82 protein-coding genes and 1 pseudogene (1 of these 83 only partly in view) are annotated in these 115,343 nt (G+C 49.6%); 54 read left to right on the plus strand and 29 right to left on the minus strand.

Annotated elements, in window-relative coordinates; genetic code table 11:
- Both GCU44_RS23000 and GCU44_RS10925 read left to right on the plus strand, forming a co-directional pair.
- A partial coding sequence (locus tag GCU44_RS23000; RefSeq protein ID WP_161993924.1) for a malectin domain-containing carbohydrate-binding protein occupies positions 1-1,129 on the plus strand: 1,129 nt, incomplete at its 5' end.
- A gap of 332 nt (positions 1,130-1,461) precedes the next feature.
- Positions 1,462-2,859 carry a UDP-glucose 6-dehydrogenase gene (locus tag GCU44_RS10925; RefSeq protein WP_154856433.1) on the plus strand — a complete coding sequence of 466 codons (1,398 nt, stop codon included), beginning with the start codon at positions 1,462-1,464 and terminating at the stop codon, positions 2,857-2,859.
- 76 nt (positions 2,860-2,935) lie between these two features.
- Here the strand turns inward: GCU44_RS10925 and GCU44_RS10930 are convergent, their stop codons facing one another.
- From GCU44_RS10930 to GCU44_RS10950, 5 genes are all read right to left on the minus strand, one after another.
- The gene (locus tag GCU44_RS10930) at positions 2,936-3,304 is read right to left on the minus strand and encodes a BlaI/MecI/CopY family transcriptional regulator (RefSeq protein ID WP_092167782.1); all 369 of its coding nucleotides are present in this window, start codon (positions 3,302-3,304) and stop codon (positions 2,936-2,938) included.
- Positions 3,305-3,506: 202 nt separating this feature from the next.
- A complete protein-coding gene (locus GCU44_RS10935; RefSeq protein WP_092167785.1) occupies positions 3,507-4,259 on the minus strand; it encodes an acyl-CoA desaturase in 753 nt (250 codons plus the stop codon).
- A gap of 135 nt (positions 4,260-4,394) precedes the next feature.
- Entirely contained in the window at positions 4,395-5,273 is an 879-nt protein-coding gene (locus GCU44_RS10940) for a serine hydrolase (RefSeq protein WP_154856434.1), read from the minus strand.
- 47 nt (positions 5,274-5,320) lie between these two features.
- Positions 5,321-6,349, minus strand: coding sequence for an alkaline phosphatase D family protein (locus GCU44_RS10945; RefSeq protein ID WP_154856435.1), 1,029 nt, complete (start codon positions 6,347-6,349; stop codon positions 5,321-5,323).
- A gap of 65 nt (positions 6,350-6,414) precedes the next feature.
- Positions 6,415-7,743, minus strand: coding sequence for a S41 family peptidase (locus GCU44_RS10950; protein WP_154856436.1), 1,329 nt, complete (start codon positions 7,741-7,743; stop codon positions 6,415-6,417).
- Between the two features lie 191 nt (positions 7,744-7,934).
- Here GCU44_RS10950 and GCU44_RS10955 point away from each other — a divergent pair, with 191 nt between their 5' ends.
- Together GCU44_RS10955 and GCU44_RS10960 are read left to right on the plus strand one after the other, a co-directional pair.
- Positions 7,935-8,591, plus strand: coding sequence for a TetR/AcrR family transcriptional regulator (locus tag GCU44_RS10955; protein ID WP_154856437.1), 657 nt, complete (start codon positions 7,935-7,937; stop codon positions 8,589-8,591).
- Between the two features lie 5 nt (positions 8,592-8,596).
- On the plus strand, positions 8,597-9,916 hold the full coding sequence (locus tag GCU44_RS10960; protein ID WP_154856438.1) for an ABC1 kinase family protein: 1,320 nt from the start codon (positions 8,597-8,599) through the stop codon (positions 9,914-9,916).
- Here GCU44_RS10960 and GCU44_RS10965 read toward each other — a convergent pair.
- Entirely contained in the window at positions 9,909-11,003 is a 1,095-nt protein-coding gene (locus GCU44_RS10965) for a serine hydrolase domain-containing protein (protein ID WP_154856439.1), read from the minus strand. The genes GCU44_RS10960 and GCU44_RS10965 overlap by 8 nt on opposite strands.
- A 173-nt stretch (positions 11,004-11,176) precedes the next feature.
- On the opposite strand from GCU44_RS10965, the gene GCU44_RS10970 reads away from it, so the two are divergent.
- The 4 genes from GCU44_RS10970 to GCU44_RS10985 all read left to right on the plus strand — a co-directional run bounded on the left by GCU44_RS10970 (position 11,177) and on the right by GCU44_RS10985 (position 14,656).
- On the plus strand, positions 11,177-11,323 hold the full coding sequence (locus tag GCU44_RS10970; protein ID WP_154856440.1) for a hypothetical protein: 147 nt from the start codon (positions 11,177-11,179) through the stop codon (positions 11,321-11,323).
- A gap of 105 nt (positions 11,324-11,428) precedes the next feature.
- Positions 11,429-13,024, plus strand: a complete 1,596-nt coding sequence (locus GCU44_RS10975) for a M81 family metallopeptidase (protein WP_154856441.1) — start codon at positions 11,429-11,431, stop codon at positions 13,022-13,024.
- A 349-nt stretch (positions 13,025-13,373) separates the two neighbouring features.
- Positions 13,374-13,970, plus strand: coding sequence for a hypothetical protein (locus GCU44_RS10980; protein WP_154856442.1), 597 nt, complete (start codon positions 13,374-13,376; stop codon positions 13,968-13,970).
- On the plus strand, positions 13,970-14,656 hold the full coding sequence (locus GCU44_RS10985) for a DUF2490 domain-containing protein (RefSeq protein WP_241684914.1): 687 nt from the start codon (positions 13,970-13,972) through the stop codon (positions 14,654-14,656). The genes GCU44_RS10980 and GCU44_RS10985 overlap by 1 nt, the downstream gene beginning before the upstream one ends.
- Positions 14,657-14,705: 49 nt before the next feature.
- On the opposite strand, the gene GCU44_RS10990 is transcribed toward GCU44_RS10985, so the two are convergent.
- Positions 14,706-15,167, minus strand: coding sequence for a hypothetical protein (locus tag GCU44_RS10990; RefSeq protein ID WP_154856444.1), 462 nt, complete (start codon positions 15,165-15,167; stop codon positions 14,706-14,708).
- A 192-nt stretch (positions 15,168-15,359) separates the two neighbouring features.
- Here GCU44_RS10990 and GCU44_RS10995 point away from each other — a divergent pair, with 192 nt between their 5' ends.
- The gene (locus GCU44_RS10995) at positions 15,360-15,605 is read left to right on the plus strand and encodes a hypothetical protein (protein WP_154856445.1); all 246 of its coding nucleotides are present in this window, start codon (positions 15,360-15,362) and stop codon (positions 15,603-15,605) included.
- Positions 15,606-15,749: 144 nt separating this feature from the next.
- Here GCU44_RS10995 and GCU44_RS11000 read toward each other — a convergent pair whose 3' ends face one another.
- A complete protein-coding gene (locus GCU44_RS11000; RefSeq protein WP_154856446.1) occupies positions 15,750-17,153 on the minus strand; it encodes a transglutaminase-like domain-containing protein in 1,404 nt (467 codons plus the stop codon).
- A 265-nt stretch (positions 17,154-17,418) separates the two neighbouring features.
- Here GCU44_RS11000 and GCU44_RS11005 point away from each other — a divergent pair, with 265 nt between their 5' ends.
- From GCU44_RS11005 to xylA, 3 genes are read left to right on the plus strand one after another with little or no spacing between them, the layout of a single operon-like run.
- Positions 17,419-19,062 (plus strand): sodium/sugar symporter, encoded by a 1,644-nt coding sequence (locus GCU44_RS11005; RefSeq protein ID WP_154856447.1) that lies wholly within the window; start codon positions 17,419-17,421, stop codon positions 19,060-19,062.
- Positions 19,063-19,084: 22 nt separating this feature from the next.
- Positions 19,085-20,578, plus strand: a complete 1,494-nt coding sequence (locus GCU44_RS11010) for a xylulokinase (protein WP_154856448.1) — start codon at positions 19,085-19,087, stop codon at positions 20,576-20,578.
- Between the two features lie 34 nt (positions 20,579-20,612).
- Positions 20,613-21,926, plus strand: a complete 1,314-nt coding sequence (xylA, locus tag GCU44_RS11015; RefSeq protein ID WP_154856449.1) for a xylose isomerase — start codon at positions 20,613-20,615, stop codon at positions 21,924-21,926.
- Between the two features lie 64 nt (positions 21,927-21,990).
- Here xylA and GCU44_RS11020 read toward each other — a convergent pair whose 3' ends face one another.
- Together GCU44_RS11020 and GCU44_RS11025 are read right to left on the minus strand one after the other, a co-directional pair.
- Positions 21,991-23,400, minus strand: coding sequence for a tagaturonate reductase (locus GCU44_RS11020; RefSeq protein ID WP_154856450.1), 1,410 nt, complete (start codon positions 23,398-23,400; stop codon positions 21,991-21,993).
- Positions 23,401-23,439: 39 nt separating this feature from the next.
- Positions 23,440-24,468: a LacI family DNA-binding transcriptional regulator gene (locus tag GCU44_RS11025; RefSeq protein WP_092167826.1), complete on the minus strand. Its 1,029-nt coding sequence runs from the start codon at positions 24,466-24,468 to the stop codon at positions 23,440-23,442.
- Between the two features lie 258 nt (positions 24,469-24,726).
- Between GCU44_RS11025 and GCU44_RS11030 the strand changes: the two genes are divergently transcribed.
- From GCU44_RS11030 to GCU44_RS11055, 6 genes are all read left to right on the plus strand, one after another.
- On the plus strand, positions 24,727-26,139 hold the full coding sequence (locus tag GCU44_RS11030) for a putative oxidoreductase C-terminal domain-containing protein (protein ID WP_154856451.1): 1,413 nt from the start codon (positions 24,727-24,729) through the stop codon (positions 26,137-26,139).
- Between the two features lie 21 nt (positions 26,140-26,160).
- On the plus strand, positions 26,161-27,429 hold the full coding sequence (locus GCU44_RS11035) for a prolyl oligopeptidase family serine peptidase (RefSeq protein WP_154856452.1): 1,269 nt from the start codon (positions 26,161-26,163) through the stop codon (positions 27,427-27,429).
- 10 nt (positions 27,430-27,439) lie between these two features.
- Complete coding sequence (locus GCU44_RS11040) at positions 27,440-28,642, plus strand: alpha/beta hydrolase family protein (RefSeq protein ID WP_241684910.1); 1,203 nt, start codon at positions 27,440-27,442, stop codon at positions 28,640-28,642.
- A 2-nt stretch (positions 28,643-28,644) separates the two neighbouring features.
- On the plus strand, positions 28,645-29,517 hold the full coding sequence (locus GCU44_RS11045) for a sugar phosphate isomerase/epimerase family protein (protein WP_154856453.1): 873 nt from the start codon (positions 28,645-28,647) through the stop codon (positions 29,515-29,517).
- Positions 29,518-29,547: 30 nt separating this feature from the next.
- Positions 29,548-30,921 carry a Gfo/Idh/MocA family protein gene (locus GCU44_RS11050; RefSeq protein WP_154856454.1) on the plus strand — a complete coding sequence of 458 codons (1,374 nt, stop codon included), beginning with the start codon at positions 29,548-29,550 and terminating at the stop codon, positions 30,919-30,921.
- A 158-nt stretch (positions 30,922-31,079) separates the two neighbouring features.
- Positions 31,080-33,182, plus strand: coding sequence for an alpha/beta hydrolase family protein (locus GCU44_RS11055; protein ID WP_154856455.1), 2,103 nt, complete (start codon positions 31,080-31,082; stop codon positions 33,180-33,182).
- Positions 33,183-33,464: 282 nt separating this feature from the next.
- On the opposite strand, the gene fbaA is transcribed toward GCU44_RS11055, so the two are convergent.
- Positions 33,465-34,526: a class II fructose-bisphosphate aldolase gene (gene fbaA / locus GCU44_RS11060; protein WP_092167842.1), complete on the minus strand. Its 1,062-nt coding sequence runs from the start codon at positions 34,524-34,526 to the stop codon at positions 33,465-33,467.
- 194 nt (positions 34,527-34,720) lie between these two features.
- On the opposite strand from fbaA, the gene GCU44_RS11065 reads away from it, so the two are divergent.
- The gene (locus tag GCU44_RS11065; RefSeq protein ID WP_154856456.1) at positions 34,721-35,584 is read left to right on the plus strand and encodes a type 2 periplasmic-binding domain-containing protein; all 864 of its coding nucleotides are present in this window, start codon (positions 34,721-34,723) and stop codon (positions 35,582-35,584) included.
- A gap of 61 nt (positions 35,585-35,645) precedes the next feature.
- Here GCU44_RS11065 and GCU44_RS11070 read toward each other — a convergent pair whose 3' ends face one another.
- A complete protein-coding gene (locus GCU44_RS11070; protein ID WP_154856457.1) occupies positions 35,646-36,440 on the minus strand; it encodes an NIPSNAP family protein in 795 nt (264 codons plus the stop codon).
- 177 nt (positions 36,441-36,617) lie between these two features.
- Here GCU44_RS11070 and GCU44_RS11075 point away from each other — a divergent pair, with 177 nt between their 5' ends.
- The 3 genes from GCU44_RS11075 to GCU44_RS23420 all read left to right on the plus strand — a co-directional run bounded on the left by GCU44_RS11075 (position 36,618) and on the right by GCU44_RS23420 (position 39,464).
- Positions 36,618-37,565, plus strand: coding sequence for a UDP-glucuronic acid decarboxylase family protein (locus tag GCU44_RS11075; protein WP_154856458.1), 948 nt, complete (start codon positions 36,618-36,620; stop codon positions 37,563-37,565).
- Between the two features lie 299 nt (positions 37,566-37,864).
- Positions 37,865-38,272 (plus strand): response regulator transcription factor, encoded by a 408-nt coding sequence (locus GCU44_RS11080; protein ID WP_154856459.1) that lies wholly within the window; start codon positions 37,865-37,867, stop codon positions 38,270-38,272.
- Positions 38,265-39,464: a sugar transferase gene (locus GCU44_RS23420; RefSeq protein ID WP_154856460.1), complete on the plus strand. Its 1,200-nt coding sequence runs from the start codon at positions 38,265-38,267 to the stop codon at positions 39,462-39,464. The genes GCU44_RS11080 and GCU44_RS23420 overlap by 8 nt, the downstream gene beginning before the upstream one ends.
- Here GCU44_RS23420 and GCU44_RS11090 read toward each other — a convergent pair.
- Positions 39,446-40,684 carry a glycosyltransferase gene (locus GCU44_RS11090; RefSeq protein WP_241684911.1) on the minus strand — a complete coding sequence of 413 codons (1,239 nt, stop codon included), beginning with the start codon at positions 40,682-40,684 and terminating at the stop codon, positions 39,446-39,448. The two genes, GCU44_RS23420 and GCU44_RS11090, sit on opposite strands and share 19 nt — an antisense overlap.
- Before the next feature lie 135 nt (positions 40,685-40,819).
- On the opposite strand from GCU44_RS11090, the gene GCU44_RS11095 reads away from it, so the two are divergent.
- Positions 40,820-42,004, plus strand: a complete 1,185-nt coding sequence (locus tag GCU44_RS11095; RefSeq protein ID WP_241684912.1) for a glycosyltransferase — start codon at positions 40,820-40,822, stop codon at positions 42,002-42,004.
- Between the two features lie 18 nt (positions 42,005-42,022).
- Here GCU44_RS11095 and GCU44_RS11100 read toward each other — a convergent pair whose 3' ends face one another.
- From GCU44_RS11100 to GCU44_RS11125, 6 genes are read right to left on the minus strand one after another with little or no spacing between them, the layout of a single operon-like run.
- The gene (locus tag GCU44_RS11100; RefSeq protein WP_154856462.1) at positions 42,023-43,354 is read right to left on the minus strand and encodes an oligosaccharide flippase family protein; all 1,332 of its coding nucleotides are present in this window, start codon (positions 43,352-43,354) and stop codon (positions 42,023-42,025) included.
- A complete protein-coding gene (locus GCU44_RS11105) occupies positions 43,351-44,484 on the minus strand; it encodes a glycosyltransferase family 4 protein (protein ID WP_154856463.1) in 1,134 nt (377 codons plus the stop codon). Before GCU44_RS11105 ends, GCU44_RS11100 begins: the two co-directional genes overlap by 4 nt.
- Entirely contained in the window at positions 44,468-45,391 is a 924-nt protein-coding gene (locus tag GCU44_RS11110; protein WP_154856464.1) for a glycosyltransferase family 2 protein, read from the minus strand. Before GCU44_RS11110 ends, GCU44_RS11105 begins: the two co-directional genes overlap by 17 nt.
- On the minus strand, positions 45,384-46,811 hold the full coding sequence (locus tag GCU44_RS11115; RefSeq protein ID WP_154856465.1) for an O-antigen ligase family protein: 1,428 nt from the start codon (positions 46,809-46,811) through the stop codon (positions 45,384-45,386). The genes GCU44_RS11110 and GCU44_RS11115 overlap by 8 nt, the downstream gene beginning before the upstream one ends.
- Before the next feature lie 5 nt (positions 46,812-46,816).
- The gene (locus GCU44_RS11120; protein ID WP_154856466.1) at positions 46,817-48,955 is read right to left on the minus strand and encodes a GumC family protein; all 2,139 of its coding nucleotides are present in this window, start codon (positions 48,953-48,955) and stop codon (positions 46,817-46,819) included.
- On the minus strand, positions 48,945-49,721 hold the full coding sequence (locus tag GCU44_RS11125) for a TolC family protein (protein WP_092167870.1): 777 nt from the start codon (positions 49,719-49,721) through the stop codon (positions 48,945-48,947). The genes GCU44_RS11120 and GCU44_RS11125 overlap by 11 nt, the downstream gene beginning before the upstream one ends.
- A 153-nt stretch (positions 49,722-49,874) precedes the next feature.
- Here GCU44_RS11125 and GCU44_RS11130 point away from each other — a divergent pair, with 153 nt between their 5' ends.
- Complete coding sequence (locus GCU44_RS11130; RefSeq protein ID WP_154856467.1) at positions 49,875-50,549, plus strand: acyltransferase; 675 nt, start codon at positions 49,875-49,877, stop codon at positions 50,547-50,549.
- 34 nt (positions 50,550-50,583) lie between these two features.
- Positions 50,584-51,282, plus strand: a complete 699-nt coding sequence (locus tag GCU44_RS11135; RefSeq protein WP_092167875.1) for a LytR/AlgR family response regulator transcription factor — start codon at positions 50,584-50,586, stop codon at positions 51,280-51,282.
- A 61-nt stretch (positions 51,283-51,343) separates the two neighbouring features.
- On the opposite strand, the gene GCU44_RS11140 is transcribed toward GCU44_RS11135, so the two are convergent.
- Positions 51,344-55,480 carry a response regulator gene (locus tag GCU44_RS11140; RefSeq protein WP_154856468.1) on the minus strand — a complete coding sequence of 1,379 codons (4,137 nt, stop codon included), beginning with the start codon at positions 55,478-55,480 and terminating at the stop codon, positions 51,344-51,346.
- Positions 55,481-55,690: 210 nt separating this feature from the next.
- On the opposite strand from GCU44_RS11140, the gene GCU44_RS11145 reads away from it, so the two are divergent.
- From GCU44_RS11145 to GCU44_RS11215, 15 genes and pseudogenes are all read left to right on the plus strand, one after another.
- Positions 55,691-56,860 (plus strand): glycosyltransferase family 2 protein, encoded by a 1,170-nt coding sequence (locus GCU44_RS11145; RefSeq protein WP_154856469.1) that lies wholly within the window; start codon positions 55,691-55,693, stop codon positions 56,858-56,860.
- A gap of 222 nt (positions 56,861-57,082) precedes the next feature.
- Positions 57,083-59,533: a hypothetical protein gene (locus GCU44_RS11150; RefSeq protein ID WP_154856470.1), complete on the plus strand. Its 2,451-nt coding sequence runs from the start codon at positions 57,083-57,085 to the stop codon at positions 59,531-59,533.
- 122 nt (positions 59,534-59,655) lie between these two features.
- Positions 59,656-60,441, plus strand: coding sequence for a cupin domain-containing protein (locus GCU44_RS11155; RefSeq protein ID WP_154856471.1), 786 nt, complete (start codon positions 59,656-59,658; stop codon positions 60,439-60,441).
- Positions 60,442-60,574: 133 nt separating this feature from the next.
- Positions 60,575-61,174, plus strand: coding sequence for an RNA polymerase sigma factor (locus tag GCU44_RS11160; protein ID WP_154856472.1), 600 nt, complete (start codon positions 60,575-60,577; stop codon positions 61,172-61,174).
- A 134-nt stretch (positions 61,175-61,308) separates the two neighbouring features.
- Positions 61,309-62,307, plus strand: coding sequence for a FecR family protein (locus tag GCU44_RS11165; RefSeq protein WP_154856473.1), 999 nt, complete (start codon positions 61,309-61,311; stop codon positions 62,305-62,307).
- Between the two features lie 93 nt (positions 62,308-62,400).
- On the plus strand, positions 62,401-65,727 hold the full coding sequence (locus GCU44_RS11170; protein WP_154856474.1) for a SusC/RagA family TonB-linked outer membrane protein: 3,327 nt from the start codon (positions 62,401-62,403) through the stop codon (positions 65,725-65,727).
- A gap of 13 nt (positions 65,728-65,740) precedes the next feature.
- The gene (locus GCU44_RS11175; RefSeq protein ID WP_161993925.1) at positions 65,741-67,420 is read left to right on the plus strand and encodes a RagB/SusD family nutrient uptake outer membrane protein; all 1,680 of its coding nucleotides are present in this window, start codon (positions 65,741-65,743) and stop codon (positions 67,418-67,420) included.
- 10 nt (positions 67,421-67,430) lie between these two features.
- A complete protein-coding gene (locus GCU44_RS11180) occupies positions 67,431-69,233 on the plus strand; it encodes an FAD-dependent oxidoreductase (RefSeq protein ID WP_154856476.1) in 1,803 nt (600 codons plus the stop codon).
- A gap of 39 nt (positions 69,234-69,272) precedes the next feature.
- Entirely contained in the window at positions 69,273-70,982 is a 1,710-nt protein-coding gene (locus GCU44_RS11185; RefSeq protein WP_154856477.1) for an FAD-dependent oxidoreductase, read from the plus strand.
- 237 nt (positions 70,983-71,219) lie between these two features.
- The gene (locus tag GCU44_RS11190; RefSeq protein WP_154856478.1) at positions 71,220-72,626 is read left to right on the plus strand and encodes a Gfo/Idh/MocA family protein; all 1,407 of its coding nucleotides are present in this window, start codon (positions 71,220-71,222) and stop codon (positions 72,624-72,626) included.
- A 69-nt stretch (positions 72,627-72,695) separates the two neighbouring features.
- Positions 72,696-74,378, plus strand: a complete 1,683-nt coding sequence (locus tag GCU44_RS11195; RefSeq protein ID WP_154856479.1) for an FAD-dependent oxidoreductase — start codon at positions 72,696-72,698, stop codon at positions 74,376-74,378.
- 12 nt (positions 74,379-74,390) lie between these two features.
- Positions 74,391-76,166: an arylsulfatase gene (locus tag GCU44_RS11200; protein WP_154856480.1), complete on the plus strand. Its 1,776-nt coding sequence runs from the start codon at positions 74,391-74,393 to the stop codon at positions 76,164-76,166.
- Positions 76,167-76,178: 12 nt separating this feature from the next.
- A complete protein-coding gene (locus GCU44_RS11205; RefSeq protein ID WP_154856481.1) occupies positions 76,179-78,188 on the plus strand; it encodes an FAD-dependent oxidoreductase in 2,010 nt (669 codons plus the stop codon).
- Positions 78,189-78,381: 193 nt separating this feature from the next.
- The gene (locus GCU44_RS11210) at positions 78,382-79,920 is read left to right on the plus strand and encodes a glycoside hydrolase (protein ID WP_154856482.1); all 1,539 of its coding nucleotides are present in this window, start codon (positions 78,382-78,384) and stop codon (positions 79,918-79,920) included.
- Between the two features lie 72 nt (positions 79,921-79,992).
- Positions 79,993-80,364: pseudogene (locus GCU44_RS11215) on the plus strand (DUF885 family protein); the annotation flags it as partial.
- 190 nt (positions 80,365-80,554) lie between these two features.
- On the opposite strand, the gene GCU44_RS11220 reads toward GCU44_RS11215, so the two are convergent.
- Entirely contained in the window at positions 80,555-81,973 is a 1,419-nt protein-coding gene (locus GCU44_RS11220) for a sulfatase-like hydrolase/transferase (RefSeq protein WP_154856484.1), read from the minus strand.
- A gap of 449 nt (positions 81,974-82,422) precedes the next feature.
- Between GCU44_RS11220 and GCU44_RS11225 the strand changes: the two genes are divergently transcribed.
- The 10 genes from GCU44_RS11225 (at position 82,423) to GCU44_RS11270 (ending at position 101,127) form a co-directional block, all read left to right on the plus strand.
- Entirely contained in the window at positions 82,423-85,830 is a 3,408-nt protein-coding gene (locus GCU44_RS11225; protein WP_154856485.1) for a SusC/RagA family TonB-linked outer membrane protein, read from the plus strand.
- Positions 85,831-85,858: 28 nt separating this feature from the next.
- Positions 85,859-87,439 (plus strand): SusD/RagB family nutrient-binding outer membrane lipoprotein, encoded by a 1,581-nt coding sequence (locus tag GCU44_RS11230; RefSeq protein ID WP_154856486.1) that lies wholly within the window; start codon positions 85,859-85,861, stop codon positions 87,437-87,439.
- Between the two features lie 179 nt (positions 87,440-87,618).
- Positions 87,619-89,175, plus strand: a complete 1,557-nt coding sequence (locus GCU44_RS11235) for a sulfatase family protein (protein WP_154856487.1) — start codon at positions 87,619-87,621, stop codon at positions 89,173-89,175.
- Positions 89,176-89,254: 79 nt separating this feature from the next.
- On the plus strand, positions 89,255-90,607 hold the full coding sequence (locus GCU44_RS11240) for a DUF1593 domain-containing protein (protein WP_154856488.1): 1,353 nt from the start codon (positions 89,255-89,257) through the stop codon (positions 90,605-90,607).
- Positions 90,604-92,010, plus strand: coding sequence for a hypothetical protein (locus tag GCU44_RS11245; RefSeq protein WP_154856489.1), 1,407 nt, complete (start codon positions 90,604-90,606; stop codon positions 92,008-92,010). Before GCU44_RS11240 ends, GCU44_RS11245 begins: the two co-directional genes overlap by 4 nt.
- A gap of 116 nt (positions 92,011-92,126) precedes the next feature.
- Positions 92,127-94,046 (plus strand): sulfatase-like hydrolase/transferase, encoded by a 1,920-nt coding sequence (locus GCU44_RS11250; protein ID WP_154856490.1) that lies wholly within the window; start codon positions 92,127-92,129, stop codon positions 94,044-94,046.
- Between the two features lie 215 nt (positions 94,047-94,261).
- A complete protein-coding gene (locus GCU44_RS11255) occupies positions 94,262-95,353 on the plus strand; it encodes a sensor histidine kinase (protein WP_154856491.1) in 1,092 nt (363 codons plus the stop codon).
- Between the two features lie 294 nt (positions 95,354-95,647).
- Positions 95,648-97,426 carry a sodium:solute symporter family protein gene (locus GCU44_RS11260; protein ID WP_154856518.1) on the plus strand — a complete coding sequence of 593 codons (1,779 nt, stop codon included), beginning with the start codon at positions 95,648-95,650 and terminating at the stop codon, positions 97,424-97,426.
- Positions 97,427-97,845: 419 nt separating this feature from the next.
- Positions 97,846-100,194, plus strand: a complete 2,349-nt coding sequence (locus GCU44_RS11265; RefSeq protein ID WP_092170071.1) for a TonB-dependent receptor — start codon at positions 97,846-97,848, stop codon at positions 100,192-100,194.
- Between the two features lie 6 nt (positions 100,195-100,200).
- Complete coding sequence (locus GCU44_RS11270) at positions 100,201-101,127, plus strand: DUF4249 domain-containing protein (RefSeq protein ID WP_154856492.1); 927 nt, start codon at positions 100,201-100,203, stop codon at positions 101,125-101,127.
- Between the two features lie 131 nt (positions 101,128-101,258).
- Here GCU44_RS11270 and GCU44_RS11275 read toward each other — a convergent pair whose 3' ends face one another.
- On the minus strand, positions 101,259-101,873 hold the full coding sequence (locus GCU44_RS11275) for a DUF4230 domain-containing protein (RefSeq protein WP_092167940.1): 615 nt from the start codon (positions 101,871-101,873) through the stop codon (positions 101,259-101,261).
- A gap of 204 nt (positions 101,874-102,077) precedes the next feature.
- Here GCU44_RS11275 and GCU44_RS11280 point away from each other — a divergent pair, with 204 nt between their 5' ends.
- A complete protein-coding gene (locus GCU44_RS11280) occupies positions 102,078-103,760 on the plus strand; it encodes an AMP-binding protein (RefSeq protein WP_154856493.1) in 1,683 nt (560 codons plus the stop codon).
- Between the two features lies 1 nt (position 103,761).
- On the opposite strand, the gene GCU44_RS11285 is transcribed toward GCU44_RS11280, so the two are convergent.
- Both GCU44_RS11285 and GCU44_RS11290 read right to left on the minus strand, forming a co-directional pair.
- Complete coding sequence (locus GCU44_RS11285) at positions 103,762-104,337, minus strand: sugar O-acetyltransferase (RefSeq protein ID WP_092167946.1); 576 nt, start codon at positions 104,335-104,337, stop codon at positions 103,762-103,764.
- Positions 104,334-104,876, minus strand: coding sequence for a DinB family protein (locus GCU44_RS11290; protein ID WP_154856494.1), 543 nt, complete (start codon positions 104,874-104,876; stop codon positions 104,334-104,336). The genes GCU44_RS11285 and GCU44_RS11290 overlap by 4 nt, the downstream gene beginning before the upstream one ends.
- A gap of 170 nt (positions 104,877-105,046) precedes the next feature.
- Here GCU44_RS11290 and GCU44_RS11295 point away from each other — a divergent pair, with 170 nt between their 5' ends.
- The 3 genes from GCU44_RS11295 to GCU44_RS11305 all read left to right on the plus strand — a co-directional run bounded on the left by GCU44_RS11295 (position 105,047) and on the right by GCU44_RS11305 (position 108,455).
- Positions 105,047-106,417: an exonuclease domain-containing protein gene (locus GCU44_RS11295; protein WP_154856495.1), complete on the plus strand. Its 1,371-nt coding sequence runs from the start codon at positions 105,047-105,049 to the stop codon at positions 106,415-106,417.
- A gap of 58 nt (positions 106,418-106,475) precedes the next feature.
- A complete protein-coding gene (mgrA, locus tag GCU44_RS11300; RefSeq protein ID WP_154856496.1) occupies positions 106,476-107,495 on the plus strand; it encodes an L-glyceraldehyde 3-phosphate reductase in 1,020 nt (339 codons plus the stop codon).
- Positions 107,496-107,657: 162 nt separating this feature from the next.
- Entirely contained in the window at positions 107,658-108,455 is a 798-nt protein-coding gene (locus tag GCU44_RS11305; RefSeq protein ID WP_154856497.1) for a hypothetical protein, read from the plus strand.
- A gap of 1 nt (position 108,456) precedes the next feature.
- On the opposite strand, the gene GCU44_RS11310 is transcribed toward GCU44_RS11305, so the two are convergent.
- From GCU44_RS11310 to GCU44_RS11330, 5 genes are all read right to left on the minus strand, one after another.
- Positions 108,457-109,080 (minus strand): hypothetical protein, encoded by a 624-nt coding sequence (locus tag GCU44_RS11310; RefSeq protein WP_154856498.1) that lies wholly within the window; start codon positions 109,078-109,080, stop codon positions 108,457-108,459.
- A gap of 37 nt (positions 109,081-109,117) precedes the next feature.
- On the minus strand, positions 109,118-109,831 hold the full coding sequence (locus tag GCU44_RS11315; protein WP_154856499.1) for an SIR2 family NAD-dependent protein deacylase: 714 nt from the start codon (positions 109,829-109,831) through the stop codon (positions 109,118-109,120).
- 18 nt (positions 109,832-109,849) lie between these two features.
- Positions 109,850-111,697: an OmpA family protein gene (locus GCU44_RS11320; RefSeq protein ID WP_154856500.1), complete on the minus strand. Its 1,848-nt coding sequence runs from the start codon at positions 111,695-111,697 to the stop codon at positions 109,850-109,852.
- A 6-nt stretch (positions 111,698-111,703) separates the two neighbouring features.
- On the minus strand, positions 111,704-112,867 hold the full coding sequence (locus GCU44_RS11325) for a hypothetical protein (protein WP_154856501.1): 1,164 nt from the start codon (positions 112,865-112,867) through the stop codon (positions 111,704-111,706).
- Positions 112,868-113,151: 284 nt separating this feature from the next.
- Positions 113,152-115,343, minus strand: partial view of a DUF1080 domain-containing protein gene (locus GCU44_RS11330; RefSeq protein ID WP_154856502.1) — the 3' portion only. It continues 1,219 nt past the right edge of the window; the window shows 2,192 of its 3,411 coding nt (coding positions 1,220-3,411); its start codon lies off the right edge, out of view; the stop codon is at positions 113,152-113,154.

Raw genomic sequence — 115,343 nt, forward strand, 5'->3', positions numbered from 1 at the left:
AGTAACGCTGACGGTAACGGATGAGCAGGGAGAAGAAGCCAGCGATCAATTGACGATTGTGGTGTCTCCGGAAGTGGTACCGCCAGTTGATCCGGCATTCGAGTTGCGTATTAACGCAGGCGGACCAGCACTGACGTACGAGGGCAAGGACTTTGCTGCAGACACGTACTTTGTGGGAGGAAAAACCTATACGAACAGCAGTGCTTCGCTTCCGACCTTGTACCAGACAGAGCGAAGTTCGACAACGAAAACGTTTGCCTACGAGGTACCGCTAGCAAATGGCGACTACCAGGTAGTGCTTCACTTTGCGGAGATCTACTGGGGAGTGGCAACCGGCGTTGCCGGAGGCAGTGGCAAGCGGGTGTTCAATGTGAACATCGAAGGGGATCCGGTGCTGAGTTCCTTTGACATCAACGCGGAAGCGGCACCGGGTACGGTGTTGACGAAAACCATCGATGTCACGGTAAGTGACGGGGAGCTGACGATGAACTTCTCTGCACAAGGCGGAGCGGATCAGCCAAAACTCTCGGCGTTTGAGGTTATCGAAATAGACGGATCCGGGCTGCGTACGAATCAACAACAAGCAGCACCGTTACTGGTCGCAAGCCCCATGGAGGGATCAGGTCCATTGATGGTCAAATTTTCTGGCGACTTGCTGGGAACTGCAGATCCTGAATTGAGCTACTACTGGGATTTTGGAGACGGCAACGCTTCCAAAGAAAAGAATCCGGTGAATATCTTCACCGAGCCAGGTGTGTACGAAGTAAAGGCCAGGATTGGTAAATACGGTATTCCGCTGTACACCGAAACAGTGATGGTAACTGTTTGGGATGAATCGCAGGATCAAGACGGTGAGTCGGTGGTTGAACAAGCGGTTACGATTGCGATGTATCCGAATCCAGCCTCTACTTTCGTGAATTTGAGACTGGATCATCCTACGGAACAGATTGCGGAGGTTAGGATCTTCGATTTGCGTGGAAGACTGGTGAATACCTTTGTGCCGGCTGAGGATCAGTTCAGTAAGTCGTATGAGATCTCGGTCAATGATCTGGCGGCAGGGTTGTATTTTGTCAGCACGATTACCGATTCGGGTTACAGGGATATGCAGCGATTGATCATCGTTCGATAATGCCAGTAAGCAGAAGTTCCCTCTTGACAACAGCCAATTGACCAATTTGGCTAGTATAAAAGTAACGGGAAAGGGAGTTCGATTTCGAGCTCCCTTTTTTCGTTTGGCCGGTAATGGAAGTTGGTTCGCTACAAACAGGCACTATTTTTTACTGTAGGAATGCAAATTAATCAACAAAAACACGCTTTATTTTTGATAATCCGTGGAATGAATTATTTTTGCCTCCTAGCTTACAACGGTTTCCGCGAGAATTTTAGATTAAATTTTTAATAAAAGAAAGTAGAATTAATTTTATACTGTCCGCACGTGTGCTGATTTAAACCAAAAAAAAAATGAAAGTCCAGAATATTTGTTGTATCGGGGCGGGATATGTGGGAGGCCCGACCATGGCGGTGATTGCAAAAAAATGTCCAGACATCAAGGTAACGGTGGTGGATATCAATCAGGATCGCATTGCTGCCTGGAATGATGAGAACGTAGATAATATTCCGGTATACGAGCCGGGTTTATCTGCGGTAGTGGCAGAAGCAAGGGGAAGAAACTTATTTTTTTCCACAGATGTGGACAAAGCCATTGACGAAGCCGAAATGATTTTTATTTCTGTAAATACCCCTACGAAGACCTACGGAGAAGGGAAGGGACAGGCCGCGGACTTGAAATGGATCGAATTATGTGCCCGGCAGATCGCCCGGGTAGCTAAGGGAGATAAAATCGTTGTGGAGAAATCTACCTTGCCTGTTCGTACAGCCAGTACGCTGAAGGATATTTTGACGCATACAGGAGACGGATTAAGTTTCCAGATACTTTCCAATCCGGAGTTTCTTGCTGAGGGAACTGCAGTGGAGGATCTAATGGATCCGGACCGGGTATTGATTGGTGGGGACCAGACACAGGAAGGCTTGAATGCCATTCAGGCACTGGTAGATGTATACGCCAGGTGGGTTCCCAGAGAAAAAATCCTGACGACCAACGTGTGGTCCTCTGAATTGTCTAAACTTACTGCCAATGCTTATCTGGCACAGCGGGTTTCTTCAATTAATTCCCTCTCGGAATTATGTGAATTTACGGAGGCAGATATCAATGAAGTAGCCAGGGCAATCGGTACCGATTCGCGCATTGGTCCCAAGTTTTTAAAGGCTTCGGTGGGTTTTGGAGGTTCTTGTTTCCAAAAGGACATTTTGAACCTCGTTTACATTTCCAGAAGCTACGGCTTGAACGAAGTGGCTGACTATTGGGAGCAGGTAATCATTATGAACGACCATCAAAAACGGCGTTTTGCGAAGAAGATTATCAAAAACCTATACAATACGGTAAGCGGGAAGAAGATTGCCTTTTTAGGCTGGGCATTTAAAAAAGACACCAACGATACCCGCGAATCGGCCGCCATCTATGTAGCGGATCATCTGCTAAACGAGCAATCCTTCATAGAAACGTATGATCCGAAAGTGAAAAAAGAACAGGTATATACAGATCTTGACTATCTTGGGAGCAGGTCGTCGGAAGAAAATCGTAAAAATTTAACGGTGGGTACCGATCCGTACAAGGTCTGCGAAGGAGCTCACGCAGTAGCGGTGTTGACCGAATGGGATGAGTTTAAAACCTACGATTGGAAGCGTATCTACGATGGGATGCTTAAACCTGCCCACGTATTTGATGGAAGAAATATTCTTGATAAAGAGGCGCTACGATCCATTGGATTTCAGGTGCATGCGATTGGAACCGCAGATTAAAAATTGAATGGCACCTATGGGAGAATTGGAACAAAAAAGGGTGAGAAATCACCCTTTTTTGTTACCCGTTTACTGATCAGGTGCTTTTTACATCGTCTTTTACTTCGTCCATAATTTTTTCGAGGGCCTTCACATCCAATTTTTCATCTTTGGCGAAAAAAGAGGCCAATTTGGCGAATGAACCACTAAAATAACCTGATAGAAGATTTTTTATGGTAAAACTTCTGTATTCGTCTTTCGAAACAATGGGGTAATATTCATGGGATTTGCCATAAGCACGGTGCTTAACAAAACCTTTCCTCTCCAAAATACGTATAATTGTCGATACCGTGTTATACGCCGGTTTTGGCGTTTTCATTTTTTCCAGGACATCTTTGACAAATCCTTTCTCAATGTCCCATAGAATCTGCATGATCTGCTCTTCTGCTCTTGTTAATTCTCTCATAAGTTTACTAAAGTAGGTGATTTTGCATGAACTTAACCATTTAGTTTTTTAATTGCAAAGCTTTTTTAAAAAAAATATGCTGTAAAAAGAATTATTCAAAAAATCCTACTAAAAGTTAAATGTTTTTTGGGCCTTGGCTTTTTTTTGCGCAAAAAAAATCAGCTGTCCTGAAAGTCCGTGAACAGCTGATTTGTAAGGGGAGTTAACCCATCGGTTTTAATTTTATGATTCCCGTTGCATGGAGTAATTTAACAATGGGATAAGTGGGGTCAAACTCGTACCATTTGACGGCAAAGTTGGCCCGTTTAGGTAAGCGGTGGTGATTGTTTTGAAACAATTCTCCCAACATGAGAAAATCTAAAAACAGGGAATTTTTTGAGTGGTCGTTGTTGTCGAAATTTGCGTATCCGTATTTATGGCCGCTCCAGTTGACGATGGCTCCATGTACTGGGCCCATCATAAAATGTATGGGGAGCAGGAAGTACATCCACCAGTGGGTTCCTGCCAATTCAAATACACTGATGCTTAACACGTATATTACTACGTATACCAAACCCCAGCCGATTCGTAGAAACATGGTGTCGGCAAACCGATCAAAGCGGTTCCAATCCGGCACATCTTTTGAAAACCGTTCTTCGGGTTTGACCTTAAATGTAAAATGTTCGTTGTATATTTTTTTTGTCTTCCACATCATGGTAAACAGATTTTCTGTATGATGCGGGCTATGCGGGTCTTTTGGTGTATCGCTGTACGCATGGTGCATGCGGTGCAGGATAGCGTATGCTCTGGGGGAAAGGTACGAACTGCCCTGAGCAATCCAGGTGAAAATGTAAAAAAATTTTTCCCAGAACTTACTCATTACAAACATCTGATGGGCGGCATACCGGTGCAGAAAAAAACTCTGACAGAATAACGAAAAGTACCAATGCAGAAGAAATAGAACGATTAAAATCACTGTTATTTAATTTTGATTACTACCGTAAAATTAAAGCCAAATTTCCGGATTCTAGCCTTAGTCACGGAATTTTTTATGAAAGGTAGAAAAATCATTCATTGGAAAGGTTTCCCATCGTTTTTTAGGAGAGTTAATTTATTGGTTCTGTTCTGCTTCAAAGTAATTCCATAGCATTCCGGATAGTTTTCGCTGAAGTCGGTAGGCTTCGTTGTCCTCGTCCCAGGTAGTATCTCGATTATTTTTAGTGGCGATGTAGAATACGTAGTCGCCCGAGGGTCCGTTGACCATTACCAGTTCAGAGCGGGAACTGCTCACCATCCCTTGTTTGGAGGCGGTCTGAATGTAGGGAGGTATGGCAGAAAGTGCGTAATTGTCATAGATCACATTGCTCATAAGCCGGTACATTTTTTGAGATAGTTCGGGAGAGAATAATTCTTCGTGACGAATCATTCGTAGCAAGGAAACCATTTCCCTGGGGCTTGTTTGACCCCAGCCATATTTTTCCCAGGCTTCCTGCCTGCCCGCTGTACGGGAATTCACCCGGGTGTGTTCCAAACCCAGGCTGTCCAGAAGTTTATTAATCTCTTGCCCACCTCCAGCGAGTTCCTGACACCAAAGGGAAGCTGTATTATCGCTGTAGCCGATCATCAGTGAGAGCAGTGTGGCCAAGTCGGTCTCCGTGCTATCTTTAAAATATTGCATGAGCCCGGAACCTCCATACCGGATGCTGTCTCTGTAAAGCAGGGCCGTATCCAGCTCCAATTTTTTGTCATGGATTTGCTTGAAAATACCCACCATGATCGGCACTTTGATGACACTGGCGGTCGGGAAAAGAGAATCCGCCCGAATGGCAAAAATTTCTCCACTTGCCAGATGTTCCACATACAGACCGGTTTCCCCACCAAAATTTGCCATTTCCTCTTCCAGTTTTTGTGTGAAAGAAAAAGACTGAGCCTGTACCAGCTGACAGGCCGACCAAAAAACCAAAAAAAATGTTACCGAAGCTTTTGTCATGTTTGGTTGCGAAATTAGCCTGTATATTTCTCTATAAATTGCCCTTGCTAAAACGAAATGTCCTGTTCCAGTAGCGCCAGTCCTTCTACTCCTTTGATGTGAAATTTCATCCGTTTCTCTTCCCAATCGATGGTTAGCAGCCCATAATGAAGCTCATGGATGACTTCCCCCTGTCGATATCGATTTGGTTCTCCCGAGTAATCCGAATACACATGGGTTAACCCACTGCTGGTGATTTCATAAAGTGGGTAGCCGTTATTTAAGGTCATTTTGGATACCTCCGAAATGTGCCGGTCCCCGCTTATCAACACCGCTCCGCTGGGGTTCGTTTTTTCAATTAGCGCCAGCAATCGCCGACGCTCGGCTGGAAAATTGGCCCATTTTTCAAACCGGTGTTCTTCCGGCAGAAACTGAATGCCCGAGGCGAGGATGTGGATGGCGGCATCGCTATTCTCCAAAGCCTCTTCCAACCATTTCCATTGGGCTTCTCCGAGGAGGGTTCCTTCCTCATTCGGTACATAGCTGCCATTGACTTTTAGAAGCGTATCCCGGTGGTAACGTGTATCGAGCAGGAGTAGTTTTACTTTCCGATCACCGGAACCAAACGTGTGCGCAGCATAGGCACCTTTTTGAGACCTTCTGGGGCTTTCTTTTGGCACCTCTAAAAAATCAAGCAACAATTGCTGGCTGGAGTCCTTCTGGCTGTAGTGTTTGCCGCCATCGTTGATCCCGTAATCGTGGTCGTCCCATATGCCCACGACCGGGGTAGTTACCCGTAACTTCTGATAGTCCGGCTGCTGGTATTGCATTTCGTAACTAGCAGCCATTTCCTGCATATCGTGCGTATCCGCATAGATATTGTCTCCCAACCAAATCCAGACATCTGGCTTTTCATCCAGGATGGGTTTCCAAAGTGGTTGTGGCAGGTGTTGCCGGTTACAGGAACCGAAAGCAAGGGTACCAGGCCCTTTATTCACCTGATTTTCAGTCGACGGTGGGGAACAAGCGGCAACAAGCAGACAAAAGGCCAATCCTTTCGTGAACAATTGAAACGAACCGATGGGCAGTATTTTCATAGGAAGAGTCGGCGGTTTACGGTAGATTTAACTAAAAGAAGACGAATGACAAAAATCAAAACAGCCTAGTAAACGGGAAATTCTTTCTCCAGACCGGTAAAACTGTCAATCATTTGCCAGGTAGATGGCTGAAATCGCTGTCGGTTGTTTGACGCACTGCCCCCATATTGAATGTAGGTAAGCGCACTTGCCAGGTTGTCTTCCTTTGGATCGCCCCAGTTAAAGGCGGGGTTGTCCCTGGAAGGGATGGTTACCGGAAAACCCTGGTAATACGCAGCATTTCCATTTGCGTTGGCGATAGCAAACGTAATGGGGACCAATTCCACCTGGTTTTGCGACAGCACTTCGTTAAATTGGGATAGGGGAAAAGAGCCAACGGGCTTGCCGTAGGTGCTTTCTCCTACCAGAATGACGTCCATGTACGGATCCAAACAGTTGATGATTAGCTCGCTTGCAGAGGCAGAGCCGCGGGAGGTGATGACTAGAAGTCGATCTAATTCCAGATTGCCGGTTTTACTGAACTGAAAAGTCTCGTTAAAATTGGTTTTTTCCGCGTTTAGGGCATTGGTATACATGAGTTTTCCGTCTTCGGAAGCAGGTATGAGCGCATTCATGATTTGTTCTGCGACATCCACAGAACCACCGCCATTGTACCGCAAATCCAAAACGAGTTCGTCTATACCTTGTGATTCAAAATAGGAAAGCGTTTCTTCCACCTCCAGGCTGCGGTTGGGGCTGACACCAGGGCTTACCTTGAAGCTATTGTATACCCAATAGCCTACTTTTTTGCCTCCGGTTTCCAATACCTCTCGGTGAAGAACCGAGTTCGCCTGGTATTCGGATTTGATATTTGTTCGGGTAGTGGTACTGCCGTCAGGTAGTTTGAACGTAAAGGTATTGGTAACTCCCGGTGTATTTTCCCCCAACTCAAAATTGTATCCGTTCGTCGAGCGGTAGGATTCGATGGGTTTCCCGTTGATTTCAATGATTTCCCAGCCGCGTTCCCAGCCGTCCAATCCGGCTGGTGAGTCTTTGTAGACAAACGACACGTACAGTTTTCCATCTTCGCCAAGACCAAAACCAAATCCATGTCCGGCATTTTGACCGGTAAAGGCCTTGTTGAATTCCTCCTGTGTGGTGAGATAGGACCAACGGTCCAGTTGTAGGTACATGAGGTCGTACAAGAGGTCTTCGTTACTTCGGTAACTGCCCGAATTGATGGTTGCTGGCAAACGGTCGTTCCAATAGTACCATTCCTGCATGCTTTCAAAAATTGCCTCTTTGACCAGCGATTCACTGCTGGGCATTTCTTCAAATTCCCGATTGCAAGAAACGAGGAACACCGAAAGTCCCAAAAAAAGCCCAAGAAAACATTTCCTTACTAGCAACACCATAACCTGTTTTTCATTTTCCCCCATCATTAACGAAAAAAAACCCGAATTGGATGCACGTTGGGTAAACAAATCTATCGGATCAATTAATTCCCCAAACCTGTTTGGGTGCCCGATAAAATTATTTACACATTTTAACAAACCTCTTGGACCCCGAACGTGTTATTTTCCCGGAGTACATTAATGACGAAGAAATGACAGAAAAAACAAAAAGTCGAAAGACAGAAAAGAATAAGATAATTGATGCGTACATCAACCATATTTTAGAGACAGGCAACGAACCGGCGTCGGTTTTTAAATTCACCAAGGAATTGAAAATGCAGGAAGCTGCATTTTACGATCACTTCAGCAATTTTGAATCCATCAAAAAAGCTGTTTGGGCTCGCGTTTACGAGGCCACCCTCGCTAACCTGGAAAGTCAGGAAGTTTACAAGTCGTATTCTACCCGTGAAAAGCTACTTGGATTTTACTTTACCTGGGTGGAAGAATTGAAAAGCAGGCGCTCCTATTTACTGGCTGTCTACGGAGATACTGCATTCAAGGATAAAAATTTCCCGACCGAGCTGAAAGAATTTAAGCGTAGTTTTAAGGATTTTGTTAATGAGTTGATACTTGAGGGCAAGGAGACCGAGGAAATTGCCGAGCGACCCTACCTGTCGGATCGGTACGACGAAGCCCTTTGGCTTCAGGTGCTTTTTCTGTTTCGATTTTGGCTGAAAGATGACTCTCCGGCATTCGAAAAGACCGATGCGGCCATCGAAAAATCAGTAAATCTGGCGTTTGATCTAATGGGAAAGTCCGCAGTGGATAGTTTCGTGGATTTTGCCAAATTTTTATTTCAATCCAGGTAGAGACCATGACTCAGAAACTAAAAGAACAGCAAAGTATTCCCGTTTCCAAGGTACAGCGGGCTGTCAAATTTATCAGTACCGGTGCGCGGGTTGGGGGCAACTACATGAAGCATTATGCAAAAAAAGTAGTCAATCCTTCCCTGAATAAAGACGACTTGCACCGGGACAATGCTACCGATATCTATGCTTCATTAAGTGAGCTAAAGGGGAGTGCTTTGAAAGTGGCCCAGATGATGGCCATGGACAAAAACATGTTGCCACGGGCGTACCAGGACAAATTCACCATGGCCCAATACAGCGCGCCGCCCTTGTCCTATCCCCTTGTGGTAAAAACCTTTGTGCAATATTTTAAAACCGGACCGGAAAACCTTTTCGATACCTTCACCCCCTCTGCTGTCAACGCGGCTTCCATTGGCCAGGTGCACCAGGCTACGAAAGATGGAAAAATATATGCAGTAAAAATCCAATATCCGGGCGTGGCTTCCAGTGTACAGTCCGATCTTAAATTGGTAAAACCATTCGCACTCCGCCTGTTAAACATGAACGAGCGGGAATTGGACCACTACATGGAAGAGGTGGAGGAAAAATTACTCGAAGAGACAGATTACGAACTGGAGGTGAAGCGGAGCAAGGAAATTTCCAAGGCTTGCGGTCACATTGCCGATCTGAATTTCCCCAACTACTACGAGGAGCTGAGCAGTTCGCGTATCATTACCATGGATTGGATGGAAGGACTGCACCTGAAGGAGTGGTTGGCTACGCAGCCCGATCAAGCCGCAAAAAACAGGGTAGGGCAGGCCCTTTGGGATTTTTACCACCACCAGGTGCACGAATTGAAACAGGTGCATGCCGATCCCCATCCGGGTAATTTCATCATTCAGGAGGGAAACCAATTGGCAGTTATCGATTTTGGATGTGTCAAAGTGATTCCAGAGGACTTCTATCAAGGTTATTTCTCCTTAATAAAAAAGGACCTTCTCATACGGGAAGACGAGTTGAATCAAATTTTCTACAACCTGGAGTTTATTAGTGACAAAGATTCCGAGGAAGAGAAGCTGTATTTCAAAGCCATCTTCAAAGAAATGATTTCTCTGCTAGGCAAGCCGTTTCATGTAGAAAAATTTGACTTCGCAGACGATGCGTATTTCCAGCAGATTTTTGCCCTCGGGGACAAAATATCGAACGACAAAATGTTCAGGAAATCGAAACAGGCACGGGGTTCCCGGCATGGCTTGTACATCAATCGGACCTATTTCGGTCTTTATAATCTATTGAATCAACTTCAGGCATCCATTGATACCACAAAGCCGGATTGGCTTAAGTGATCACCGGAGATTGATTCGTATTGCTCAGCGCATGGAGAATAAATCGGGCGAGTTTGTAAGGAAGGAGCGGTCTGTCTGATTGATTGACCGTGCCGGTCAAATACAGGTGGAGGTCCGGGACAAAAAAAGAAAAAGCGCCGGTGATCCCCGTTTGTCCGATGATCGCCGGTGATTTTCCCCATGGCAGGGTATACAAAGGCTTTTGGTAGCGGCAGATACCCAGGCCATGAGACAGGGATGCGGATTCTCGCTGCCAGTCAAAGATGGCGTCTAACTCGCTGGGAGGGAAGAATTTCCCGTGCAGGTACGATTTGAGGAAGGTCATGCAGTCCTGTGCCGTACTAACCATGCCCCCTGCGGCTCCAAACGAGGCCATGGCCCGCGGGATGTGAACGGCTTCTTTTCCGTTGTAAAAGGGAGTGGGCGTTCGATCGTAGGGGTCTTTGTAAACATACGTCTCCGTCATGGCCAGGGGTTTGGTCTGAAAGGTTTCCAAAGCCCCCTCCAAGCTGAGGGCGGTCACTTTTTCGATTACCTTTCCCAATAGTAGGAAATTGGTTTCGGAGGGGTGCGGTTTTTGGGAAGCACCCGGCCGGGATAAGGAAGAGGTATTCCGAACTACCTGTAGTACTTCAGCAAAGGTCCATTCCCGGTCATTTCTTGAAAAAAGTTCGTCTTTTAATTTTTTTTCTCCTCCGATAGGCAGCCGCAGGTAATCCGGTATTCCGGACTGATGGGTCAGCAGTTGTTTCAGCGTGATCGTCGGCGTACGGTCGGTACCTCGCCGGCGGCCAATACCGGCGTATTCCGGTCCGGTCAAATACTGCCTAAAAGGCTCATCCAGATTCACCTTACCTCTTATCTTTAATTTTATCAGCAAAGCAGCGATATGGAGTCTTGCCAGGCCACTAATAAAATAGGGTTGCCGTTTGTTGAGGTTTCCAGATGCCCCGATCCAGGCGATCGGATCCTTTCTTTCCTGATACAGGGAAAGGATGAGTCCTTTTAGATTTTCCTGTTTACAAAATCGATCCAGTTGATGTTGCCAATGCGTAGAAGCACTGGGATTACGCTCATTGAGGGTCATGGCTAACACCTTGATTTACTTGATAAAAGTAATTTGTAGTTAACAGGCTTAATTTACCCACAAATTGGCACAAAAAGCCAGTTACTTTCATTAGATTGCAAAAAAAAATTGAAGAAACCGTTTTTTTGGTTATTTCATGATTGAAAGCTAGTTTCACCAAATCATTTCTGCTCATGGTTTTTATTTCCGCCTTTTATTCGCTGCTACTTCTGGTCTTTTTTGTGCTGGTTTTCAGGTGGGCCAAAAGGCACAACGACCTGAAGGAAGAGCAAAATCATTTGCTGAGGGAAATCCTCGAGAAACTACCGAAGCAACACTAGTACCGGGATCAGCCGCTCAGGCGATTCCACCGACCTACCGTTTAGAACGCTTGAACCCAATAGTAGCCTGCGTATTTTATCAAGTTATCTGTAATGAATCGAATTATGACCACGAAGCACGCTTTTTTTCCCCTACTTTACCTGGCCCTGTACGCGTTGACGTTGGGGGCATGTGGAAGTGGGGATTCCCAAACGCAGGAAAAATCTGCGATTTTGCCACGAATTGCCATCGCTGGTTTGGCGATTGAGTCCAGCACTTTTTCACCGGCGGTGACGCAAGAGGACGCGTTTCATGCCCGTAGAGGGGATGAGGTGTTTGGGTATTATCCCTTTATGCACGAGGATTCGCTTAATCGTGCCCGAGCCACCTGGTTTCCAACCCTGCGCGGACATGCCATTCCGGGGGGGATCGTGGCTCGGGAGGCCTATGAATCCCTGGTTGGAGAAACCCTCGATCGGCTCCGGGAAAACCTTCCCTACGATGGCCTGTTTTTTGATATCCATGGAGCCATGAGTGTGGTCGGCCTGGATGATCCGGAAGGAGATTTTATCCAACGAGTTCGTGAGGTAGTGGGTACGGAAACCATAATTTCCACTTCCATGGATTTGCATGGCAATGTTTCCTGGCGCCTTGCTGCGCATTCCGATCTCATCACTTGCTACCGGATGGCTCCTCACGAAGATGCCCTGGAATCCAAAAAAAGGGCAGTAGATAATCTATTGGAAAGGTTGGAGTCGGGAATGGGAAAACCAGCCTACAAGGCCTGGATACCGGTTCCCATCCTGCTACCCGGAGAAAAGACCAGCACCCGGGTGGACCCCGGAAAGGCGTTGTATGCGGAGGTGTACCCTGCTGCTGATCAGGAAGGTGTGACCGATGCGGCGATATGGGTAGGCTATGCCTGGGCGGATGAACCCAGAAACCATGCGGTGGTCATGGTGACGGGGGATGATCGGTCTACCGTTACCGAAACGGCGGAAAAACTGGCCGCAAGTTTTTGGGAAAAACGGTTTGCGTTTGAATTCATTGCCCCTACAGCAAGCCTTCGCGAAAGCCTGGACATGGCCATAGCGAGTGATAAAAAACCATTTATGATCAGCGATATGGGTGATAACCCCACAGCAGGAGGCGCAGGCGATGTGACCTGGACCCTTCGGGAGATTCTAGCCAGGCCTGAGTTCCAATCGCCGGACGGTCCCTTGCTGATCTATGCTTCTATTCCGGGTCCGGAACTGGTGGATGCCGCCCTGGAAGTGGGTGTGGGCGGTCAGGTAACCGCAAAAGTGGGAGCGGCCGTAGACGACCGTTTCTCTCCCCCGATCACTTTGAGTGGAACGGTAACGGCCATCGAACAGGGTGATCAAAATGCGGAAACGGAAGTAGTGGTGGCAGTAGGCAGTGTCCGGGTGATCGTCACCGCAAAGCGCAAACCCTACCATCGGGAAAGTGATTTTACCAATCTGGGGTTAAACCCCCGGGAATCGGATATTGTGGTGGTAAAGATCGGTTACCTCGTTCCAGAACTGTACGACATGCGAGCCGACTGGATCATGGCACTTACCCCGGGAGGCGTCGATCAGGACCTGGAACGCCTGGAGTTTAAGCGAATCAACCGACCCATGTTCCCGTTTGATCCGGAAATGGAAACGCCGGACTTGAGCGCACGCCTGGTGCCGCTTTCTCACGAATATGAGGAATGAAAAGCGGGATGGCAGTGTGCGGTTGGGGTACCGATTCGGATGGGGAAATGCGGTAGTTCGCCCGATGCAATGCGACGGACCGATTTCACCGAACCACATTCGCATTCCATCGTAAGGAAGCGTGGGGGACAATGGACGTGTACACCGCAACGGCTCTTTTCGTAAAAAAAAATTCACCTTGCCTATTTTATGTTGATCGATGATTTTCCCGAAAAAGAGCATCTGTGGGGCAGGCGGGGATCATTCGGTGGTAGTTTCTTTTTGACAGGTAGCGAAAGGCCGAATTGGGCATCCACGCTTCCTTGGGTCGATATATCCGAGGCCTGCGCGGGAATCTAACTAAATATGCATGCGACATACGATGATTTGGATAAGTAGATGGCTGGTCGTTACCGGTCTTGTATGGTTCTCGCCCCTTGCGTTATATGGGCAGGAGAAAATTGAGCGGGAATTTCGCATCACGCCCGGGACAGTGCCGGAAGCGGCCAAAGATTGGCTGCACGAGGCGTTTGGATCGCCACGTAAGGTGAAATGGTATGTTGAAGAAACCTCCGGGAAAAGTAGCTATGAGGCCAAGTTTGTGTTCCGAGGAGCGACCCACAGCGTGGAATTTGACCTATCTGGCAGGATAGAAGACATAGAAGTACAAACCACCTGGGAAGCGTTACCCGAATCTACACGGGAGTCAATCGGTAGGTATTTCAAAGACACGTTTAAAAAATACCGGATTGAAAAAATTCAGGTACAATACACTGGAGCGCCTGAGGACTTGAAGGATTCGGTGAAAAATGCGGATTTTGTAACAGTAACGACCCGGTACGAAATTGAATTTTACGGCGAAAATGAAACCAGTAAACAACTTTGGGAGGGTCTGTTTGATGAAAACGGAAACTTGCTAAGTCGGAGAGAAATTGCCATACCCTCCACCAATCACCTGTTCTTTTGATGCGGTATATTCTGGTAGTTATTTTTGGGATGATAGTGGGCCATCAGGGCATGGCACAAGGGCGGCTCACCAATCTGGGCTTTTTCCCCGAGTTGCAGGTTCGGGTGAAGGCAAGCGAAAAACTTCGGTTAACGGGTAAAATTGAAAGTCAACACGGCATGGCTTCCTTGCCTGAGGGAAATGAGGCCAGTTGGGCTTACCGGCACGTGCTTACCGATTTTCAAGGGTTTGCGGGTACTTCGATCAACCCATTCGTCTCCCTGACCGGCGGCTACCAATTTCGATTGGATGGCCGAAACAACGACAGCCACCGGACCATCCAGCAGATTTCCTTTTTACAACGTAAAAGTACCTTTCGCCTGGGGCATCGGATTCGAACCGATCAGACGTTCGCAGCCGCAGAGGCAATTGAGTACCGGCTACGGTACCAGCTTTCTGCCGAAATTGCGCTTCAGGGACAGACCGTTGACCCCGGAGAATATTACCTCGTGTTAGCAGATGAGCTCATTTATAGCTATCAGGACCGGGATAGCGGACTGGAAAACCGATTTGTGGCGGCCCTGGGCCATTTGTCGCGAAACAGACAGAAGTTTCAGGTCGGTATCGATCACCGAACCGACCGGTTCTTCGATGCTGGACTGCGGCAGCGCATCTGGTTTAAATTTGGATGGTATCTCACGCTTTAGCAATAGCAATCAGGTAGGGGAAACCACTTCCCACAGGCCTTGCTAGTGGCTAATAGAGGTCCAGGATGGTATAGGTACGGTCATTCATTGAAAAAGAATCTCCTTTCTTTTTGCCTACCATTTCTTTATAGATGGGAGCTTTCCGGGATATGCCGAAAATATTTTCTCCATCAACTTCAAAATTCTCAATGCTCACACTGGGAAAAAAAGTCATTTTATCGGTTTTTACGATGGCTCCCAGCGTAACTTCCTCAAAAAGATTTGTTGCGGTTTTCATTTGCTTTAGAAAATCCAGTTCCTCGATCACAAAATTCAACTCGTCTGCAATGCGGTTGATGACAATTGCGCTTTCGTCTTCCTGTCCTTGTTGGTCGTATTCATACAACTGATCCTGAGTCTGTTGTTCACCTTCTCTGAGTTCCTGAATGCGGTTTCTAAAATCTGCAACAATGGCTTCCTGGTAGCGAATGGCTTGCTCCATCACCTTTTTTTTGTGGGTTAATTTTTCCATTTTTCGGAGTATGGGTTAGTAAATAATGGGTACTAAAATGGGTTGGTTTGGTATATACGGATAAAATACGCACAATTTAGCGGGTCTGCAAGTTTGCGTAGGCCACATGCCGGGGTTTTACCCCTTGAAAATTGCATCCTTTTATAAAAAGTGTAACTTTACAGAGTTGTAAAACCATTAACCAAATAGAAAATGAAATTCTTACACCGTTTGAAATCGACCGTCTTATTACTGATGCTTTTGGGTTTTTTCTTTTCTGCCACCGTTACTTCCTGTGGTAACAAGAAAAGTGAAAGCACCGAAGAGGCAGTGGAACATCCTGAAGGAGATGCCGAGCATCCAGCAGAAGAAGGCGGAGAACATCCTGCAGGCGGAAACGAGCATCCAGCAGAAGAAGGCGGAGAACATCCTGCAGGCGGAAACGAGCATCCGGAATAAGTTTCGGAGTGCCTTCCACCCAATTTATTCCCCTATCAATAAAGGGAAGGGCGAGTGACGAATAAAAGCATGCATGATTCCCTCACGTTTGGAATTTTATTCTAAACGTTACTGTTTCTACCTGTTTCTGTTCGTCACTTTTTTTTACTGAAGGCGTGTGAACGAAAAGGAGGACTCGGCTACCGCAGGTTGCCCCCCGATTTCTAGAAGCGGGTAAGCGAGGAAATTAATGGGTCCCGATTCCGGACCGGGAGTTAGTTCCAGGTCTCTTCCTCGACTGAACTCGATCCGGTTTGCCGGGTGCCTGCCGAAGTAGTAGGTAGCCAATGCGGTGTATTTATTGCCTTCGCTGATGTCCAATGGCCACCATTTGCCCTCAGCATAAAATTCTGCCCAGCAATGGTACCCGTCGATTCCGCCTTCGTTCCGATCGGAAGGAATGGCCGCTCCAATGGAAAATCGAGCCGGAATGCCCACGGATCGGGCCAGGGAAATAAACAGCGAATGAAATTCGGTACAATTTCCGGTTTTGGTGTCGCAGGCATAGACGGCATCTCCTTTGCCGTATTCGCCTGATTTCGCGTAGCGCATGTTGTCGATAATGTAATCGTAGATTGCGCGGGCTTTCATCAGCTGGCTATCGTTTCTTTTTTCTCCAATCGCTTCCATGGCGATTTCCCGAAACCTACGATCCACCGGCATCAACCGGTTGGAAGCCAGGTACCGGTCGGCTACCTGCCCGCTTTCTTCGTAGGGACCTTTCTCCTTACGCGATACACGGTAGGTAAGCGCAATTTCCTGCCCGCTGTGTTCGGGATTCAGTTCCATGTACAGGATGGTATTTGCATTGACCGGGTCTTTTATCAAACGGTGGGTTCCGGGCACCTGCATGGTTTCTAATTCCACACGTTGGAAGGAATCGCTCACGGCAATAGGAATCCACATCTTTGCATCCGCTGTAAGCTGGGGAACGGTTGCCTTGTAATGAAACTGAAACCGGTCCTCCCCTTCGATTACGCCCATTAATTCGTTGGTTGCCTCTTCAATGGGCAGGCGGAACCATGTTTTGTCTTCTTTCTGCTTCCAGCTGTAGAACGGTTTTCCATTGAGTTTGTGTACCGAGGTTTGGGTCACCTCCATGGACCCGGGTTTTCCCTCCAGAAAAAAATCTACATCGTAAACGTCTCCATTGACGTCGGCCAGGTCCACGCAGGCAAAATGGCTATTTGGACCTAGATTTGACAGGTATTCGGTGTGTACCCGTACCAGGCGCAAACGTAGCAGCTTGTCTTCGTCTCTAACCAGGAAATACCCCTCATTTTCGACTGTTTTTGCATCGATGTATGCCTTGATTCCGGCCTCTATATCGTCAATCGCAACTTTTGGTGCCGGTTTACTTGGTGTAACCGGTGCTGCAGCCACTTCTTCCCTTTTTTGGTTGGATTGGCAGGCTACTGCAAGGAATACCCCAAGCAGAAAGAGCAGGGGGGGGCATAGGTACTTGCGGCGGGAAAATGACAAGCGAAAGGTAGACAAATTCGGTTCCATGGAATGCGGAGGTTTGAAAATGGTTAATGTGTCAAAGATACTGTTTTCCTTACAGGTAGCAAGGTCTGCCTCACACAAAGCGGCAGCCAATTGGATTAAACGGTCATTGATTTACAGGAAGGGAACGATCCCAGTATCTTCCACCACTTCACTTTCTGCATCAATTTAATTTTATAAAAACCTTATTTGACTATATTGCATCTTTAATTTTCCGAATACTACCCAATGAATTGACAAAAGACCGAACCCATTAATCCACTTCTTCATGAATTTCACAGCGTTAGACCTGGTCATCTTCTCAGGTTATTGCCTACTCATCCTATCCATGGGCTACCTGGTGTCCCGGGAAAAAAAGGGACACATAAAAAATTCCAACGACTACTTTCTCGCCTCAAAAGCACTACCCTGGTGGGCGGTGGGGGCATCCTTGATTGCATCCAATATTTCTGCTGAACAATTTATCGGCATGTCCGGCTCCGGTTTTGCCCTGGGACTGGCCATATCCACTTACGAATGGATGGCCGCTGCCACCTTGATCATTGTGGCAATATTCTTTTTACCGGTTTACCTGAAGGAAGGGATTAGTACCATGCCCCAGTTTTTGTTGCGGCGTTACGATTCACGCGTCAGGACAGTGATGGCGGTTTTCTGGCTGCTGGTCTACGTTTTTGTTAACCTTACGTCGGTGCTGTATTTGGGTGCCTTGAGCCTGGAAACAATTCTTGGCGTACCACTCGTCTATGGGATTGCGGGACTGGCAGTTTTTGCCATGCTGTATTCGATCTATGGAGGGCTAAAAGCCGTAGCCTGGACCGACGTCGTTCAGGTGTTTTTTCTGGTTTTGGGTGGATTGGCCACGACCTACCTTGCCCTTTCCATTGTTGGTTCCGGGGACGTGATCGCCGGGTTTACTTCCCTGCTTCGGGAAGCGCCTTCTCATTTTCAAATGATCATCAACGAAGGAGAAATGATGATTCCGGACGGGGCAGGCGGTCAACGAGACGCCTACCTGGATCTTCCCGGAATTAGCGTACTTATAGGGGGCATGTGGGTAATTAATTTGAATTACTGGGGCTTCAATCAATACATTACCCAACGGGCACTGGCTGCGAAATCCCTCAACGAAGCCCAAAAGGGAATGGTTTTCGCCGGGTTTTTAAAGTTACTCATGCCGCTGATCGTGGTAATCCCTGGTATTGCAGCCTTTGTTATTGTCAATCAGGGGCTGGATACCAGCTTTATCACCTCGATGACCGACCCGGAAAGTGGTATCATTAAATCCGATCGGGCTTACCCCACCTTACTCCAACTACTTCCCTCGGGATTGAAAGGTCTGGCCTTTGCTGCCTTGACTGCGGCCATTGTTTCCTCGCTGGCGTCCATGGCCAACAGTACCTCAACCATTTTCACGCTGGACATCTACAAGAGTTTTGTTGACGAAAAGGCATCCGAAAACAAGCAGGTACGGGTAGGAAGAATTACAGCCATTGTTGCTTTCTTCATTGCGGCTATCGTCGCGCCTGCGCTGAGCGAACTGGATCAGGCATTTCAGTACATTCAGGAATATACGGGTTTTGTGTCACCGGGAGTTTTCGCTATTTTTATCTTTGGGTTCTTTTGGAAAAAGGCCACTTCCAATGCGGCACTTACAGCGGCTGCATTGACGATTCCTTTGTCAACGGCGTTCAAATTTCTGACTCCGGGTATTCCGTTTATTGACCGGATGGGACTGGTGTTTCTTATTATTTCGGTTTTAATCATTGGAATCAGCTTGTACGAAGGGAAAGGGAAGGACCATCCCAAAGGAATTGAAATCACCAAAGATCTCTTTGTTACCAGTACGAAGTTTAAGATTGGCGCCATTTTGATTTCGGGAATCATCGCCGCCCTTTACATTGTATTCTGGTAATTAGTAACCGATAAAAGCGCACATGAGACGATTATTGATAGGCTATGACCTGGGAAGTTCATCGGTAAAAACCACGCTGCTGGACGCAGACAGCGGTAAGGTCGTGGCTTCCGAAGGGTTGCCCAAGGAAGAAATGACCATTCATGCACCAAAACCAGACTGGGCCGAACAAGACCCGGAGCTTTGGTGGAAATACATACAGGCCACCACGCTGGAAGTATTGCGGAAGGGCGATGTAAAAACCGGTGAAATCAACGCCATCGGCATCTCCTACCAGATGCACGGGTTGGTGTTGGTGGACAAGGATAGGGAAATCATTCGTCCGGCGATTATCTGGTGCGATAGCCGGGCGGTAGGGATCGGAAGGCAGGCGTTCGAGGAACTGGGAGAAGCATATTGCCTGCAGCACCTCCTAAACTCACCGGGCAATTTCACTGCATCCAAATTGAAATGGGTCAAAGACAATGAACCCCAGGTGTACGAACGCATTTACAAAATCATGCTTCCAGGTGATTTCATTGCCATGAAGTTAACCGGGGAAATACAAACCTCCGAAACCGGACTTTCCGAAGGGGTGTTTTGGGATTTTACGACCAATGGTCTCTCCAAACGCCTGCTCGATTACTACGGGCTGGATGCATCCCTGCTTCCGGAGGCGGTTCCTTCCTTTGGAAATCAAGGCAGCCTGTCCGAGACAGCGGCCCGGCAATTGGGATTGGATGCCGGTATACCGGTTACCTACCGGGCTGGGGATCAGCCGAATAATGCGTTTTCGTTGAATGTACTGGAAGAAGGGGAATTGGCGACCACAGCCGGTACTTCGGGCACCGTTTACGGCGTGAGTACGCAACCGGTGTACGATCCGAAGTCTCGGGTCAATACCTTTGTGCATGTCAACCACCGGAAGGAAGATCCCAGGTACGGTGTCCTGCTTTGCGTCAACGGTACCGGTATCCTCAACAGCTGGCTAAAAAAGCTATTGGGAAACGAACAACTCAACTACGAGCAAATGAACCAACTGGCGCAGCAGGTGCCCATTGGAGCCGAAGGACTAAGTTTTATTCCTTTTGGTAATGGAGCGGAACGAATCATGGAGAACAAGCAAGTGGGAGCGCATTTATCCCGGCTAAATTTACTCAAACACGATCACCGTCACGTATTGCGGGCCGGACAGGAAGGTATCGTTTCGGCCCTTACGTATGGCTTTCAAATCATGAAGAACATGGGGCTAAACCTCAAAACAGTGAAAGCAGGAAAAGCCAATATGTTTTTAAGTCCGCTCTTCCGGGAAGCTTTTGTCAACATGAACGAGATCTCCCTGGAATTGTACGATACCGATGGCGCCCAGGGTGCTGCCCGGGGTGCAGGAATTGGTCGGGGCATTTACACCAATGCTGCCGAAGCCTTTGAGGGCTTGGAGCGACTTCAAGTGGTGGAGCCTGAGCAAGAAAAACGCGAAGCATACCGGGAGGTATTTCAACGCTGGGAGCAGAGCCTGCATCAGCTAATCAAATAATACGAATTTTAAATATCTTAACCTATAGTTTACCATGTCAAAAACATTTTTCCCCAGTATCGAAAAAATCAAATTTGAAGGCAGGGATTCTAAAAACCCGTTAGCTTTCCGCTTTTACGATGAAAACCGGATCATTAACGGGAAAACCATGAAGGATCACTTTCGCTTTGCCATTGCGTACTGGCATAGCTTCTGCGCGACCGGCAACGATCCTTTCGGACCAGGTACCATGGTCCGGGAATGGGACAAAGCCGCTGACCCGATCCAGCGGGCAAAGGACAAAATGGATGCCGCTTTTGAATTTATCAGCAAGCTTGGCGTCTCTTTTTACTGTTTTCACGATGTAGATCTGATCGACGAAGGCGAGGATATCGCTACGTATGAAAAGCACATGGAGGCCATCGTGGCCTATGCAAAACAGAAACAACAGGAAACCGGAATCAAACTGCTTTGGGGCACGGCCAATGTGTTCAGCCATCCCCGTTATATGAACGGGGCGGCCACCAATCCGGATTTTAATGTGCTGAGCCGGGCAGCTACGCAGATCAAAAACGCCATTGATGCCACCATTGAGCTGGGTGGAGAAAATTACGTTTTCTGGGGTGGCCGCGAGGGCTACATGTCCCTGTTGAATACCGATATGAAACGTGAGACGGAACACCTGGCGCAGTTTTTAGGCATGGCCAGAGACTATGGACGTAAGCAGGGATTCAAAGGAACCTTCCTCATCGAGCCGAAACCCATGGAGCCAACCAAACACCAGTACGACTACGATGCGGCCACGGTAGTCGGTTTTTTGCGTCATTACGGATTGGATAAGGATTTCAAACTTAACATCGAAGTAAACCACGCCACGCTAGCGGGCCATACCTTTCAGCACGAACTGCAGGTCGCTCAGGATGCCGGTTTGCTTGGAAGCATCGATGCAAATCGGGGCGATTACCAAAACGGATGGGATACCGATCAGTTTGCCATCAATTTGCAGGAATTAACAGAAGCCATGTTGGTATTGTTGCAAGGTCCCGGTTTCACTACAGGTGGGGTGAATTTTGATGCCAAGATCCGCAGAAACTCCACCGATCTGGAGGATTTGTTTCACGCCCATGTGGGCAGCATGGATGCATTTGCCAGAAGCTTGTTGATTGCCAACGAGATCATGGAAAAATCCGATTACCAACTGCTTCGAAAAAGAAGGTATGCTTCCTACGATAGCGGCAAAGGCAAAGACTTTGAAATGGGTAAACTTAGTCTGGAGGATCTGAGAGCCCATGCGCTGGAAATCGGCGAACCAGAGATGATCAGCGGCAAGCAAGAGATGTACGAAAATATCCTGAATCAATACATTTGATGCATCGCTTTCGGGCTAAAAAAAAAGGCTTCCCTTACCGGGGAAGCCTTTTTTTGGTTGCCTGTCATTCTGCTGCAAGCAGGGCTTTTACTTCTTTTATAAGCAGTTCGCTAAGGCCGGGAACGAGGTTCAAATCCTGGTCCCAAAGGTCGATTCTGGAAAGCACGCTGCCCACGAGGTCCTCCGGCGTCTTAATCTTCCAAAGCTGATCGAAATAGTGCAGGTTTTCTTCCCGATCCCGCAGTGGAATGGGGGCTCCCTTGTAATGCCCCCGGTAAAACACCAGTAGTGCTGCAAAGGATTTACACAGGTGAAGGGGTAACTTACCTTCGGTGATGGCGTACTCCAATAAGGAGGGGAGCACCCGTACCTTCCACTTGGCGATGGAATTCAGTGAAATATCGATTAGTTTGTGTTTGATAAACGGGTTTTTGAATCGATCCAACACATCGTGGGCAAAGGGTACCACCAGATCGCTAGACAAACTCATGGAGGGGATGATTTCGTCAAAAATGGTGGATTCCATAAAACGTCCGGTTTCAGGATCGTCCAATACTTCTTTGACCAGTCGCTTTCCCTGGAGGTACCCCATCGGCACCATGCAGGTATGGGCCCCGTTCAGGATCCGGACTTTTCGGGTGCGAAAGGGGCTTAGATCCTTCACCAGAATTACGTTTAAGCCCAGTTTTTCAGCAGGAAAGACCTCGGGAAGCCAGTCCGGCCCCTCGATTGCCCAAAAATGAAAAGGCTCCGCCACCACCAGTTGCTCGTCGCGAAAACCAAGCGTTTCCTGTATCTGGGCGGCCGATTCGACGGGGTAGCCCGGCACGATGCGGTCCACCAGGGTGTTGCAAAAGTGATTGTGTGCTTCCAGCCAGTTTTCAAAGGCTACGGGCAGCTCCCAAAGCCGGGCATAGCGCAGGACATTTTCTTTGAGCTTATCGCCATTGTTTTCTACCAGCTCGCAGGGCAAATGCACCAGTCCTTTGTTAGGATCGCCCTTAAAGTGCGAAAACCGTTGGTACAACAGGGCAGTCAGCTTTCCTGGGAAGGCTTCGGGGGTTAGGGTGCGGTCTTTGTCTTTTTCGTCGAAATAGATGCCTGCTTCTGTGGTATTGGAGAAAACAAAGGCCAGGTCAGGTTCATTGCCCAAAGCCAGAAATGCCGGGTAATCAACGAACGGATTAATGGCCCCCCGGACGCATTGGATCAACCGGTTTTCTTCGATGGTTTGGCCTTTTTGGAAGCCACGCGTGAGCAGGTGATACAAGCCATCCTGGGCATTTATGCCGGCAGCGGGCTTGCGGCTGTGCACCTGTACCATTTGGATGTCTCCATTAAATGCCGTCTTTTCATTAAGTAGATCAACCATCCAATCCGCAAAGCCCCTTAAAAAATTACCTGTGCCAAATTGCACGATTTTTAAAGGTCTCGGTGGGAGGGTAGGAATGTTTTTTCTGTGTAATGGTTTCATAAGTAAGTTCAAATATACGAATGTGATTTAACGTTGGAATTAGCTAATTCTGCTAGAAGAAGAGCGGATGATCAGGTTGGCATCCAGGGTTTTTTTGACCATGGCTTTTGGCTTTCCATCGTCCGCGATCATCTCAAAAAAGAGGGCAGCAGAAGTCTGTCCCATGGCAATGGCTTTCTGATCGACGGTGCTGAGGGCCGGTTCGGTAAATTCAGTAAAGGGCTCGTTGCTAAATCCGATCAGTCCCACTTCTTGAGGGATTTTTACCTGAATCTTTTTTAGCTCCTGCAAGGCACCCACGATCGCGTAGTCACTGGCCGAAAAGATGGCATCGAATCCAAGGCCCTGTTCCAATAGAAACCGGGTGCTTTCTTGCCCTCCGTCCAATTGCATGTTGCTTTCCACAACCAATCGTTCATCAAAAGGTATACCATAGTCCCGCAAAGCCTGGCTGTAGCCCCGCAGTCTTTCCAGATAGATCTTGATTTTCATGTGACTGGTAAAATGGGCAATGTGCCGGTAACCCTGGTCCAGCAGGTGATGCGTGGCCTGGTAAGCCGAGGCAAAATCATCAATTACCACCTGATTTACCGTTAACTCATCCGTGGTCCGGTCAAAAAACACCAGGGGGATTCCTTTTTGAAGGACGGCATCAAAATGGGCGTAGCTATGAGTGTTTTTTCCCAGCGATACCATGATGCCGTCTACCCGGGCGTCCAGGAGCGCGTCGATGGTTTCTACTTCCTTCCGGTAATCGTCGTAGGATTGGCTGATCATTACTTTGTAATCCCGGGCGTTGGCGTATTCTTCGATGCCCCGGACGATGGAAGAGAAAAAATTACGATTGATAGTAGGAACAATGATGCCAATAAGTTTGCTCTTTCCATGGCGCAGCGCCGCGGCGATGCGGTTTGGCTTGTAGTTGATAGCTTTAGCCGCTTCCAGCACCATCTTCTTTGTCGCCGGACTTATTCGGGGATGGTTATTCAATGCCCGGGAAACCGTAGATGCGGTTACCCCGATCTCCATGGCAATGTCATGAATCGTAATCTTTTCTTTTTTTTTCATTAGCGCGCTTCGGAAAAGCGAAAATTAGAAAACAGTCGTATTGCCGTTTAAAATGAATAATAAGGAAATAATCCAGCAAATGCAATCGATTGCGCTAATATATGTTTTATTCTTTTGCGATATTCTTTATCTTTAATCCATTATTCAGTTCGGTGCCGTTTTCGACGTAGATTCGGCGATTGTCATCCATTTCTGTCAAAAAAATCGGTTAAACAAACTACAACCATTACTAATCCATACATTTCTAAAAATCGCTCTATGAAGTTCAATAGTAAATTTTGGTCACCTGTCGCTGCCTCAATTTTACTTTTATCCATCGCATGTACCAACGAAAAAAATGTGGAAGAAGAAGTGAAAACAACCTTTTCTGGTGAGAAAAATGAAATCAAACTGCTCACACTCGACCCCGGGCATTTTCACGCACACCTCGTGAAAAAATCCATGTACGAGCAGGTAGACCCCAAAGTCCATGTCTATGCCCCTGATGGGCCGGAACTAGTAGCCTACCTTCAGGCCATCGAAAGCTTCAATACCCGTGAAGAGAATCCCACCTCCTGGGAATTGGATGTTTACAAAGGAGACGATTTCCTGGAACGCATGATTCGGGAACGGAAAGGAAATGTCATGGTGACGGCGGGCAATAACCGGGAAAAGACCGCGAATATCAAAGCCACGGTAGATGCCGGCTTTCACGTGCTGGCAGACAAACCCATGGCCATTGATGTGGCTGGTTTTGAATTGCTGAAGGAGGCCTTTGCCTCGGCTGAGGAAAATAACGTATTGCTCTACGATATCATGACGGAGCGATTTGAGATTTCCACCATTCTTCAGCGAGAATTTTCCATGATTCCCGAAGTGTTTGGCACGTTGGTGGAAGGCAGTCTGGACGATCCGGCCATCACCAAAGAAAGCGTACACCACTTTTTCAAGCAGGTTTCGGGCAAACCCCTTATTCGTCCTGCCTGGTTTTACGACGTAAACCAGCAGGGTAATGGCATTGTGGACGTCACGACGCACCTTGTAGACCTGGTACAGTGGGAGAGTTTTCCTGAAAAAATCATCAATTACGAGACCGATATCGAAATGCTGGAGGCCGAACGATGGACTACCGACCTGACCCTCGAACAGTTTTCCCGCTCAACGGGGCTGGATGCGTATCCCGCTTACCTGCAAAATGTGGTGGAGGACGATACCCTAAAGGTCTACGGCAATGGAGAAATAAGCTACAAGATCAACGGCATTCATGCCAAAGTATCGGTAATCTGGAACTATATCGCTCCGGAAGGCTCTGCAGATACCCACTATTCCATCATGAGAGGTACCAAATCCAACCTGATAATCCGCCAGGATGCCGAACAGGATTATATAACCGAACTGTACATCGAACCGGTTGAAGGCGTAGATACCGAAGCTTTCGAAAGTACCGTGCAGGAACAAGTACAGCAACTAGCAGGTAAATTTGCAGGCTTGGACGTGGTGAAGGTGCCGGGTAAGGCTTCCTGGAGGATCGTTATCCCACAGGCATTTCGAACCAGCCACGAAGATCATTTCCGGGAGGTGACCGAGGCCTATATTCGGTACCTCACTGCCGGTAAATTGCCCGATTGGGAAGTACCCAACATGCTGGCAAAATACTACGTAACCACTCAGGGCCTGGAACTCGCGAAATAAACCACCTTACGGTATCCGGTAATGGAAAACGAGCGAAGAGATTTTATCAAAAAAGCGGGACTTGCTGGCGCAAGTCTGGCGGCGGGGTTTTCCCTACCGAGCGCATCAAATGCCGAACCTACGCCCGCCTCGGACAGTCGGTATCGGGCAGAGCAAAGTATCATTGGCCCTTACGGCCCCTGGTTGGACCGGGTCATGAGTCGGGAACTACCCTCCCTTTCATTCCGAAACGATTCCTTTACCGATTTACCCGAATGGAAAATCCTCGCCCTCTCCCGTACCCGGGAACGGTTGGGCATCCCCGTCCTCGGTGAGCGTCCACGTGTGACGGTCCATGACTCCCATACGTACGATGGTCTGCGGATAGAGGAAGTATCCTGGCAACTTCCCTATGGACGACCCACCAAAGCATTGGTTTTGAAACCGGAAAACGCGGAGGGCAGGTTGCCGGGCATTTTGGCTTTTCACGACCACGGGGGAAATAAATATTTTGGTTGGAGAAAAATCACCAAAACAGGAAAAGAACAGCACCCGCTGATGAAATCGCATCAGGAGCATTACTACGAAGGAATGGCTTGGGCCAATGAGGTAGCCAAGAGGGGCTATGTGGTCATGGTTTCCGATGCATTCACCTTTGCCAGTCGGCGGGTAATGCTGGAGGATGTTCCCGAAAATCAGCGTTCGGGCCTGAACGATAGCGATCCGGAAAATCCCACGTCCATCGAGGCGTATAACCAATGGGCAGGGGCGCACGAACACGTGATGGCAAAATCCCTGTTTTGTGGGGGGACTACCTGGCCGGGCGTTTTCTTTGCGGAGGATCAAATGGCCCTGGATATCCTGGCGTCCCGCCCCGATGTGGACGAAAGCCGCCTGGGTTGTGGGGGATTGTCCGGTGGAGGGCTGCGGACGGTGATGATGGCAGGGCTGGATGCGCGCATCCGCTGTGCCGTGTGTGTAGGGTTTATGAGTACCTGGACCGACTTCCTATTGCACAAATCCTTCACCCATACCTGGATGACCTACGTACCCAGGTTGCCGGAAGAGCTTGATTTTCCGGAAATACTAGGTTTGCGGGTTCCCCTTCCAACGCTGGTTTTAAACGACGAGCAAGACCAATTGTATACCCTTCCCGAAATGAAAAAAGCAGATGCAATCCTACAGCGTATCTACGAGAAGGCCGGCGCTTCCGATCGATACAAGGCATCGTATTATCCCGGACCTCACAAATTTGATCAACCCATGCAGCAGGAAGCCTTTGCCTGGTGGGACAAATGGCTTAAAAACTAACCCAATTCCTATGAAACATCAGTCAATGTACCGAACTACCGGTTTATGGGCCATACTCTTTTCCTGTTTGCTTGTGCCGTTTTCCGCGGCAGTTTCCCAAACAGAAGCCTCCGACATGCTTTGCGTGGGCGCACACTGGACCGAAGAAGAGGGCGCGGCTTTTCTTCAAACCATGCGGGAAGCCTACCCTTCCGAAAAAGCCTGGGATAGGCGGGCAAAAGCCATTCGAAAACAACTATTGCAAGGGACCGGCTTGACAAAAATGCCCAAAAAGACCCCACTGAATCCTGTTTTAGGGGAAGTGCGGGTATACGATGGGTATCAGGTGCAAAACGTAGCCTTTGAAAGCTTGCCGGGGGTATACGTGACAGGAAGTATTTACCAACCAACTGACCCGGAAGGAAAATTACCCGGAATTCTGAGTCCGCACGGACATTGGGACCAGGAAGGGGAGGTTGGTCGATACCGGGCAGATGCACAGAAACGATTTGCTTCTATGGCAAGGATGGGAGCACTGGTAGTTGCTTACGATGCCGTTGGGTACGGACAGCAAAAGGAACTCGGATGGGAACACCGGGCTGACGGTGAAATCCTTAAGCTACAGTTGTGGAACAGCATCCGAAGTGTGGATTTTATACTCTCACTGGGTGCCGACCCCGAGCGCCTGGCAGTAACCGGAGCCTCGGGGGGAGGAACTCAATCCTTTCTACTCGCCGCGGTGGACGACCGGATAGATGTTTCCGCCCCGGTTGTCATGGTTTCGGCCCATTTTTTTGGTGGCTGCGTGTGTGAAAGCGGTATGCCGATTCACCGGTCCAAAGACTTTCAAACCAATAACGTGGAAATAGCTGCACTGGTCGCTCCCAAGCCTTTACTGCTGGTGTCGGTGGGTGGGGATTGGACCAAAAACACCCCCGAAGTAGAATACCCACACCTGCAATACATTTACGAACTGAAGGGCAAGCCCGAACAGGTACAGAATGTACACATACCGGAGGATAACCACGGTTACGATGCCAAAAAACGGCAGGCCGTTTATCCTTTTCTTGCCAAACACCTGGGCTTGGATCTGTCTAAAGCGTTGCATGCCGATGGAAGTCTCAACGAAGAAAAAGTGGTACTGGAACCGCAACAAGCCTTGTATCCCTTCGACGCAGGTAATCCCTTTCCAGAAGACGGAATCACCTCTATCTTTCACGTAAAATGGGATTAATCATGGGTGAAAAATCTACCGAAAGACGTGAATTCATCAAACGGACGTTGATCTCTGGACTTGTGCTGAGCGGCCTGTCGTCCTGGTATCCCAAAAGCACACCCATGAAATTTGGTTTGGTGACGTATTTATGGGGAAAAGACTGGGCTTTGCCCGAACTCATAGCTACCTGTGAGAAAACCGGGTATGCGGGTGTGGAATTGCGGACGGAACACGCCCACGGGGTGGAAGCATCGCTTAGCAAAAAAGAACGAAGGGAAGTACGCAAGCAGTTTGAAGATAGCTCGGTCACCTGCATCGGGTACGGTAGCAACTTTGAATTTCATAGCCCGGATCCGGCCGTGCTGGTAGCAAACCTGCAGCAGACCAAGACCTATATTCAGTTATGCCAGGATATCGGTGCTACCGGGATCAAGGTAAAACCCAACACCCTTCCCGAGGGCGTGTCCCGGGAGAAAACCATCGCTCAAATTGCCAAATCATTTAACGAGATAGGCGCGTTTGCAGCCGACCACGGCCAATTGATCCGGGTAGAGGTGCACGGAAAAATCACCCAGCAATTGCCGGTGATGAAGGCGATTTTCGATCAAGTTACCTCTTCGAACGTGAAAATTTGCTGGAATAGCAACGATACCGATCTGATGGAACCCGGCCTTGAAGCCAATTTTGCATTGGTGCAAGACCGATTGGGGGATACCACGCATGTGCGGGCGTTTAATGAAAATACCTATCCCTATCAGCAACTTTTCCGCCTGTTGGATCGGGCAGGATACCGGGGTTGGATTTTACTGGAAGCGCACAGCAATCCCCTGGATAAAATCGCATCCATGATCGAGCAGAAAGGTATGTTCGAGAATTTTATGAAGAACCTATAAGTAGTACAAAAAATAAACCGAAAATTACGCATGACTGAACGAAGAGAATTTATTAAAAAGAGCCTGCTGGGCAGTGCAGGCATTGCCATGGCAGGAATGACCATGAGTGCAAAGTCCTACGGTAATATCCTGGGAGCCAACGAGCGAATGCATTTGGCAATAATTGGGATACGCGGTCAGGGAACCAACCATATCAACCAATTTTGTAAATTGAAAGAAAGCCGCAACGTGGTGATAAAAACCCTTTGTGATACCGATGAAAATACCTGGGCAGAAAAAGTAAAGCTGGTCAACGATCGGGTAGGGGACAAGCCCGGAACGGCCTACGACATGCGGACGGTTTTTGAAGATCCGGACATTGACGCCGTATCTTTCGCTACTCCAAACCATTGGCATGCCCTGGGTACCATTTGGGCCTGTCAGGCGGGGAAGCACATTTATGTAGAAAAACCTGCCAGCCACAATGTGTTTGAAGGACGGAAGATGATCGAAGCCGCCCGAAAGTACAACCGCATCGTGCAGGTGGGTTTCCAAAACCGATCCATTCAGAATGTGATGGAAGCCATGAAGTTCTTGCACGATGGAAACATTGGGGATGTATACATGGCCCGGGGACTTTGTTACAAGCCTAGAAATTCCTTTGGAATCGCGCGAGACAGTGCGCCACCGGCCGGCTTGCACTACGACCTCTGGTTAGGCCCTGCTCCCTACCGGGCGTACAATGAGAAAAAAGGCCACTACAACTGGCACTGGCACTGGGATACCGGCAACGGTGATACCGGAAACCAGGGACCCCATCAATTTGATATCGCCCGATGGGGGTTGAATAAAAACGAACACCCCGTATCCGTTTTTTCCACCGGTGGAATTTATGGCATGACTCCTCAGGAATGCTCACAGGAAACACCCAATACGCAGACTTCTCTATTTAAATACGACGATGGTAAGGTGTTGGAATTTGAAACCCGGGGCAGGTATACCCACGGAGAGTCCAGCCAGGGAATCAAAATTGGAAACATGTTCTACGGAACCGAGGGCTACCTGGAACTCGATGGGAGCACTTGGAAAGCCTTTAGAAAAGACGAAAAAGAACCCTTCGCCGGCTCGCAAACAGCGACGGCTGAAGGATCTGCTGATTCAAACGTCCTGGCAGCACCCGGTGGTGCGGAGCATTATGCCAACTTCCTGGATGCCATCCGTGACGGCAAAAAGGAAAGCTTGCATTGCGATATCCGGGAGGGCTACTACTCCTCCGCTTTACCGCTGATCGCAAACATTTCCTACCGATTGGGAAGAGAACTGAAGTTCATGGGAGAATACGAGAAGTTCGCCAACGATACCGAGGCAGACACACTGCTGACCCGACCCAGCCGTCCACCTTACGTGATTCCCGATCAGGTTTAATCCAAGACCGGGTAGCGTAACTGGTCAACAAAAGGCAAAAGGGAAGGCATACTGTCGTTCCCTTTTGTCATTAAATACAAACAGCTTTCCCGGAAAGTCCCAATCAAAAGATTGCCCTGCATGGAAGGAAAGAATTTCCAATTAAAACCAGAAAACGCATGAAATACGTCTCGTTAACCCTTTTATTCGTTCTACTACTTTCCACCGTTGGTCTGGGCCAGGAGGATTTAAAGGTGATTCAGCCACAGTGGGTTAATTTCACCGATGGTCCCAATGCCTTGTATAAATACCAGGCAGCACAGGCTTTTGAATTACTGCATGCCCGGGAGGAAGCGGTAGCGCAACTCCAAACACTGGATGATTGGAAAGAATGGCAAAAGCAGGTGAAAGCAAAGCTGATGGAGGTGGTGGGACCCTTTCCGGAAAAAACGCCGCTACATCCAGAGATCACCCGTACGGTTCAAAAGCCAGGCTACCGCATGGATCACCTGGTCTTTCAATCACAGCCGGGTTTTTATCTTAGCGGAACACTTTTTATACCGGATGGATTACCAGGCAAAGCGCCCGCCATCGTGTACTGTTCGGGGCATGCGCTCGAAGCTTACCGCAGTGTCACCTACCAGCATGTGATACTCAATTTGGTGAAAAAAGGGTTCATTGTTTTTGCCTTTGATCCGGTGGGTCAGGGCGAACGCCTGGAGTATTTCGATTCCAAGACAGGCAAACCAACGATTGGCGGTCCTACCAAACAACACTCCTACCCGGGTGCGCAGGCGTTCATTGCCGGATCTTCCCAGGCGAAGTACATGATCTGGGATGGCATACGGGCCGTGGATTACCTGATTTCCCGACCCGAAGTAGACCGGGAGCGGATTGGTATTACCGGAAGATCGGGTGGAGGCACGCAAGCGTCCTATATCGCTGCTTTTGACGAGCGAATTCACGCTTCCGCTCCCGAGAATTACCTGACAAATTTCAAGCGATTGTGGCTGACCCATGGACCGCAGGATGCCGAGCAGAATTTTTACCGGGGTATTTCCTCGGGTTTGGATCAGCCGGACCTGGTTTTGGTGCGGGCACCCAAGCCAAATCTGCTGATCGCTACGACCAGGGATATATTTAATATAGAAGGAGCGAGGGAGACAGAAAACCAGCTTAGTCGGATTTACGCTGCCTACGGCAAACCAGAAAACGTGGAAATGGTGGAAGACGACGCTGGCCATGCCTCCACCAAAAGTAACCGCGAGGCCATGTACGCTTTTTTCCAAAAACACCTTCGGTACCCCGGAAAGCCGCTGGACGAACCCATCGACACCCTGACTCAGGCCGAACTACGCGTGAGCCCGACGGGACAACTCTTGGATACCTATCCGGGAAAGACAATACACGAGCTTAGCAAGGAATTGGCGGTGGACGGACCGGAGGGAAGCCTCTCAGAGCGGGTTGCTTCTTCACGGGAACTGTCTGGCTACCGGGAGCCTGCCCCAGTAGTAGACCGTATGATGACCGGTAGGTACCAACGCGATGGGTATACCGTCGAAAAGCACCTGGTAAAGGGAGAAGGCGGCTATTGGCTCCCTTTTCTACTATTCCGGCCAAACGAAGGAAGTACCGAAGCCGTGCTTTACCTGCATCCGGAGGGAAAAGCGGCTGATGCAGCCGTAGGAGGCGAAATCGAGGCACTCGTCAGGCAAGGTGCTACCGTATTGGCGCCGGACTTGCTCAATACCGGAGAAATGGGCGATGGCGCCTTTAATGGAGATTCAAACTTTGGCGGCAATTCGTACAATCATTGGTTCGGGAGCATTTTGATCGGGCGAAGCCTGGTTGGCTTGCATGCCGGAGACGCCAATCGCCTGGTACAGGTACTGCAAGAAACTTCGGGTAAAGAAAACATCCGCGGGGTTGCCAAAGGAGCCATGTCGGCCGTATTGTTGCACGCCGCCAATTACAGCGATGCTTACCAATCGATCGCATTGATCGATCCCATGATTTCTTACCGGGAATTGGTAGAACGCAAGGAATACGATCCCTCATTAATCGCTTACTCCGTGGCTAACGCTTTGCCCTACTACGATTTGCCGGACTTACTCGAAAACCTGGTGGATAGGAATCCGCTGGTAATTCAGGGCACTTTCGGGAGTCCATCCGAGAGTAGAAGCCTATTACCGGAACGAGGGCATCTGGAAAAAATCAACTATGTGCAAACAGAAGATCCAGAGGCTAGAAAGGCGTATCTGAAACAATGGCTGCAACCTTGAGCCGGAGTTTTCGGGAACTGGAAACGGTTCTAATGGCGTACCGATAACGGCCCATGTGCTTCGGTATCACCGATTTCGAAACAAGTCAGTGGCTCACAAGAACCAGTGCACACGTTTACACTGCAAGTGGGGTAGGTTAGATCGATAATTGTGAAAGCAGCTGTAAGTACCCGCTGGTCAGCTGGCTCTATATCCACGTTGAGAAACCAGATAGGGGAGTGTTACTAACAAAAAAGCCATCCCGAGGGATGGCTTTTTTGTTATACATACGTTTCAATTGCATTAGTTTCGATTGATTGCATTCAACATGTCGAAGGCCAATTCCAGACGTTTGCCAAAGTTTTCCTCGCCCTTACGCAACCATACACGGGGGTCATAGAATTTTTTATTCGGATTGTCTGCTCCATCCGGGTTGCCCAGTTGCGTTTGCAGGTACCCTTCTTTTTCCTGGTAGTACTTCAGAATACCTTCCCAAAAGGCCCATTGCAGGTCCGTGTCGATATTCATTTTGATGGAGCCGTATCCGTTTGCTTCCCGAATTTCTTCTACGGTAGAACCGGATCCTCCGTGGAAAACGAAGTTTACGGGTTTTCCGGTCGTACCGAATTTTTCATTGATATAATCCTGGGAATTTTTTAGAATGACGGGCTTCAGCGATACATTTCCCGGTTTGTACACGCCATGAACGTTGCCAAAGGCGGCGGCGACCGTGAACAGATCGCCTACTTTTTTTAATGCTTCGTAGGCATAGGCGACTTCTTCCGGCTGGGTATACAGCTTGGAACTGTCCACATCGGTGTTGTCCACTCCGTCTTCTTCCCCACCGGTCACGCCCAATTCGATTTCGATGGCCATTTGAAGTTTGGCAAACTCTCTAAAATAATCTACCGAAATTGAAATATTTTCCTCGAGGGGCTCTTCCGACAGGTCCAGCATATGGGAACTAAACAAGGGCTTTTTAAAGGCTTCATAATAGGCTTTTCCTTCTGCAAGGAGCCCGTCTATCCAGGGAAGCAATTTTTTGGCGGCATGGTCGGTGTGCAGGATTACAGGCACCCCGTATACCTCCGCCATTTTATGCACATGCATAGCTCCGGAGACGCCACCGGCGATGGAAGCCTGCTGTCTGTCGTTGGGTAGTCCTTTTCCCGCAAAAAACTGAGCCCCACCATTTGAAAACTGGATCATCACGGGAGAATTGACACGTTTAGCGGTCTCCAGTACGGAATTGACTGTATTGCTGTTGATACAGTTAACGGCCGGCATGGCAAACTCACTTTCTTTGGCATAAGCCAACAGGTCTTTCAGCTCTTCGCCGTATTTAACTCCAGGTTTGAATTTCATAAGGAATGATTTTTGGTTGATTTATCGTACGCTTCTTTTTTCAGGAAAAACCGTATCAAAACACAAAGATAGGAATACCGGCTAACAATTGCCTTATGAAGTGCATGAAAAAAACCTATAAACCAAAGAAACCGAGGGAGCACTGGGTTTTTTTCTATATTAGAAACTATAAAATTTCCTTTTTATCTTTGTCGATGGAAAAAATTACCATTACGGGTGTACCCGAACATTTTAATTTTCCCTGGTTAAATCTGGTCGAAAGCCAACCTTTCCTTGAGGATGATTTTCAGCTAGTTTGGGAAGATGAACCCAGAGGATCAGGAGCCATGAACAAAGCCATCCGGGAGGGTAATGCGGATTTGGCGATCATCCTCACGGAGAGTTTTGTAAAAGATAAGATCGAAGGTAACCCCGGAAAAATCATCGGTTTTCACGTAGATTCTCCGTTGGTATGGGGCATACACGTACCGGCAAAATCTGCACTTCAGCACCCAGCTGAGCTGCGTAATGTTCCTTTTTTGGTAAGTCGGCTGGGCTCGGGCTCCCACTTGATGGCTTTTCTTCTCGCGAGCGAACAGGGGTGGGATACCGGATCGATGGATTTTGAAATCATCGGGAACCTCGAAGGCGCCATTAAATCGTTTAAAAGCAACAATCCGAAGGCTTTTCTTTGGGAAAAATACACTACGCAACCTTTGGTAACCAAGGGTTGGTTTCGTCGTATTGGCGAAATCCCTACTCCCTGGCCTTGTTTTGTAATTGTGGCTTCCGAAAATTTTCTTGCCAAGCATCCGGACCTCGCCGATAGGCTGCTCGAGGAGATTTACCGTACCAATGCCCGGCTAATGGCCGATAAAGAAGCGATTGTGTCTCCCATTGCCAACAGGTACCAGCTGGAGGCTACGGACGTAAAGGAATGGTTGCGACAAACCCGCTGGGCCACTTCCCCGGAGATAGCGCAAAGCCACTTGCAAAAAACCATGGATATTTTGGCCCAGGTGAAGCTAATCCAAAAGAAAGTTTCGACGGCAGCCTTGTATTACCGCAGCCCGAGGTAAAAAAAAGCTGTCCCCATGAAAGGAGACAGCGAGGTGTATCGTGTGTAAGTACGGCTTGCGATTAGAAATCGGAATACTCGGTCGGATGCAAAAGGCGCGTATCGTTTTTTGACACGGTGTTGCGGTATTCTTCCAGGTCCTTCATGGCTTCCCAGTCCGGGTCTACCCGAAAGGCGTCCCAATGGGCGTCACGGTCTGCCTTGTTCTCAAAGGTGGTCATGTAGACCAGATTGGGCATGTTGGCTCCAGCAAGCGTTTCGGCGTAGAAAACCGGATTAAAATTGAGCTTGTCAAAAATGTCAATTTCACCGCTGTTGAACATTTTTACTTTTTGCCGGTAAAGACGTTCGGTGGCGGCCTCGTAACTTCTCAATTCATAAACTCGTTCAGACTTTGGCCCCGTCAGGTTAGGTGTTGCCATTCGGGGACTTCCGGTAAAGGCTTGCAGCAGCGACGTTTCCAGACGAACGAAGGGCGCCTGATCGTGGGCAGCAAAAATATAGCTTTTTCCCGCGGCCTGATACGCCTGATCCTTGTCTAACTTTCCCTGAAATTGAAAATATTCCTTCGAATTCTTGAATGGCAACAGCAAGTAAATCTTTTTTCCGGCGTCGGCTTCGGATGCCAAGGGTTTGAATACCCCCACATTCGACACGCCGGCTCGATGCGCAGCTGGAATAAAGGCCGATTCCAAATAATCATCGACCATTTTTTCCTGGGCCGCTGTTTCCAGGTGGTATATTTTCAGTTCGTACAGATCTCTTTTTCCATCCTGGGCCTGTGATTGGGTGAAAGCCGTGAGAAATGCCAACAGTAACAAACTGCCCCCAAGCAGTAACGGGTTATTTCTAAACATGGTATATTGTGTTTAATGGTAAGTTTCCGGAACCAAAACCGGTAATCCGGTCACAAAAGTATATAAAATAAGACTACTTTTAAAAATAAATTATAGCAATGGAAAATTTCTTATTATTTTTGGTTTATCTTTTGTAATTATTGTTAGGTTTTATTCTTTATTAGTTAATTCAAAAACATGAAGCGGATTTTAGTAACGGGAGGGGCTGGTTTTTTGGGCAGCCATCTCTGCGACAAACTTTTAGGCGAAGGAAACGAGGTAGTTTGCGCAGATAATCTTTTTACCGGCAGGAGAAAAAACATTCATCACTTGCTGGACAACAAGAATTTTGAATTTCTACGCCACGATGTCACGCTGCCCCTGTATGTGGAGGTAGACGAGATTTACAACCTTGCTTGTCCGGCAAGTCCGGTCCATTACCAGTTTGACCCGGTACAGACCACCAAGACCAGCGTGCTTGGTGCAATCAATATGCTGGGGTTGGCAAAACGGTTAAAAATAAAGATTCTGCAAGCAAGCACGAGTGAGGTATACGGGGATCCGGAGATTCACCCGCAGCCGGAATCGTATAAAGGCAGTGTAAGTGTGACCGGGCCCAGGGCCTGCTACGATGAAGGGAAGCGGTGCGCAGAAACCTTGTTTTTTGATTACCACCGACAACATAAGCTCCAAATTAAGGTGATGCGGATATTCAACACCTATGGACCCCGCATGCACCCATCCGACGGTCGGGTCGTAAGTAATTTTATCGTTCAGGCATTGAAAGGCGATGACATAACCATTTTTGGTGACGGAAAACAAACCAGAAGTTTCGGTTACGTAAGTGATTTGATCGCCGGCATGCACGGCTTGATGAACAGTCCAAGTGACTTTATCGGTCCGGTTAATATTGGAAACCCCGTCGAATTTACGATGCTGGAGCTGGCAGAGAACGTATTGGAACTTACCGGTTCAAGAAGTAAATTGAGATTTCTACCTCTTCCTCAGGATGATCCGATGCAACGGAAGCCAAACATCGATTTGGCCCGGGAAAAGCTGGGATGGGAACCCAAGGTGCAGCTTCGGGAAGGACTGGTAGAGACGATTGCCTATTTTGATCAGGTGCTGCGCGAAGGATTGTACTGACGAGTTGGTTTGATTCCGCTCCGAGCATTGTTTTCGATTTTCCGAAAACAATGCTTTTTTTTTGCCTGCGGGAAATGGGGACAGGTCAGAGAGCAGGTGAAAAGAAAAAAATAATTTAAACACAGATTTTAGGTGTTCGAATAGTAAATTTTGTATTTGATAGTAAATCAAAAGAAAAATTAAATATTCAACAATAATATTCCATTTTTATTAAAAAATAATAGGTAAAACCTTTTTTTATTTGTTTGGTGATTGGTATATTTATCCGGTAATTCTAATCACCTTAATCCTACGCAGTCATGAAAAGCAGGTATAAAATTTTTGCTATCGATGATGAGCCTTCTGTCTTGCTGATCATCCAACATTACTTCAAAGGTAAATTTGAAGTGAACGTTTTCAATAAGCCTGCAGATGCCGTTGCTACCATGCACGAGGGTAATCTGCCGGATATTATTATTTGTGATCTAAATATGCCTGAAATCAGCGGAACCGAATTTGTTGAATTAATTCGTGCGAGTGGTTTTTTCTCGGCGATCCCGCTGATTGTTCTTTCTGCCACCGAATCCTCCGAAAAGAAGATTGATATTTTAAATCTTGGTGCGGACGATTTTATGGTAAAACCATTCAACCCAAAGGAATTGGAAGCCCGCATTAATTCCATCTTACGAAGGACTGGAAAACCAACATTGCAAACGATAAATGGATAAATCTGTCCGAAAAATTGCGTTGATTTCCGAAAATCAACGCATCGTTGACGAGGTCACGCAAGCAGTGGATGGCGTATTCGAGATGAATACCTTTTCGAATGGCATTACCTTTTACAATCACCTATCTAAGTTAAAGGGAGATTTTTTCATGGTCTTGAGTGATTCTTCGATGATGGGAGTTCATGGACTTCCGTTGAAGCAGACCATAGAAAAATTGGGTTTTGGCCACCTACCGTTTTTCTTGCTGGTGGATCAGGCTAGCCGGGAAGAGATCTATCAGGCAATCAAGCAGGGAGTTTCGGATTTCATCATGAAACCCATTGATCCAGGGAAGTTATTGACCCGCCTTGAGTTTCAGGTTCGCCATCCTATTGGCAAAATCAAGGAGTCCGAAATCACACCGGTCAAAGAATACAAGATGCCGTTGATCAAACGATTATTCGATATCGTTGTGTCCGGGCTTATTCTGATTGCCCTGTCTCCCTTGTTCCTGATTGTTTCCATTTTGATTAAATGGGAGTCCCGAGGTCCCGTTTTTTACTATTCTTACCGCGTTGGAACCGGATACACGATTTTTAAATTTTATAAATTTCGATCAATGGATCCGGATGCAGATGCCAAATTGCAACAACTGAAACACCTCAACCAATACCAAAAGGCAGAAGATCCGGCGCAGGAAGAAACGGCGGCCCCTTCTATTTCTGAAGTGAAGGAGTTGTGTGAATTTTGCGAACAAGCTGGCGGTGGTTGCTTGCAGCCCATGTACGATGATAACAAAATGGTCTGCGAGAAAATTCTTTTGGCAAAAAAGGCTGGCAATCAGGAAGCCGCCTTTATCAAAATCAAAGACGACCCCAGAGTCACCCGGATTGGTAAATTTATCCGGAATACCAGCATCGACGAGTTGCCCCAGCTATGGAATGTACTGCGAGGCGACATGTCCCTGGTAGGCAATCGTCCGTTGCCCTTATACGAGGCTGAAAAGATCACCACGGACAAGTATTCCTTGCGTTTTTTGGGACCTGCGGGGATCACCGGCCTTTGGCAAGTAGAAAAACGGGGAAGAGGCGAAATGTCGGAAGAAGAACGATTGAGTTTGGATAACGACTACGTCAAGAATTTTTCCATTTGGTTTGACCTAAAAATTCTACTGCGTACCGTTCCGGCATTGTTTCAAAGCGAAAACGTTTGATTGACCAGTTTCCAAAAAAGGGAAACACGTCCCTCCCAGGTGTTGGAAGCGGCTTCCCGGTACCGTTTTTCTGCTTTTTCCGGCAGGTCCTGCCGCAGTTCTTCGTCGATCGCCCGAATAAACGATTCCTTTTCGCTTTCCAAACGTATGTGCGGGTGAAACGATTGGATGTCCTCTGAAAAAGGCGTTGCCACCACGGGTTTTCCGGAGGCAAGGTATTCGTTTATTTTCAGGGGATAAATACTTCTGGTCACGTCATTGCATAGAAACGGCAACACCAACAGGTCAAAATGGGCCAGGTATGCGGGCAGTTGTTCAATTTTTTTCGGTCCGGTAAAATGCAAGTTGGGGAGGGCGTCCAGGTCGATATTCGTATGCCCCCAATGGTTTCGTGGGCCTACAAGCACCACACTTTTTTCGGGGTTTTTCTCGCAGATTCCCTTGATTATCTCGTAGTCGATCCGATGGCATATATTTCCGGTATACCCAATGATGGGCCTGGGTAGTTCCTGCAGCTCTTCGGGTAGCGGTAATGCTTTTTCGTAGGCGGATTTAAAAAGGGTAAAATCAGCCGCGTTTGGAAAATAGGCGACGGTATCTCCGGACAATTCCGACAATTCTTTTTGCAGAAGACGTGAGGTGGCCAGACTCAGATCGGCTTCTCGTATGGCTTCAACTTCCAAATAAGCACCGTGTTTGCGTAGATAGGGCTCAAGTGCCCGTATGTTGTCCCGTGACTGATAAATGAAGGCCTTTGGGGAAAAACCCTCGGGGAGACTGCTCAAGTAAAGTGGGTTAAACGAATTAAAAAAAATAAAATCAGTCCACCCCAGATGCTGCAATCCTTTCGTTATTTGCCTGCTTAAGCGCAGGTTGTTCCATTCTGCCAATGTGCGGTAGAGCCAGCCCGGTGGTAACCAATTAATCGGTAGCATGAGCGGGGGAGTCAGTGCGTATAAGTTGGGTCCGTAATCGGGAAGCGGTATCAGGCAATTTTCTCCGAAAAGCAGGGCCCGCTTTCTTGCCTTTACGCTTGGTTTTTTTCGTTCCCGAATAAAATCCAGTAAGGTAAAGGGGTAGTCAACGTAGACCACCACCTGGTCCCGGGCGAAGGTTTTGGCAAGGGACCAGGAAGCCGAGGAAAAGTCGCCGTCCCAACGAGACATACTGGTCATTACGAGTGGTAGCTGTTTAAATTTGGAAAGAGAAAAATTGCGCATAAAAATCTTGTTTTTTATCGGTGCAAGTTGTCGAAATGTATTCAAGAAATAGTAAATTTAGGATAAAAATAATCATTAATTTTTGAAGCTTTGATCTTGTTTGAAATTATTGCCTGGCTTTGCTGTTTTTACCTTGTGTTTCCCTTAGGCAGTGCCCTATTTGCGGTTTTAGGGAAAAAGGAAGCCCTTGACGAAACATCCTATGTTGCGGATTTCGCCTGCATTATCACCGTTTATAAAGAAAAAGACATTGCCTGGCCCCTGGTTCGGGCCTTGCTGAAACAGGATCATCCGAATTTTAAGGTGTATTTGGTAGCAGACGGCATCAATGAAGACTTCGAAGCTAAGGTGCAGGATCAACGACTCTCAACTTTTCAGCCGCGGCCTTTTTTAAATAGTAAAGTGGCTTCCATTGCTCTTGCCCTGGAAAAAATGGACCACAGCCACAGCCATGTGGTTATATTCGATCCGGACAATCTCGTCCCCGCACATTTTTTACGGGTCATTGACCGGTACCATGCCAATGGCTTTCAGGCGGTGCAAGGCAAGCGAATCGCTAAAAACACGGAGGGAACCTACGCGGCGCTTGACGCCCTGGGCGAATATTACTATGATTTTGCCGTCAGGAATGTACCCTATTTGCTGGGTTCTTCCTCGACCATTGCCGGTTCGGGGATGTCGCTGGAGATTGGCTTGTATCGGGAAAATATCGCCGGTGAGATGCAGGTTTTGGAAGAAAAAGGGGTGGTAGTCGCCGAAGACAAGTCACTGCAACTACAGCTGGTGGAGCAAGGTATTCGGATCGCCTACGCGGGTGCGGCCGTCTTGTTTGACGAGAAAATCACCGCTGCGACGCAGATAGGTCGGCAGCGGGGCAGGTGGCTGAACAGCTTCTTCGGGCAATTACCCGCTTCCCTTCGCCTACTGGGAAAAGGCCTGGTATCTCTGGATTGGAACCGCATCTATTTTGCCTTGATGGTGGCCATGCCTCCCATGGTAATCCTCGTGGGGATAAGTGGCCTGATGGCCCTGCTGGCATTGTGGGTAAATGTCAGCTACTTCTTCCTGCTAGTCGGTTGCATGGTCCTGTTTGCATTGGGCTTTTTGACCCTGCTTGCTTTTAACCACAGCCCTCCGGAAGTACTGCGGGCCATACCGAAAATTCCACTTTTCGTTTGGGGACAACTTTCGGGTATGCTCCACATACGCAAAGCCAATAAGGATTTTATGGCGACTACCCATCAGGAAATAACCGAAATCGAACCGCTATGGGCGAAGCGGAAGGAGGAATTCAGTTACCTGGAAAACTGGTGGAAATAAACTCCGCTGTGTCGGGGATTAACGTTTCGCTACTTTTTCCTGGATGGAACGTAGCATGCTGGGATACATGTTTACCGCCTGCAGCAGGCAGTGAAAAAAGCGGATCGGGAGGTATTTTCGCAAAATCAGGTGCTTGATCAATGCCGTACAAAAAACAGCAGTTACCAGGCCATACGCTGCCCCAGGTAATCCGATCCAGCGGATAAACAGCCAGCTCAACCCCGCTCCGTAGAGAAAAGTACCCAGGACCATGATCATGTTGATAAAGGGTTTGCCGATGGCATCCAAAAACACACCGGATTGTCGGTCAAAGGGTTTGATTAATGCCAAAAACGCCATAATTCGAAGAAAAGGGACCGCCTCCAGGTAAGCCTCACCGGCAATAAGCAGGATTATCTGCTGCGCAAACAGCAAGCAGAACAGCCAAAAAGGGACGGTCAGGCTCAACATCATTCCCAGTGTCTTTTCGTAAAGGGTTCCCAGGCTCGCTGTTTGCTTTGAGTCGTGGGCTTCCGCCGCTTTGGGGTAGCTGATGGAGGCAATGGAGTTTACCGGAATTTCGACCACATTCATCACCCGCCCCGCTGAATTGGCCATGGCCACTTGTACGGGGGAGAGTAACGCGCCGAGGAGAAATTTATCCAGGCCATTGGTAAGCATGGATATCAGGTTGGTCCCAAACACGTATTTCCCAAAGTGAAATACCTTTGCCAGCCAATAATTTTTCGCCTTCCACTGCACCCGGAAATACGTACGTACCTGATAGGCAGACATCAGGGTGGCCAGGGCAAATGCGGCGTTTTGGTACCAGGCAAGTGCGTAGAGGCTCAGTTCCTGTTTGAACAAGTAGGACAGGGCGATGACCAAGAAAAACGGGAGGCTCTTGCTAATACCAGCAAGAAAGTAGGCTTTGAAGTCGTACCGGGCCTGCATCAACACCAAATTGTGGGTATGAAAAACCAATACCGGGAGAACCCAGGCATAAATGGTCAGAATTTCTGCTAGTTTAGGCGCATGGAACAAGCGGGCAAGCGGAGAAGCCGCCAGCACGAGCAGCACAAGTATTAACAAAGTCAATGAGGTATTTAGCAAAAGCGCTGCTGTCTGTATTTTCCGTTGTACGGCTGAATTTTTACCAACGATAAATTTAATCATTCCATTCTGAATAAAGCCGTTTCGAGCCATGTCCAGAATAGCGGTGATGGTGATCAGCAGCACCCAAACCCCAAAATCCTCCGGTGACAAAATACGTACCAATAGCATGAAGCCGACAAAGCCCAGGAGAAAGTCCACCCCGCGGTGCATCATGGTAAAAAATCCACTTTTGAGCCAATATTTTTTATCGCTCATGCTTTGGAGGCCAGGTTTTTGTAGCAATCCAATGTAATGACAGCTCCTTTTTTGTAGTCAAAAAGGGGCGGGCGCAGATAGCCCTTTTCAATGAGTTTGCTCCGTGCATCCGGATGGGCAAGCAAGTGTTCGATTCCCTCGCTAAGGCTGAGAGGAGCCGTGGGGTCGATCAGCAAGGCGGCATCGCCTGCCACCTCGGGCATGGAGGAGGTATTGGAGGTAACGACCGGACATCCGCAAGCCATCGCTTCCAAAATCGGCAGCCCGAAACTTTCCCGCAGCGACGGGTAAAGGAATAGGACCGCCTGGCTGTAAATGGCTGGAAGGTCTTCGTTGGGAATGTACCCGGTCAGGTGGATCGTATTGAGCAATTGGGGGGCACCGATCTCGGCGAGCATGGATTCCAGGATTTCTTTTCCGATGTCGGGCATGACCAGGTCCGGAAAGGGTACCTTTCGCGATTCCAACAGGGCGAGTGCTTTGAGCACGCCTCTGAGGTTCTTTTTGGGATCGGTATTGCCCAAAAACAGGATAAAGGTATTCGGTAAGGTGTACTTTTCCCGAACTGCTTTTTGCCTTTCCACCGGTTCTTTTTGGAAGTGCCCGGCCACGCCGTTGTATACGACCTGCACACGGGAGGAATCCATGTGAAAATGCCGGGTGATGCGTTCTTGTTCGAAGGCCGAAACGGTAAAGATGGCGACGGCCTTTTTTACCACTGCAGGCACATTCCAACGGCGGTATAGATTCCCGAAACGTTGGTACAGGGTGCCTTCTTTTAGGTTTATTTTTTCCAGGTAGATGATATCGTGAAGCGTAATTAGCAAAGGGACCCGGCAATTAACGGGGGCCGTATTGCTGGTGCAATGCAGTAGGTCCAGGCGGTAGGAGCGAACGGCTTTTGCCAAATGGTATTGCTCCCAGATGGGGTAGGGGCTGGACGGCAGCGGGACGATGGTAAAATTCTCAGTTGGGCGTAGCGGGGACGTGTCCTCCATCTCGTTGACAAAGATGAAATACTGGTTTTCCCGGTCCATTTCCTGTAGGTTTCGGATGAGTGCCAGGGCCACCATGTCCATTCCGTGTCGTTTTTTGCGAAAAATACGCTGCGCTTCAATTCCGATTCTCATGATGGACTAGGGTTAGGTTTTCCTGAATGTTTTGCATAAAAAGGCCGGCTACAAATCCGTTGAGGTACGTTTTGGCATGGGACCATTCGCCTTGGGTCAGGTGTACGAGGATATTCTTGGGCAAGGCCACCGCAAAGTAATAGGCCGCAGTAAAGAAAAACAGGGGCCAGGTCACGTTTCTGCGCAAAAAAAGCCAGCGGTTTCGGCTCATGTAATAGGTTTTTAGCAGGGAGTTTTTCCCCACACTCATGGATTCTTTGTGTAAAATATGGCTTCCTGGCTCGTACCACAGCGTGTATCCTGCATCTTTGATGCGCTCGCAGTAGTCCATTTCCTCGTAATACAGAAAGTAGAGTTCGGCCATCATGCCAATTTCGAGGACCACAGACCTGGGAATAAACATGGCTGCTCCGTGCGCCAGTTGGGTGGGTTCGGCTATCTGGTACTGTCCGAGGTCCTTTTCCAGGTACCCTTTTCCTTTTCCCCTACCGGTAACGGGGTTGATCGCAGAAAATCCCGCATACTGTATGGTATCGGGCTGGTCGTAATACAAAATTTTGGGGCAAATAAGGCCGACCTTGGGGCTTGCCTTGGCCCGTTCGAGTAGCACGTCCAGTATGTCCTCCGCAACTTCGGTATCGTTGTTGATTAGGAAAAAATACTCGCCGGTTGCGACTTCCATACCCCGGTTGTTTCCCCCTGCGAATCCTTCATTTTTGGGGTTCCTAACCAGAATGGTGTTCGGGTAGCGTTCGGCAATTGCCCCAGGGTCTTCGCTCGACGCATTGTCAACGACAATGATTTCGACATGCGGGTAGCTCACCTTCTGAAAAGAGGCTAAAAAATCCAGCGTATGGGTCAATCCGTTGTAATTGATCGTAATGACAGAGATCAGTGGCTTATCCATGGTTATCCAATTTGGTTGCGTTTGTTTCAAGTGAAGGAGCAAGGTACAGGTAGGCCCAGGACATGTAAAGAATGATCCCGGTGGGCATCTGACCCAACAGGGGGTTTCCTAGCGATGCAGCCGCAATTCCGACATAACCGGAGAAAAGCGCAAGTAGCTTTTGCCGAAGGCGGGGATCTTTTACCTGCCATATTCGGAACAGGGCCAGCAATGCAATAAAGGCGAGAATGCCTATGTGAAGGTATAGCCCAACGATACCCATTTCGGCCCAGATTTTTATAAACCAACTGTCGTTAGGTGTTTCAGCCAGGAAAGTACCCGGACTAAAGCGCTGTCCCCAAAATCCGGAAGTGCCAATGCCTCCGCCAAAAGGGCGGTTTTTCAGGTATTCTGAGAACTTTGCTTTGTTTTCCAACCGCACATTTAACGAGGCATCGTTGGGATCAAGTGCGGAGCGAAGCCTCCGAACCTGGTAGTTTTCATTGCCAATACTGGTAAACTTTAGAAAAATAAAAACCAGGCTGAGTGCCGCCAATCCGATGGCCATTAATTTAAAATTTTTCGATGCAAAGAGGTAGGCCAATGATCCAGCCACTGGCACCATCAGGGCTCCGCGGGTACCGCTCATGATCATCAGGTAAAAAAATAAGAGCGCACAGCCCGCAAAGATCAGCCGTTGTTTTACCCGAAAAGGTCCAAGGGCAAGTACCAGGGCGATCATGGCCGAATGGGCGATGCCCGCTCCAAATTGCCCCGCATCCGAAAAGAAGCTGAATACCCGGAGGTTTCCAAACAAAACGTGGGTGCTTCGGGACCCCTGGTCCAACCATCGGTTTTCCGCGTAGTCCAGGCCGATGTAATACTGCCGCAATCCCCAAAAAGACGCCAGGATCGAAAAAGCAAAAATGATTTTGATCATTCGGTTCAGGTCTTTTTCGGTATTGGCGTACAACAAGGTTATCGGCACGGTCAGAAACATGTAGAGGGCTGTACCGCGTACCGCATAGACCCAGGCGGTTATGCTTCTTGCCTCGGGATTAAAAATCTCCGCAACGTTATACGCCATCCAAATAAGGGTTACCGCAATTAGCGGGTTTTTTAGCTGGGTGAAGTCGGTTTTTATCCGATTGTGAAAAACGGCGCTGAGTAGCACCAGTACAAGCGCAAAATCTACCGTCAGCCCTAGGGGCAAATTGGGAATGTACCTGGCCGCTCCGATGGAAACAAAAGCGAGTACCAATGCTGTATACAAGGCATGGGAGGGGTGCCAGAGAATGAATACACCCATCGCCACTCCGATTGGTAGTGCAAAAAGCGTGGCGATTGCCAGGAACTCCGCATGCACCACCCATACACTGATCAGCAGGGAAAGAATCAATGCGACAACGGGGAAGGCGAGATGGGTTCGGGAATATTCCATGGCCGTCAGGAAAGGTATTTTTTAATCTTTGCCCGCAGAAAGGACCTGTCTCGTGGTATTTCCCCGTTCATGTCCTCCAGTTCATCGGATTGCAGCCGGTTTAGCCAGACGGTATGCGGGATCTTGACCATTTCTTTCAGGCTTTCGTGAAAACGTTCGTCGGCGGGCTTCCAGTTGCGCTGCCCATCCAATACCATGACCAACACATTGGCCTGATTAATCAACGGATAGTTTAGTGGGACTTCTTCGATTGGGGGTAATTCCCATAAAATAAACTCCTTCTCCGTTTGAGCAATTCGCTCTTCCCAATAGGCATCCTGTTGGTCATAGAGGATGGCCTGTTGATCGTAAGAAAGCGTATCGCAAGGCATTTCCGCTGTGTCCCGCGAATGTCCCCAGTACACAATATTTCGGTTTTGCAGAGTTAATTCTTCCACCAACTTGCGGATAAGGAAGGTTTTTCCTTCTGCGGGTTTAAGGCTGTAAAAAAGGACGATTTTTTTCCCCTGTTGGGGTAGGTATTTACCCAGGTTGTTGTAAACCTGTTTCCGCAGTCGGTTGTAGAGGATGTCTTTTTTTACTGCCTTACTTAGGCCCAATTCATCAATCCATGCTCCGGAAACCTTCAGACCGGTTACTTTTTCAGCCTGTGGTACGGACTTAATGGTACGGTCAATAAAAAAAGAAAGGACCACGATCGAAAATCCGAAGAAACCGGTAGCCAGGCTGCCTCCGATAATAAAGATCATTCGTTTGGAAGGTAGGGGGGATTTGGGATAGTACGGCTCATCGATCAGTTTTTGTGAAGAAGACATTTCCAGATCGTATTTTTGCAGGTAGGCCATGTTTAGTCCATGCAGAATGGATAGGTATTGGTCTTCGTTCACACTTACTTCCCGTTCCAGTTTTTTTAGTTCCGCTCCCAGAGGCGCAAATTCCTGTATTTTTTCAGAGAGGTACGCTTTTCTGTTTTGCATGACGTCCAGGGCTTGCTTTTGTTCTTCGAAAAGAATTTTTAGCCGCAGCCATTCCTCCAGGATAGTCTCCCGTTGAATGCCTTGAAGGGAGTTGCTATTTTGAAACAATTCCTTCGAATCGGCTGCTATTTGGTCTTTCAATCGGACGATTTCCTTTTCCAATTGTGTGATTTTTGGTCCGGCGCTATTCTGGGCCTGTAAGCCCTGAATCTCCATGTCTCGCGCCACAATTTCGTCCTGAAGGGCGGAGATGTTTTGAATGATCACCTGCCTGTTGTCAAAGTTTTGAAACATTTCCTGGATTTCATTCAAATTGGATTCGGTTCCGGATAGCAGGCGCTTGGACCGCTCTTCGTCCTGTTCGTGTTCCAATTTGGCGATATCCAGGTATTTCCCCTGTTCGTAATAGTTCAGGATTCGGTTTTCGCTCATGAAGGACTTGAGCCTATCTTCTGCCTCCCGTAATTTCCCCTGAGCGATGTCCAATTGGCTTTGGAAATAAGCAATGGAATTGGTGTTCTCCATTTCCTTCATCCCCGAATAGCGTTCCATAAAGGCCTTAGCTAGCAAGCGCAGGGTATGGTAGCAAACACCGGCGTCGTCTGTACGGTACGACAGCTCCATCATATCGCTGGAAAATTTTCTTGCGACACTCAAACGCTCCAGGATCTTCGTCATTGCATAATGCCGGTGCTCGCGCAGCAGGTATTCGATGGGCGAGTTCGGCTCACGGATGTAGTGGGCTTTTATTCGGGCAAAGGTTTCCTTCTCGTCGCCGGGTACGGATAACTCCTGCCAAAGGGATGGTTGAATGTGCTCCCGAAGATCCAGCCAGCAGTCATTGTGAATAACGGATGGGTCGGGCTCTGGGAGCGAGATATGTAAGGCAAGCAGGTGAAGCGAAGCCTCTTCGATGGTCTCCCGTGACTTTACCAACAGGGTAAGGTTATCAAACAAATTGTTAGAGGTGTAAAAATCCATGCGGATCACACCCCCATCGGTAGCTCCCCGGTTACTTGTTGGATTCGTGAACACGATGGTTTTGCTTTCGTATTCGCGTGTCATGTTTCGGGTGAGCATAAACACCCCCAGACCGACTAGAATCGGCGGTAAGATAATACGGAATTTATTCTTCCAAAGAAGGCGAAAAAGTTGTTTAAGGCTCATTTTTTCGGATTATTTGCGTCAATGTCACACCAATCAATAGTTCCAATTTTTGAACGGCAACAAAAAAACTACTTCGCGCGTTTTCGTATTCCGATTGGGCTATGGTATGGATTTCTGCGTTCCTCATGTAACTGGACGCGTCCAGATTACCTAGATTAAACTCCATTTCTACCTGCAATAGGTTGGTTCTCGCCTTTTCCTGCATCTGCATTCGGATATTCATCAGTCGCTGGGCGAGGATGAGGGTGTTGTATTGTTCGATTACTTGCTCGGCAATCACCAACTCCATTTCCCTGGTTTTATAATAGGTAGCCTCCATTTCCTGTTTTTGAAGATTGATCCGATCGCCTCGGTTAAAAATCTCTGAGAGGGGGATACTTAGGTTGGCACCTGCCCGGTAACCGTTGGCAATATTCGACAGGTCGGCTCCCTGGGTTCCAGTGGTGACGATGGCTTGATTTCCATACCCGTAATCGATGTATCCACGCAATAAATTGGTCCAGGATTTTTTGGCAAGATTCAGTCGTGACTCTGCGGATCCAATCAGGGCTTCATTCAGGCGGATGGTCGGATGCTGAGCAATGGCCATGTCGATCAGGCTGTCCAATGGAGGCAATTGATCCTCAAGAGAAACATTCAAATCGAGGTCCTCGAAATAAGCTGCCGCCTGTTGGGCACGCAAGCCTTCGGAAAAGGTAAAAAATCCTAAAAAGTAAAACAGGCTCAGGAAAAGAGGCCTTGTAGGGTTTTTTAACATGAATTTCATTTATTTATATATCAATGACAAAAATTGTTTTATGTAAAATAAATTACTGTTTTTGCCTGAATTTTAAAATAAAAGTAACAAAATTTTTAATTTATCCTTTTTTTTTGAATTTAAATTTTCACGGCATATATTCATTAATTATTTAAAAGATCGATGGTTCAGCAGCAATTAGCGGACAGATTGTCCCGAAAAAGCGAAGCGATTTACGGCAGGGAAGCACGCAACACAAGCGAAAAAATAGGCTTGTATTGGGCCTTTTTGCAAGAAGTAATGCAGGGCCTATACCGGATTGTCAACGCAAAATACCGATTGAGAAAATGCGCCGCGTTAGGAAAACTGGTCACGGTACGAGGGCGTCTACGGGTGGAAGGATTGGGAGAGATTCGCGTGGGTGACCGATGCACCATTTGGTCGCACATGGGTACCACCCAGTTGTATGCCGATAGAGGGGCGGTTTTGGACATAGGGGAAGGTACCTTCATCAATACCGCTTGCATCATTTCTGCAAGCGAGCGGATTACAATTGGAAAAAACTGTCAGGTAGCCAATCAGGTTATTATTATGGACGGTGATTTTCACGGGGTGGATGACCGTTCCGAGAAGGGAAAATCCGGCGCCATTACCATTGAAGACGGGGCTTGGCTTGCTACCCGTTGTATGGTACTCAAAGGCGTGCGCATTGGAAAGGGTGCCACGGTAGCGGCCGGGGCCGTAGTAACCAAAGACGTAGCTCCCTATACCCTTGTGGGAGGAGTGCCTGCTCAGGTTATCAGAAAATTAGCCACGCCCGAATCGGAGCCTGCCATACAGGAGGATTCTAGGGCGTAGTTTGTGAAGAAACGTATAAATGTATCCAGATAAAATGAATCGTTGTGTAATTATAGATGACGATGCGGCAAGCATTGAAGTGCTGTCGCATTACATTTCCAAAACAAAGTCACTGGACCTGGTGGCTAAATTTACGGATGCAATCGAGGGTTTAAACTTTTTGGTGGAAAAAAAAGGAACGATTGATTTGATTTTTCTGGATATTGAAATGCCGGAAATGAATGGCTTTGAAATCCTGAAACACAGCCAATACGATGGAGCGCTGATCGTCATTTCGGCCAATCACGAAAACGCCATATCGGCGTTTGAAACAAATGCTTGTTTTTACCTACCCAAACCCTTTTCCTACACCCAATTCTTGAAGGGGATTGAAAAATTCAAAGAAGCCGAGGTACGCATCGATCCCAATTCCTACTCCAGGGATTTTATTTTCGTAAAGGACGACCGATTGTACAAGAAAATTCTCTTCGCTGACATTAGTTATTGCGAAGGAAAGGGAGACTATATCAGCCTGAAATGCAAGTCCCAGACCTATACCATCAAATCGACCATTTCGAATTTCTTGGAGAAGTTGGCCGCCAATCCGGAATTTGTACAGGTACACCGCTCTTACGTGATCAACCTGCACTACCTAACGGATTTTGACAGCGATACTGCGGTGGTGGATGGAAAAATTATTCCCATCGGTGCCAAGTACAAGGAACAGCTAAAAAACAGCGTTAATTTTCTATAAAAAAGGGGCAGTCCCCCTTGCCCTACCCAGCAAGGGAAGCCTGCAACTTTTTTCGCCCGTTCTACTCTTCGTTGACGTGCCGTTGGATCAGTTTTGTCACCAGGGCATTTTCCTTTGAGAAATCATCTAGCATTTTTGCGATCGCCTTCTCCTCGAATCGTTCCAGTGATTCTAAATCCAATGCAATGGCATACAATGCGTCCAATCCGGCGGTGAGCGCCGAACCTTTCAACTTGTGTCCTTCGGAGGACAGCCCCTCCAGGTTTTTTTCAGAAAAGTGTTTTTTTAATACCTTATCCGACTGCGCAAGTTCTTTGACGGTGAGCTTGAGTACTTCGTTGATCACCTCTGGTTCATCCCCCAGGTATTCCTTGACTTTGCCTAAATTAAAATGGTTGAGTGACTCCGTTTCCGTCAGGTTCACCGGCTCCGTCGGAATGGCTTCTGTGGGGGCCGCGGGTGCGGCTTCGCCGGAGTTCCCCACTTTTTTGGCAGGCAACCATTGTTCAAAAATGGTTCGAATATTTTTTTCTACGATCGGTTTGGCGACAAAATCCACCATTCCGGATGCCAGGCAGTTTTCGCGTTCTCCTTTGATATTGCCCGCAGTAATGGCCACGATCGGAATATCTTTGAGCGCAGGGGATTGTTTGATTTTCTTTGTGGCTTCGTGACCACTCAAAACCGGCATTTGGATATCCATTAATATGATATCCGGTAGGTGTGCTTCCGCCATTTCAACCGCCGATAAACCGTCCGTGGCCTCTAGGATTTCCGTATCGGGCGACACCTTTAGAATGATGGTTTTTGCCAAAAACATGTTGATGGAATTGTCTTCAGCGATCAATACTTTAAAGGTATGGCGTAGGGATTCCTCTGAGACCGCTTCAGCGGCTGCTGATTTCGGAAGGGATGTGCCTGGATTGAGCTGAGCGAGGGCATCGTAAAGGTCCTTGATTTTGATAGGTTTGGCCAATTTGATGCGTATGCCCAATTCCCTGCATTTTTTATGGATGTAGTCATCGTCTGCCGAACTATGCAGTAGCACAATGGGCTGGTTGGCTTTTTCCCCGGAAAAATTATTTCGAATTTTTTCGGCAGTTTCCAATCCATCCATGTAGGGCATGTTTAGATCCATCAAGATGGTATCGAAGCCTCCATTCGACTCGATCTTTTGCAGCGCATCGAAACCGTTTGTCGCTTCCTCCATGTGAATGCTTTTTAAGGAAAACATTTCTTTTAGAATCAATCGGTTGTTTTCATTGTCATCCACCACCAGTACCTTTTTGATAAAGTCTGTATCGGTTTTTTTGATGCAGTCACCGTTTTCGGTGGTAAGCTCGATATCAAAATAAAATTGACTTCCCACACCCAATTTGCTATGTAGTTTCAACTCGGAGCCCATCATGGCCAATAGCTTGTTGGAAATGGTTAGCCCCAGACCGGTACCTCCGTATTTTTTGGTAGTGGAGCCGTCCTCCTGGGAAAATGCGTCAAAGATTTTCTTTTGGTTTTCCTCGGAAATGCCAATACCTGTATCCCGAACCTCAAAGCGGATGAGCTGTTTTCCATCCGGAAGATCCTGCAGGGTTTGGACTTTTAACTCAATCTCTCCTTCTTTGGTGAATTTTACTGCGTTGCCCAAAAGATTGATTAAAATCTGTTTGAGTCGTATATCGTCAATGTAGATAAAGCGGGGTAGCTCCTTTTCGAGATTCAGCAGCATTTCAACCCCTTTTTTCTGCGCCTGGTAGGAGACCACGTCGGTCGCCTGTCCTGCCAACTCAAAGACGTCCGTTTTGCTGATGTCCAATTCCAGTTTCCCTGCTTCAATCTTGGAAAAATCCAGGATGTCATTGATGATGTTGAGCAGGGTATTGGCCGACTGATTGACAATCCCGATGTATTGGTTCTGAACCTCGTTCAGGTCGGTTTTTAAGAGCAGGTCCGTAAATCCAATAATGCCGTTGAGCGGGGTACGGATTTCGTGACTCATATTGGCCAGAAACTCGGACTTTGCCAGGCTGGCTTTTTCGGCAAGCTCTTTGGATTCCACCAGATTGCGCTCCAGGATATTGCGGTCAATGGCGTTAGAGATGCTGTTTGCAAAACTCTTTAACAAGGACAATTCCGCCTGCGACCATTGCCTTTCCAGTTTGCAATCGTCGTATCCGGTAAAACCCCAAAAGCCCTCCTCCGTAAAAATCGGAATCGCCAGTATGGACTTGATATTTTGTTCTTCCAGAAATTCCCGGGTAGATGAACTCTCTGACATCTCCGAAAGAATGGCCTGAAACACTTCGTTGTTTTCCATGGGTTGGACAAAGTCGCCAAAAAAATTGATCGGGACATCCTGCAAATCTGGGTTATTGACTTGTGGTTCTACCTCATCGGCACTCCATTCAAACCGTTGGGACGTGAGGGTGGTGCCATCCGGCGCCTTGCTGTTTTCCCAGTAATATACCCGGTCCACATCGGCCGCCTTTCCGATGAGCTCCAGACTTCTGGAAATGGCCTCGTTTAGATTTCGATTCGAAAGCAATTCGTCGGTGGCTTTCGAAATGGCAGAAAGCATCTGTTCTTTCTGTATGAGTTGGTTTTCTCTATTCACTGCTTCGTTTATATCCTGAATGGTCCCAAATAGGTACAGGCATTTTCCCTCTTCAATGTGCGCTTCCCCGATACTGCGGACCCAAATTTCTGTTCCCGTAGCGGTTACGATCTTTAATTTTTCATCCCAGGCTTTGCCGTATTCCCTGGCCAGGGAAAACAACTCTTCCATCCGTTCCCGGTAAAATCCATCTTTATAAAACCGGAAGGAATCCTGCAAATCTGGCTTGTAGCCATCCTCTACCTCAAAAATAGCTTTGGTGATATCGGTCCAACTCAGGAAATTTTTCTCCACATCGTATTTCCATCCCCCGATTTTTGCCATCATGTGCGTTTGGTTGAGCAGCTCCTTGGCATTTTGGATGGTTCGTTCCAGACGAAGCCGCTCGGTGATGTCGATGGAATTACCAATGACATAGCTCTCCCCCGCGTGGTCTTTTTCCAGGGTATTGCTGTACAACCACACCTTTAGGGTTCCATTTGCCTGACGGGTGGTCATCAGGCCCTGGGCTTTTCCATCGTTTTTTAATTCTCCAAAATAGCTGTCTATCTCCGAATGAAAACGAGACGGAATGATGTCCCATAGTTTTTTGGATAGCATTTCCTTTACGGTGTAGCCCAGGAGCCGCGCACCGTAATTATTAAAGCTCAAGAAATTGCCCTCCAGATCGTGGGTTAACATCAATCCCTGACTATTTTCAAAAAAAGACCGAAACTTTTCTTCACTGGATAGCAGCCGCTCCTCTTTGTCTTTTTCTTCCGTGATGTCCCTCCCAATAGCAAAAATCCACTTATTTTTCAGGTCCCCTGTAGCAGTCCAGGCAAAGGTTTTGTAGTCACCAGCCTGGGTTTTTAAGCGGTGATTGAAATTACTACTTGCTTCGCCTTTGATTAACTTGTTGATTTCTACCATGGTTTGATCCACATCACTTGGATGGATGTAATCGGCCATGGGTTTTTCAGAGAGCTCCTCCTCGCCGTAGCCTAGCAAGGTTTCAAAAGCTGCATTTACCTTGATAAATTTTCCGTCAAAACGAATGACGGTAATCAGGTCCTGCGATAGAGAAAGCGCCTTGCTTAAAATTCGATCCTCAAAAATCTCGGTTTTAATCCGTATCTGCTCCCATGTGGCCTTGGATAAAATACCCAGGTTTTCTTCAATCGTTTCGGTGTTTTCATGAGCGGTGCCGTCCAACACTACCAGGTAACCCAAAATTTGTCCACCCGTTTCAGGGACCGGGTGCACAGCCAGGTACCCAATTTCTTTCATGTTCTGTAAAAATTCACTTTTCTCCAGCTCAGGGTATCTGGCTACGCTCCTGAGCTCCTGGAATTTTTCCGCGGAGGTTAGCCACAGATACAGAGGATCGGCCTCCGGGATGGATTGGGGTTGAATGAGCTCCGATTTGGACTTGAACCAAAGTCCCTCGGTATCCGGAAAAGCGATGAAAGCATGCGCGCATCCGGTGAGTTTTTTGGCTAACAACACGATACGGTCAAAATTTTCATTGGGGACACCTTGTCCCAGGTAAAACCCGGAAGCCTTGGTGCCTTTGCTGTTACCTCTCAAAGAATTACCTTTATTCATGGTGCGAATACTGAAGGTTGGCGGTTAGATCGATTTCTAAAGTTACTACGAAACTAATGACAATTGCTCAAAGAAATAAATCGTACATTTCGCTGAGTAAAAAAACGAAAATTTTTGGTTCATACCATGATGCTTTCCAATCATTCCACTTATTTTTACAAATTCGAGATTTTAATTTAAAAATCAAATCAAGGCGCAAAATTATATCCCATGCTTGATGTACTATTTTGGTTGGCCATAGGCGTAGTTTTTTATGCTTTTTTAGGATATGGCGTTGTCTTATACATTCTGGTTAAGGCAAAAGGTGCTTTTTCAACGCCAAAAGACCGGAACGAACCGGACGATTGGCCCAGGGTAAGCCTGGTGATTCCTTGCTTTAACGAGGCAGATATTATGAAAAGCAAAGCGACGAATTCCCTCTCTCTGGAATATCCGGAGTCGAAATGCGAGATAGTTTTTATCACGGATGGGTCCACCGATAATTTCCGTGAAGTACTGGCTGAGTTCCCACAAATAAAAATTTTGCACGAAGACCGCAGAGCGGGCAAGACGGCGGCGGAAAACCGATCCATGGAAGAAATCGATACCCCCATTGTGGTCTTTACCGATGCGAATACCCTGTTGAATAAAATGGCCCTCAAAAATATTGTGCGGCATTTTTCGGATGAGCAGGTCGGCTGTGTTTCCGGCGAGAAACGCGTGCTCATAGAAGACGCTGATTCAGCCAGCGCCGCCGGAGAGGGCATGTACTGGAAATACGAATCTTTTTTGAAAAAACTGGACTCCATGCTTTATTCGGCCGTGGGCGCGGCGGGAGAACTGGTGGCCTTTCGTTCCTCACTTTACCAGCGGCTGCCGGAAGACACCATCCTGGATGATTTCATGCAATCCATGTTGATAGCTTCGGAGGGATATAAAATTGTCTACGAACCCGATGCCTACGCCATGGAAACGGGCTCCGATTCCACCGGGGAAGAATTAAAACGAAAAATAAGAATCAGTGCCGGTGGCTGGCAGTCCATGAAACGATTGTTTTCCCGAATCACGCCATTTAAGCAACCCGTATTGTTTTTTCAGTATTTTTCCCACCGGGTACTCAGGTGGACCATCACGCCGTTTTTACTGGTGTTTATCTTTATCGCCAACCTGTTTTTGTGGTCCCAGGGCTGGGTGTACCAGGCATTGATGGTGGGGCAGCTGTTTTTTTACGGGGCCGCCGCGTTGGGCTACGTCCTGGAAAATAGAAAGCTTAGGGTAAAGGTGCTTTTCGTCCCGTACTACTTTTGCCTAATGAATTATGCCGTGGTTGCCGGGCTGATTCGGTTTTTGAGGGGTAGCCAAAAAAGCACCTGGGAAAAGGCCAAGCGCAAACAAAGCTGAGTGCCTTCACGAGCAACTACCTTCTTTTTCCGGCCTGAACAACGAGCCGCTCTTTTTGACGGCAGCTCCTAGTCCGGGGTAAATTTCTCCGTTCCTGCCGAATGCCGAAATATAGGCTGGTGTCGGAGTGCGTAGGAATAGGCCGGTTATTACCAAATTTCCTTATATTCCGATTCCATTCACCAAATCGACTGCGTGGCCGTTGTTGCGCACTTGTTGCCTATGAAATTAACCACTTGGATCTGCATCTGCCTCCTGGCATTACCCGGCCGGAGCTTCGCACAGGAAGTCGCATTTGAGACCGCATTCTTTCGATTAGTACTTGATCAGCAGGGTCAGGTACAAAGCCTATTCGATAAAGTACACCAAACCGAGTACGGATTAGCAACGGACTCCCGTTTCTTCATGCAAATACGCGTATCCGGGGAAGTTTTTTTTCCGGAAAAACTGGTGGTACGGGAAGATCGCCTGTACCTGGATTTTCCAGCGCCTGCGGTTCAGATTGAGATTGAGCCGCGCATCTTTCCCAATTACCTGCGGTTTGAAATTCGTTCGATCACGAACGAGGACCAAGTAGATTGGGTGGTTTGGGGTCCCTTTGCTACCAGCATACAGGAAATCATCGGTGAGACGGTGGGGGTTGTACGCAACGAGTCCTTTGCGCTGGGCATACAGGCCTTGAATGTCAAAACACTGGGAGGCTTTCCCGATGCAGAAAGTGATATCGAGCCGGCCTACGATATTTTTGAAACAGGGGATTTGGTGGATGTGGAAGCCAGCTGGCGAAACCAGAAGTTCTACCGGGGGCAAACGGCAAAGGTAATTGAAAATGGCAGCGTGCTTCAGGCCTATAGCCGGAATCGGGGGGAAGACCGGGTGATTGTCAATCTGGGGCACGATCGGTACCTGGCACCGGCTTACGAAGACGGTGGGCCGGTGGGTTCGGCCATTGCGCTTTTTGGCTGCCCGGCAACACAGGCCCTGGACCTGATTGGAGAAATTGAATTGCAGGAAGGATTGCCGCATCCGATGATCGATGGCGAGTGGGCAAAAAAATCCAGTAAAGCCACCGCTTCCTACCTGATCATTGATTTTACGGTGGACACGATTGACGAGGCATTGGATTTAACCGAAAAAGCCGGCTTGGATTACCTGTACCATGGCGGACCTTTTAAAAGTTGGGGGCATTTTGATTTGATAGCCGAAGCGTTTCCTGAAAATTGGAAAAGCATGAAGGCGGCCGTTACCCGCGCTCGGGACCGGGGAATGGAGCTGGGTGTACATACCCTTTCCAATTTTATTTCCACCAAAGATCCCTACGTGACACCCGTTCCCGATCCCCGGCTGGCCAAGGTAGGGTATTCCCGCCTTTCGCGTGCGCTTGATCGGACAGATGAAGCGGTGTTTGTCGAATCTCCGGACTTTTTTAACCAGATGGAAAACAACACCCTGCAGGCAGTTCAGGTTGGGAACGAAATCATCCGGTACCGTTCCGTTTCCACCGAGGCTCCCTGGCGCCTTGAGGGCTGCCTGCGTGGCGCATTCGGTACCGCGCCTGCTGCCCATTCGGCCGGAGCTAAAATCGGGAAATTAACCGATCACGGCTACAAGGTCTTTTTGGGCGATGTAGATCTTTCCCGCGAAATGGCCAGCACCCTGGCCCGACTGTTTAACGAAACCGGATTGAAGCAGATTTCTTTTGACGGACTGGAAGGCAATTGGTCTACAGGGATGGGACAATACGCACGCAGCTTATTTACCAAAACCTGGTTTGACGAGTTGAACCCCGATTTACAGGGAACGGTAATCAACGATGCGAGCAACCCCTCCCATTTCAATTGGCACATCAATACGCGCTACAATTGGGGAGAGCCCTGGTATGCGGGATTTCGGGAAAGCCAAACCAACTACCGGCTGATGAATCAGGACTTCTACAAGCGAAACCTATTACCGGCCATGCTGGGTTGGTTCAGCATGCGTCCGGAAACCAGCCTGGAAGATACGGAATGGCTGCTGGCCCGAGCTGCGGGCTTTGATGCCGGATTTGCTTTTAACCTGAGTTTAGATGCTGTAGCAAAAAACGGGCAGTCAACAGCCATTTTCGAGGCCATCAAAACCTGGGAAACCGCGCGCATGCAGGGAGCCTTTTCGGACGGACAGAAACGCCGGATGCAGGACATTCAAAACGAATTTCGCCTGGAATCCAACGGACCGGACCAATGGAAGCTTATTCCCTACGCGTTGGTTCGAATCGAGCATGCCAATCGTTTGAAGCAGCCGGGTGAACCTACCCAAACCGACCTTACCTGGCACAATCCCCACGAAAAACAAGCCCTTCAATGCATGCTAAGCCTGATTCCGGAGGAAGGCGGCAACCAGGCGACTGCAACCAACATTACCCTGACACTCAATCAATTTCATTCCTGGGAAGTTCCCGTAAGGCTGCAGGCAAATCAGCACGTAAAACTGAATGAGGACGGTAGCTTGGTTGTGTACGACAGGCAGTGGAACAAGCTCTCCGAAATGGCAAGCCCGGAGGCGGTTCCCTGGCTGGAAAAAGGTGGGAATGAAATCAGCGTAGCTGCTGATTTTAATGCCGCACCGGGAGCCTTATTAAAGGTTGAGATCAAGACCAGAGGAATGGCCGAAAACGTATCGGTAAGTGCGCAATAAATGCAACGTGAAGGGCATGTCGGTACAGGCAGGCGATTTTTACCGGAAATTGCCTGTACGGTAATATTGCTTTGCTAAAAAAATAACGTTATTTTCACCAATACATAAACCCAAATCCCTACATGAAACTTCTATTCTCTCTTGCATTCCTGCTTGCCCTCACCCAGGCACATGCCCAACAGGAAATTCCCCATCCCTCATCGGCGTTTGAGTTTACGATGCTTCCCGCGGCAGTTCATACGCACGGGGAAGAAAGGCAGCTGATGGATTGGCCCACCAAGACGCTCGAGAATTTCCGCGTGCAGCATCGTGTCCTCACGGCAAGCGAACCGCTTCAACTAAACGAAGACCGGGAAATGTTGCTAATAGTCACCGCGGGTGCCCTTCAATTTCAGACGGGGGAAAAAGCCGAAACGCTTGGTGAACGAAGCGTCGCCTGGCTGCCCCGGCAGACGGAAGTCCTGCTATCCCCCCAAGATACCCAGGCGTCCCTGTATTTGATTGCCTGGGACGTAGACCCGGTTTCCCGCGAAACCAGGCCAGCAGGTCAGGAACCCAGGATTTTTCAGTATGGCGCCATGGATTATAAAGAGACGGCAAAAGGGGGCAGGCGTTCGGTGATGCGAGCCGCGACGGAAACCCTGCAGGAGTTAGAGATGCACATCACAACCTTAAAGGAAGGTGAAAAGAGTCACGATCCCCACGTACATGCCGATGAAGAAATCATTTTGGTGCTACAGGGGGAGGTGAGCGAGCACATCAACGGTACCGAGTACCGACTGGGGCCAGAGTCGCTGGTGTTCTTGTCCGCTTTTGATCCCCACGGCATCCGTAACGTTGGAACAGGGGAGTGCGAGTATTACGCCATACGCTGGATTACAGCCAAAACCGGAAGCGGACAATTCTGAGGTATATATCTTCAAAAAACGTAGTTTTTTATTTAAAATGAAATAGGGTATATTGTACCACCTAAACTACCAAACCAGTTGTACCATTCCGGCGCTTACAGTGAGGTGAAGCCGAATACTACGAGACCAATCCATGGGAGTTTTACACAAACATACGGATACCGAATTGCTGGTTTGCCTCCGTCAGGGGGACTGCGCAGCATTTGACGAATTGTATCGCAGGTATGCAAAAAAGCTGATGGCCTTTTCCCGTACCTTTTTTTTTGACCAGCACCTTGCAGAAGAGGCCGTTCAGGTCGTATTTGTCCGGATTTGGGAGCGGCGGGGCAAACTGGATGCGTCCAAGTCGTTTAAGAGCTACCTGTTTCAGGCAGCCAAGCATTACATGTATAACCACATTCGAAATCGTAAAAAGGAATGCTGTCTCGACGAAGCAGCCGGTCAGGTCGAACTGGCCGGACAGCAACGAGAAAGTGAACTGGCCTATCAGGAATTGGAAGACCTGGCCATGGAATTGATCAACAACCTGCCCAAGGTGCAACAGGAGGTATTTAAACTAAAAAAGCTAGATGGTATGAATAGCGAGCAGATCGCTTTGCAAATGAATCTCTCCAAACGTACCATCGAACACCACATTTACCTGGCCACCAAAACGCTGAAAAAAAGCCTGCTTCAGTATCCTTCCTTTCAGGTAATGTTTGTACTCGGTATTAACTTTGGAATCATCGGTTAATTCTGGTTATTTTCGAAACATAGTTTTATTATTTTTCAAAATAGTAGAATAGGAAAATTTTTTCGTATTTTTTTTATTTTTGATTAAGTAAATCAATTGGCTGGCGGTTTATACCTCAAACAGCGATAAACCCAGTGAATAACGAACGTCTCATTCGATTTTTAAACGGCACTGCCAGTCAGTCAGAAAAGGAACAGGTTCTGAAATGGTTGGAGCAAGAGGATGCCCGGGAAGTTTTTGACGAATTTTTAAAGGAAACCTGGCAGCAGTCCCTTCCTCAGGATGCGGACCCCACGGACTATTCCCTGCTTCTGGATCGTATTCACGAAACGATCCAACCAAATTCAAATAAGAGAAACAGCAAGAGACGCTGGCGTTTGGGGCCATCATTGCGGGTCGCTGCCTCCTGGCTATTGTTAATCGGAAGTATCTTCTTTTTGATGCAGGGTTTGCGCTACGAAAAACCCGCACCGGCTCCAATCGCCGAAACCACTATTACAAAAACGACCGGACCTGGAGAAAAGCTGACCTTGCAAATGCCGGACGGTACCCAAATCACCGTAAATGCTAATTCTACGTTGTCTTTTTCTTCGGGGTTTGGAAAGGGGGACAGGATTGTTCAGCTCCAGGGAGAGGCCTATTTTAGCATTGCAAAAAACCCAGCGCTGCCCTTTCAGCTACATACTGAAAAAATGATTACCACGGCCCTGGGTACGGAATTTAATGCCTATGCACGTTCCGAACGATTTGCGTTGGCACTCACCGAGGGAAGGGTTGCCGTAGATGCCGCCAAAAAGCGAATCGAATTGGAACCGGGTCAAATGGCTACCCTGTATACGGAGCGAGAGCCAGATGCTCTGGATGTACGCCCTTTTGACATTGACAGGACCGTTGGATGGAAGGAGGGGCAACTGGTACTTGACAGAAAGCCCCTAAAGGCATTATTGGCTGACCTGAGCTCCTGGTACGACGTGGATATGAAAATCGACCCGCGTCTGGACCTGAATGCCCGGGTGATCGGGACCTTTCGAAACAAAAACCTAGCCGATGTACTCACAGGACTGGGTTTTTCCATGGGATTTGATTTTGAGATAAATGAAAAAATGGTTGTCATTAAAAAAGAAAGCCTATGAACTAAACAAAAATGCAGGGCAAAACTCCCATCGCCAAATGAAATGCTTTACCCTGCAGATTTCAATCAGTAACAATTAAAATCCTTTAAAATTATGAAAAGAAAACTACTGTACCTAATCAAAATGGTATCGAAGAACCTATTGTACGGATTGGTACTTCAATGTTTGTTCCTGACAACATTGATGGCGCACGAGATGCACGCCCAGATCATACCCATCGATGAATCCTATATTCGGCTGAAAAAAGCCGAATGGGATCTCGGAGAAGTTTTCCGCGAAGTGGAAAAAGAGACGGATTACCAGTTCGTCTTTCCGGAAGAAATTTTGACTACTTCTACCCTACTGACCCTCAATAGCAAACGACAAACGGTCAATGCGTTGTTGGTAGACATCGCTCTTGGCGCCAACCTGCGATTTAAACAGGTGGATAACTCCATCTATGTAGCAAAGGGGAACCGCTCTCTTTCTGAATCGGCCGTAGAAATACGCATCGAAGCCCGCCCGATCACTGGAAAGATCGTTGACGCCAACGGAGAAGGAATTCCCGGGGCAACAGTTCTGGTGGAGGGAACTGCTACTGGCACGGCTTCAGACATTGATGGGAACTTCAGCCTGGAAGTACCAGACAATGCCGTTCTGGTCATTTCTTACATCGGGTACGAATCCCAGCGTGTAGAAGTAGGCAATCAAAATGAACTCACGATTACCCTGTCCGAAGACCTTTCCTCCCTGGATGAAATCGTGGTGGTCGGCTACGGTACGCAGAAAAAAGTAAACCTTACCGGAGCCGTGAGCACGGTCACCTCGGAGGACATCGTCAATCAACCGGTAGGCCAGACCTCCATGGCGCTTCAGGGAGTAGCGCCCGGTGTCACCATTACACAGCGAAGTGGGCAGCCCGGGCGCGACGGAGGTGCCATTCGTATCCGGGGCGTGGGAACGCTTGGAGATTCCAATCCGCTGGTCATGGTGGATGGGGTCGAGACCAGCATCAATAACGTGGATCCCAACGAAATAGAAAGCATCTCCATTTTGAAAGATGCCTCTTCCGCCGCCATTTACGGTGCACGGGCGGCCAATGGCGTGGTTTTGATTACCACCAAACGAGGTGTGGAAGGCGTTCGGGTTAACTATAATATGTACGCGGGATTCCAGATGCCTACCCGGCTGCCGACGATCGTCGGAGCCCTGGATCACATGGAAATGGCCAACGAAGCCTTCACCAACGTGGGCAACGACCCCCAATACTCCGAACAATTTCTCGCCGATTACCGGGCAGGCATGCCCTCCGACCAGTATCCCGACACGGACTGGCAGGCGCTGACCATGAAAAATTCGGCCTTTATGCAAAATCACAACGTCAGCATCAATGCGGGCAGTGAGAAAGCCAAGGTATTTGGCTCCATCAGCTACCTGGACCAGGACGGAATTATTCCAAACACCGATTTCAACCGGTTTAACCTCCGGCTCAATTCGGACGTGAACGTTTCGGAAAAACTTACCCTGTCCACAGATTTATTTTTGAGCAGGTCGTTTCAGCGTGAACCATCCTCCGGTACCGGCTACGTGTTTCACTGGATGCGCCGCATTCCCGCCAACGAAGTAGGGATTCTATCCAATGGGCGATACGGAGAAGGCTGGAACGGGGACCATCCCCTGGCCCGTGCCCGGGACGGTGGCCTGCGTACCGTGGAGAGCCTCGATGCCATCCTCAACTTTCGCGTGAATTATAAATTTACCGATTGGCTATCCGCCGAATTGATGTATGCACCAAAGTTTTGGAACCCCCATACCAAGAGTTTTTCAAACATCACCCAGACCTATGCCCGCGACGGGGAGACACCCACGCACTTCGTGCCCCAGCGGAATTCCCTCACGGAACGGTACGACCGGGAATGGTACAATAATATCCGGGCCATCGTGTCGATGGACAAAACTTTTGGCGAGCTGCATACCCTTGGAATTACGGCAGGTTACCAGCAGGAAGACCAAACCAATCAGTGGATTTCTGCTTATCGGGAGGTATTTCCGCTTCCCCAATACCAGCAAATCAATGCCGGTAACCGGGCAAACGAGCAAACTGGCGGTGCCGCCTCTCACTGGGCCTTGCAATCGGTTTTCGGCAGGGTGACCTACAATTACGACGAACGCTACCTCCTGGAAGGAAATGTGCGTAGGGATGCATCTTCTCGTTTTGCCGAGGGAAATCGCTCCGGTGTATTTCCTTCCTTTTCTGCAGGCTGGCGGATTTCCGAAGAAAGCTTCATGCAGGGTTCCTCCGGGATCATTGACCAGTTGAAGTTACGGGCCAGTTGGGGGCAACTGGGCAACCAAAATATCGGTTTGTACCCCTTTGCTGCATTCATGTCCCTCGGGGGCGGCGGTCAGGATTACGCCTTTAATGGAGCCAATGCACCCGGAGCCGCATTGAATAGCATGGCCAACTCCTCCATACAGTGGGAAACCACCGAAACGACAGATATCGGATTGGAGCTGAACCTGTGGGGCAAATTGGATGTCACCGCCGATTACTACATGAGAAGGACCAAGGACATCTTACTTGCCCTGAACATCCCCCAAACCATCGGTCTAAGTGCTCCTTTTCAGAATGCCGGAGAGGTGAAAAATAACGGCTTCGAATTGATGGTAAACTACCGGAACAAGATTGGGGAACTCAATTACGGCATCATGCTCAACTATTCGGACGTGCGCAACGAAATTGTCGACATGCGCGGAATTGAAAATACCGGACTTACCGTAAACAGAGAAGGGTATCCCATAGGGTCGTTCTTTGGCTACATTTCCGAAGGCTTGTTTCAAACCCAGGAGGAAGTAAACAATCATGCCGACCAATTCGGTAACGTAGCGCCGGGAGATATCAAATACCGGGATGTGGATGGAGATGGTATGATCAATGACCGCGATCTGGCGGTGATCGGAAGCCCCATTCCCCGGCATACCTTTGGGCTGCGCCTGAATGCAGACTATAAGGGGTTTGATTTTTCCCTGTTTCTGCAGGGAGTTGGCCAGGCAGATGGCTACCTCTTTGGCCAGGGGATCATGCCATTTTTCCTTGGAGGAACCGTACATGAACAGCACAAAGATCGCTGGACGCCGACCAATACCGATGGATCCTTTCCCCGATTGGCCTGGAATCAAACCAATAACGAACAGAATTCAAGTTTTTGGATGCGTAATGCAGCCTATCTACGCGGACAAAACGTACAGCTAGGCTATTCCATTCCAAAGCGCGTGCTGGACCCGATGAATATCGGAAGCGTACGGGTGTACCTGAGCGGCAGAAATCTGTTTACCGTAACGGATTTTTACGAGGGGTACGATCCGGAAGCACCGGTCAGCAATGGCGGCTGGTACCCGCAGATGGCTACCTACACCATGGGCTTGAATGTCAACTTCTAAACAGCAGCAACCGATGAAAAATATACGTAACTATCTACTATTAATACCTGTTCTGCTCCTTTCATTTTCCTGTGAAGATGCGTTTCTGGAGCGACTTCCCCTGGATTCTCCATCCAGTGAAACCTTCTTTGAGAACGAAACGGAACTGGAAATGGCCGTGACCGGGGTATACAACCGCCTCTGGTACTGGCCGGCAGGCGTTGCCTGGTTTTTATCCTTTGATTTTGCTTCCGATGATGGGTGGGATCGAAATGGTAGCCCCCTGCAGGCATTGGGCCGAGGCGAACAAAATGCCGATAATTCCTATACCAATGGTTTTTGGGCACACTTCTACCGGGCAATCAACCGCACCAATTTTATCACCTCGCGGGCTGATCACCTACGGGACGAAATGGATCCGGCCAAATACGACCGGCTGGTAGGAGAAGCCCGATTCATACGCGCCTATTTCTATGCCTACCTCGCGGAATTGTACGGGGATGTTCCGTTGGTAACCAGCACGCTTACCCTCGAAGAGTCGCAGACGCCACGTACCCAAAAATCAGCGGTCATTGATTTTGTTTTACAAGAACTCAATGCGATCAAACCCCACCTTCCCTTGGATGTTAGCGAAAAGGGACGAATCAGTCGGGGTACAGTACTGGCGCTTATGTCCCGCGTGGCTTTGTGGAACGAGCGATGGGATGTGGCTGCCAGCGCAGCCAAAGAATTGATCGATTCGGGAACCTACTCCGTGGATCCCAATTACGAGGGCATGTTCACGTTTGCCGGGGATAATTCTCCGGAGGTAATCACCCGAATTCAATACTTACGCGGTGTGCAGACCCATAACCTGCCTCGAAATTTCTGGTCGCGAATGGCCCTGGGCCACTCCAATAAAAAGCCACCGCAGGACTTTGTGGATACCTACGACTGCATCGACGGGTTGCCGATCGATGAATCACCGCTGTACGATCCGCTACGTCCCTTTGAAAACAGGGATCCCCGGTTGCATTATACCTTGGTGGTGCCTGGTACCCGATTGGTTAATTGGATCTATGAAACCCATCGGGATAGCACCATGACCTGGGAGTTTCGCGGAGAGGATAGCGTACGCGTACCGAATATCGAAGCCCAGCACGCTTTTGCTTCCTTTACGGGTTATTTGTACCGAAAGCACATTGATGTGGCAAACTACCCTACGGATGTGGGGTCTACCGACCAAAACCTGACCATTTTCCGGTTCGGAGAGGTCTTGTTGAATTATGCCGAAGCGAAGGTGGAATTGAATCAAATTGATGAAAGCGTATACGACGCGATCAATGCCCTGCGGCAGCGGGAGTCGGTGCAAATGCCCGCCATCGATCCCGGTAAGAGCCAGCAGGAAATGAGAAACCTGGTGCGAAAAGAAAGGCGGCACGAATTGGGCATGGAAGGCTTTCGCTATTTCGATATCCGTCGCTGGGGAATTGCCGAAGAGGTTATCCCGGGGCCTTACCGCGGTAGGGTAAACCGGTACGGCGAAGGGGGCTGGCTAAGCGAAGCACCTAGGATCGATCCCATTGGTACGCCAAGCTACGACCACATCAGCAATGTAGAAGACATGGTGGTGATCGAGACCCGTAATTTTAATCCTCAGCGGGATTACCTATGGCCCATTCCGCGAATTGAACTGGAAACGAATACCACCTTGACCCAGAATCCGGGTTATTGATCCTGTCCCCATGCACGGAATAGTCGTTGCCCTGGAATCCTGCTGCTTATCCAAGCGGTGGGATTCCATTTCTTTCAGAAAAAAGCCAAATTCCGGGATTCCCGGAACAAAAAAGGAAGCAATTCCCCTGTTGTTTTTTCTAGGTTTGTGCCTGGTCTTTTGGCATCCGAAAACGGGTTTCACACAGGATACGTACGATTTGGTAGTATATGGCGGGACCTCTGCGGGTGTCACAGCGGCCATACAGGCGGCGCGAATGGGAAAAACGGTAGCCTTGATCGAACCTGGAAATCGGCTGGGTGGATTGACTACCGGAGGCCTGGGGCAAACCGATATCGGCAACAAGCAGGCAATCGGAGGGATTGCCCGGGAATTTTACCGCAATATTTACCTGTATTACAATCAGGCAGAAAATTGGGATTGGCAAAAAAAAGAAACGTACAAAGGAGTGGCTTATTCCCGTACAGAAGATGGAGAAGAAACCATGTGGACCTTTGAGCCTTCTGCTGCCCTTCGGGTTTTTACCCAGATGCTTGAACAGGAGTCAGGGATCGTTAGTGTTTACGGCCAAAGGTTGGAGCGCACAGCAGGCGTTATTCGGGAAAACCGGCTGATTCGTGCGATCGAAATGGAGAGTGGCAGGCGCTTTCATGGAAAAGTATTCATCGATGCCAGTTACGAAGGAGACTTGTTGGCTGCTGCTGGGGTGAGTTATACTCTTGGAAGGGAGTCTAACGACCAATACGGTGAAACGCTAAACGGTGTACAGGCCAATTCCTATGGTGTCACGCTGCGGGGCAGGCTGGCAAAAAATGGACAAAACCATAATTTGCTGGCAGGCGTCGACCCGTTCCAAATACCCGGCAATCCCGATTCGGGCTTACTGCCCCACATCAGTTCCAATGGTCCGGGAGTAGACGGGATCGGAGACCGGAAGATTCAGGCCTATTGTTTTCGGATGACACTTACCGATCACCCGGATAACCGCATTCCCTTTGAAAAACCGGCTTCCTACGACGAGTCCCACTACGAATTGCTTTTCCGGAATTACGAGGCGGCGAGCGATCTGGAAACCATGTACGATTACGGAGTACCGTACCTTCCCTGGGCCAATTCGGCCATGCCCAATCGAAAAACCGATACCAACAACAAACACGGATTTTCAACCGATTTTATTGGCCAAAATTATGGTTACCCGGAGGGAAGCTATGATGAACGGGAAAAGATCAAGGAAGCACACCGAGCCTACCAAAAGGGCTTGATGTGGACCCTGGCCTACCACCCCAGAATTCCGGAAAGGGTTCGCAAGGAGGTCTCGCGCTGGGGTACCTGTAAAGATGAATTTAGTCGGGCGGACGGCTGGCCGGAACAATTGTACATCCGGGAAGCCCGCCGAATGCTGGCTGATGTGGTGATGACCCAACGGCATTGCGAAGGCCTTGACGTAGTGGAGGATCCCATCGGGCTGGCGGCGTATGGGATGGATTCCCATCACGTGCAGCGGTACGTGGATGCAAATGGCTTTGTCAGGAACGAAGGGAATGTGGAGGGAGGGGTGCCCGGCCCCTATCCCATTAGCTACCGGGCCATTGTTCCCAAAAGAGGAGAGGTGGAAAACCTGTTGGTGCCTGTTTGCCTAAGCGCCACGCACATCGCCTTTGGTTCGATTCGCATGGAACCGGTATTTATGGTCCTGGGTCAGTCTGCTGGAATGGCAGCGGCTTTGGCCATCAATCGCGACCTTGCCGTTCAGGATTTGCCCTACGCACAATTAAAATCAGCATTAATCGCTCATAAACAACGGTTGGAATAGGAAAAAATCCCTAAATTCAATCACATAAATTAAAGAAGCATGAAAAACTATTTATTAACGATATACTTCGTTTTTTCAGTCCTGACCCTGCAACCGGCTCAGGCACAAGGCCAATCGTTTGACATTGTCATCTACGGAGGGACCTCCGCAGGTGTAGCCGCCGCCATCCAAAGTTCCCGCATGGGCAAATCAGTCATTCTGATTGAGCCCTCTGCCCACGTCGGTGGACTCACCACAGGCGGCCTTGGGGCTACCGATATTGGAAACAAACAGGCCATCGGCGGCATTTCCAGGGAGTTTTATCAGGGGATCAAACGGTACTACGACAACCCGGACAACTGGACCTGGCAGGAACGGTCCGACTACTTTACCCGTCCGGACCAGGGCAGGTCCAAAGAGGGAGAAGATGCCATGTGGACCTTCGAACCCTCCGCAGCCAAAGCCGTGTACGAAGAGATGATGGCCGCTGAAACCATTACCCTGGTTACCGAAAAGCGGCTTAATCGTGCTACCGGAGTGGCCCTACAAAACAACCGCATCGTAGCCATCACCATGGAAAGTGGGGAAACCTATCGGGGAAAGGTTTTTCTCGATGCTACCTACGAAGGCGACTTGCTGGCAGCGGCAGGGGTGAGTTACATGGTTGGAAGGGAAGCCAATAGCGAATTTGGTGAAACACTCAATGGCGTTCAAGCCAATTACTACAACCGGACCCTGAAAAATGCGGTCTCCCGCAATGCCATTCACCACAATTTTATCCCCGGTGTGGATCCCTATGTAGAAAAAGGTAATCCCTCCAGTGGCTTGCTTCCCTTCGTCATTAAAGGCGGTCCGGGTATCGACGGAACCGCAGACAATAAGCTACAGGCCTATTGCTACCGCATGACCCTTACCGATCATCCGGATAACCGGATTCCCTTTGAGAAGCCCGCCAACTACAAGGAACTGGAATACGAGTTGCTGTTCAGAAATTACGAGGCAGCCACTGGCCCGCTGGAGGAAATGTACCACTACGGAGACCCCCTCGTGCCCTGGATCAATACCCCCATGCCCAATAGAAAAACGGATACCAATAACCAAAAAGGATTTTCTACCGATTTTGTCGGTCAAAATCACGGTTTTGCCGATGCGAGTTACGAAGAGCGGGAGGCCATCGCTCAGCGCCACCTGGAATACCAGCAAGGGTTGATGTGGACACTGGCCTACCATCCCCGCATTCCCCAAAAAGTACGAGATGTGGTTTCCAAATGGGGGATGGCCAAAGACGAATTTGAACAACGTGAGGGCTGGACACCCCAACTGTACATCCGCGAGGCGCGAAGGATGCGCAGCGATTACGTGGTTACCCAGCGGGATTGTGAAGGCCTGGAGCCTCCCGTAAGCGATGTGGTAGGGTTGGCAGCCTACGGCATGGATTCCCACATGGTACAGCGGTACGTGGACCACAATGGGTACGTGCAGAATGAAGGCAACTTTGAGGCCCATGTGCCAGAACCCTACCCCATTCCTTACCGCGCCATTGTACCCAAAAAAGGGGAGACGGAAAATTTACTGGTACCCGTATGCGTGAGTTCCACCCATGTGGCCTTCGGGTCCATCCGTATGGAACCGGTATTCATGGTGCTGGGGCAATCCGCCGCCACCGCTGCCTCACTGGCCATCGATAGGAACGTATCCGTTCAGGAGCTGGATTATCAGGTATTGGGCGCCAAACTGAAAGCCGATGGACAAATTCTGGAACACCGGTAAGCACGTTGGGGGCGCATCTTGGCCGGTGTATTGAACCTGGGTGACATGCGGCATCGCTGCTTCCCTCCAGCAAAAATGACATTCGTTGGCAGGCGAGAGTCTTGTTTACTACCTAATCAATAAAATCGAGCCCGCCTGAGGCCGAGCGGACGATGGCTGTGACCTACTAAAGAATGATCCCCTATCGGCGCATGCTCCCGTACCTATAAAAAGTCGAAAAAAATAATCGCTGAACGCATGAAACCAAACAAAAACCGCAGGTCATTTCTTAAAAAAATCGGTACGTCTGCGGCGCTTGCCGCCGGAGTTCCACCGGCAATGTCTGCCGGCCGGAACCGACCCGGTAGCCCCCAATACCTGAGTATTCCCGCTAAAAACAAATCATTCGCCCCTAATGACATCATTCGGATCGCGGTCATTGGCAGCGGTGGTATGGGAATCGGCGATGTCAATACGGCGCTACTCGTGGACGGGGTAGAAGTGGTGGCTGCCTGCGATTTGTACGATGGCCGCCTGCTTCGGGCAAAGGAACTATGGGGCAAGGATTTGTTTACTACCAAAGATTACCGGGAAATTCTGCAGCGGCCGGATATCGATGCCGTGATCAACGCCACCACCGACCACTGGCACCAGAAAATATGCCTGGATGCGATGGAAAGCGGCAAACACGTCTATTGCGAAAAGCCCATGGTTCAAAAATCCGAAGACGGTCATGCGATCATTGCCATGCAAAAAAAGACCGGTAAGGTTTTTCAGGTAGGCAGTCAATACGTGAGTTCCATCATTCATGCCAAGGCAAAGGAATTGATTGAGGCGGGGGAAATCGGAGCGATTAATTTTGCCGAAGCCCAAATAGACCGGCATAGCGCCCGGGGAGCCTGGCAATACACCCTTCCCCTGGATGCTTCACCGGAGACTGTGGACTGGGACACGTACCTGGGTTCGGCTCCCAAAAGGCCCTGGGATCCGCTTCGTTTTTTCCGCTGGCGAAACTACCGGGACTACGGGACCGGAGTGGCCGGAGACCTGTACGTACACATGCTATCCATGCTCCATTTTGTCACCGGCTCCAAGGGCCCCAACCGGATATTGGCCACCGGAGGACTTCGGTACTGGAAAGACGGCAGGGATGTTCCGGACCTGCATGTGGGCTTATTCGATTACCCCGAAACCCCGGAACATCCGGCCTTTAACCTGGCATTGCGAACCAATCTGGTCAGTGGGGGAGGAGATAATTTTCTGTTTCGAATCGTGGGATCGGAAGGAGACATCTCCATTGGATTTTCCGGGCTCGTGCTACGAAAAACCCCCTTTCCTGCCGACCCAGGCATGTCCCTCAACAGTTTTCCGGAGGCCATGCAGGAAGCCATTAAGGCCGATCATTACAAAAAATATCCCCAAAAAGCTTCCCTGGTTGGGCCTTCGGTCTTTGAATTCAAGGTACCTGCTGATTACAAAGGGGACCGGTACGAACACTTTGTCAACTTCTTTGACTCCATCCGAACCGGCAAACCGGTCGTGGAAGATGCGGTGTTTGGGTTGCGGGCTTCCGGGCCTACCGAAGCCGGAAATATCAGTTATTTCGAAAAGAAAATCGTTGGCTGGGATCCGGAAAAAATGGAAATACGGCCAAATGCGTCCTAAGCAAAAAAAAACAGAGCAAGCAAGATACCATCATAACATAATCAACACGCACGTTAAATCTTATTTCGTATGATCCAGTTAAACCGAATTAAACATGCCCTGCTGGCCCTCATCCTGCTGCCCGTTTTGGTAGCTTGTGGCCCCGACCAAGAGCAGGAAGAGATCACCGATGTAATCGTCTATGGCGGTACTTCTGGTGCCATTACAGCGGCCATTCAAGCAAAAAAAATGGGGAAATCCGTGATCGTCGTTTCCCCAGATACACACCTGGGCGGGCTGACCGCAGGGGGACTGGGATGGACGGATACCGGTAAAAAGGAAGTCATCGGTGGCCTTTCCCGAGAGTTTTACCAGCGCGTCTACGACAAGTACCAGGAAGAAGGTGCCTGGAAATGGGAGGACCGGGAGGATTTTGGAAACAAAGGCCAGGGTACGCCGGCCATAGACGGTGCGTTTCGCACGATGTGGATATTTGAACCCCATGTGGCCGAAGAAGTCTACGACGAATGGGTGGAGGAGTTGGGAATTGAGGTACTCAGAGACGAATGGCTGGACCGCGAAAACGGCGTCACCGTTGAAGAAGGGAAAATCACCGCGATCCGCACCCTGAGTGGAAAGGAATTTACCGGGAAAATGTTTATCGATGCAACCTACGAAGGGGATCTGATGGCCGCCGCTGGGGTGAGTTACCATGTCGGAAGGGAGGCCAATAGCGTATACGGTGAAGAGTGGAACGGCGTGCAAACAGGCGTCTACCACCACAAACACCATTTTAAGGTATTGGACCAGCCCATCGATCCGTATTGGATTCCCGGAGATCCTTCCTCCGGACTCTTGCCGAGGATAAGTGCCGAGGACCCGGGCGTAAAGGGCGAAGGCGATAACAAAGTGCAAGCCTATTGCTTCCGTACTTGCATGTCCAACCATCCGGATAACCGGGTACCCTTCCCCCGACCAGCGAATTACGATTCCACCCAGTACGAATTATTGGTTCGGATTTTTGATGCCGGCTGGAGGGAGTGGTTTGGGAAATTTGATATGATTCCCAATCGGAAAACCGATACCAATAATCACGGACCCTTTAGTTCGGACAACATCGGCATGAACTACGACTATCCCGAGGCAAGTTACGAACGCAGAAAGGAGATCATCAAGGAACACGAGGACTACCAAAAAGGACTGCTGTATTTTGTAGCAAACGATCCTCGGGTGCCGAAAGAAACGCAGGAGGAATTTCAGAAATGGGGATTAGCCAAAGATGAGTTTACCGATAACGGCAACTGGCCGCATCAGATTTATGTTCGCGAAGCACGGCGCATGATCGGATCCTACGTCATGACCGAAAACGAATTGCTGCAGAAAAAGCCAACCCCCGAATCCGTGGGCATGGGTTCGTATACCATCGATTCCCATAACATACAGCGCTATGTGGATGAAAACGGCCACGTGCACAACGAAGGGGATATCGGCGTACCCCTGCCGCAACCGTACGAGATCGCATACGGATCGCTCGTTCCCAAGAAAGAAGAAATTGAGAATTTGGTGGTTCCCGTAGCGGTTTCCGCCAGCCATATCGCATTTGGCTCTATTCGCATGGAGCCCGTATTTATGATATTGGGTCAGTCAGCAGCCACCGCCGCGGTCATGGCCATGGAGCAGGGAATTCCCGTGCAGGACCTGCCCTATGCCGAGCTGCGAACGCGCCTGCTTGCCGACGGGCAGGTACTGACCCTGGAAGACCGTATACAATAAACCAGCTTGCGAATGCATCGATTGATAGCGTATCTTTTTTTGCTGGTTTTTGGTGGAGCGCTGCTGCCCGCTTGTCAGCAGGCAGCCCCGGAGCGCCCACCAAACCTGCTGGTAATCCTGACCGACGATCAGGGATGGGGAGACTTGAGTTACTCCGGTAATCCCCATCTTTCTACACCAGCTATCGATGCGCTTGCCCGGCAGGGCGTAAGTTTCGATCGGTTTTACGTGTCGCCGGTGTGTTCGCCTACCCGGGCGGAAATGCTGACGGGGCGGTACCACCTGAGAGGAGGGGTAAGGGGAACCTCCGCCGGAGAGGAGCGACTGGACCTGGACGAAACCACTTTTGTGGAACTGTTTCAGCAGGCGGGATACGCCACGGCTGCCTTTGGCAAATGGCATAACGGCATGCAGCATCCCTACCATCCCAATTCCAGAGGATTTGACACCTTTTATGGTTTCTGTTCCGGACATTGGGGGGATTACTTCAGCCCCCCATTGGAAGAAAACGGCATCCCCGTTCAAGGAAAGGGCTACCTGCCGGATGATCTGACCGATAAGGCCATGGACTTTATGCATGCGCATCGGGACGAACCCTTTTTGGTTTATTTACCGCTGAATACGCCCCATTCTCCCATGCAGGTTCCGGATTCCTGGTGGGAACGTTTCGAAAACAAACCGCTGGATAGCCTGGTAGCCGGAGAAGATCCGGACTTTACACGGGCTGCTCTGGCCATGTGTGAAAACATCGATTGGAATGTCGGCCGTCTGCTGGAAAAGCTGGAAAACCTGGGACTTACCGAAAATACGCTGGTGGTTTATTTTACCGATAACGGACCCAATAGCTTTCGCTGGAACGGAGGCATGAAGGGTAGAAAAGGCTCCACAGACGAGGGAGGCGTGCGGAGCCCCTTCTTTATGCAATGGAAAGGCCACATTCCGGAAGGGAAAGTGATCCCCCAAATTGCCGGAGCCATCGATTTGTTTCCCACTTTTCTGGATATGGCGGGCCTCACCCATTCCGGCGAAAAGCCGCTGGACGGCAAAAGCCTGAAGCCGCTGATTATGGAGGAAGACCCCTCCTGGACTGACCGGATGATTTTCAGCCACTGGAATGGAAACAGCAGCTTGCGCACGCAAAAGTACCGGTTGGATAAGGACGGGAACCTGTTCGACATGGAATCCGATCCTGGTCAGCAGCAACCGGTTCAGGATCAGTACCCCGAAGTAGCCGAAAATCTCCGGGAAGCACTGGTTGAATGGGAAATGGCGATGGTGGAAGAACAGGCGAAAGATCCGGAAAACCGCCCTTTTACCCTGGGCGCACCGCAGGCGCCACTGACACAGTTGCCCGCACGAGATGGCATGGCCCACGGGTCGATCCAACGATCCAACCGTTTTCCCAACGATTCCTTTTTCACCCATTGGGTCAGTCTGGAAGACAGCATTACCTGGGAGGTCGAGGTCCTGGAAGCAGGCGACTACCGGGTGGAGGCGTACTACACCTGCCCGAAGGGAGATGTGGGTGCCGAAATTCGCCTACAGGCAGGGACAACCCACCTGGATGCTCGGGTAAAGGAAGCACACGACCCTCCCCTTGAGGGCATGGAAAACGACCGGATCGACCGGATGGAGTCCTATGTGAAAGAATTCAAGCCCATGCACTTGGGCAGCATTTCATTGAAGAAAGGTATACAAACGATCAGCCTGAAAGCCCTGCGAATTCCAGGAAATCAGGTGATGGACGTACAAAAATTGCTAGTCAAACCTGTTGAAATAACCCAATAAACGTAAACGAATATGAAACGAAACATGCTCCTTTGGGCTTGCCTGGTTGGGATGCTCCTGTCTTCCTGCAAGGAAGCAAATGAATCCAATGAAACCTACGATTTGGTCGTGTACGGGGCTACGTCCTCCGGTGTGATTGCGGCCTATACTGCCAAAACCATGGGAAAATCCGTGTTGCTGGTAGAGCCGAGCCAACACTTGGGCGGCCTAACCACCGGGGGCCTCGGGTATACGGATATCGGCAACAAATATGCCGTCACGGGACTTTCCCGGGATTTTTACCGAAGATTGGGCGATCATTATGGGAAATTCGAACAGTGGATATTTGAACCCAGCGTGGCCAAAAAGACCTTTCAGGACTACCTGGATGAGGTGGGAATTGAGGTGCAGTACGGATGGAGAATAGACGCTGCAACGAAAGAGGAGGGTTGGATTACCGAAATTCGTTTGGAAAATGCGGCGGATCCCTCCGGGGCAAAACGGTCCGTTTCCGGAAAGATGTTTATCGATGCTACCTACGAGGGAGACCTGATGGCCCGGGCTGGTGTTTCCTACACCATCGGTAGGGAACCCAACGATCAGTACGGCGAAACGTATAACGGCGTACAATTAATGACCGGTCATCAGTTTCCCGACGGCGTTGACCCCTACCAAACTCCCGGGGATCCTTCGAGTGGCCTGCTTTGGGGGATTAGTGAGGATGCGTTGGAACCAGATGGTACCGGCGACGATAAAATCCAGGCCTATAACTACCGCATTTGCCTGACCAATGATCCGGCAAACCGCATAGAAATCACTGAACCCGAAGGCTACGACCCTTCCATGTTCGATTTATTGGTGCGGCTCTTTGAGGCACAACCCGATCGGCGCAGCCTTGGCAATTACTTTATCTGGAGCCGTATGCCAAATAGCAAAACGGACATCAACAACCGGGGCGGCTTTTCCACCGATATGATTGGTATGAACCACGATTACCCGGAGGCAGATTATGCAACCCGTCAGGAAATCATCGATGCGCACACCCACTACACCCAATCCCTGCTCTATTTTTACAAAACAGATCCCCGTGTACCAACGGAGCTACAGGAGCAGATACAGGAATGGGGCTACCCCAAAGACGAGTACGTGGACAATGGACACTGGACTCCCCAACTCTATGTGCGAGAAGTCAGGCGCATGGTCGGAGAATACGTTATGACGCAGGCCAATTGCGTGGGAGAAGCGGTAGTGGACGATGGCGTTGGCATGGCGGCCTACACCATGGACTCCCACAATATTCAGCGGATTGTGATCGAAAAGGAGGGCAAAAAGATGGTCAAAAATGAAGGAAACGTGGAAATAGGCGGATTTGGTCCGTATCCCATTGCCTACCGTTCCCTTATTCCCAAATCGGACGATGCAAAAAACCTGCTGGTGCCCGTAGCGCTGTCCGCCAGTCATATTGCCTACGGGTCCATCCGCATGGAGCCGGTATTTATGGTGTTGGGACAGTCGGCAGCCGTAGCTGCCAGTATGGCCATTGACGGAGGACAGGCGGTTCAGGAAGTAGATGTACCGGCCCTTCAGGAAGAACTCAAGACGAATCCGCTGGCGGATGGTAGTACGGCGGATATTCTGGTGGACAACGACGATTTGGCACAGGTGAGCCTGGTAGGAAATTGGGAAAAGATGAGTAGGGGAGGGTATGGCCCCAGTTTTTTAGTTGCAGGTAGTGCCGGTAATAATTCCGTCCGGTTTCGCCCCACCATCAGGGATGAAGGAAAATATGGCGTATACGTATATTTTTCCCGGGTAGCCGAGGCCAGTTCTCAAACCCATATCGTATTGGGAGATGGATTTGAGGAACACGAAATGGTGATCAAGGAAGAGGATATCCGGGTAGAGGGGCAGACTTCCGGCGAATGGGTGCATTTGGGAGATTATGATTTTAAGCCCAATACCTCACCTTTTGTAGAAGTCTCCAACAAAAATGCCGATGGCAATGTGGTAGCCGATGCCGTTTTGTGGGTGCCGGTAAGGTGAGGCTTCGACAGGCTCAGCCTAAACGCTTCGACAGGCTCAACCTAAACGCTTCGACAGGCCCAGCCTAGGCGCTACGGCAGGATCAGTGGGATCACCAGCGGTGGTTCGTTTTGGGCCGGTATCTGAAGCGATTGCAATCCGTAGGTTGATTGGTATCGTGGAAAAATGAGATACCATTTAAAATGCTAACTGTATGTCAAAATTGGTCTTTTTCTTCGTGTTTGTGCTTAATACGGGTTGCCTGTGCGGGCAGGCACCGGATCCGGACATGCTTACGCTAAGGGTCGACCCGCAAATCAGCTATCAGACCATTGATCATTTTGGCGCCTCTGATGCCTGGTCCGGGCAGTTTGTGGGCAACTGGCCCGAACACAAAAAAAACGCCATTGCCGATTGGCTGTTTAGCAAAGAGGTGGACGCTGCGGGAGATCCCTTAGGTATCGGCCTTTCCATGTGGCGGATGAACCTGGGCGCAGGAAGTGCCGGGCAAGGAGCGGAAAGCGGGATAAAAGATCCCTGGAGAAGGGCACCCTCCTTTGTGGACCAACGTGGGAATTTCGATAAAGAGGGGCAAAAAGGGCAATTGTGGCTGGCCCAGGCAGCGAAGCAACGACACGTGGAATACCTGCTGACCTTTTTAAACAGTCCCCCTGTTTGGCTGACCCGGAATGGTAAAGCTTTTGCGGATAGTGGTACCCAGTCTAACCTGGCCCCGGGAAATTATGGTGCCTTTGCCGATTTTATGGTCGCTTCCCTCACGGGCCTCCAAGAGGAAGGGCTATCCGTGGATTTCATCAGCCCGGTGAACGAACCTCAATGGGACTGGGACGATGGCGGGCAGGAAGGGACGCCCTATTGGAACCACGAAATCGCTGGTATTGTAAGATACCTAAATGCAGCATTGGAGGATAGCGGCCTGCCTACCAAGATCGATATTGCCGAAGCAGGCCAAATCGAGTACCTGTATGAGGAACATAATCGCCCTGGTAGGTCCAATCAGATCGTAGAATTCTTTGGTAGCAGCAGCCCTAATTTTCTAGGAGATCTGAGCCACGTGAGTCAGGCGATCTCCGGTCACAGCTATTTTACCACGTCCCCTTTCCAAAAAGCCGTCGAGCAAAGGGAAGTATTGGCAGCGGCTATTCGGCAAGTGCCGGGGCTGAACTACTGGATGTCGGAATACTGCATCCTCGGAGGGAATAACGGGGAAATCTCCGGCAATAAGAAGGATTTGGGCATGGCCCCTGCCCTGTACATGGCCCAGGTGATTCATAACGATCTGGTCGTGGCAAACGCCTCTGCCTGGCACTGGTGGCTGGCCATTTCTCCGTACGATTACAAAGACGGATTGGTATATATTTCCAAGAAAGAAGCCGACGGGGAATTGGAAGACAGTAAGATGCTCTGGACCCTCGGAAACTACAGCCGTTTTATCCGACCCGGGTACCAGCGGGTTTCCGCCAGGCTGCATGGGGATCAATCTGGGGATGGGGATTTGCTGGCTTCGGCGTATCGGGATCCCAAGTCGGGTAATCTGGTCATGGTGTTGGTAAACGCTACTTCTGTAGCAGCAACAATAGCCGTACGGGTACTTGGTGGAGAATCGGGTGAAAAATGGACGGCTTACCTGACGGACCCGGACCATGATTTGGCCTTCGGGGAAATTTCTTCCATTGAAGAACTGCTTGTTCCTGCCCGCTCCGTACTTACGCTTACCAATGGCTCTTACTAAACCTGATGGGAAACGATTTTATGAGGTTTAACCGCAAGGTTCGGTACCTACCAGAGAAATGGGGGGTATGAAAATCCGTATTGCGACTTTGGTCGCCTGGTCAACCAAATCTGGCGGGCCATCTGTCTGGTGGTAGATACAGGGCTGCATGCCAAAGGGTGGACGGAAGAAGAGGCTATCCGCTATTTTTCGGAAAATTCCGTCATTTCTGAGGGGGCGATCAGAGCCGAATTGCGCCGATACATGGTGATTCCCGGGCAGGCCACCGGCTATAAAATTGGGATGCTAAAAATTCAGGAACTGCGTGCATTGGCTGAACAGGAACTGGGCGAGCAATTTGACCTTGCCGGTTTCCACGATACGATTTTGGGTGGGGGAGCCCTCCCTCTGGGGATTTTGGAAGCGGAGGTAAAGCGGTGGATTGCCAGGGTGAAAGGATCCTAGATCCTGCCTTTTTTCCTTCAGGCGCTGAGGATTTTTCACTAGCTTTCGAGGTCTATGCTACCTTGAAAGTGTTCGTCTTGGACCTGCGATACCAGCACGTTCGGGAAACGACTACCGGAGAGTGAAAGGCCCGATAGCTTTTGCATTTCCGCACATCGGAAATTCCCCGATCTCCCCGAAAGAAAAACGCTTACGGTTTTTTATCCATTTCCTTTTCCCAGGCATCTCGCGCCCGGATTAGTTCCCGGACCAACTGCGGATGGTCCGGCTTTAAATCCCTTGTTTCAGACAGGTCTCTCTCGAGGTTGTAGAGTGCGAGGGAGCCCTTTTCCCGGTCTTCCAGTAGTTTCCAGGGACCTTTTCTTACGGCAATGGCTTCTGGCGTCCGCCAAAACAGGGTTCGCTCCGGCATGACTTTTCCCGAAAGCAAAACCGAAAGAAAGCTTTGTCCATCCAAGCAGTCGACTCCCTCGGGATCCGGAAGGGGCTGATCGGTCAAGTCGAGAAAGGTTGGCAGCAGGTCGAACGAGGCTAGCGTTGCCTTAGAGCGACTACCGGCCCTAATCTTCCCGGGCCACCAGGCGATGCTGGGTACCCGGTGTCCTCCTTCGTACAAATCGGCCTTTTCTCCGCGAAGCACGCCGTTGGAACCCACAGCAGGCCAGGTATCTCCCTGGTAACTCAGGTACTGTCCGTTGTCGGCGGTGAAAAAAATCAGGGTGTTTCGGTCCAGTCCCTCGGCTTTGAGGTAGGCAAGGAGTTTGCCAACGTTGCGGTCCAGTGTTTCGATCATCGCCACCAAAGCATCTGGTATTTCAGCGGGCGCGTGGGGCCCTAATTTGCTTGCCGGGCCGGGTTGGCTGGAGGTATAATCGGTACCTTCCTTTCGCGTTTCCAAGTGCCCGTCATCCGGGGATTGCCAGGGGAAGTGCACACCCAAATGGGCCAGGTAGAGAAAAAATGGCTGGTTTTTGTGTTTTTCGATGAATTGAATCCCGTTGTCGGTGATCACATCCGTGGTGTAGCCTTTCTGAAAGCTTAGCTCTTCGTTGTGCCACCAATCCGGATACCCGTGACGGTCCATTTTGGTGAAGTAGTCGCCGTCGCCAGAGGTTAGTCCTCTGAACTCATCAAATCCGAAATGAAGGGGGTTGGCGCTGGGGTGGTTTCCCAAGTGCCATTTGCCAAAAAAAGCGGTCGCGTAACCGACCCGCTTCAGGTAGTCGGCCATGGTCGGCGAGGAATACAATCCGTCTCCGGCGATCCCTTTGATCGCGCCCACTCCTTTTTTCTGCCAATCTCCAGGTAGGGGATCTTCTATGCCAGCTCGTTGCTGGTACCTTCCGGTCAACAGGGCCGCCCGGGTAGGCGAACACATGGCCCCGTTGCTGTGAAAGTCGGTAAACAGCATCCCTTCGGCCGCCAGCCGATTGAGATGGGGTGTTTGGGCTTTCCCACCAAAAAATCCACCCAAATCGCCATATCCCAGGTCATCCGCCAAAATAACGATAATATTAGGCGCAGCAGGTAGGGAAGTACGGTCTTGGGCCTGTATCCCCAAGCCAACCAGGGTAAGGCAAATCGAAGCAATTATACGGTAAATGTGCATGTACACGAATCGATTTTTTTATACTACGCGCGCAGGTACCCAATGGGCTATTGGCGGCGGGTATACCGCATGGTTTGCTATTCCTAACTACAGAAAATCGAATCGTCATGCGCTTGTCGAAACGACAAGTTCAGGACACGAAGCGCTTCCCGAGCGCAATAGAAATCGGTAAAAAATGGACCAGGTACGGATTTTCACTTGAATTTTAAAAAAAAGTTTGTTAACAAAATAAAAAATTTAATTAACTACTGGATTTTGTTTAAAAAAATTGTGTAATTGACACCTTAATAGATTCTACTAAACCATCGTTACACGTAAAATTAGGTATTGCCTATGGGAAAAATGGCTTGACAATCGTTGCCGATTGTCCAATCAACAAAATTTTAGTTAAAAGTTTATCCAAATGTTCAGGCATTGCCGAGGCGTACCTGGACCTGACCCATCAACAAATGAAAAATGAGAAAAAACTACTAGTAAACTCCGTTGGAATAAAAAGGAACGTATTCTTTTTGTTTCAGGGAATCGTGCTGGCCTGTGTGTTAGCAACACAGGCATTGGCTGCTACCAATCCGGCAGCGCCTGCAGCATTTGAAGCGGCTGCCGATGAACTGGATATCCGGGTATCGGGTACCGTTACCGATGAAAACGATGCACCCATGCCGGGTGTAACCATTACCGTACAGGGAGCCTCCATGGGTACGGTTTCCGATATAGAAGGGAAATACAGCCTGAATGCCCCGGATAATGCCACCCTGGTGTTTTCCTTTATCGGTTTTAAAACCCAAACCATTCAGGTAGGAAACCGCAGTACCATTGATGTCACCATGCAGGAAGACGTGGGAAGCCTAGACGAGTTTGTGGTCACTTCCCTTGGGGTACCCCGGGAACAACGCGCCCTGGGCTACGCAACCACTACTATTAAATCCGACGAACTTGTAAAGGTAGGTACACCCAACCTGGCTACGGCCTTGTATGGTAAAGCTCCGGGTGTTCGGATTCAGGCCGGCGCTGGTGGTGCCACCTCAGCGGTAAACATCACCATTCGGGGGATCAACTCCATCACCGGAAGAAACCAACCGCTAATTATTCTGGACGGGGTACCCATCCGGAACGAAGAGGTAACCAATAATAACTATTGGGGCGACCAACGTTTGCGAGGAAATGGCCTGCTGGACATCAATCCGGAGGACATTGCCGATATATCCATCCTGAAAGGGGCATCTGCGGCCGCCCTATACGGATCCGAAGCGGTAAACGGTGTGGTGTTGATTACCACCAAAAAAGGTACCTCCAAAGGGTTTACCGTTGACTTCAACGCAAATTATGCACAGGATCGGATTGCGTACCTACCACGGTATCAGAACGTAAGAGGCCCGGGTGCTCCCCAGCACGTACAGGCGCTAAGCTTTGCAAACAACGGCGTGAACGAAGACGGCTTCTTTATTTACGAGGACGGTTCCCGCGGACTTGCCAACACAAATATTAACTACGGTCCGCGATTTGATGGGCAGCCGGCTAGAGCCTGGGATGGGGAAATGAGACCCTATGTGGCGCAGGAAGACAATTACGCTGCCCTGTTCAACAACCCCATCAGTTCGCAGGTAAACGTAGCCATATCCAATTCCACAGATGTAGCCGATTTCCGGGTTTCACTGACCCGTCAGGACAACGAGGCGCTGAGTTTGAATTCCAAAAACAGCAAAAACATCGCCAATTTGAACGCTACTTTCCGCGTGTCTAAAAAGGTGCGTACGGACGTAATGGTAAACTATATCAACCAATACACGGCCAACCGGCCCTATTCCGTAGACCGATTGATCAACAATTTTGGTGGGATGATGACCCGCTTCGATAACGGTGCCTGGTACCTGGACAAATACAAGACCAGCCTGGGATACCGCTTCGTGACAGGAAATGGACAAAGCCTGACGCCCGATGAAAACATCACCTTTAACGGGTTTCAGGGAGCCATCGGCGATTATGTCTGGCGGGTAAACGAGCACCGGGCATCGGAGTTGAGCAACCGGGTCATTGGTAGCATTACCAATTTCATTGACTTTACAGACGAACTAACACTACGCGCCAGGATTTCTACGGATTTTACGTACAGGTCTAGCGAGAATGAAACATCAACGACCCGGCCTCTGGCTTTCGGTCCTTCCGGAGGGTTTAGCATGTCAAACGAGACGTTTAATATCTTGTACGGGGATCTATTGCTTACCTACCGCAAGCAATTGACGGATGATTTCACCTTCAGTGCCATGGCTGGCTACACCGCCAATAAGGAGAGTTTTTCCTCGATCTCCCGAGGTACCAATGGTGGCTTGAGTTCGGAAAACCTCTTTGATATTGTTGCTTCGGTAAACATTCCCAACAACGGTTCCAGAAGAACCTCACGGGTGATCGATGCCGCACTAGGTACCGTAAACCTGGACTACAAAGGCATCTGGTTTGTCGAAGGTACCGTTCGTCGGGACCGTACCTCGACCATGAACCCGGACAATAACTCCTTTGTGTATCCTTCTGCCAACACCAGCTTTATCCTGTCGGATGCCGTGGACCTGCCAAGTTTCGTAAGTTTTGCCAAACTGCGTGGATCCTGGGGTATCGTGGGTAACTATCCGGACGTATACCGTGCCAATATCGCCTACAACCAAAATACGCTGGGCGTACAGCAGCCGGGTGGTGCCCCTGTTCTGTTTACGAATATCCCCAGCAGTTTTGGAAACGATGGCATTCGTCCGGAGCAAAAGCACGAATTTGAAGTTGGATTGGACAGTAGGTTCCTCGCCGGTCGGTTAAATCTGGAGTTCTCCTACTACAATGCACAGATTCGGGACCAAATTCTGCCTCTTACTCTGCCGGCTACGTCCGGAGCCAATTCCGTTTTAGCGAACATCGGTACACTGCGGAACAAAGGAATCGAAATTGCCTTGAACGGTACCCTGTACCAGGCACGTGGATTGACCTGGATGGCAGGCGTTAATTTTGCCCGCAACATGAACGTGGTAGAAAAACTCGCGAACAATGCTACCGAATTGCTACACGCCGATTACGATGGCAATGCAGCACAGCTACGTTCCGTAGTCGGGCGGCCCATGGGTGATTTCTTTGCCCGTCCCGTAGAGACCAATGCGAATGGAGAAAAGATCGTACAGCCAAACGGCATGTATAAAATCGACGCCAACAACTGGATTCTTGCGGGCAATGCCATGCCAAAAGCGGTGGGTGGTGTCTTCAATAATTTGGCTTATAAAAACTTCTCCCTGGATATCATGGCGGATTTCCAGATCGGTGGACACGTGATGCCTACCGGTATCAACTGGATGATCAGTAGGGGATTGACCGAAGAAAGTTTGAAGTACATGGATGCCGAAAGCGGTGGATTGGCCTATTACCTCAATGCAGAGGGTCAGGGTGTACAAACTTCCAGCCCTCAGGGACCCAACGGAGAGACCGTATACAACGATGGTATGCTTATGGAAGGTGTGACCGCAGATGGAAACCCCAATACCAACGTGATTTCTCAAGCCATGTATTACCAGCGAACGTACAACTGGGGTGGTCCACAATACAGCCAGGCCAGATACGAACTGTATATCAAGGAAAATACTTACATGAAATTGCGGGAACTCTCCCTGGGCTATCAGGTTCCTGCTACTTTTGCTCAGAAATTGGGAGCTACCAGCATCAACGTTTCTGCCTTTGGACGAAACTTGTTTTTCTTCTACCGAAACATCAAGGATCTGGATCCGGAAGTGTTGACGGGAGGTTCTCGTTGGGCACAGACGCTGACCAGCGCGGGAACGAATCCGGCCACACGTACCGTAGGTTTAATGCTTAGGGCCAGGTTCTAAGCGAATACGAATAAAAAATAAGCGCAATATGAAAAATAAACTAGTCATACTGACCCTGGCACTGCTTACCAGCCTCGCCAGCTGTCAGTATTCCGAATTTGAGGAAAACTACACCGATCCTTCCAAGGTTTCGGAGACCTCTGTAGAGAAGCAATTTACCGGTTTTATGATTGCAAACCGGACGTACGTACTTCCCAGTTACTGGAATTATTTCGTGGTTTTGCGTATCACACTTAACCGGTATACGCAGGCCGTCGGATGGGCAAACGAGGAGAATCAATACGTACCCGGATCGGCCGCCATCAACGACCGATGGAACAACTATTACCAGTTTCTGGCCCAGTACCGGGAGTTGGAAAAGGTATATGCCGAACTGACCGATGTTCAAAAGCAGAATAACCGGGTGTACATGATTGCAGCGGCAACCTATCTGTACGACCACACCCAGAAAATCGTGGACTTGCACGGCGCCATTCCCTTCTCCGAAGCGGGGATGTTGAGTACCAACGGCGGTGACTTTGGTAAATCCTATCCGGGTTACGACGAACCCCAGGCCATCTACACCAAGATGCTGGATGATTTGGCCGGATTTGCCGATGAGCTGCGCACCATGACCATCAACCCGGGCATTTTGACCGGTTTTCGTACTCAGGACCTGATTAACCGGGGGGATATCGACATGTGGTTGAAATACATCAACTCGCTACGCCTGCGCATGCTGACCCGGGTAAGTGGAACATCGGAATTTTCCTCCCGTGCGACCGCCGAGATCAATGCGATTCTGTCGAATCCTACCAACTATCCCATCGTGGCTTCCAATGCGGATAACATCACCTTCCGAAAGCACGAATTGGGAACCCTCATCGGAGCCAATGATTTTCAAACTGGCTTGGAAGATTGGAACGGTAACGTAGCAGGAAAGGTAATTTTGGAGCACATGCTCACCAACGACGATCCCCGACTTACCTATGTATTTGAGCCGGGTGAAGCAGCCGAAGGAGAATACATCGGACTGGATCCGTTTTTGAGTGCCTCCGTGCAGACCGAATTGATCGGTTCCAATACGGTGGCCATTTACAACCGCTCGACGCTAAGCCGAAACCAGTACTTTCCCGGAATGCTGATCAATTCCAGTCAGGTACATTTTATGGCGGCAGAGCATTACCTTAAGGCTGGACAGGATGCACAGGCCAGAGCCCATTACGAGACAGGCATACGCGAGTCCGTGCATTATTACGACATGCTTCGCGGCATGAGTAATAATAACATTTCTCCCGAGCCTACCGCTCCCACGGATGCCGCCATCGATGCGTACCTTGCCGATGCGGATATTAGCTGGGATGGTGCCACAGACATGACCGAAAAGATGAAGCGAATCGCACAGCAGCGATGGCTGCACTTTAACGTGGTGCAACCCAATGAGAACTGGGCCGAAATGCGACGTGTGGATGAATTTGAACTGGAATTCTGGGAAGACAGCTCCAACCAGCAACGCCTTCCTCCCAACCGATGGATTTATCCAGGATCGGAAGCCACGTATAACCTGGAGAATTACCAGCGCGTACAGGCGAACGATAACCTGACCACCCCACTTTTCTGGGATAATTAATTGCGGATTATCGCAGGCAATGCCTGTTTGAAAAGGGCATCCACCGGGTGCCCTTTTTTTTTACCCTGGGGCCATCAATAGCTCCGGCTGGAAAATCAGCGGAGCCTTACGGAGGGAATTGACAAAAATTCTCTATCTTGGTTTGAAAATTTTCTTCACCAATAACCGATATTCCGTTCATGGCTCGATTCCCAATTGCAGTAACCCTGATTTTCAGCTGTATTTTCACTTTTTTTTCCAGCTGTTCCTCCGAAAAGAACGAGGAGCAAACCCTCCCAAAAAAGCCCAATATCATTGTTATTTACATGGATGACCTGGGATATGGGGACATGAGTGCTTACGAGGCCGGTAGCCTGGAAACCCCGAACATGGATTTTTTGGCAAATGGAGGGATGAAATTCACGAAGGCCTACGCTTCCTCTGCTACCTGTACGCCCAGTCGCTATGCCTTGCTTACCGGAACCTATCCCTGGCGTAACGAAAATGCCAAAATCTTGCCAGGAACAGCTCCGCTACTTATTGGCACGGACGAGTTGACGCTCCCGAAAATGTTGAAAAAACAGGGCTATACCACGGCCGTGGTGGGTAAATGGCACCTGGGTTTGGGTACCGGCCAGGTAAATTGGAACGAACCGATCAGCCCGGGACCAAATGAAGTGGGCTTTGATTATTCCTACATCATGGCGGCCACCCAGGATCGGGTGCCCACCGTTTACCTGGAAAACGGACTGGTTCAGGGCCTGGACCCCAACGATCCCATTGAAGTGAGCTATAGCGAAAACTTCGAAGGAGAACCTACAGGAAAGGATAACCCCGAGCTGCTAACCATGAATTGGCATCACGGGCACAATAACAGCATCGTCAACGGGATCCCCCGCATTGGTTATATGAAAGGCGGGGAGAAAGCCCGATGGGTGGACGAAGACATGGCCGATCATTTTCTGGAAAAAGCCAGTGCGTACGTACGGGAAGATCGGGAAGAACCATTCTTTTTGTACTATGCCTTTCAGCAACCCCATGTGCCGCGTACACCTCACCCACGGTTTGTCGGCAAGTCTGGCATGGGGCCCAGGGGAGATGTGATTTTGGAAGCCGATTGGTGTATCGGACAGTTTATGGAAACCCTGGAGGAAGCGGGATTGCTGGAGAATACCCTGGTGATTTTTAGCAGTGACAACGGTCCGGTGTTAAACGACGGTTATTACGATGAGGCCGTGGAAAAACTAGGTGACCATACGCCTTGGGGACCGTTTCGAGGAGGAAAATACAGTTTGTTTGAAGCAGGCACACGCCTGCCCTTTATTACCTACTGGAAAGGGACCATCGCGCCGGGAGAGTCCGATGCATTGGTCAGCCAATTGGATTTGTTGAATTCTCTGGCCGCCTTGACGGGCAGTTCCGAACGCAGTGCGGATGGAAAGGACCTAATGCATACCTTTCTCGGAAAGTCAGAGCAGGGTAGGGAATCCCTGGTGCTGGAAGCAACCACGCGTACCGCTTTCCGGCAGGGAGACTGGGTGCTCATTCCCCCCTATGGTGGTCCGGCGGTAAATACCCAGGTAAACATCGAACTGGGAAACGATACTGATTTTCAATTGTATGATTTGAGTCGGGATAAGGGACAGCAAGAAAACCTGGCCGAGTCACACCCCGAAAAGTTGAAAGCCCTATTGAAGGATTTCATTGCGATCCGGGGCGAAGGCTTTGTGAATACGGAGGCCCTGGAATTGAAATAGAACCTGCGAAGGGGCCTGATTGGCGAATGGCGCCGTTTCTTTTAAAATTCGACGTTTACCCGTAAAAGAAATAAACGAGATGAAAGGATATACCGATGTACTGCTTGGATTGCTAGCCGCTTGCTTTTTGTTGCCGGGCAACGGCATGTGCCAGGAGAAACCCCAGGTAATCGTATTGACGGATATTGGAGGAGATACCGACGACGAGCAAAGCCTGACGCGTTTTTTGTATTACGCGGATCATTTTGATATCCTGGCGCTATGTGCCTCGAGTAGGATGGGACACGGGCAGGACATTCGACCTGAGATCATTCGGGCGCAGCTGGACGCCTATGGAGAAATTTATCCCAACCTGCGCTTGCATTCGGATGATTTCCCTCATCCGGACTCGCTTTTTTCCCGGGTTCGGGAAGGTCTGGGCAATTCCAAAGACCTTGGGGAGGGGTTTGATAGCGATGCCTCGGAAGCCATCATCGACCTGGTCGACCGGTCCGATGCGTTGGTTCATATCCCGATTTGGGGTGGTTCGCGGGAACTAGCGCAGGCCCTTTGGCGGGTGAAACAAAGCCGTTCGCCGGAGGCGGTGGATGCCTTCTGCCAAAAAATTCAGGTGCATGCCATCGGGGACCAGGACGGGCACCGGGAGTACCTGATCCGGGAGTTTAAGGCGCTAAACGTTATTGCTAATGGTTTTGCCTGGCAGGGTTTTACGGGTATTCGGGAATTATCCGCTTTTCGGGGCATGTACATGACCGGCGATCAAAGCATGCAGGACGGAGACTGGGTACGGGCGAATATCCACGGAAACGGCCCGCTTAGCGAGCGCTATCAATTGCACGGGCATGGGACAAACGGGATGAAAGAAGGAGATAGCCCCTCCTTTCTGGGCTTACTTGCCAACGGGCTGAATGTACCCGACCAACCGGAATGGGGAGGCTGGGGAGGCCGGTACCGCCGATTGCGCGGTAATCTTTACATAGACGCCCCGGATTTCCTGGACGGCACCCTCAACGAACGCCACTCGGTGGCACGCTGGCGCAAGGCGTTTCAATCCGATTTTATGGCGCGCGTGCAATGGGCGCATCGTTCCTACGGAGAAGCAAATCACAACCCAGTAGTGGTAGTGAACGGGCATGCCGGTACCGAACCGGTACTTGTTTCTGCGAACGCAGGGGAGCTTATACGGCTGGAGACGGAGGGAACCTACGACCCGGACGGGCAGGAGCTGGCGTTCCACTGGTGGGTGTACGAGGAAATTTACCGTCCCGATGCAGACCTTCAAATGGTATACGAAGCAGCCGGTACGGCGGTGACACTGACCATGCCAGACCTGGCTCCGGAGCAGGCCATTCACCTGATTCTTGAAGTGCGGGATACTGGCAGCCCCTCCCTGACTGCCTATAAGCGCATACGTCTAATTTCCTCGGAATGAAAACAGGTTGCACAACTTTGTACGTATTTCTTGCTTTTCTGGCGGCGGCCTGCGAGTCGGTACCGGCTGAGCGATCGGAAGCCGAAGCGTCTTCCGGAATCCGGCCCTGGGCAGCGAACCCGGCCTATTGGGAATACCGGGGCGAACCGGTACTTCTACTGGGAGCGACGGATAACGATAATTTGTTTCAGAACCTCCACCTGAAATCCCACCTGGACAGTCTGCATGCGGTGGGAGGAAACTATATCCGTAATACCATGAGCGATCGGGATCCGGGAGACCTACGCGCTTTCGCCCGAAACGGGGAGGGCAAATACGATTTGAATACCTGGAACGATGCCTATTGGCGGCAATTTGACAGCCTGCTGCGGTGGACGGCCGAACGGGATATCGTTGTACAAATTGAAATTTGGGACCGCTTTGATCACTCCCGGGATAATTGGCGAACGGATCCCTACCACCCGGCAAATAATACCAACTACACCTACGAAAGTGCCCGATTGGATAGCTTGTATCCCAATCACCCCGGCGCCAACGAACAGCCCTTTTTTTATACGGTTCCAGCCCTGGATCACAATCCGGAGTTATTGGCCTACCAGGAATCGTTTGTGCGAAAACTCCTAACGCATTCCCTGCCCTATGACCACGTGTTGTACTGCATCGACAACGAAACCAAAGGGGAAGACGCGTGGGCGCTGTATTGGGCCGCGTTTTTAAAAAAAGAAGCCGGGGAAAAGGAAATCATGGTCACCCAAATGTGGGACGATTGGGATATCACCTCTGCCATGCATCGGCGAACACTCGATCGACCGGACACCTTCTCCTACATCGACCTGTCCCAAAACAGCCACAATACCGGGCAACAAAACTGGGACAAGGCTCGGGCCATCTTTGAGTACATCGAACCCAATCCCAGGCCAGTCAACGGTACCAAAATTTATGGCAGTAGTACCAGCTCCTGGGTGAACCGGGGAATTGATGGCAGGCACGCGGTAGAAACGTTCTTTCGCAATATCCTTGGCGGATTTGCATCGAGCCGCTTTCATCGTCCGCCATCCGGTCTGGGGCTCTCGATTCCCTCCATGCGGGCCATCGCGTCGGTAAGAAAAGTGGAGGAAAAAGTACGGTTTTGGGAAATGCAGCCACGCATGGACCTGCTTGCTGACCGGGAGGAAAACGAGGCCTACTGTGCCGCCAACGAGGGAAGGTATTACCTGATTTATTTTCCAGAAGAGGGAGAAGTGCTAGTGGATATTTCCGCCATGGGCGGAACCGGCGTACTTCATTGGCTTTCGGTACGCGACGCAAAATGGCTGTCGGCCAGCAATATTTCCGAAAATGAAACCCTCACATTAAAGAGTCCGGTACGAAATGGCAGCATTGCGCTGCTCGTAAAAAAATAACTGCGAACAAGGCAGCATCAATGTCGGCATGAACCTATCCGCGATGCTTTGGCTGGCGGTGCGGCGGATAGATTCGAAAGTTTTTGAAAAAAACGAAACGGTAAGACAGACAAAGCATGAACCATACAGTCCATACAAACCGCAGGGGAGGCGGCCTTCTACCCTTGCTGCTGCTATTCTTGGGATTGGTCGCCTGTGGTGCGCCCGAAGCATCGTTGGATCGCCCCAATATTCTATGGATTTCCCACGAAGACTTGAGTCCCATATACGGCTGCTATGGAGACAGCTATGCACGGACCCCGAATATTGATCGCCTGGCGGAGACGAGCATCCGGTTTACCCAGGCTTTTTCCAATGCGCCAATCTGTGCGCCGGCCCGATCCACGCTGATTACCGGCAGGTATGCCGTTTCGTTGGGAACACAGCACTTGCGCTCCGAAATTCCGGTGCCCGAGGGGATGAAAATTTTACCGGAAGTGCTGCGTGAAGCGGGCTATTATACGAGTAACAATGTTAAAACCGATTACAATTTTGATCATCAGGGTCGCTGGGACGAAAGCAGCAGGGAAGCCCACTGGCGCAATAGGTCCGAAGGACAGCCTTTTTTCAGTGTTTTCAACTTTATGATGACGCATGAGGGGCCGACAAATGCGCTGCGCGACAGCGATACTGAGTCGCTGCAGGTCTTCAGTGCGCCCGATCAGGCAGTATTGCCACCGCACCTTCCCGATAGTCCAAAAATGCGAGAAATTTGGGCCCATATGTACGACTTGCTGGCAGTTTTCGATCAGGAAGTGGGTAGGCTGCTTGCCGAGTTGGAAGCCGACGGGTTGCTGGAGGAAACCATCGTGTTTGTCTTCTCGGATCACGGACATGGTTTGCCCGGGCACAAGCGCTGGTTGGATAATGCCGGTTTACAGGTTCCTTTTATCCTGCACGTGCCGGATAAATACAAGCACCTCGTCAGCAACCTATCCGCTCCCGTAACGGACCACAAAGTGGGTTTTGTGGATTTTGCCCCCACGGTGATCGGGCTTGCGGGAGCCGCAGTCCCGGAAGGCATGGAAGGGACCAACTTCTTGGGCGAAACAGCGGAGGAAAAAGAATTTATATTTGGCTACCGGGACCGGGCGGACGATTGTTACGAAGTATCCCGGTCGGTGTTTGACGGCAGGTATTTGTACGTGCGTCATTTTATGCCACAGTTGCCCTATTACCAGAATGCCCTGATATTTAATAAGGGGGGGAGTTACGAAGAGATCAATCGCTTGAGGGCCCTGGGGCAGTTATCCGAGCCGGTCCGGCAATTTTTTCTACCCAAGCCGGTAGAATTGCTGTACGATTTGGAAAACGATCCCCTGGAACAAACCAACCTGGTCGCTAATCCGGAAGTGGCGGAACGGGTTTCCCATTTGCGTGAAGCCTTGGATGCTTGGATGATTCGCCATCGGGATACCGGGTTGATTTCGGAAGGAATCATGATGGCGCAGGCCAAAGCGGCAGGAAAAAGCGTGTACGAAATCGCCCGGGAGTATTCTCCCGAGCGGTTTCGGTCCATCCTGGAGGTGGCCCAATTGGTGGGAAAGGTGGAGGACCCGGCGATACTGGAATCGTTTTTTGTAGCCACCGAACCGGCACAGCGGTTTTGGGCCCTGGTGGCATTGGATGCTTATTCTGGTGAAATCGATGCGGTAATGCCTTCGGTGCGCCGACTGCTTGAGGACAAAATGGCAGCCGTACGAACCAAGGCCGCTGAGATTTTGGCCGGACGAAAAAATGATCCGGAGGCTTTTGCCGTATTGGAAGAACTATTAAAACAGGAAGACGAGGTACAGGTATTGCAGGCCGCGATCAGCGTGCGGCAGTTGGGCGAGAACGCCCAACCCTTGCTGGCTGCCATTCAAAACGAAGTCTTTCCGAAATACAGTGGCGAAATCTGGGGCCGGTACAAAAGCTGGAGTTACCCCATGTTTATCGGAATGGCGTTGGATCAAACCCAGATAAACTGTGGCGTGGTGGTAAACACCCGTCGATGAGTTGTGATTTTTTTTGGCGAAATGAAGGGGATTTTGTCAGTGAAAGCCCTTGTTTTTTTGCAAGTCCAGCTCCTTACTCAAAACAAATTATCAGAAATCGGTAAAAGTTTCGAATTGTTTGATAGTTTAGCAGGACGAAAACAGCGGTAATTATTTTTGGTTTTGGTAGCGTGTATACCAAAGCATATTTTTAACAGTAATTGGCAATCATTCTTATGCGTTCGATTAACGAAAATGCAACTCCAATCCGTGTGGATTCTTTCCGGATGGATTTGTTTTTTGACTTGTCACTGGATCTATTGTGTATCGCAGGATTTGACGGCTATTTCAAGAAAGTCAATCCTGCCTTGAAAAAAGTGCTGGGCTATTCCGATGAGGAATTGTATACCCGCTCAATCGATACTTTTGTTCATTCCGAGGATCTGAAACGAACCTCCCATGCCCGGAACACGATTGTGGAAGGCATGCCCCTGATGCATTTTGAAAACCGGTATTTATCCAGGGAAGGAGAAACACTTTGGTTTTCCTGGACATCGGTTCCAGACAAGGAACAGCAATTGATTTACGCGATTGCCAAAAACATCACCCACAAAAAGAAAATTGAAGAAGAGCGAAATTTGTTGATCGCCAAATTAACCCAATCCAACAAACAATTAAAAGAATTGACCTTTACTACTTCCCATGATCTGCGTTCCCCGGTAAACAATTTACTGGCCCTATTCAGCTTGGTGAATGCCCGCACCATGGAAAAATCGGAGATGTTGGAGTTTATTGATATGATGCAGCTTTCCACCGAAGGACTAAAAAACACCCTGGACGGCTACGTCGACAATTTGAGTCAGCGGGATGTATTGGCGGTATCGCTGGAACCGGTGGAGCTGGACACAAGCTGTAAAAAGGTGATGCATTCCATTCGGTCGCTCATTGAAACGTCCAAGACCCAAGTCTTGATGGATTTTTCCAAAGGAAACAGGGTCAACTTCAATGCCGGTTACCTGGAAAGTATTTTCCTCAACCTGTTTACCAATTCGATCAAATACGCGAGGCCGGGAACCGTTCCCCTCATTTCCATCCATTCGCAGCTGGTCAACGAGCGTACCCAATTGGTTTTTTCGGATAATGGGATTGGATTTGATACGGATAAGATTGGAGACAAGTTATTCGGTTTTAGAGAGACCTTTCATTCCAACGCAGACGGCAAGGGTATTGGCTTGTATTTGGTTCACAGCCATATCACCTCACTGGGAGGTAAAATCGAGGCAGCCAGCAAACCGGGAGAAGGGGCACGGTTTACCATTACCTTTTAGGGCTGAAATGTGCCAGCCACTGCCACTTTCCGATTCGACTCCTGTTAGGTCCCGGAGAGGCAAATTGGTTTTCCGGCCATTCATTTCGTTCCCTGGTACAAACGCATGGGACTCCCGCCGGAGCCTTGTGAGATGGACTGCAGCCTACATTCAGGGTATTTCTTTCTTGCGCCGCTAGCCTATTCCGACGGGTGGCGATGCAATGGCCGGGGTATTGGCCGTGTTTCCATCAATGTCGGTTGGTTTTGCGGCGTACTTGCTACTAGTTTGCAGTTTATGTCTTATATTCCGGGCATGTTACTACAGGGCATTGATTGGCTGATCCTCCTTCTGTTTTTTGCATTGTCGCTGGGGATAGGCTTGTACAGTTCCAAAAAATCATCCGAAAACGTTCAGGAGTTTTTTAAAGCAGGAGGCAATTTGCCCTGGTGGGTATTGGGAATATCGATGGTTGCCACGACCTTTTCCACCGACACCCCCAATTTGGTCACCGATATTGTTCGAAAAAATGGCGTCTCCGGGAATTGGGTTTGGTGGAGCTTTTTGCTGACCGGCATGCTGACGGTTTTTTTCTTTGCCAGGTTATGGAAGCGTTCGGGAGTACTTACCGATATTGAATTTTACGAATTGCGGTACAGTGGTCGACCGGCCTCGTTTCTTCGGGGATTTCGCGCCTTGTACCTGGGTATTTTTTTTAATGTGGTGATCATATCCGGGGTCTCGCTCGCGGCGATCAAAATCGGAGGGGTGCTATTGGGCCTCAGTCCCTTGCCCGTTTTGCTGATATCCGGGTTTGTCACGGTACTGTACAGCACGCTGGGTGGCCTGCGTGGCGTGGTGTTTACGGATTTTCTGCAATTTGGACTTTCCCTTGCAGGGGCCATCGCCGCGGCTTGGGTGTCGGTCAATCATCCCGCTGTCGGTGGGTTGGATCAATTGATTCAGCATCCCGATATTACCGATAAACTGAATTTTATCCCTGACATCAATCATTGGGAACTATTTTTGGCGGTATTTCTGATCCCGGTATTTGTGCAGTGGTGGTCGGTTTGGTATCCGGGTTCAGAGCCGGGCGGGGGCGGATTTATCGTACAGCGGATGCTGGCAGCCAAGAACGAAAACCATGCGCTTTCCTCCATCATGTTGTTTACAATCGTGCATTATGCCATCCGCCCTTGGCCCTGGATTTTGGTCGCCCTGTGCAGCATCCTGGTTTTTCCGGACATGGATGCATTGCGGGATGCTTTTCCAAATGCCGATGCTTCTATTGTGCAGGACGACATGGCCTATCCCGCCATGCTATCGTTCATGCCGGTAGGGATCATGGGACTGGTAGTCACCTCCTTGGTGGCCGCCTACATGTCTACCCTCTCCACCATGCTTAACCTTGGTTCTTCCTATGTGGTGAACGATTTTTACCAGCGATTTATCCGACCCGACGCTTCCCAAAAACACCTGATTGCCGTCGGGCGGCTGACCACGATAGGAATCATGGTAGTGGGGGGCTACGTGGCCCTGCACCTGGAAAATGCATTGCAGACCTTTGGTATTTTGCTTCAGATCGGGGCGGGAACGGGATTGATTTACATCTTGCGCTGGTATTGGTGGCGAATCAATGCCCTCAGCGAATTGGTGGCCATGGCCGCCTCTTTTTTGGTTGCCCTGTATTTCGCATTTTTGCACGAGCTGTATTTCGAGCCGCTCCCAAATGCCGCCGAATTGATAGCGGGTATTTTATTCACGACGGGGAGCTGGGTACTAACGGCTTATTGGACCAGGTCCACGGACAGAGAGGTCCTAGTCGCTTTTGTGCAAAAAACAAAGGCCCCCGGCCCCGGCTGGAAGCGAATCCATGCCTACCTGGAAAAAACTGGCCAAAAGGTGGACACCAGGCAGTATTTTGATTTTCAGGCTGCGTTGTTGGCTTTCGCCGCAGGGATTACCGCTGTATACGCCTTTTTGTTTGGGACCGGGTCGATCTTATTCGGCAACCCGGGTTCCGGACTGCTATTGCTGCTGCTTGCCGCTACTGCATTTGGCGTGCTATTTTTATTAAAGAAACGATTGCTATAGGCAATACTCGCCAACAGGAACATGGCCTGTGCGCATGAAGGATTTTACTAACCCGTGCCACCTGTGAGGGCGAAGGGTCATGCCTCCCCTCCAATGGAAGTGGGTTAATCTTTAGCCTACCCCCCTGGAAGAGAAAGGCTCCGGTGTTGAAAAATTCTTCAAAATAGCTCTTTTCGGGTGTCTCACCTGCAGCACTTTATCCGTCTTGTCTTCGGAATCGTGGGTTTGCAAACCGGATGTGGTAGCATACGTCAATTCGACGTTTTTCTGTTCGGAAACCAACCCGACAGGCCTTGAGCTGAAAAAAGTGAAATTAAATTTGTGTTAGATTTACTAATTATTTCTGGTTGATCGAAAAATTTAAATAAATTTGAAAAAATTTTCATACGCACCTGAGTTTGCATGACTGTGGCATTCCAATGAAACACCAGATTTTAACGTTTTTTTTCCTGCTACTTGGTATTTCCGGGTTTGCGCAGCGGATTTCCATTAGCGGGACCGTGACGGAAGCGGGCACGGGTGAACACCTGATCGGTACCAATGTTTTCGATCGGGTATCCGAAAAAGGCGCGGTTGCGAATCAATTTGGCTTTTACAGCTATACTACCTCAGCCGATAGCGTGGACCTTTACTTTAGTTTTGTCGGTTTTCAGACCAAAAACTTCCGTATGAAGGTAGCGCAGGACACCGTTGTCAACGTGTCGCTGCTGCCCGATGGGAACCTGGAGGAAGTCGTGGTATCGGCGGCAGGAATGGACCAGATTCAGGAAGTCACCAAGATGAGTTCGATCAACGTGCCCCTGAAGCAAATCAAAGAATTGCCCGCATTTATGGGCGAGGTGGATGTGTTCAAGGTATTGCAATTGCTGCCCGGCGTGCAATCGGGCACGGAGGGTGGAAGTGGCTTGTACGTACGGGGAGGGGGACCGGACCAAAACCTGATATTGCTCGACGGAGTACCCGTGTACAATGCCTCGCACCTTTTCGGTTTTTTTTCCATCTTTAACGCCGATGCCATCAACAATGTGGAATTGATCAAAGGAGGTTTTCCCTCCCGCTATGGCGGTCGTTTGTCATCGGTGATCGATATCAGCATGAAAGAGGGCAACATGCAGGAATACAAAGGCGAAGGGTCAATCGGGTTGATTGCTTCCAAAGTGACGGTAGAAGGCCCCATTGTCAAGGATCAGACCTCCTTTATTCTCTCTGCCCGGAGAACCTACCTGGATTTGCTGGCACGTCCCATTATCAAAGCCACCACGGCCGGCGAGGAAAATATCGGGTATTATTTTTACGACCTCAACGGTAAAATCAATCACATCATCAACGATAAGAACCGGCTGTACCTGAGCGTGTATTCCGGAGACGATAAAGCCTATTCCCGGTACAAGGATTTTTATGTTTTCGAAAACGAGCGAACGGATTACGAAGATGAATTTGGCCTGAGTTGGGGGAATTTCATCACCGCGCTTCGCTGGAACAATGTGATCAACAGCCGTCTCTTTAGCAACCATACCTTTACCCATAGCCGGTATAAGTTTGACTTGTTTAGCAATTACGATGAGCGGATTACGGGAGCAGGTGTGGACGAAAGGAGTTCCTATTCCGAGCGGTATTTTTCAGGGATTCGGGACTGGGCAGCCAAGTCGGACTTTGAGTACATTCCCAATCCCGATCACTATATCCGCTTTGGCGTAAATGGAATTTTGCATCGCTTTTCTCCGGGGGTGTATGCGAGCAGAAGTAGTGCGGCCGATAACGATCTCCGGCTGGGAGCCGACGAGCTCGATTCTTTTGAATACGCCGCTTATGCCGAGGACGACATCAACTTCAGCGACCGATTGAAAGCCAACCTAGGGCTTCATTATTCCGGGTTTATCTCGGACGGGCAGCATTACCGCTCCCTGCAGCCCCGCATCGCAGCACGCTATCTGGTGAATGCTTCTACTTCGCTAAAGGCTTCCTTTGTGACCATGGCACAATTTATCCACCTGCTGACCAATGCGGGATTGGGACTTCCCACGGATCTTTGGGTACCCGCTACGCCCAGGATTGGCCCACAGGAAGCCATGCAGGTAGCCGTAGGTGGCGTAAAAAACGTGAACGGTTTCGAAATCAGCCTGGAAGCCTATTACAAGACCATGGACGGCTTGATCGAGTACAAGGACGGGGCTACGTACCTGAACCTGGACCAGGACTGGCAGGACAAAGTAGCTGTGGGCGAAGGCAAAAGCATTGGCGCCGAATTTCTTGTACAACGCAAGGTCGGCAGGGTTTCGGGCTGGCTGGGCTATACGCTATCGAATACCGAACGAAGGTTTGACGAAGTCAATTTTGGGGAGTGGTTTCCCTACAAATACGACCGGAGGCACGACGTAAGTTTTGCCTTGACACACGAATGGAAGGACAACAAGGATTTTTCCCTGGCCTGGGTTTATGGAACGGGAAATGCGGTTTCTCTGCCTACCCAGCGGTACGAGGGATTGGAAATGAACCGCTTTAGTGGAGGAATCAGACCGAACGTCAATTACTACGAAAGTAGAAATAATTTCAGAAACCGGGACTACCACCGCCTGGACCTGAGTTTTAGCTGGTGGAAAACCAAACGATGGGGCGAGCGCAAATGGACACTGGGAATATACAATGTATACAGCCGAATGAATCCGTTTTTCATGGATTTGGGCTACGACCGGCAGGGAAACCGGAAGTTGATGCAATACAGCCTTTTCCCCATCATTCCCTCGTTTGCTTACGCATTTAAATTCTAATAGCTGATGAAAACATGCCTTCACTATATCCGGAATTTCAGCCAGCTGGGTTACCTGCTTCTCCTTGTCCCGTTTTTGTTCGCCTGTGAAACCGTGGTTGATATCGAAATTCCCTTCGACAAACCCCAGGTGACGATGAATGCCAATCTCCAAAACAACCTGTTTCCCGCAGTACGGCTGACCTACAGCAAGCACATCCTGGACAACGAGTGGGAGTTTAGCCCCATTCCCGATGCAGCAGTCAGCCTGATCCATCAAAACGAACGCTACCCGTTGAGCTTCAATGAGGTGACCGGTGAATACACAAACTTGCAGCTGCTGCTACGGGAAGGGAATACCTATACCCTGGAAGCGGAGTTACCCGGATACGAAATCGTTCGTGCCACCGAAAGTATTCCGCTTTCGGTACCAATTAAGCAGGTAGTGTACCAGGGCCGGGTACAGGTGGACTCCTGGTCATCCAGGGAAGACGTCCGTTTGCTGTTTGACGATCCGGAAGGTGAAAACTATTACGAAATTTCCGCCGACTATTTCGGGTATTATTCGTATGTGGACGAGCAGGGAAACACCGTCCTGTACGAAAACAACTATCCGCTCTACCTGGAGCCAAAGAATCCTACGTACGAAAGGGATTACAATACCTATGGGAAATTGCTGATAGACGATCGCTTGTTTGAGGGGCAGGAAGCCAATCTCGAGCTGTTTATAGAAAGTTCGTTCTCTCCGGATGCCCAGGGGGGTGAAATTCGATTTACCCTGAAAACCGTCTCCAGAAATTACTTCCAATTTCATACGACGTACGGATTGCAATGGTGGAACGAGGGAGATCCCTTTGCCCAGCCGGTGCAGGTTTTTTCGAACATTTCCAATGGAATCGGGATCCTGATGGCAGAAAGCCTTTCCGTTTTCAAGGTGTCCCCACCAGCCCAGTAAGAGCAGTAAGGCCAACCGGGCTTCCCGTCGTCGGGGTAGTTATCCCCGGAAAGAAGCGTTCCCCACCAGTTGGGTGAAGGCATGCGAAACGACGGGCAAAATCCATCCCATGTAGGAAGATCCGTGCTTTTTTAATAGTTGAGCCGCTCCAGTTCCTCTGGGGAAAGCGGGATTTCTTCTTCGAAATGAAGCGTCCAGCCCATGGTTTTGGTGAGGATGTATATTTTTGATAGCTCGCTGAGCAAGCGTTCGCGGGCATCGGTCTTCAGGTCAGACTGCGCGATCTTCTTCTCCAGCAGCTGATGCACGCTTCCTTTGATTTTGTTGTAATCGTCCGCATCAAATTCGTTAAAGTAATCCTGGCTTACGTCGTAATATTCCAAATCGGGGTAAATGTTGATTTCTGGTTCCGGGAGCTGTACAATCCGTACCTGCCTGGCTTCGGTATCAATTTCTGTTTTTAGTTGGCGCAAATCGTATCCCACGGTCACTTTTGCATTGACGATGACCAATGCTTTTTTATTGGCAGAAAAAATATCAAAGTAGTTTTTACGGGAGTTTTTGTAACTCAACACCTGGGAAAAGTAGCCTTCGGTTACCACCAGCTTTCCTACCTGCCGGATTTGTTGCTCCAGCAGGGCGGTATTTTGTTGGAGTTCCTGTTTTTCGTTGGTTTGACGGACGAACAACTGGATCAATCCATACAACAAAAGGGCAGTAACGATCCCAGCCAAAAACCTCATCATACCTTCGTGTTTTTACGCATACCTGCAAACGGTTTTGTAAAAGAAAGGAGAAAAAGGGGAGCTTGCAACTTGGGCGGCCGGGAAAGGGGTAATTTCTTCGCAAATCCCCCCTTTACAACAAAATTTTACAAAACGTTTTAAAAGAAGCGTACATTCAATATCTTAGTGAAATTAGCCCAATTACCTAACCTTAATGTATTGGATATGGAAGATTCCCCCTGGTTTACATTTTACCCCAAATCGGTACCCACCTCGATAGACCCGGACGAGTTTAGCAGTGTGGTGGATTTATTGGAAGAAAGCATCGGGAAATATGGAGATGCCGTTGCCTATGAGTGCATGGGAAAAACCATTTCTTTTAATGAATTGGATGTCTTATCAAAGACCTTTGCGGCATTTCTTCAGCAGGAGCTGCAGCTGAAAAAGGGAGACCGCATCGGTATCCAAATGCCCAACTTGCTGCAATATCCGGTCGTCATGTTTGGCGCGCTCCGGGCAGGGCTGATTGTGGTAAACACCAATCCGCTGTACACGGCGTCTGAGATGAAGCATCAGTTTACCGATGCCGGTGTAAAGGCGGTGGTGATTTTGGCAAATTTTGCCCATAATCTGGAGAAAATACGGAAAGAATCCGGAATCAATCACGTGGTCGTTACCGAAATCGGAGACCTATTGGGGGGACTGAAGGGAGCGATTGTTAACCTGGTCGTGAAATACGTGAAAAAAATGGTGCCTGCCTATTCCATTCCGGATGCCTGGTCTTTCAAAAAGGCAATGGCAGCAGGCAATCCGACGGCCTTTGAAAAGCAGGGAATGGAGGGCGCCGATTTGGCCTTTCTTCAATACACCGGAGGTACCACCGGAGTTTCCAAGGGAGCGATGCTGAGTCACCGCAACATTGTTGCCAACATGCAGCAAATCTCTGCCTGGATGAAACCAAAGCTACGGGAACGGGAGGAGACGGTCATAACGGCCCTGCCGCTGTACCATATTTTTGCCCTTACCGTCAATTGCCTGGCCATGATGAAGATCGGTGCACATAACGTGCTGATCACCAATCCCCGGGACATGCCCGGTTTTTGCAAGGAACTAAAGAAACACCGATTTAGTGTGTTTACAGGTGTCAATACCCTTTTTAATGGCTTGTTGAATCAGGAGGCCTTCCGATCCCTGGACTTTGGATCCCTGAAAATAGCCGTAGGCGGAGGAATGGCCGTGCAGCAGGCCGTTGCCCGCCGCTGGCAGAAAGTGACCGGTACCCCACTAGCCGAAGGGTACGGCCTTACCGAAACCTCTCCGGTGGTTTCCTGCAATCCCATCGATGGAACGGAACGGCTCGGCACGATTGGTGTGCCTCTTCCCAATACGGAGGTTAAGGTGGTGGACGATGCCGGAAATGAGTTGCCTTTGGGCGAGCGAGGTGAGCTCTGTGTGAAAGGTCCACAGGTAATGCCGGGTTATTGGCAACGGCCAGAAGAAACCGCCGCCGCATTTTACGGGGAATGGTTCAAGACAGGGGATATCGCCGTATTGGACGAGGATGGATTTCTGTGCATCGTTGACCGGAAGAAGGAGATGATCTTGGTTTCGGGATTCAACGTGTACCCCAACGAGGTGGAAGATGCGTTGGCGGCACACGAGATGGTCAACGAAGTAGGGGTGATTGGGATACCGGACGAGAAATCGACCGAACGGGTGATTGCCTACGTGGTGAGCAATGATCCTTCGCTTAAAGCAGAGGAATTAATCGAATTTTCCCGGGAAAACCTGACCAGCTATAAGGTGCCCAAAGAAATCCATTTCGTTAGCGAACTCCCCAAATCCAACGTTGGAAAAATACTTCGGCGGGTAATCCGCGAAAACCACGAAAAAAAGCTACAAGCGTAGGCTAGGCCCTCCGCTCATCGGCTTTCAAGTTTCTTAGGACCCTGGCGGGATTGCCTCCCGCCACTACATCCGAAGGCAGGTCTTTGGTGACTACGGCTCCCGCTGCCACAATGCTGCGTGCGCCGATGTGCACCCCGGGACAGATGATGGCCCCGCCGCCTACCCAGACATCATCCTCGATGCGGATGGGCCTCCCGTATTCCAATAAAGATCCCCGGGTGGCTGCATCAAGGGGATGCGTGGCTGCATAAATCTGCACATTCGGTCCAAACAGGCAGCGGTCGCCGATATGTACCGGTGTTACGTCCAGCACCACACAATTGAAATTGAAGAACACCTGGTCGCCCACCCGTATATTGTAGCCATAGTCGCAGAAAAAAGGAGGCTCCAATCCAACGTCTGCACCCACCGCTCCCAGTAATTGGGAAAGTACCTGCTGCCGAAGCAGCGTTTCATCCGGGGCGCTGTCGTTTAGCTTTTTTAATAAGACCCGGGCTTGAAGCCGTTCTTTGGAAAGCTCCGGGTCGGAGGCGAGGTACAACTCGCCTGCGAGCATTTTTTCTTTTTCTGTTTTCATTTTTCCGAAGCCAATAAGGATTTCAGTTGCTTGCAATGTCTTTTTTCATGGGCAATGATGATGTCAATGGCTGTATCCAGGGGATAGACTAGCCAGCGATTGGCGGGAGAGGCGATCATCAGACCTCGATTAAAATAAGGCTCTAGCTCTTGAAGGTAGGCCGATAGCCGATGCTGGGTGTCGACGAATGCCTGCTGCAGTTCTTTATCGTGCAGGGAATTACTTGGTTCCCAGGGGGAAAAGGTTTTGATCGGGGCAGGTTTTTGGTTAGCGGAAAGAATCAGTTCCCCCAATTTCCTGCCATAGAAAGGGATTTTTCCAAGCAGTGGCGCTTTGTAGCGTTGCTCGATAAGTTGATCAAAAATGGGGAAGTAGGATCGGTTTACCAGGACCAGGTGGTGTACTACCTGCATGGGGCTCCATTTTTCCGGGCCGGGCTTTTGATTGAGGGTAGTCAGGTCGTACCCATTTAGCAGCGTATCCACATCCCAGGTAATCTGGGTCAGTTCCATCTGCCAGGCATCGGCTTTTTCGTTCATTGCGTAGCGGGTTCGTTGGTTTATCCTTTCTGATACCTGGGCGGTGAATAAAAGTCGTTTCCCAACCATCAAAACTTAATATTACGCAAATGATAAGAGGAATTCAAGAAAGAATTTAAATCAATTCCTTTTGATTCTCCAGCCAATAGCCGTTATTTTATCTTTTGCTTATGTATGCCATCGTAGATATTGAGACTACCGGCGGCTTTGCTGCCCAGCACCGCATCATTGAGATTGCCGTTGTCTTTCACGATGGAGAAAAGATTACGGGCCATTACCAGCAGCTGCTTAACCCCCGGCGTTCGTTGCCGGCATTCATCACGGGCCTTACCGGAATTGATGCCGGTATGTTGGCGGATGCGCCCGATTTTTCTGCGATAGCCAATGATTTATGGGACTTGTTAGAGGGAAAAATTTTTGTTGCGCACAACGTGAGTTTTGATTATAACTTTGTCAAACAGGCATTTGCGCAGGAAAACAAGGATTTCAAACCCCGCCGCTTGTGTACGGTCCGGCTTGGTCGTAAGATTTTTCCCGGTCTCAGAAGCTACAGCCTGGGTCAATTGTGTGAGGCACGGGGTATTCGGGTAAAAGACCGGCACCGGGCGCTGGGAGATGCCTGGGCCACGGCTTTGCTCTTTGAGCAAATGCTTCGGGAAGACCGTACGGAAGAAATTCCCCGAGCCATCAAAGGGAAGGAAAAGGCACGCGTACTTCCGCCAAATATCAGCCACGAACAGTACAGGCAGTTGCCCACGGCCACAGGCGTCTACTATTTTCACGATAAAAACGGTAAGGTCATTTATGTGGGCAAAGCAGTCAATATCAAAAGCCGATTTGAAGGCCATTTTACCGGCAAGTCGAAGGTAAGCCTAAAATCCGAAATACATGCCGTCAGCTTTGAAGTCACGGGAAGTGAACTGCTTGCGCTATTGCTGGAAGCACTGGAAATAAAGCGGTTGTGGCCGAAATACAACCGCTCCCTGAAAGTAAAAGCAGCCTCCTGGGGGATTTTTGCGTACTCGGACCAACAGGGCTTTCAGCGGTTTCAGGTCAATAAGATTTTTCCGGGCGTAAAACCGATACTCACTTTTAGCAGTCATGCTGAAGCCTGGAAAAAACTGTTGGAAAAAACCAGTGAACTCGCGCTCTGCCCAAAGTTAACCGGGATACAGAAAACACCGGGAGCCTGCTACGATTTTGCCCTTGGAAAATGTGCCGGTGCCTGCTGTGGCTTCGAGGCACCCGAGGCGTACAACCGAAAGGCTGCTGTTTTGTGGGAGGAAGGCGGTAGCCGGGTAGGGGAGCGCTTTCTGATAAAAGACCGGGGAAGAAACCCGGAAGAGGAGGCCGTATTGCTCGTGGAGGATGGATTTTTGGCGGCATTTGGCTACATCGATCAGGCGACAGACCTGCAGCACAGTGGGGAAGTCCTTTCTTTTTTGAAGCCCGTAAAGCGTGTGGTGGAAACCCAAGCCTTGTTGCAGGCGTTTTTGCCGAAGTTACCCCAAAGCCGGATCATACCTCTGGCAGAAGATTGATTTCGATTTTCTGGATTAAAGTGTACCTTTGGCGCTCCAACTAACCTACGATTTACCCATGAAAATTAACGATTTGGATCCACTGATGCCCTACCAACCGCAAGAAAGCCGGTACGAATCCATGAAATTCAGGAGGTGTGGCAAAAGTGGCCTCGACCTGCCCATGCTATCCCTGGGTCTCTGGCATAATTTCGGGCATAGCGATGATTTCAGGAATGCGCGAACCATTCTTCGCACGGCTTTCGACCTCGGTATCACGCATTTTGACCTGGCCAATAATTACGGACCACCCTACGGGGCCGCGGAAGAAAATTTTGGAAGAATTTTTGAAAAAGATTTTAAGCCACTTCGGGACGAACTCCTAATCTCCTCCAAAGCCGGATGGGACATGTGGCCAGGCCCCTACGGGAATTTCGGTTCCAAAAAATACCTGGTGGCCAGCCTGGATCAAAGTCTTCGCCGCATGGGGCTGGACTACGTGGATATCTTTTACCACCATCGTCCCGATCCGGCCACCCCGCTGGAGGAAACCATGGCTGCGCTGGACCTGATCGTACGACAGGGGAAGGCCCTCTACGTAGGGATTTCTCAGTACAATGCGGAAGACACCGCGCGGGCATCGAAAATCCTGAAAAAATTGGGAACGCCCTGTTTGATTCACCAGCCGCGTTACAGCATGATGGATCGTTGGGTGGAGGATGGACTTTTGGATGTGCTGGAGACCGAAGGAATCGGAGCGATTGCCTTTTCTCCCCTGGAGCAGGGGGTGCTTACCAACAAGTACCTGAAAGGTTTTCCGGAAGACTCCCGGGCCGTGAAGGATGGGAGGTACCTCCAGACCGACAAGATCACCCCAGCGCTTTTGTCTACCGTGGAGCAACTCAACGAATTGGCCAGGAAAAGAGGCCAAAGTCTGGCCCAAATGGCCATTGCCTGGCTACTAAAAGATCCCCGCATCACATCCGTTTTGGTAGGAGTCAGCAAAGCCGCACAACTTAACGACAACGTAAACAGCCTGCAGGCGCTTGATTTTTCGGAGGAAGAACTGACGAAAATCGAACAGCTGTTGCGCACATAGACCGGTTTTAGACGTCGATTTTAACAGGCCCTGAATGGAGTTTCAACCATTCAGGGCTTTTATTTTGCAATGGAATTCGTTCGGGAGGTGAGAAAAACGGATAATCGGTATTTTTTCTGTTTAAAAATTTGTACCTTAACTGGGAACCCAATTAACCGAGTTATGAAAAAGCAGCTAATTACGGGGTTTTTGGCACTACTTGTAAGCCTAAGCCTCATTGCACAGGAACAGCAGTATTTGGTCTTTGAATTTATCAAAGTTGAACCCAACCGGGTTTTGGATTACCTGGAGTACAAAGATTTTTTGGCAGAAGTACACAAAGTTTCGAAATCGGAAGGCCACATCGAAGGTTGGGATTTCTGGTCTCTGCAGTCGGGTTCCGATTTGGAGGGAGAAAATTTTCAGTACGTTACCGTCACCTATTACCAGGATCCCGTTAAAATGATGAACGGAAACGATCCGGATCAATTGGTGGACCTCGCAATCAGTGCCTTTCCGGAGATGGACGAAGATCAGGTGCGGAACAAAATCAGGGATGCTATGGACATGCGGGATCTGGCTGTACGAAGCTATATGGTGGAGGTGGCCCGGACCTCCGATGCGTTTGAGTTTAAACCGGGGATGCTGGCTTCCTTTGACCTGATGAAAGCCGTAGAAGGCAAATTTCAGGACTACGAACGGGCGGAGAAGGAGGTCTTTTTGCCCATTCATCAGAAAAAGATACAGGCAGACCTGATGGAAAACTGGTGTTTCCTGCGCACCGCACTTCCCACCGGTAGTGAGGCCAAATCTACCCACCTGACCATGAATATTTATGCCAACTACCTGCAATTCTTCAACTCCATGGAATACGAGGACATGGAAATCACGGAAGCGCAGCAGAAAGCGGTAGAAGCGGGCCTGAATTCACGTGATCAGAAATGGGTGTATCTGGCTACGCTGGAAACGCTCGTTCGCTAAATCAGGCTGGATGGAACACCTCGTTTTGCCATCCCATGCGTCGACAAATCTGGACCATCAGGTAATTGACACCGGTATGGAACACGACCAGTAGGAAGATGGCCAATAAGGGAACGCCAAAAAACTGGTAAGGCCAGGCATAGGTCCATACGCCCATCTGTATGGTGATGATCTCTCCGTAGGTAGGGAATATCAGCGCTACCAACAAGGTAAGAATTACCTTGTCACGGGTACGTTCCAGGCGAAGGGATGCAAACAGGTCTTTTTCCAGCTGATAAACGAAAGTAAAGGCGAGGGACCAGGCAAATGGTAACCAATAGGGAAAGGCACGCCCTCCCAGATCATGGTATTCCCAATGACCGTAGTAAATTCCCCATGCTTCGCAACAAACTCCCAACAGCCCCCCCAACAGGGAACCGGTAAGGAAAACGTATCGGTCTTCCGCATGAATTCGGAATTTTTTGACCAGGGAATAGGCCAGGTATAGTGCCAAAATCACTCCTACCCAGGCATCCTGTGCGTGAAAACTCCCAATGAAGAAGCCGGCAATGCTGAGCTTCAGGATGTTTTTTGCGAGTAGAATACCGGTATCGGTTTTGGAATACGTGTTTATGGCTGTTTTCAAGGGCTGCTGTTTTGGAAGCAAAAGTACGAAAAAAAGGTTACTGCGGAAAGAACTGTCGTTGCAGGTACGCTTCCAGGAGCAAGACCCCTTTTCCTGCCGTTTGTTCAATGGGAATCAAATTTGCGGCTGGGTAATAGGCAGGCATTTTTGGGTCCAGGATGTACTTGGGGATTTCTGCCGCAGCAAATTCGATTAAGCCTGCTGCCGGGTACACCAATAGCGAGGTACCAATCACCGCGAAGGCGTCGGCATCCTTCACTGCAGCGATGGCGGCATCCATCTTGGGAACCGGTTCACCAAACCAGACGACAAAAGGCCGCAATTGGGAGCCCTTTTCACAGGTGTCCCCCAGGTTGATTTCCGTTCCTTCCATGGGGTAAACCAGCCTGGGGTCCAGGCTGCTCTGCGCTTTGAAAAGTTCTCCATGCAGGTGGATGACCCGGGTGGAACCCGCTCTTTCGTGCAAGTCGTCTACATTCTGCGTGACGATTGTTACGCGGTATTGCTGTTCCATTTCCGCAAGCTTCAGGTGTGCCGTGTTGGGAAGGGCATTCCGGCAGGCTTTCCGCCGCTGATTGTAAAAATCCAATACCAATTCCCGGTTTTTTTTCCAGCCCTCGGGCGTGGCCACCTCCATCACATCGTGGCCCTCCCACAAGCCATTGTCATCCCGAAACGTACGGATTCCGCTTTCCGCAGAAATCCCGGCTCCGGTCAATACGACCAGGTGTTTTTTTTCCGGCTTGTCCATCCTACCTGACAGGTTTCGTTATTTGATGCCTGAATTTAAAAATAAAATTTGAACTTCCACCTTTCGGTCCTCCGGTTGTGCAGCCGACACCGCACCTCGGACCAATTGTGCGCCAGGAAAAAGTTGAATTCGATCCCGGGCTATGCCAAAACGTTCCTCCAGCGCCTGGGCCACCGACCGGCTACGTTTTTCCGCCAGGGTTAGGTTGTAGGCCGTACTTCCGGTATGGTCCGCATAGCCGGTAAGCGCTACCCGGGTATCCGGAAAACGGCGCAAGGTACCCGCAATTGCCGCCAATTTGGCCAGAGCAGGTGCGGATACCGCATGTTGATTGATTTCAAAATAGATGGCGGCGTATAAAGGCGGCAGGGTTATTTCCTCAGGTGGGATTGTGGTGGTTGTAGTGCCTATCCGGATTCCCGGCAAATCGCCCCACCACTCCGGGATCGAGCCGGACCAAAGAGGTACCTGCGGTTGCAACCGCAGCCCGGGGCTTGCAGGCATAGCGGCCGGAACTTTTGAAATGCCGCTAGACAGTTCGGGAAGGTTGTCTCGTGCGCTTGTATCGGGAGAAGAACCCATTTGTCTGCCGACGAGGGGAGGTAGCACCGGGACAAACAGTCTGTAAGAAGATCGGGCAGGGCGGTTGTCAGCGTATTGCCTGGGAGGAAAGGATCGGGCTTGCGGCAACAGCCGGAACGTCCCGCCGCTACGTTCCGATGGCGGTTCCGGATAGACCGGATAAACCGAATGGAAGGAGGGATAGGGGGCGTTTCGCTCCTGCACGTAATCCGATTCCCAGGGTAGGGTTTCGCCGGATCCCAGAAAGTACCTGCTTGCCAGTTTGTTTTCTGTAGGGGCGGTTGTATTGGATTCCAGCGTACCTTTCGACAAATTAGGGGCGACTGGAGATTCCAGTGCGTGCTCGGGTTTCGGATCCGGAGAAATAGCGGACCTCTCCTCCGATGAAGCTGGCAGCGGCGTGCCCTCGGGTCTGCCTGCGATTGTTTCGGTACTGCTTATCTCCGGTTCGCTCTGGGTTCGAACCAACCGGCCGGAGGGGCTGACACTACTGGCGTTAAATACAGCTCCTCGCGGTGCAAGGCTCAGCTTAATGCCCAATTGGTGCTGAAATAACCAGTCTGTAGCGGGATCGGATCGGTTCGCATGATCCCTGAGTTCGGCGCCTGCCGGGAGCCGCCGCGGCTCCTCAAAAAGTGGGGTATTGTTTGGCTGCGCATTGGATTGAATAAACAGTTCCACTTGTCGGCTTAGTCTCAGCCGTAGTCCCAGACCCATATCCAGGTAATAGTGCGATCCGCTTTGCTCTTGCCTGAACAGGGGTCCGGATTCGTTTTCGGCAAAATCTGCTTGGGGGCTGTCGAAAAGCAGCCTACGGGTTTGCCCTTCCCAGTGACGCCAGCCAATACCCAGCAGCACGTAGGGTGCCAGAAAGGATGTTTGGCGAAGGAGCTTTCCGTTGTCCATCCGAAAAATCAGTGCCGATCCCATGGACCAAAGCTTTGCCTCGTAAAGGGTAGAAGCCTGGTCCTTGAGGGATATTTCGGACAGGTCGGTTCCGTTGCCAGAGAGGGTCTGTCTGCCACCGTAGAAGGACAATCCCAAACCGCTAGTCAACCGTTTTTCCAAGCTTGCATTCCAATTGGATTCCGGCCTCAGGGGAAAGGAGGGGCGGAATGCTTCTCTCAAAGTAGCGGATATTTCCGAGGAGTAGGGGCGCAGTTGACCGTAATAGTTGGTGTACCCGGTAGAAAGTCCCATTCGCCACCGATACTGCTGGGATAGCCCCGGCATCAGGTAAAGGAAAAAGACGACGACTAGCAAGATACAGTTTTTGGTTTTCATCGGCTCTTATTTTCGTAATCCCAACCATAGGCTGAACTCCGCACTGAAGCCAACAAAAGGGTAAATGGTAACGTCTTCAATGTTGGAATTTACATCCGTTGACGTAAGTACGGCACCGGCATTGAAGCGCAATACCCGGAAAAAACTGTAGCCCAGGCCTACATAAACTGGCCTGCCAATCAGGGGGCCGCTGATCTCTCGCTCATTGCTATCCCGCATATTGCTGAAAAAGACGCCCGTTGAAATGGATGCATTTCCCAATACTTTGGTAAAATTTTTATTGGCCAGTGGAAGCGATATCCCGCCAAAGGCCGAGGTACCGTAATCCAGGTTATTGAAATCTCCGCGAAAATACGTACCCGCGTACCCGATACTTAGGGGCAGGTAGTAAGGCTTGTTTTCCGTGGGGTAATTGTCAATGACACGTACGTCCACCAGCATCAGCATCTGGTTTTGCAGGTATTGACTGGTTTCTGCTTTGAGGAGTTTGATTAGCTCCTGTTTTAACTGATCCGCAAAGAGCGCTTGATCCTGAATGTCTGGATCGGTTTTCTTTGCCAGTAAATTAAATCGGGCCTTTTTAAGCTTTACCCGATCGAGTTGGGCAATTTTTTGCTTCACCACATCCGAAAATCCCTCAAATTCCTGGTCCAGCGGGTGTTGGAAGTTTTTTAACCCCTGCCAGACGATCTCGTTTACGTGGTCCAACATGGCAGCGGGGCGACTCAAGGTTTCGGTGCCCCGTTTTCCCGCCAGGATTGTGGCCTGAATGTAACTTTCCAGGTTTTCGTGCAGGGCATTTTCTAGCGAGGCCGTTTCTTCCTCATCCGACGCACTGTAGAAATAAAATTTCAGTGTGTAATTTTCGCTACTGCGCAGGGGATAGGCGACAAAGAGTTCGTAATTGGTCGGGTTACGAAGGTAGGGCGCTTTCCAATAATAAAAATCTGCCTGATTCTCGGTTTTTTTACTTTTAAAAACCTGGACCTCTACGCGTTTGATTCCTTCCGGCAGGCTTCCTTCCAGGTAGAATGGCGTTTCAGAAGGTAGCGGAAGCCCTCCGTTCAATTGATTTTTTTCGGCGGAAAATGACACCGATTCGTATTGTGCCTGTACCAGGGCCGGCCAACATAGTAGCGCAATGATCCATAAAATTCGTTTCGTTTGCATGGGAAGCAGATTGGTTTTAGAGCGTTAAAAACGGCTTATCCGCAAAAAAAATAGAATAAGTCGCTATGATTTTTCAAAATAATGCAAAAACTAAGCCGAATTTTGCTGGGTAAGGTTCTTTTTGTTGCGGTGTTGCAGCGTTTTTGGGGATCTTTTTTTAGAAATCGCTCGATATCGCGTCAGCGGATTCGGGATACAAGGTAGTGTAGTGTGTGTGGAAGTGGTAAAAAAAAGAGGCTGCCTCCTAAAGAAACAACCTCTTGTTTGTGGTGATAAATGGGTAGTTAAAGCGCTTTCACGCGGATGTTTTTGAAGAATACCACATCTCCATGGCCCAGGAAGCCGATGTGTCCTTTGTCCCGCAAAAGTCCCGGATGCTCCCTGCCGTCAAGGGTGCCGTTTTTCTTGGCCTCGGCGATGTTTACATCCAATATGTTCGTTCCGTTCAGAATGACCTGTATGCGGTCTCCTTGTACGATCACTTCTTGATAGTTCCATTCGCCCACCGGTTTTTGGTGGCCCTTGGTAGCGGCGGCTACACCGTAGAGGGAACCGTGGTATTGGTATTCTTTCAGTTGACTGTAGATTTCAGCCGTATCGTCCAGAATTTGCAATTCCATGCCCACGTAGGCTGCGTCTCCTTCCAGAGGCGCCCGGATTCCCAGGCCATTATTGGCACCCGGAGTGAGCTTAAATTCAAAGCGGAAGACAAAATCCCCGTATTCTTTTTCGGTCAGTAGGTTGCCACTGCCGCCCCTATCCGGATAAATCGCCAATACACCGTTATCTACCACGTAGTCGGTCTTATTACCGGTCCACTTGTCCAGATCGTTTCCGTCAAACAGTACCTCAAATCCGGCTTCTTTTTCCTCTTCACTTAGTTCGAAGGTAGGTGCTCCCGTTAGCTCCCGGATGTAGATGTCCCGGTAGGCCACATAGGTGCCGTGTGCTTGCAATTCCAATTGCCCTTCGGGAAAAATCGCTTGCTCGCGGTCCCAGTAGTTTTCCAGAGGGACCTCATCCACCACCCGTTCGCCATTGAGAAAAACGGTTACTTTTTCCCCCTGCATGCGAATATGAAAGGTATTCCATTCGCCCACCGGATTGTCCGCCACCTGTAGGGGTTTGCTGGGGTAGGTTTGGTTGTTGTACAGGCCGCCGGAACCTACTTCTGCGCCCACGTCGGTACGGGCGGTATCCCATATTTGAACCTGAGGTGTGCCTCTCAGGTAAAGGCCCGCATCGCCGTCTTCCGTTATTTTCCAGTCCACAAACAACTCAAAATCGCCAAAGTCTTTGGTGGTGGCGATGTTTTGTCCTTCTCCGGTAAAAATCAATAGGCCGTCCTCGGCTTTCCAACCGTTTTCCATGATTTCGTCCGCCTTCGCCTGCTCTCGCGCAAGCGTGCGCTCGTTCATTTCTGCACGCTTGATGGGGTTGCTGAATACGCCTTTCCATCCGTCCAGGTTTTCTCCGTTGAACAGGGAATAGTAGCCTTTGCCCTCCGGCATCTCGTCCAGGTATTTCTGTAGCGAGGTTTTGTAATACTGGCTGTCCTGCCCGCTGATAACGGCAATGGTTTTCGATACGATCGCCCGCACCTTGTCTCCGTAGATTTCCTCGTTATTCAGCACGATGTTCATCACCGCTCTGGCAGCAGATTGCTGGTAGGCGGCTTGTTCCTGGTAATCGGCGGCTACCAACAAGGCCTGAAGGGTGGGGTAGTTGCCCAATTGTCCCAGGGCTGCGAGCACCGTTTCATCGGATTGGGCGAGGGCCAGGGCATTGCGGAGCATCAGTACCTTTTGGGTGGCTGTTGCTTCCACGGCGGGTATCAGGCGAATGAACCCCATCAGGGCTTCTTCACGCAACGCGGCATTTTCTGCTTGCCGGGCAATGTGAAGCAGGGCCACGTTGGCGGCTGCATCGTCGGCCTGATTCAGCGCAGCTACCACGGCTGCCTGCCGGGAGGGATTTCCGGTCTCGTAAATCGATTGCAACTTATCCAGGGCTACCTTTCCGCCGGTTTTTGCCAGCACTTTGTACAGGTAGGCTTGTTTGTCTGCAGGAAGTTGCGGCAACAGGTCCATCGCCCAGCGCGTTTCCGCGGCAGGATCGTCCTTCTGTGCATTGGCTACAATGATGGCTTCCTGGATTTTTTCCAGATTGGCAGGATTTTGTTCATTCCGTAACAAGCCCACCAACGCATCCAGGTCTCCCGGGCTGGCCATATCGGCAAGGGCCGAAAGTGCCGCTTCCTTCACACCTTGATTTGCATCCGCTGTGGCCTCAAACACGACACCTACCTGCGCTTCAGCTGCGCGTGACGCCAGCAATCCGATCAACTGAATTTTTGTCGCTGCAGATGCATCGGGAATTCGATCGGCAATCGCGGCAGGTACCTGCGCACCTTTCATGGTTTTCAATGCAGTGAGTAAGGTTTCGGTCTCCGCTTCGTTCCCGGTCGCTTCCAATC

It is taken from the genome of Cyclobacterium xiamenense, from assembly GCF_009467825.1.
GTDB lineage: Bacteria > Bacteroidota > Bacteroidia > Cytophagales > Cyclobacteriaceae > Cyclobacterium > Cyclobacterium xiamenense.

Excerpts from the sequence above, each read along its gene's own strand:
- GCU44_RS10925 (WP_154856433.1), top strand. The coding sequence starts at position 1,462 with ATGAAAGTCCAGAATATTTGTTGTATCGGGGCGGGATATGTGGGAGGC.
- GCU44_RS10930 (WP_092167782.1), bottom strand. The coding sequence starts at position 3,304 with ATGAGAGAATTAACAAGAGCAGAAGAGCAGATCATGCAGATTCTATGG.
- GCU44_RS10940 (WP_154856434.1), bottom strand. The coding sequence starts at position 5,273 with ATGACAAAAGCTTCGGTAACATTTTTTTTGGTTTTTTGGTCGGCCTGT.
- GCU44_RS10945 (WP_154856435.1), bottom strand. The coding sequence starts at position 6,349 with ATGAAAATACTGCCCATCGGTTCGTTTCAATTGTTCACGAAAGGATTG.
- GCU44_RS10950 (WP_154856436.1), bottom strand. The coding sequence starts at position 7,743 with ATGGTGTTGCTAGTAAGGAAATGTTTTCTTGGGCTTTTTTTGGGACTT.
- GCU44_RS10955 (WP_154856437.1), top strand. The coding sequence starts at position 7,935 with ATGACAGAAAAAACAAAAAGTCGAAAGACAGAAAAGAATAAGATAATT.
- GCU44_RS10960 (WP_154856438.1), top strand. The coding sequence starts at position 8,597 with ATGACTCAGAAACTAAAAGAACAGCAAAGTATTCCCGTTTCCAAGGTA.
- GCU44_RS10965 (WP_154856439.1), bottom strand. The coding sequence starts at position 11,003 with ATGACCCTCAATGAGCGTAATCCCAGTGCTTCTACGCATTGGCAACAT.
- GCU44_RS10970 (WP_154856440.1), top strand. The coding sequence starts at position 11,177 with ATGGTTTTTATTTCCGCCTTTTATTCGCTGCTACTTCTGGTCTTTTTT.
- GCU44_RS10975 (WP_154856441.1), top strand. The coding sequence starts at position 11,429 with ATGACCACGAAGCACGCTTTTTTTCCCCTACTTTACCTGGCCCTGTAC.
- GCU44_RS10980 (WP_154856442.1), top strand. The coding sequence starts at position 13,374 with ATGCGACATACGATGATTTGGATAAGTAGATGGCTGGTCGTTACCGGT.
- GCU44_RS10985 (WP_241684914.1), top strand. The coding sequence starts at position 13,970 with ATGCGGTATATTCTGGTAGTTATTTTTGGGATGATAGTGGGCCATCAG.
- GCU44_RS10990 (WP_154856444.1), bottom strand. The coding sequence starts at position 15,167 with ATGGAAAAATTAACCCACAAAAAAAAGGTGATGGAGCAAGCCATTCGC.
- GCU44_RS10995 (WP_154856445.1), top strand. The coding sequence starts at position 15,360 with ATGAAATTCTTACACCGTTTGAAATCGACCGTCTTATTACTGATGCTT.
- GCU44_RS11000 (WP_154856446.1), bottom strand. The coding sequence starts at position 17,153 with ATGGAACCGAATTTGTCTACCTTTCGCTTGTCATTTTCCCGCCGCAAG.
- GCU44_RS11005 (WP_154856447.1), top strand. The coding sequence starts at position 17,419 with ATGAATTTCACAGCGTTAGACCTGGTCATCTTCTCAGGTTATTGCCTA.
- GCU44_RS11010 (WP_154856448.1), top strand. The coding sequence starts at position 19,085 with ATGAGACGATTATTGATAGGCTATGACCTGGGAAGTTCATCGGTAAAA.
- xylA (WP_154856449.1), top strand. The coding sequence starts at position 20,613 with ATGTCAAAAACATTTTTCCCCAGTATCGAAAAAATCAAATTTGAAGGC.
- GCU44_RS11020 (WP_154856450.1), bottom strand. The coding sequence starts at position 23,400 with ATGAAACCATTACACAGAAAAAACATTCCTACCCTCCCACCGAGACCT.
- GCU44_RS11025 (WP_092167826.1), bottom strand. The coding sequence starts at position 24,468 with ATGAAAAAAAAAGAAAAGATTACGATTCATGACATTGCCATGGAGATC.
- GCU44_RS11030 (WP_154856451.1), top strand. The coding sequence starts at position 24,727 with ATGAAGTTCAATAGTAAATTTTGGTCACCTGTCGCTGCCTCAATTTTA.
- GCU44_RS11035 (WP_154856452.1), top strand. The coding sequence starts at position 26,161 with ATGGAAAACGAGCGAAGAGATTTTATCAAAAAAGCGGGACTTGCTGGC.
- GCU44_RS11040 (WP_241684910.1), top strand. The coding sequence starts at position 27,440 with ATGAAACATCAGTCAATGTACCGAACTACCGGTTTATGGGCCATACTC.
- GCU44_RS11045 (WP_154856453.1), top strand. The coding sequence starts at position 28,645 with ATGGGTGAAAAATCTACCGAAAGACGTGAATTCATCAAACGGACGTTG.
- GCU44_RS11050 (WP_154856454.1), top strand. The coding sequence starts at position 29,548 with ATGACTGAACGAAGAGAATTTATTAAAAAGAGCCTGCTGGGCAGTGCA.
- GCU44_RS11055 (WP_154856455.1), top strand. The coding sequence starts at position 31,080 with ATGAAATACGTCTCGTTAACCCTTTTATTCGTTCTACTACTTTCCACC.
- fbaA (WP_092167842.1), bottom strand. The coding sequence starts at position 34,526 with ATGAAATTCAAACCTGGAGTTAAATACGGCGAAGAGCTGAAAGACCTG.
- GCU44_RS11065 (WP_154856456.1), top strand. The coding sequence starts at position 34,721 with ATGGAAAAAATTACCATTACGGGTGTACCCGAACATTTTAATTTTCCC.
- GCU44_RS11070 (WP_154856457.1), bottom strand. The coding sequence starts at position 36,440 with ATGTTTAGAAATAACCCGTTACTGCTTGGGGGCAGTTTGTTACTGTTG.
- GCU44_RS11075 (WP_154856458.1), top strand. The coding sequence starts at position 36,618 with ATGAAGCGGATTTTAGTAACGGGAGGGGCTGGTTTTTTGGGCAGCCAT.
- GCU44_RS11080 (WP_154856459.1), top strand. The coding sequence starts at position 37,865 with ATGAAAAGCAGGTATAAAATTTTTGCTATCGATGATGAGCCTTCTGTC.
- GCU44_RS23420 (WP_154856460.1), top strand. The coding sequence starts at position 38,265 with ATGGATAAATCTGTCCGAAAAATTGCGTTGATTTCCGAAAATCAACGC.
- GCU44_RS11090 (WP_241684911.1), bottom strand. The coding sequence starts at position 40,684 with ATGCGCAATTTTTCTCTTTCCAAATTTAAACAGCTACCACTCGTAATG.
- GCU44_RS11100 (WP_154856462.1), bottom strand. The coding sequence starts at position 43,354 with ATGAGCGATAAAAAATATTGGCTCAAAAGTGGATTTTTTACCATGATG.
- GCU44_RS11105 (WP_154856463.1), bottom strand. The coding sequence starts at position 44,484 with ATGAGAATCGGAATTGAAGCGCAGCGTATTTTTCGCAAAAAACGACAC.
- GCU44_RS11110 (WP_154856464.1), bottom strand. The coding sequence starts at position 45,391 with ATGGATAAGCCACTGATCTCTGTCATTACGATCAATTACAACGGATTG.
- GCU44_RS11115 (WP_154856465.1), bottom strand. The coding sequence starts at position 46,811 with ATGGAATATTCCCGAACCCATCTCGCCTTCCCCGTTGTCGCATTGATT.
- GCU44_RS11120 (WP_154856466.1), bottom strand. The coding sequence starts at position 48,955 with ATGAGCCTTAAACAACTTTTTCGCCTTCTTTGGAAGAATAAATTCCGT.
- GCU44_RS11125 (WP_092167870.1), bottom strand. The coding sequence starts at position 49,721 with ATGAAATTCATGTTAAAAAACCCTACAAGGCCTCTTTTCCTGAGCCTG.
- GCU44_RS11130 (WP_154856467.1), top strand. The coding sequence starts at position 49,875 with ATGGTTCAGCAGCAATTAGCGGACAGATTGTCCCGAAAAAGCGAAGCG.
- GCU44_RS11135 (WP_092167875.1), top strand. The coding sequence starts at position 50,584 with ATGAATCGTTGTGTAATTATAGATGACGATGCGGCAAGCATTGAAGTG.
- GCU44_RS11140 (WP_154856468.1), bottom strand. The coding sequence starts at position 55,480 with ATGAATAAAGGTAATTCTTTGAGAGGTAACAGCAAAGGCACCAAGGCT.
- GCU44_RS11145 (WP_154856469.1), top strand. The coding sequence starts at position 55,691 with ATGCTTGATGTACTATTTTGGTTGGCCATAGGCGTAGTTTTTTATGCT.
- GCU44_RS11150 (WP_154856470.1), top strand. The coding sequence starts at position 57,083 with ATGAAATTAACCACTTGGATCTGCATCTGCCTCCTGGCATTACCCGGC.
- GCU44_RS11155 (WP_154856471.1), top strand. The coding sequence starts at position 59,656 with ATGAAACTTCTATTCTCTCTTGCATTCCTGCTTGCCCTCACCCAGGCA.
- GCU44_RS11160 (WP_154856472.1), top strand. The coding sequence starts at position 60,575 with ATGGGAGTTTTACACAAACATACGGATACCGAATTGCTGGTTTGCCTC.
- GCU44_RS11170 (WP_154856474.1), top strand. The coding sequence starts at position 62,401 with ATGAAAAGAAAACTACTGTACCTAATCAAAATGGTATCGAAGAACCTA.
- GCU44_RS11175 (WP_161993925.1), top strand. The coding sequence starts at position 65,741 with ATGAAAAATATACGTAACTATCTACTATTAATACCTGTTCTGCTCCTT.
- GCU44_RS11180 (WP_154856476.1), top strand. The coding sequence starts at position 67,431 with ATGCACGGAATAGTCGTTGCCCTGGAATCCTGCTGCTTATCCAAGCGG.
- GCU44_RS11185 (WP_154856477.1), top strand. The coding sequence starts at position 69,273 with ATGAAAAACTATTTATTAACGATATACTTCGTTTTTTCAGTCCTGACC.
- GCU44_RS11190 (WP_154856478.1), top strand. The coding sequence starts at position 71,220 with ATGAAACCAAACAAAAACCGCAGGTCATTTCTTAAAAAAATCGGTACG.
- GCU44_RS11195 (WP_154856479.1), top strand. The coding sequence starts at position 72,696 with ATGATCCAGTTAAACCGAATTAAACATGCCCTGCTGGCCCTCATCCTG.
- GCU44_RS11200 (WP_154856480.1), top strand. The coding sequence starts at position 74,391 with ATGCATCGATTGATAGCGTATCTTTTTTTGCTGGTTTTTGGTGGAGCG.
- GCU44_RS11205 (WP_154856481.1), top strand. The coding sequence starts at position 76,179 with ATGAAACGAAACATGCTCCTTTGGGCTTGCCTGGTTGGGATGCTCCTG.
- GCU44_RS11210 (WP_154856482.1), top strand. The coding sequence starts at position 78,382 with ATGTCAAAATTGGTCTTTTTCTTCGTGTTTGTGCTTAATACGGGTTGC.
- GCU44_RS11220 (WP_154856484.1), bottom strand. The coding sequence starts at position 81,973 with ATGCACATTTACCGTATAATTGCTTCGATTTGCCTTACCCTGGTTGGC.
- GCU44_RS11225 (WP_154856485.1), top strand. The coding sequence starts at position 82,423 with ATGAAAAATGAGAAAAAACTACTAGTAAACTCCGTTGGAATAAAAAGG.
- GCU44_RS11230 (WP_154856486.1), top strand. The coding sequence starts at position 85,859 with ATGAAAAATAAACTAGTCATACTGACCCTGGCACTGCTTACCAGCCTC.
- GCU44_RS11235 (WP_154856487.1), top strand. The coding sequence starts at position 87,619 with ATGGCTCGATTCCCAATTGCAGTAACCCTGATTTTCAGCTGTATTTTC.
- GCU44_RS11240 (WP_154856488.1), top strand. The coding sequence starts at position 89,255 with ATGAAAGGATATACCGATGTACTGCTTGGATTGCTAGCCGCTTGCTTT.
- GCU44_RS11245 (WP_154856489.1), top strand. The coding sequence starts at position 90,604 with ATGAAAACAGGTTGCACAACTTTGTACGTATTTCTTGCTTTTCTGGCG.
- GCU44_RS11250 (WP_154856490.1), top strand. The coding sequence starts at position 92,127 with ATGAACCATACAGTCCATACAAACCGCAGGGGAGGCGGCCTTCTACCC.
- GCU44_RS11255 (WP_154856491.1), top strand. The coding sequence starts at position 94,262 with ATGCGTTCGATTAACGAAAATGCAACTCCAATCCGTGTGGATTCTTTC.
- GCU44_RS11260 (WP_154856518.1), top strand. The coding sequence starts at position 95,648 with ATGTTACTACAGGGCATTGATTGGCTGATCCTCCTTCTGTTTTTTGCA.
- GCU44_RS11265 (WP_092170071.1), top strand. The coding sequence starts at position 97,846 with ATGAAACACCAGATTTTAACGTTTTTTTTCCTGCTACTTGGTATTTCC.
- GCU44_RS11270 (WP_154856492.1), top strand. The coding sequence starts at position 100,201 with ATGAAAACATGCCTTCACTATATCCGGAATTTCAGCCAGCTGGGTTAC.
- GCU44_RS11275 (WP_092167940.1), bottom strand. The coding sequence starts at position 101,873 with ATGATGAGGTTTTTGGCTGGGATCGTTACTGCCCTTTTGTTGTATGGA.
- GCU44_RS11280 (WP_154856493.1), top strand. The coding sequence starts at position 102,078 with ATGGAAGATTCCCCCTGGTTTACATTTTACCCCAAATCGGTACCCACC.
- GCU44_RS11285 (WP_092167946.1), bottom strand. The coding sequence starts at position 104,337 with ATGAAAACAGAAAAAGAAAAAATGCTCGCAGGCGAGTTGTACCTCGCC.
- GCU44_RS11290 (WP_154856494.1), bottom strand. The coding sequence starts at position 104,876 with ATGAACGAAAAAGCCGATGCCTGGCAGATGGAACTGACCCAGATTACC.
- GCU44_RS11295 (WP_154856495.1), top strand. The coding sequence starts at position 105,047 with ATGTATGCCATCGTAGATATTGAGACTACCGGCGGCTTTGCTGCCCAG.
- mgrA (WP_154856496.1), top strand. The coding sequence starts at position 106,476 with ATGAAAATTAACGATTTGGATCCACTGATGCCCTACCAACCGCAAGAA.
- GCU44_RS11305 (WP_154856497.1), top strand. The coding sequence starts at position 107,658 with ATGAAAAAGCAGCTAATTACGGGGTTTTTGGCACTACTTGTAAGCCTA.
- GCU44_RS11315 (WP_154856499.1), bottom strand. The coding sequence starts at position 109,831 with ATGGACAAGCCGGAAAAAAAACACCTGGTCGTATTGACCGGAGCCGGG.
- GCU44_RS11320 (WP_154856500.1), bottom strand. The coding sequence starts at position 111,697 with ATGAAAACCAAAAACTGTATCTTGCTAGTCGTCGTCTTTTTCCTTTAC.
- GCU44_RS11325 (WP_154856501.1), bottom strand. The coding sequence starts at position 112,867 with ATGCAAACGAAACGAATTTTATGGATCATTGCGCTACTATGTTGGCCG.